At 40.3% G+C, this 115343-nt stretch carries 120 protein-coding genes and 2 tRNA genes (2 of these 122 cut by a window edge); 56 read left to right on the forward strand and 66 right to left on the reverse strand.

Translation table 11 applies throughout. From position 1 onward, the window contains the following. Positions 1 to 82, forward strand: the 3' end of a protein-coding gene (locus BLP52_RS02770) for a DUF5803 family protein (protein ID WP_091708525.1). It extends 833 nt beyond the left edge of the window; 82 of the gene's 915 nt are visible here — the last part of the coding sequence; the start codon falls outside the window, past its left edge; it ends in the stop codon at positions 80 to 82. Between the two features lie 46 nt (positions 83 to 128). Here BLP52_RS02770 and BLP52_RS02775 read toward each other — a convergent pair whose 3' ends face one another. The 3 genes from BLP52_RS02775 to BLP52_RS02785 form a co-directional block, all read right to left on the reverse strand. Then, entirely contained in the window at positions 129 to 878 is a 750-nt protein-coding gene (locus BLP52_RS02775; protein ID WP_091708527.1) for an MBL fold metallo-hydrolase, read from the reverse strand. Positions 879 to 887: 9 nt separating this feature from the next. Continuing rightward, positions 888 to 2159 (reverse strand): AAA family ATPase, encoded by a 1272-nt coding sequence (locus tag BLP52_RS02780; RefSeq protein WP_091708529.1) that lies wholly within the window; start codon positions 2157 to 2159, stop codon positions 888 to 890. Positions 2160 to 2338: 179 nt separating this feature from the next. Beyond that, positions 2339 to 2848, reverse strand: a complete 510-nt coding sequence (locus BLP52_RS02785) for a DUF5817 domain-containing protein (RefSeq protein ID WP_154717775.1) — start codon at positions 2846 to 2848, stop codon at positions 2339 to 2341. An 82-nt stretch (positions 2849 to 2930) separates the two neighbouring features. On the opposite strand from BLP52_RS02785, the gene rimI reads away from it, so the two are divergent. Next, on the forward strand, positions 2931 to 3365 hold the full coding sequence (gene rimI / locus BLP52_RS02790) for a ribosomal protein S18-alanine N-acetyltransferase (RefSeq protein WP_091708532.1): 435 nt from the start codon (positions 2931 to 2933) through the stop codon (positions 3363 to 3365). A 30-nt stretch (positions 3366 to 3395) separates the two neighbouring features. On the opposite strand, the gene BLP52_RS02795 is transcribed toward rimI, so the two are convergent. Next, a complete protein-coding gene (locus tag BLP52_RS02795) occupies positions 3396 to 4055 on the reverse strand; it encodes an undecaprenyl diphosphate synthase family protein (protein ID WP_091708534.1) in 660 nt (219 codons plus the stop codon). A gap of 57 nt (positions 4056 to 4112) precedes the next feature. Continuing rightward, positions 4113 to 5297, reverse strand: coding sequence for a redox-regulated ATPase YchF (locus BLP52_RS02800; protein WP_091708536.1), 1185 nt, complete (start codon positions 5295 to 5297; stop codon positions 4113 to 4115). Positions 5298 to 5425: 128 nt separating this feature from the next. Here BLP52_RS02800 and BLP52_RS02805 point away from each other — a divergent pair. Beyond that, a tRNA-Arg gene (locus BLP52_RS02805) sits at positions 5426 to 5497 on the forward strand. Positions 5498 to 5732: 235 nt separating this feature from the next. On the opposite strand, the gene BLP52_RS02810 is transcribed toward BLP52_RS02805, so the two are convergent. Next, entirely contained in the window at positions 5733 to 6830 is a 1098-nt protein-coding gene (locus tag BLP52_RS02810; RefSeq protein WP_091708538.1) for a PIN domain-containing protein, read from the reverse strand. A gap of 373 nt (positions 6831 to 7203) precedes the next feature. Here BLP52_RS02810 and BLP52_RS02815 point away from each other — a divergent pair, with 373 nt between their 5' ends. Beyond that, positions 7204 to 8529 (forward strand): Fic family protein, encoded by a 1326-nt coding sequence (locus BLP52_RS02815; protein WP_091708539.1) that lies wholly within the window; start codon positions 7204 to 7206, stop codon positions 8527 to 8529. 6 nt (positions 8530 to 8535) lie between these two features. Then, positions 8536 to 9399, forward strand: a complete 864-nt coding sequence (locus BLP52_RS02820; protein ID WP_091708541.1) for a hypothetical protein — start codon at positions 8536 to 8538, stop codon at positions 9397 to 9399. A gap of 103 nt (positions 9400 to 9502) precedes the next feature. On the opposite strand, the gene BLP52_RS02825 is transcribed toward BLP52_RS02820, so the two are convergent. Then, the gene (locus BLP52_RS02825; protein ID WP_091708543.1) at positions 9503 to 9763 is read right to left on the reverse strand and encodes a hypothetical protein; all 261 of its coding nucleotides are present in this window, start codon (positions 9761 to 9763) and stop codon (positions 9503 to 9505) included. A gap of 122 nt (positions 9764 to 9885) precedes the next feature. Between BLP52_RS02825 and BLP52_RS02830 the strand changes: the two genes are divergently transcribed. The 3 genes from BLP52_RS02830 to BLP52_RS02840 all read left to right on the forward strand — a co-directional run bounded on the left by BLP52_RS02830 (position 9886) and on the right by BLP52_RS02840 (position 14674). Then, on the forward strand, positions 9886 to 10689 hold the full coding sequence (locus BLP52_RS02830; RefSeq protein WP_091708544.1) for a hypothetical protein: 804 nt from the start codon (positions 9886 to 9888) through the stop codon (positions 10687 to 10689). Positions 10690 to 10983: 294 nt separating this feature from the next. Then, positions 10984 to 13599: a hypothetical protein gene (locus tag BLP52_RS02835; protein WP_162272929.1), complete on the forward strand. Its 2616-nt coding sequence runs from the start codon at positions 10984 to 10986 to the stop codon at positions 13597 to 13599. A 187-nt stretch (positions 13600 to 13786) separates the two neighbouring features. Further along, positions 13787 to 14674 carry a ribonuclease HI family protein gene (locus BLP52_RS02840; protein ID WP_091708547.1) on the forward strand — a complete coding sequence of 296 codons (888 nt, stop codon included), beginning with the start codon at positions 13787 to 13789 and terminating at the stop codon, positions 14672 to 14674. A gap of 39 nt (positions 14675 to 14713) precedes the next feature. On the opposite strand, the gene BLP52_RS02845 is transcribed toward BLP52_RS02840, so the two are convergent. After that, complete coding sequence (locus BLP52_RS02845) at positions 14714 to 15001, reverse strand: hypothetical protein (RefSeq protein WP_091708549.1); 288 nt, start codon at positions 14999 to 15001, stop codon at positions 14714 to 14716. 87 nt (positions 15002 to 15088) lie between these two features. Next, positions 15089 to 16018 carry an SdrD B-like domain-containing protein gene (locus BLP52_RS02850; RefSeq protein ID WP_091708550.1) on the reverse strand — a complete coding sequence of 310 codons (930 nt, stop codon included), beginning with the start codon at positions 16016 to 16018 and terminating at the stop codon, positions 15089 to 15091. Between the two features lie 327 nt (positions 16019 to 16345). Here BLP52_RS02850 and BLP52_RS14265 point away from each other — a divergent pair, with 327 nt between their 5' ends. The 10 genes from BLP52_RS14265 to BLP52_RS02895 all read left to right on the forward strand — a co-directional run bounded on the left by BLP52_RS14265 (position 16346) and on the right by BLP52_RS02895 (position 24835). Continuing rightward, the gene (locus BLP52_RS14265; protein ID WP_023844979.1) at positions 16346 to 16501 is read left to right on the forward strand and encodes a hypothetical protein; all 156 of its coding nucleotides are present in this window, start codon (positions 16346 to 16348) and stop codon (positions 16499 to 16501) included. Positions 16502 to 16802: 301 nt separating this feature from the next. Then, positions 16803 to 17795, forward strand: coding sequence for an aspartate-semialdehyde dehydrogenase (locus tag BLP52_RS02855; RefSeq protein ID WP_091708552.1), 993 nt, complete (start codon positions 16803 to 16805; stop codon positions 17793 to 17795). A gap of 154 nt (positions 17796 to 17949) precedes the next feature. Beyond that, a complete protein-coding gene (locus BLP52_RS02860) occupies positions 17950 to 18366 on the forward strand; it encodes a hypothetical protein (protein ID WP_091708553.1) in 417 nt (138 codons plus the stop codon). Between the two features lie 206 nt (positions 18367 to 18572). Next, positions 18573 to 20186 carry a thermosome subunit alpha gene (thsA, locus tag BLP52_RS02865; RefSeq protein ID WP_091708555.1) on the forward strand — a complete coding sequence of 538 codons (1614 nt, stop codon included), beginning with the start codon at positions 18573 to 18575 and terminating at the stop codon, positions 20184 to 20186. A 155-nt stretch (positions 20187 to 20341) separates the two neighbouring features. Further along, positions 20342 to 20899: a biotin transporter BioY gene (locus BLP52_RS02870; protein ID WP_091708557.1), complete on the forward strand. Its 558-nt coding sequence runs from the start codon at positions 20342 to 20344 to the stop codon at positions 20897 to 20899. Position 20900: 1 nt separating this feature from the next. Further along, positions 20901 to 21716 carry an energy-coupling factor transporter ATPase gene (locus tag BLP52_RS02875; protein WP_091708559.1) on the forward strand — a complete coding sequence of 272 codons (816 nt, stop codon included), beginning with the start codon at positions 20901 to 20903 and terminating at the stop codon, positions 21714 to 21716. Next, positions 21701 to 22534 carry an ATP-binding cassette domain-containing protein gene (locus BLP52_RS02880; RefSeq protein ID WP_091708560.1) on the forward strand — a complete coding sequence of 278 codons (834 nt, stop codon included), beginning with the start codon at positions 21701 to 21703 and terminating at the stop codon, positions 22532 to 22534. Before BLP52_RS02875 ends, BLP52_RS02880 begins: the two co-directional genes overlap by 16 nt. Continuing rightward, positions 22527 to 23297 (forward strand): energy-coupling factor transporter transmembrane component T family protein, encoded by a 771-nt coding sequence (locus BLP52_RS02885; protein WP_162272931.1) that lies wholly within the window; start codon positions 22527 to 22529, stop codon positions 23295 to 23297. The genes BLP52_RS02880 and BLP52_RS02885 overlap by 8 nt, the downstream gene beginning before the upstream one ends. A gap of 48 nt (positions 23298 to 23345) precedes the next feature. Further along, a complete protein-coding gene (locus BLP52_RS02890; RefSeq protein WP_091709150.1) occupies positions 23346 to 23699 on the forward strand; it encodes an ArsR/SmtB family transcription factor in 354 nt (117 codons plus the stop codon). Further along, positions 23696 to 24835, forward strand: coding sequence for an SO_0444 family Cu/Zn efflux transporter (locus BLP52_RS02895; protein ID WP_091708563.1), 1140 nt, complete (start codon positions 23696 to 23698; stop codon positions 24833 to 24835). Before BLP52_RS02890 ends, BLP52_RS02895 begins: the two co-directional genes overlap by 4 nt. Here BLP52_RS02895 and BLP52_RS02900 read toward each other — a convergent pair. The 4 genes from BLP52_RS02900 to BLP52_RS02915 all read right to left on the reverse strand — a co-directional run bounded on the left by BLP52_RS02900 (position 24818) and on the right by BLP52_RS02915 (position 26371). Next, positions 24818 to 25048 carry a hypothetical protein gene (locus tag BLP52_RS02900; RefSeq protein ID WP_091708565.1) on the reverse strand — a complete coding sequence of 77 codons (231 nt, stop codon included), beginning with the start codon at positions 25046 to 25048 and terminating at the stop codon, positions 24818 to 24820. The genes BLP52_RS02895 and BLP52_RS02900 overlap by 18 nt on opposite strands. Positions 25049 to 25183: 135 nt before the next feature. Beyond that, positions 25184 to 25729 (reverse strand): molybdenum-dependent transcriptional regulator, encoded by a 546-nt coding sequence (locus BLP52_RS02905; RefSeq protein WP_091708567.1) that lies wholly within the window; start codon positions 25727 to 25729, stop codon positions 25184 to 25186. A 16-nt stretch (positions 25730 to 25745) separates the two neighbouring features. Beyond that, on the reverse strand, positions 25746 to 25952 hold the full coding sequence (locus BLP52_RS02910; RefSeq protein ID WP_091708569.1) for a helix-turn-helix transcriptional regulator: 207 nt from the start codon (positions 25950 to 25952) through the stop codon (positions 25746 to 25748). Positions 25953 to 25975: 23 nt separating this feature from the next. Beyond that, on the reverse strand, positions 25976 to 26371 hold the full coding sequence (locus BLP52_RS02915; RefSeq protein ID WP_091708571.1) for a hypothetical protein: 396 nt from the start codon (positions 26369 to 26371) through the stop codon (positions 25976 to 25978). A gap of 198 nt (positions 26372 to 26569) precedes the next feature. Between BLP52_RS02915 and wrbA the strand changes: the two genes are divergently transcribed. The 7 genes from wrbA (at position 26570) to mutS (ending at position 37139) form a co-directional block, all read left to right on the forward strand. Further along, complete coding sequence (gene wrbA, locus BLP52_RS02920) at positions 26570 to 27190, forward strand: NAD(P)H:quinone oxidoreductase type IV (RefSeq protein WP_162272932.1); 621 nt, start codon at positions 26570 to 26572, stop codon at positions 27188 to 27190. Positions 27191 to 27361: 171 nt separating this feature from the next. Next, the gene (locus BLP52_RS02925; RefSeq protein WP_091708574.1) at positions 27362 to 31603 is read left to right on the forward strand and encodes an alpha-2-macroglobulin family protein; all 4242 of its coding nucleotides are present in this window, start codon (positions 27362 to 27364) and stop codon (positions 31601 to 31603) included. A 100-nt stretch (positions 31604 to 31703) separates the two neighbouring features. After that, positions 31704 to 32291, forward strand: coding sequence for a hypothetical protein (locus BLP52_RS02930; protein ID WP_154717777.1), 588 nt, complete (start codon positions 31704 to 31706; stop codon positions 32289 to 32291). Between the two features lie 89 nt (positions 32292 to 32380). After that, positions 32381 to 33223 carry a MerR family transcriptional regulator gene (locus BLP52_RS02935; RefSeq protein ID WP_091708578.1) on the forward strand — a complete coding sequence of 281 codons (843 nt, stop codon included), beginning with the start codon at positions 32381 to 32383 and terminating at the stop codon, positions 33221 to 33223. A gap of 93 nt (positions 33224 to 33316) precedes the next feature. Further along, positions 33317 to 33703: a hypothetical protein gene (locus BLP52_RS02940; protein WP_091708579.1), complete on the forward strand. Its 387-nt coding sequence runs from the start codon at positions 33317 to 33319 to the stop codon at positions 33701 to 33703. Between the two features lie 22 nt (positions 33704 to 33725). After that, entirely contained in the window at positions 33726 to 34409 is a 684-nt protein-coding gene (locus BLP52_RS02945; protein WP_091708581.1) for a class I SAM-dependent methyltransferase, read from the forward strand. A gap of 75 nt (positions 34410 to 34484) precedes the next feature. Further along, positions 34485 to 37139, forward strand: coding sequence for a DNA mismatch repair protein MutS (mutS, locus tag BLP52_RS02950; protein WP_091708582.1), 2655 nt, complete (start codon positions 34485 to 34487; stop codon positions 37137 to 37139). Between the two features lie 52 nt (positions 37140 to 37191). On the opposite strand, the gene BLP52_RS02955 is transcribed toward mutS, so the two are convergent. Then, entirely contained in the window at positions 37192 to 38373 is a 1182-nt protein-coding gene (locus tag BLP52_RS02955) for a multidrug effflux MFS transporter (protein WP_091708584.1), read from the reverse strand. A gap of 252 nt (positions 38374 to 38625) precedes the next feature. On the opposite strand from BLP52_RS02955, the gene mutL reads away from it, so the two are divergent. The 7 genes from mutL to BLP52_RS02990 all read left to right on the forward strand — a co-directional run bounded on the left by mutL (position 38626) and on the right by BLP52_RS02990 (position 45929). After that, positions 38626 to 40695 carry a DNA mismatch repair endonuclease MutL gene (mutL, locus tag BLP52_RS02960; RefSeq protein WP_091708586.1) on the forward strand — a complete coding sequence of 690 codons (2070 nt, stop codon included), beginning with the start codon at positions 38626 to 38628 and terminating at the stop codon, positions 40693 to 40695. Positions 40696 to 40736: 41 nt separating this feature from the next. Beyond that, positions 40737 to 41747 (forward strand): cobalt-precorrin-5B (C(1))-methyltransferase, encoded by a 1011-nt coding sequence (locus BLP52_RS02965; RefSeq protein WP_091708588.1) that lies wholly within the window; start codon positions 40737 to 40739, stop codon positions 41745 to 41747. Positions 41748 to 41749: 2 nt separating this feature from the next. Then, positions 41750 to 42331, forward strand: a complete 582-nt coding sequence (locus BLP52_RS02970; protein WP_091708590.1) for a cobalt-precorrin-7 (C(5))-methyltransferase — start codon at positions 41750 to 41752, stop codon at positions 42329 to 42331. A 313-nt stretch (positions 42332 to 42644) separates the two neighbouring features. Beyond that, positions 42645 to 43352, forward strand: coding sequence for an energy-coupling factor ABC transporter permease (locus BLP52_RS02975; RefSeq protein WP_091708592.1), 708 nt, complete (start codon positions 42645 to 42647; stop codon positions 43350 to 43352). Further along, positions 43349 to 43642, forward strand: coding sequence for an energy-coupling factor ABC transporter substrate-binding protein (locus tag BLP52_RS02980; protein ID WP_091708594.1), 294 nt, complete (start codon positions 43349 to 43351; stop codon positions 43640 to 43642). Before BLP52_RS02975 ends, BLP52_RS02980 begins: the two co-directional genes overlap by 4 nt. 178 nt (positions 43643 to 43820) lie before the next feature. After that, a complete protein-coding gene (cbiQ, locus tag BLP52_RS02985; RefSeq protein WP_091708596.1) occupies positions 43821 to 44603 on the forward strand; it encodes a cobalt ECF transporter T component CbiQ in 783 nt (260 codons plus the stop codon). A 9-nt stretch (positions 44604 to 44612) separates the two neighbouring features. After that, a complete protein-coding gene (locus tag BLP52_RS02990) occupies positions 44613 to 45929 on the forward strand; it encodes an energy-coupling factor ABC transporter ATP-binding protein (RefSeq protein ID WP_091708597.1) in 1317 nt (438 codons plus the stop codon). 34 nt (positions 45930 to 45963) lie between these two features. On the opposite strand, the gene BLP52_RS02995 is transcribed toward BLP52_RS02990, so the two are convergent. The 3 genes from BLP52_RS02995 to BLP52_RS03005 are packed head-to-tail and all read right to left on the reverse strand — an operon-like array spanning position 45964 to position 47644. Next, entirely contained in the window at positions 45964 to 46800 is an 837-nt protein-coding gene (locus BLP52_RS02995) for a TIM barrel protein (RefSeq protein WP_091709152.1), read from the reverse strand. Further along, positions 46800 to 47132 (reverse strand): hypothetical protein, encoded by a 333-nt coding sequence (locus BLP52_RS03000; RefSeq protein WP_091708599.1) that lies wholly within the window; start codon positions 47130 to 47132, stop codon positions 46800 to 46802. Before BLP52_RS03000 ends, BLP52_RS02995 begins: the two co-directional genes overlap by 1 nt. Positions 47133 to 47185: 53 nt before the next feature. Next, positions 47186 to 47644 carry a phosphopantetheine adenylyltransferase gene (locus BLP52_RS03005; RefSeq protein ID WP_091708600.1) on the reverse strand — a complete coding sequence of 153 codons (459 nt, stop codon included), beginning with the start codon at positions 47642 to 47644 and terminating at the stop codon, positions 47186 to 47188. Between the two features lie 166 nt (positions 47645 to 47810). Between BLP52_RS03005 and radA the strand changes: the two genes are divergently transcribed. Continuing rightward, a complete protein-coding gene (radA, locus tag BLP52_RS03010; RefSeq protein WP_091708602.1) occupies positions 47811 to 48788 on the forward strand; it encodes a DNA repair and recombination protein RadA in 978 nt (325 codons plus the stop codon). Positions 48789 to 48948: 160 nt separating this feature from the next. Further along, a complete protein-coding gene (locus tag BLP52_RS03015) occupies positions 48949 to 49629 on the forward strand; it encodes a phosphoglycolate phosphatase (RefSeq protein ID WP_091709153.1) in 681 nt (226 codons plus the stop codon). Positions 49630 to 49688: 59 nt separating this feature from the next. On the opposite strand, the gene BLP52_RS03020 is transcribed toward BLP52_RS03015, so the two are convergent. From BLP52_RS03020 to BLP52_RS03060, 9 genes are all read right to left on the reverse strand, one after another. Next, the gene (locus BLP52_RS03020; RefSeq protein ID WP_091709155.1) at positions 49689 to 49964 is read right to left on the reverse strand and encodes a PRC-barrel domain-containing protein; all 276 of its coding nucleotides are present in this window, start codon (positions 49962 to 49964) and stop codon (positions 49689 to 49691) included. Positions 49965 to 50012: 48 nt separating this feature from the next. After that, positions 50013 to 52250, reverse strand: a complete 2238-nt coding sequence (locus BLP52_RS03025; protein ID WP_091708603.1) for a CDC48 family AAA ATPase — start codon at positions 52248 to 52250, stop codon at positions 50013 to 50015. 364 nt (positions 52251 to 52614) lie between these two features. Beyond that, entirely contained in the window at positions 52615 to 52983 is a 369-nt protein-coding gene (locus BLP52_RS03030) for a hypothetical protein (RefSeq protein ID WP_154717778.1), read from the reverse strand. A 57-nt stretch (positions 52984 to 53040) separates the two neighbouring features. Beyond that, positions 53041 to 53973, reverse strand: a complete 933-nt coding sequence (locus tag BLP52_RS03035) for a ParA family protein (RefSeq protein WP_091708607.1) — start codon at positions 53971 to 53973, stop codon at positions 53041 to 53043. 189 nt (positions 53974 to 54162) lie between these two features. Then, on the reverse strand, positions 54163 to 54522 hold the full coding sequence (locus BLP52_RS03040; protein WP_091708609.1) for a hypothetical protein: 360 nt from the start codon (positions 54520 to 54522) through the stop codon (positions 54163 to 54165). A gap of 1 nt (position 54523) precedes the next feature. Next, the gene (locus tag BLP52_RS03045) at positions 54524 to 54733 is read right to left on the reverse strand and encodes a hypothetical protein (protein ID WP_091708610.1); all 210 of its coding nucleotides are present in this window, start codon (positions 54731 to 54733) and stop codon (positions 54524 to 54526) included. A gap of 298 nt (positions 54734 to 55031) precedes the next feature. Further along, positions 55032 to 55430 (reverse strand): hypothetical protein, encoded by a 399-nt coding sequence (locus BLP52_RS03050; protein WP_154717779.1) that lies wholly within the window; start codon positions 55428 to 55430, stop codon positions 55032 to 55034. Between the two features lie 583 nt (positions 55431 to 56013). Beyond that, entirely contained in the window at positions 56014 to 56244 is a 231-nt protein-coding gene (locus BLP52_RS03055; protein WP_091708614.1) for a hypothetical protein, read from the reverse strand. Between the two features lie 85 nt (positions 56245 to 56329). Next, positions 56330 to 56608: a hypothetical protein gene (locus BLP52_RS03060; protein ID WP_091708616.1), complete on the reverse strand. Its 279-nt coding sequence runs from the start codon at positions 56606 to 56608 to the stop codon at positions 56330 to 56332. 282 nt (positions 56609 to 56890) lie between these two features. On the opposite strand from BLP52_RS03060, the gene BLP52_RS03065 reads away from it, so the two are divergent. Then, positions 56891 to 57580, forward strand: a complete 690-nt coding sequence (locus tag BLP52_RS03065; protein ID WP_091708617.1) for a hypothetical protein — start codon at positions 56891 to 56893, stop codon at positions 57578 to 57580. Further along, positions 57577 to 57855, forward strand: a complete 279-nt coding sequence (locus BLP52_RS03070; protein WP_091708619.1) for a hypothetical protein — start codon at positions 57577 to 57579, stop codon at positions 57853 to 57855. Before BLP52_RS03065 ends, BLP52_RS03070 begins: the two co-directional genes overlap by 4 nt. A gap of 169 nt (positions 57856 to 58024) precedes the next feature. Here the strand turns inward: BLP52_RS03070 and BLP52_RS03075 are convergent, their stop codons facing one another. The 7 genes from BLP52_RS03075 to BLP52_RS03095 all read right to left on the reverse strand — a co-directional run bounded on the left by BLP52_RS03075 (position 58025) and on the right by BLP52_RS03095 (position 65083). Then, the gene (locus BLP52_RS03075; protein WP_091708621.1) at positions 58025 to 58483 is read right to left on the reverse strand and encodes a hypothetical protein; all 459 of its coding nucleotides are present in this window, start codon (positions 58481 to 58483) and stop codon (positions 58025 to 58027) included. Between the two features lie 673 nt (positions 58484 to 59156). Then, positions 59157 to 60134, reverse strand: coding sequence for an AN1-type zinc finger domain-containing protein (locus tag BLP52_RS03080; RefSeq protein ID WP_091708623.1), 978 nt, complete (start codon positions 60132 to 60134; stop codon positions 59157 to 59159). A 92-nt stretch (positions 60135 to 60226) separates the two neighbouring features. Next, positions 60227 to 60781 carry a hypothetical protein gene (locus BLP52_RS03085; protein ID WP_091708625.1) on the reverse strand — a complete coding sequence of 185 codons (555 nt, stop codon included), beginning with the start codon at positions 60779 to 60781 and terminating at the stop codon, positions 60227 to 60229. Between the two features lie 653 nt (positions 60782 to 61434). Next, on the reverse strand, positions 61435 to 63051 hold the full coding sequence (locus BLP52_RS03090; protein ID WP_091708626.1) for a hypothetical protein: 1617 nt from the start codon (positions 63049 to 63051) through the stop codon (positions 61435 to 61437). A 122-nt stretch (positions 63052 to 63173) separates the two neighbouring features. Further along, complete coding sequence (locus BLP52_RS14270) at positions 63174 to 63341, reverse strand: hypothetical protein (protein WP_154717780.1); 168 nt, start codon at positions 63339 to 63341, stop codon at positions 63174 to 63176. Then, on the reverse strand, positions 63342 to 63503 hold the full coding sequence (locus BLP52_RS14275) for a hypothetical protein (RefSeq protein WP_154717781.1): 162 nt from the start codon (positions 63501 to 63503) through the stop codon (positions 63342 to 63344). It abuts the gene before it with no gap. A 359-nt stretch (positions 63504 to 63862) separates the two neighbouring features. Then, on the reverse strand, positions 63863 to 65083 hold the full coding sequence (locus BLP52_RS03095) for a site-specific integrase (protein ID WP_091708628.1): 1221 nt from the start codon (positions 65081 to 65083) through the stop codon (positions 63863 to 63865). Between the two features lie 242 nt (positions 65084 to 65325). Here BLP52_RS03095 and BLP52_RS03100 point away from each other — a divergent pair, with 242 nt between their 5' ends. Together BLP52_RS03100 and BLP52_RS03110 are read left to right on the forward strand one after the other, a co-directional pair. Continuing rightward, entirely contained in the window at positions 65326 to 65538 is a 213-nt protein-coding gene (locus BLP52_RS03100; protein WP_091708630.1) for a TRAM domain-containing RNA chaperone, read from the forward strand. Positions 65539 to 66440: 902 nt separating this feature from the next. Next, entirely contained in the window at positions 66441 to 66635 is a 195-nt protein-coding gene (locus tag BLP52_RS03110; RefSeq protein ID WP_091709157.1) for a DUF378 domain-containing protein, read from the forward strand. Positions 66636 to 66693: 58 nt separating this feature from the next. Here the strand turns inward: BLP52_RS03110 and purL are convergent, their stop codons facing one another. Together purL and BLP52_RS03120 are read right to left on the reverse strand one after the other, a co-directional pair. Then, positions 66694 to 68841 (reverse strand): phosphoribosylformylglycinamidine synthase subunit PurL, encoded by a 2148-nt coding sequence (gene purL, locus BLP52_RS03115; RefSeq protein WP_091708632.1) that lies wholly within the window; start codon positions 68839 to 68841, stop codon positions 66694 to 66696. 138 nt (positions 68842 to 68979) lie between these two features. After that, on the reverse strand, positions 68980 to 69339 hold the full coding sequence (locus BLP52_RS03120) for a DUF192 domain-containing protein (protein ID WP_091708634.1): 360 nt from the start codon (positions 69337 to 69339) through the stop codon (positions 68980 to 68982). An 84-nt stretch (positions 69340 to 69423) separates the two neighbouring features. Here BLP52_RS03120 and yciH point away from each other — a divergent pair, with 84 nt between their 5' ends. The 7 genes from yciH to BLP52_RS03155 all read left to right on the forward strand — a co-directional run bounded on the left by yciH (position 69424) and on the right by BLP52_RS03155 (position 74851). Then, entirely contained in the window at positions 69424 to 69732 is a 309-nt protein-coding gene (yciH, locus tag BLP52_RS03125; RefSeq protein ID WP_023844901.1) for a stress response translation initiation inhibitor YciH, read from the forward strand. A gap of 138 nt (positions 69733 to 69870) precedes the next feature. Next, complete coding sequence (gene nifS, locus BLP52_RS03130) at positions 69871 to 71013, forward strand: cysteine desulfurase NifS (RefSeq protein WP_238380700.1); 1143 nt, start codon at positions 69871 to 69873, stop codon at positions 71011 to 71013. Positions 71014 to 71036: 23 nt separating this feature from the next. Next, on the forward strand, positions 71037 to 71405 hold the full coding sequence (locus BLP52_RS03135) for an iron-sulfur cluster assembly scaffold protein (RefSeq protein WP_091709160.1): 369 nt from the start codon (positions 71037 to 71039) through the stop codon (positions 71403 to 71405). Between the two features lie 32 nt (positions 71406 to 71437). Beyond that, positions 71438 to 71806: a transcriptional regulator gene (locus BLP52_RS03140; protein WP_091708636.1), complete on the forward strand. Its 369-nt coding sequence runs from the start codon at positions 71438 to 71440 to the stop codon at positions 71804 to 71806. Next, positions 71757 to 73019, forward strand: coding sequence for an Nre family DNA repair protein (locus BLP52_RS03145; protein ID WP_394328626.1), 1263 nt, complete (start codon positions 71757 to 71759; stop codon positions 73017 to 73019). Before BLP52_RS03140 ends, BLP52_RS03145 begins: the two co-directional genes overlap by 50 nt. 105 nt (positions 73020 to 73124) lie before the next feature. Continuing rightward, positions 73125 to 74162, forward strand: coding sequence for an inorganic phosphate transporter (locus BLP52_RS03150; RefSeq protein WP_091708639.1), 1038 nt, complete (start codon positions 73125 to 73127; stop codon positions 74160 to 74162). Further along, complete coding sequence (locus BLP52_RS03155; RefSeq protein WP_091708640.1) at positions 74159 to 74851, forward strand: TIGR00153 family protein; 693 nt, start codon at positions 74159 to 74161, stop codon at positions 74849 to 74851. Before BLP52_RS03150 ends, BLP52_RS03155 begins: the two co-directional genes overlap by 4 nt. 26 nt (positions 74852 to 74877) lie before the next feature. Here the strand turns inward: BLP52_RS03155 and BLP52_RS03160 are convergent, their stop codons facing one another. Both BLP52_RS03160 and purC read right to left on the reverse strand, forming a co-directional pair. Next, positions 74878 to 76326 carry a phytoene desaturase family protein gene (locus BLP52_RS03160; protein ID WP_091708642.1) on the reverse strand — a complete coding sequence of 483 codons (1449 nt, stop codon included), beginning with the start codon at positions 76324 to 76326 and terminating at the stop codon, positions 74878 to 74880. A gap of 26 nt (positions 76327 to 76352) precedes the next feature. Continuing rightward, entirely contained in the window at positions 76353 to 77066 is a 714-nt protein-coding gene (gene purC, locus BLP52_RS03165) for a phosphoribosylaminoimidazolesuccinocarboxamide synthase (protein WP_091709162.1), read from the reverse strand. Between the two features lie 177 nt (positions 77067 to 77243). On the opposite strand from purC, the gene nikR reads away from it, so the two are divergent. Next, on the forward strand, positions 77244 to 77666 hold the full coding sequence (nikR, locus tag BLP52_RS03170) for a nickel-responsive transcriptional regulator NikR (protein WP_023844892.1): 423 nt from the start codon (positions 77244 to 77246) through the stop codon (positions 77664 to 77666). Positions 77667 to 77675: 9 nt separating this feature from the next. Here the strand turns inward: nikR and BLP52_RS03175 are convergent, their stop codons facing one another. From BLP52_RS03175 to BLP52_RS03210, 8 genes are all read right to left on the reverse strand, one after another. Beyond that, the gene (locus BLP52_RS03175) at positions 77676 to 78035 is read right to left on the reverse strand and encodes an ArsR/SmtB family transcription factor (RefSeq protein WP_091708644.1); all 360 of its coding nucleotides are present in this window, start codon (positions 78033 to 78035) and stop codon (positions 77676 to 77678) included. Between the two features lie 72 nt (positions 78036 to 78107). Further along, positions 78108 to 78515 carry a bacteriohemerythrin gene (locus BLP52_RS03180; RefSeq protein WP_091708646.1) on the reverse strand — a complete coding sequence of 136 codons (408 nt, stop codon included), beginning with the start codon at positions 78513 to 78515 and terminating at the stop codon, positions 78108 to 78110. A 122-nt stretch (positions 78516 to 78637) separates the two neighbouring features. Further along, positions 78638 to 81319: a cation-translocating P-type ATPase gene (locus BLP52_RS03185; RefSeq protein WP_091708648.1), complete on the reverse strand. Its 2682-nt coding sequence runs from the start codon at positions 81317 to 81319 to the stop codon at positions 78638 to 78640. Between the two features lie 51 nt (positions 81320 to 81370). Beyond that, positions 81371 to 82306, reverse strand: a complete 936-nt coding sequence (locus BLP52_RS03190) for a PfkB family carbohydrate kinase (protein WP_338011367.1) — start codon at positions 82304 to 82306, stop codon at positions 81371 to 81373. Positions 82307 to 82316: 10 nt separating this feature from the next. Further along, positions 82317 to 82682: a PAS domain-containing protein gene (locus BLP52_RS03195; protein ID WP_091708652.1), complete on the reverse strand. Its 366-nt coding sequence runs from the start codon at positions 82680 to 82682 to the stop codon at positions 82317 to 82319. A gap of 322 nt (positions 82683 to 83004) precedes the next feature. After that, entirely contained in the window at positions 83005 to 83280 is a 276-nt protein-coding gene (locus tag BLP52_RS03200) for a ferredoxin-thioredoxin reductase catalytic domain-containing protein (protein ID WP_091709164.1), read from the reverse strand. A gap of 44 nt (positions 83281 to 83324) precedes the next feature. Beyond that, positions 83325 to 84536: an FprA family A-type flavoprotein gene (locus tag BLP52_RS03205; RefSeq protein ID WP_091708653.1), complete on the reverse strand. Its 1212-nt coding sequence runs from the start codon at positions 84534 to 84536 to the stop codon at positions 83325 to 83327. A gap of 17 nt (positions 84537 to 84553) precedes the next feature. Then, positions 84554 to 85042, reverse strand: a complete 489-nt coding sequence (locus tag BLP52_RS03210; protein ID WP_091708655.1) for a ferritin family protein — start codon at positions 85040 to 85042, stop codon at positions 84554 to 84556. 277 nt (positions 85043 to 85319) lie between these two features. On the opposite strand from BLP52_RS03210, the gene BLP52_RS03215 reads away from it, so the two are divergent. Next, the gene (locus BLP52_RS03215; RefSeq protein ID WP_091708657.1) at positions 85320 to 86423 is read left to right on the forward strand and encodes an inositol-3-phosphate synthase; all 1104 of its coding nucleotides are present in this window, start codon (positions 85320 to 85322) and stop codon (positions 86421 to 86423) included. A 14-nt stretch (positions 86424 to 86437) separates the two neighbouring features. Then, positions 86438 to 87265 (forward strand): hypothetical protein, encoded by an 828-nt coding sequence (locus BLP52_RS03220; RefSeq protein ID WP_091708658.1) that lies wholly within the window; start codon positions 86438 to 86440, stop codon positions 87263 to 87265. On the opposite strand, the gene afpA is transcribed toward BLP52_RS03220, so the two are convergent. The 8 genes from afpA to BLP52_RS03260 form a co-directional block, all read right to left on the reverse strand. After that, a complete protein-coding gene (afpA, locus tag BLP52_RS03225; RefSeq protein WP_091708660.1) occupies positions 87262 to 87807 on the reverse strand; it encodes an archaeoflavoprotein AfpA in 546 nt (181 codons plus the stop codon). The two genes, BLP52_RS03220 and afpA, sit on opposite strands and share 4 nt — an antisense overlap. Before the next feature lie 23 nt (positions 87808 to 87830). Then, entirely contained in the window at positions 87831 to 88535 is a 705-nt protein-coding gene (locus tag BLP52_RS03230) for a ferredoxin--NADP reductase (RefSeq protein ID WP_338011368.1), read from the reverse strand. Then, complete coding sequence (locus tag BLP52_RS03235; protein ID WP_091708663.1) at positions 88532 to 89161, reverse strand: flavodoxin family protein; 630 nt, start codon at positions 89159 to 89161, stop codon at positions 88532 to 88534. The genes BLP52_RS03230 and BLP52_RS03235 overlap by 4 nt, the downstream gene beginning before the upstream one ends. 19 nt (positions 89162 to 89180) lie before the next feature. Beyond that, positions 89181 to 89372: a 4Fe-4S dicluster domain-containing protein gene (locus BLP52_RS03240; protein ID WP_091708665.1), complete on the reverse strand. Its 192-nt coding sequence runs from the start codon at positions 89370 to 89372 to the stop codon at positions 89181 to 89183. Between the two features lie 14 nt (positions 89373 to 89386). Further along, positions 89387 to 90808: a cytochrome c family protein gene (locus BLP52_RS03245; protein WP_238380701.1), complete on the reverse strand. Its 1422-nt coding sequence runs from the start codon at positions 90806 to 90808 to the stop codon at positions 89387 to 89389. 114 nt (positions 90809 to 90922) lie between these two features. Beyond that, the gene (locus tag BLP52_RS03250; RefSeq protein WP_091709169.1) at positions 90923 to 91291 is read right to left on the reverse strand and encodes a carboxymuconolactone decarboxylase family protein; all 369 of its coding nucleotides are present in this window, start codon (positions 91289 to 91291) and stop codon (positions 90923 to 90925) included. 56 nt (positions 91292 to 91347) lie between these two features. Next, positions 91348 to 91566: a DUF2180 family protein gene (locus BLP52_RS03255; RefSeq protein ID WP_091708668.1), complete on the reverse strand. Its 219-nt coding sequence runs from the start codon at positions 91564 to 91566 to the stop codon at positions 91348 to 91350. 8 nt (positions 91567 to 91574) lie between these two features. Then, positions 91575 to 91814, reverse strand: a complete 240-nt coding sequence (locus BLP52_RS03260; RefSeq protein WP_091708670.1) for a DUF2180 family protein — start codon at positions 91812 to 91814, stop codon at positions 91575 to 91577. Between the two features lie 375 nt (positions 91815 to 92189). Here BLP52_RS03260 and mer point away from each other — a divergent pair, with 375 nt between their 5' ends. The 3 genes from mer to BLP52_RS03275 are packed head-to-tail and all read left to right on the forward strand — an operon-like array spanning position 92190 to position 94767. After that, entirely contained in the window at positions 92190 to 93170 is a 981-nt protein-coding gene (gene mer, locus BLP52_RS03265) for a 5,10-methylenetetrahydromethanopterin reductase (RefSeq protein WP_091708672.1), read from the forward strand. Positions 93171 to 93197: 27 nt separating this feature from the next. Continuing rightward, positions 93198 to 94226 (forward strand): F420H2 dehydrogenase subunit FpoF, encoded by a 1029-nt coding sequence (fpoF, locus tag BLP52_RS03270; protein ID WP_091708674.1) that lies wholly within the window; start codon positions 93198 to 93200, stop codon positions 94224 to 94226. A 13-nt stretch (positions 94227 to 94239) separates the two neighbouring features. Continuing rightward, positions 94240 to 94767 carry a nicotinamide-nucleotide adenylyltransferase gene (locus BLP52_RS03275; RefSeq protein ID WP_091709170.1) on the forward strand — a complete coding sequence of 176 codons (528 nt, stop codon included), beginning with the start codon at positions 94240 to 94242 and terminating at the stop codon, positions 94765 to 94767. A 26-nt stretch (positions 94768 to 94793) separates the two neighbouring features. Here the strand turns inward: BLP52_RS03275 and cysS are convergent, their stop codons facing one another. Next, the gene (gene cysS / locus BLP52_RS03280) at positions 94794 to 96233 is read right to left on the reverse strand and encodes a cysteine--tRNA ligase (RefSeq protein WP_202905717.1); all 1440 of its coding nucleotides are present in this window, start codon (positions 96231 to 96233) and stop codon (positions 94794 to 94796) included. A gap of 22 nt (positions 96234 to 96255) precedes the next feature. After that, positions 96256 to 96328: transfer RNA gene (locus BLP52_RS03285), tRNA-Cys, on the reverse strand. A gap of 301 nt (positions 96329 to 96629) precedes the next feature. Between BLP52_RS03285 and BLP52_RS03290 the strand changes: the two genes are divergently transcribed. The 3 genes from BLP52_RS03290 to BLP52_RS03300 are packed head-to-tail and all read left to right on the forward strand — an operon-like array spanning position 96630 to position 104425. Beyond that, positions 96630 to 102440, forward strand: coding sequence for a PAS domain S-box protein (locus BLP52_RS03290; protein ID WP_091708678.1), 5811 nt, complete (start codon positions 96630 to 96632; stop codon positions 102438 to 102440). Then, positions 102430 to 102879 carry a response regulator gene (locus tag BLP52_RS03295; RefSeq protein WP_238380702.1) on the forward strand — a complete coding sequence of 150 codons (450 nt, stop codon included), beginning with the start codon at positions 102430 to 102432 and terminating at the stop codon, positions 102877 to 102879. The genes BLP52_RS03290 and BLP52_RS03295 overlap by 11 nt, the downstream gene beginning before the upstream one ends. A gap of 1 nt (position 102880) precedes the next feature. Beyond that, positions 102881 to 104425, forward strand: a complete 1545-nt coding sequence (locus tag BLP52_RS03300) for a sensor histidine kinase (RefSeq protein WP_162272933.1) — start codon at positions 102881 to 102883, stop codon at positions 104423 to 104425. Between the two features lie 27 nt (positions 104426 to 104452). Here the strand turns inward: BLP52_RS03300 and BLP52_RS03305 are convergent, their stop codons facing one another. Beyond that, positions 104453 to 105004, reverse strand: coding sequence for an adenylate kinase family protein (locus BLP52_RS03305; protein ID WP_091708682.1), 552 nt, complete (start codon positions 105002 to 105004; stop codon positions 104453 to 104455). Positions 105005 to 105297: 293 nt separating this feature from the next. On the opposite strand from BLP52_RS03305, the gene BLP52_RS03310 reads away from it, so the two are divergent. After that, complete coding sequence (locus tag BLP52_RS03310; protein ID WP_091708683.1) at positions 105298 to 105453, forward strand: DUF1328 domain-containing protein; 156 nt, start codon at positions 105298 to 105300, stop codon at positions 105451 to 105453. Between the two features lie 92 nt (positions 105454 to 105545). Here the strand turns inward: BLP52_RS03310 and BLP52_RS03315 are convergent, their stop codons facing one another. The 5 genes from BLP52_RS03315 to trpD form a co-directional block, all read right to left on the reverse strand. After that, positions 105546 to 105728 (reverse strand): hypothetical protein, encoded by a 183-nt coding sequence (locus BLP52_RS03315; RefSeq protein WP_091708685.1) that lies wholly within the window; start codon positions 105726 to 105728, stop codon positions 105546 to 105548. Positions 105729 to 105820: 92 nt separating this feature from the next. Beyond that, positions 105821 to 106411: an anthranilate synthase component II gene (locus BLP52_RS03320; protein WP_091708687.1), complete on the reverse strand. Its 591-nt coding sequence runs from the start codon at positions 106409 to 106411 to the stop codon at positions 105821 to 105823. After that, positions 106408 to 107979 carry an anthranilate synthase component I gene (gene trpE, locus BLP52_RS03325; RefSeq protein ID WP_091708689.1) on the reverse strand — a complete coding sequence of 524 codons (1572 nt, stop codon included), beginning with the start codon at positions 107977 to 107979 and terminating at the stop codon, positions 106408 to 106410. The genes BLP52_RS03320 and trpE overlap by 4 nt, the downstream gene beginning before the upstream one ends. Beyond that, entirely contained in the window at positions 107972 to 108649 is a 678-nt protein-coding gene (locus tag BLP52_RS03330) for a phosphoribosylanthranilate isomerase (protein WP_091708691.1), read from the reverse strand. The genes trpE and BLP52_RS03330 overlap by 8 nt, the downstream gene beginning before the upstream one ends. Next, positions 108627 to 109664 carry an anthranilate phosphoribosyltransferase gene (trpD, locus tag BLP52_RS03335; RefSeq protein WP_091708693.1) on the reverse strand — a complete coding sequence of 346 codons (1038 nt, stop codon included), beginning with the start codon at positions 109662 to 109664 and terminating at the stop codon, positions 108627 to 108629. Before trpD ends, BLP52_RS03330 begins: the two co-directional genes overlap by 23 nt. Positions 109665 to 110050: 386 nt before the next feature. Between trpD and BLP52_RS03340 the strand changes: the two genes are divergently transcribed. Then, on the forward strand, positions 110051 to 110452 hold the full coding sequence (locus tag BLP52_RS03340; RefSeq protein ID WP_091708695.1) for a DUF1699 family protein: 402 nt from the start codon (positions 110051 to 110053) through the stop codon (positions 110450 to 110452). 301 nt (positions 110453 to 110753) lie between these two features. Here the strand turns inward: BLP52_RS03340 and BLP52_RS03345 are convergent, their stop codons facing one another. The 5 genes from BLP52_RS03345 to BLP52_RS03365 all read right to left on the reverse strand — a co-directional run. After that, complete coding sequence (locus BLP52_RS03345; protein WP_091708696.1) at positions 110754 to 111071, reverse strand: FeoC-like transcriptional regulator; 318 nt, start codon at positions 111069 to 111071, stop codon at positions 110754 to 110756. Further along, entirely contained in the window at positions 111071 to 111532 is a 462-nt protein-coding gene (locus tag BLP52_RS03350) for a hypothetical protein (protein ID WP_091708698.1), read from the reverse strand. The genes BLP52_RS03345 and BLP52_RS03350 overlap by 1 nt, the downstream gene beginning before the upstream one ends. A gap of 34 nt (positions 111533 to 111566) precedes the next feature. Beyond that, positions 111567 to 113588, reverse strand: coding sequence for a ferrous iron transport protein B (feoB, locus tag BLP52_RS03355; RefSeq protein WP_091708699.1), 2022 nt, complete (start codon positions 113586 to 113588; stop codon positions 111567 to 111569). 29 nt (positions 113589 to 113617) lie between these two features. After that, complete coding sequence (locus BLP52_RS03360) at positions 113618 to 113854, reverse strand: FeoA family protein (RefSeq protein WP_091708701.1); 237 nt, start codon at positions 113852 to 113854, stop codon at positions 113618 to 113620. Between the two features lie 243 nt (positions 113855 to 114097). After that, positions 114098 to 115343, reverse strand: the 3' portion of a protein-coding gene (locus BLP52_RS03365) for a cobyric acid synthase (protein ID WP_091708703.1). It continues 239 nt past the right edge of the window; 1246 of the gene's 1485 nt are visible here — the last part of the coding sequence; the start codon falls outside the window, past its right edge; the stop codon is at positions 114098 to 114100.

Below are 115343 nucleotides of genomic sequence, written 5' to 3' on the forward strand. Positions count from 1 at the left end.
TGAAAGGAAAAAACTGGAAAAAATACGCAATGAATTTGAAAGTCAATTATATTCAAAAAAGAAAGGCAATGGCAAGAATTGAGGATACATGAATTGTAATCTTCAATTCAGCTTATTTTCAACAATAGTTATTTTTCAGGATATTCAAAAACCATCCCATCATATCCGAGTGGATATTCCTTGATGGCTTCTTCATGTGGGGCAAAAAAATGGCTCAGGTGAGTGAATATTACTTTCTTTGCTTTGATCTCGTTTGCAAGGTCCAGAGCTTCTTCTGTATTCATGTGCTTTTTGACCTCGACCGTGGGAGGCACAATGGCATCTGCAATAAGAAGATCTGGTTCCATAATAAGATCGATACTCTTTTGCGGAATCTCTCTCTGGGTGTCGCCTGTAATGACAACTTTCGTGTCGCCTTCCCGGATCATCACTCCAATGGATTTCTTCACGGGAGGATGTATTACCTCAAAAAGTGTGAATTCAAGTCCGATGAGATTGAAAGGTTCGTACATTTCCCTCTCATGCTTTTTAGGATGAAGGAATTGAAGATAACCTAAAATGTATTCCAGTGTTTCAGAAAGTCCATAGACATCAACATTGTACTGTACTCTGTGAAACTCGGCAAAACCTGCAAAATGGTCATAGTGGCCGTGTGTCCATATAACTCCGTTTATGTGTCTTGTTCCTGCTTTGAGTAACTGGTACCTGAGGTCTGGTCCACTGTCGATAAGGACAGTTCCCTCAGAAGATTCCACAAGGACTGCAAATCTGGTTCTCTGGCTTTTAGTACCTTTCAACGCATCCTGACATGTGGGACAATTACAACCTATAACAGGGGTTCCGGTAGCGTCACCGGTTCCCAGAAGTGTGATCTTCATGAATTGTCCTTATTCTTCGTATTCGTTTGTCTTGATGACAGCTCTCTCATCAAATGCTGCCACTGCGTTGAGCATATCCTTTTGTGTGAGTTCCATTCTTTCCGTAACAAGCGCGCTGAGCACGCCTTCGCGGATAACCATTCTCAGGTCGGAACCGCTGTATCCGTGTGTGAGTGCTGCAATCTCGGCGGTATCAAAGTCACCTTTTATTTCCTTTGTGACAATGTCAAGGATCTTCTTGCGCATATCAACATCAGGTAGCGGGAACTTCATAATTTCATCGAAACGTCTCCATGCTGCAGAGTCAAGCATCTTCGGGTGATTTGTTGCTGCAAGGAGAAGTACTCCGTCAGTTGTAAGACTAATGTTGTCGATTGCTTTGAGAAGTGTGTTAACAGCTCTTTTAAGTGCTGCATGTTCATCGGAAGAACGTGTCTTTGCAACGAAATCGAATTCATCAATAAAAAGGATGCATGGACTTAGTTTCTTTGCCAGGTTGAATACCCTGTCTATGTTCTTTGCGGTTTCTCCGAGGTACTGATCGGTTATCATAGAAAGTCTTACCTCAACAAAAGGAATAGCAAGGTGTTCAGACATTGCCTTGGCAAGTGATGTCTTTCCGGTTCCTGGTGGACCAACCATGAGGATTTTACCAACATCATAAAGTCCGATATGTTTCAGGTAATCACGATACTGGATGGCCTTAACGATCTTTTTAGTTTCCTCTTCCTGCTCATGTGTCAGGACGAAATCCTTCATTGTCTGACGGATATCTTCAGGTGCACTGATCTGCGCCAGTTTGAGCATGTCAGAGCCGCCTTCTTCTTTCTCAATGTCAGCTATAAGGGATTCGATCCATTCCCTGTCAACTTCCTTTGGTCTGACCTTTGATTTTGCGCTCTTGTAATCTGCACCTTCAGTCTGCCTTTTCTCAAAATAGAATGCAAGTACAGGGTTCTGTGATATCCTGTCCCTTTGCTCATCTTTTTTCTGGAACCACTCAGCACCGATCTCAAGTGCAGTAATTTTTGCGGAGAATTCCTTGTCATCGATGTTGATGAAAGGAAGTGATTTTAATTTATTGTCAATACTCTCTTCTCCAAAGATCTTTTCTATATCTTTGACTGTGACCCTGATGGGCTTTGGAACGGTTTTATGATCCCTGCTCCAGTAATATTTGCGTGTCTCCTTTGGTAGATCACTGGCATCCATCTCTGGATATTTGCTGTAAATTTGCGCTGTAAGGAGCAGTTCCACAATATCAAGGGTTGTATCGGACATAATAATACCTGATGAAGTCATTTTTAAAGGAAATTTCAGTATTTTGTAATCGTTCAGACATTCTATATTATACATCTTTTTAGATATATTTTTTGTATAGTCTCCCGGAATATATTTGAATAAAATATAATCATGGTCATCCTTGCTTTTTGCAGCGGGTCACGCTTGAATTTAAAAAATCATCCTACAATTCTGATGACATCCTTTGATGGTGAGTAAAGCTCTCCTGCCATCAACAATTTTTTGATAATATCATCGAACTGCTCCCCTCCAACATCCATTTTCAGAGCTTTATCTTTCAGGTCTTTAAGATTCATCTGGCCATTGTTTTCAATGAGTATGCCGATAATCAGTTCATCTGCCTTCTTCTTTTTCTGTGGTTTTCTGTTATCTATCAGACAGGCAGCTTTCTCATCAATTTCATTTCCGAATGTCTGGTGTTTGTGAGAATATTCTTCTGCGAATACATCCAGTGATCTTCCTTTAGATCCTGTTCCTGAGAGCTGTGCCTGTATCTGTGTTCTGACTGAGATAGTCTCGTCAAGATCATCTGATGAAAAAAAGACACGTAGCTTTCTGGTGTTCAGGTTAGCATTGCATCTCTGGCAGCGTGTGGTCTTGCTGCTTCCAATTTCAATGATCTGTGCATGCTCCCTGCATTTGGTACAGATGATTACTCCGTAGGTCATCGGCAACTTTTTAGTATGTATTCTATAAATAATAGTGCTCATAGAAAGTGAAGCATAATCCGTGCGTTCAGGTGTGCATAAAGTGAAAGATGTTGTCATTAGAAGGGCAGAGATATCGGATATACCAGCTATTGTAGAGATTGAGGAATGTTCTTTTAAGGTTCCCTGGCCTGATTTTCTTTTCAAGGCCAATCTTAGCAATCCCGGGTTTCTTGTCTATGAGAACGGCAGCATACTAGGTTATGCAATAATCGGAACCTCAGAGGACAGAACCAGGTCGCATTTGCAGAGTATTGCTGTCCATAAGGATTGCCGCCGGCAGGGAGTTGCTACAAAGTTGCTTAATTGGTGTATTGACCTTGCAAAGCTCTATGGCTTTGACAGAATGACGCTTGAGGTCAGAGAAAAAAATGTTGATGCACAGTTATTTTACTCTGAGAATGGTTTTAAGGTAGAGGGCAGGATAGACGGCTACTATGTCGATGATAATGCCATTTTGATGGGCAGGGATATTTGATATGATTTGTTTTTTCTTTAGTTTTTTGATCTATTTTCCAAAACGCCTTTGACGCTTCTGGAAATCTCTGATTATTCTGATGATGTCGAGTTTTCTGATACTGCGCCAGTCCACATCGGTAAAATAATATTCTGAATAAATGGACTGCCAGATAAGAAAATCAGAGAGGTGTTTTCCACCTGAACGGATAAAAAGGTCAGGTTCATGTTTGACTGTAAGACGGGATTCGATATCTTTTTCACTGATCTCGGATGGTTTTATTTTCCCTTCTTTTACTTTTTGAAGTATGTCCTTTACAGCTTTTGTGACTTCTTTTCTTCCACCGAATCCAATTGAGATGTAGATCTGAAAATCCTTTCCGTTTCTTTCGGAAAGAAGCTCTCCGTTCTCTCCGAATATCTGGTATCCGATGTTCCCTGATGTTTTTGTAAGATAGTCAGTGAGCTTTGTTGTAAGTTTCTCTATCATCTGGGACTTGAGTGTTTCCTCTGTGTCAAGAACCTCAATGTAGATACTTGTCATTTTGATGCCTGTCTGTTTGCACCATGTGACGTAATCTTTGAGTTTTCTGAAACCATCTGCGTAGAGCAGATCAGTCTCGGAGATTACCAGGGAAACGTGTTCTGGTATGGGATACTTACTGATCTGTTGCATCAGATGCTTTTCATAAAGAGATGTTACAAAGCTCATTGTGGGTCAGAACGCTTGTATAGTTCTTTATATTATTTTTAATATTGCTTAAAAATCTTATTTTGCAGTTGAGACTATCTTGACGACATCACCATCGTTGAGTTCATGCTTCTCACCAAGACGCATCTTTGTTTTTGCATCCACTGCATAGAGGAACCTGTCTCCGATATCAGAGTGTACCTTGTATGCAAGGTCATGAGCATTTGACCCTTTTTTCATGAGAAATGCATCAGGAAGCATGCGTCCGTTCTTATCGGTCCATTTTCCTTCATCCTCCACAGGATAGACAATTATAAGGTCAAGAAGGTCGAATACGGCGCTGTTGATGCACTTCTGTACGCCTGTGCCTTCGGTTTTTTGTATGAGCATGCGCACGTTCTCAAGTCCCTTTTTCTGTGCGGGGCTTAACTCTTCTGAGAGGATGGTAAAGTCTTTGTCCCCTGGCTCGTATTTGATGGCCTGTCCTTTGGATGCGGAACGCAGTGCCAGTTCAGCGGCTGCGCTTGTAGGAACGACTATTTGCTCAAGCGTCTGGAGATTTGTGATGTTCTGCGGTGGTGCTACGTCCATTTTGTTTGCAGCGATTATCATTGGTTTACTAAGGGCACGAATTACGTCGCAGAAATGAATTATGTCTTCTTCGGTCCATTTTGTGAGGTGGTTCCTGTCAAGTTTGCATTCGTTTAGTGCTTCACTGATGTGCTGCTCGTTAACTCCTGCTCCCATGAGCTGGTCTGCGAGTATGTGCTCGATATTAAGTCCTTCTGCCTGGATCTTGCGTGAGAGTTTGGTCCAGTTTCTCATGATGATGCTGTGGATCCACATTGTGAGTTCGCGGTTGAGAAAATCGATGTCTCCAAGCGGGTCATGGTCTCCGATGTCCACGGGATTGCCTTCGATGTCGGTTGCACCTGAAGCGTCTATCACGTGAATGATGGCCTGTGCCTGACGCAGGTCGTCGAGGAAGTTGTTACCAAGTCCACGTCCCTGATGTGCGTCAGGAACCAGTCCGGCAACGTCTATGAGTTCGATCGGAACATAACGTATGCCATCGGCACAGTTGCCACAGCGTTTGTCACGGCTTACACACGGACATTCTGCTTTTACGTAGGTGACTCCTTTGTTAGCATGGATGGTTGTGAATGGATAATTTGCAATTTCAACGTCTGCAAGTGTTGCAGCCTTGAAGAATGTGGATTTGCCTGCATTTGGCTTTCCTGCAAGTCCTATTGTCATCGACATGCTTAGTAATCATTCTTGCAGCATTTAACTCTTATTGATTGCACACGTACATTTTTAAGGAGACACGCCAATCCTATTATCAACAATCTTTATATCCCAGAAAGACATTAGTGCATGAACCCCCCAATGTCCCGGTAGGGTAGTGGATATCCTTGAGGCCTGCGGAGCCTTAGACTCGAGTTCGATCCTCGATCGGGACGCTTTTTTCTTATTGTTTTGTGAAGGTTGAGTTTTAACTTGGTTTTGAATTGGATGACGTACATTTTTTAGTAATTATTTTTCTTCTCCGAGTATGCACTTGCTGTGCAGGTTGCTATTATGTTGAGAAGAAATACTCAGATGTTGCTATAGTTTTGATGGAACTTCGTGGGAATGATTTAGAAGTTTAAAGGTGAGTGATGAAATAAATAAAAAGGAATAATAGTTGAGGTTATCTCATATATCTTCATCTTCTTTATATTCCGAATCTGCTTCCATTTCAGCGCGTCTTTCAGCTTCCGCCTCAGCCATTACTTCCCAGTATTCTGGATCTGCTTCCATTTCAGCACGTCTTTCAGCTTCTGCCTCAGCCATTGCTTCCCAATATTCCGCTTCTGCTTCAGCCGCCTCAGCCATTACTTCCCAGTATTCTGGATCTGCTTCCATTTCAGCACGTCTTTCATCAAGTAAAATATCGTGCTGGACATTTTTGATTTCTTGAATCGACTTCTCATTAATGTCCATATGCAGATATTTATTGACATTTTTCATAAACATGTCACTGGTATACATATAGAAACTGATATTTGCTTTCACCTGTATTTCTTTTATTAGGGAAGGGTGCGGACTTATTTTCCCTCCATTTTTTCGTTTTAACCACCAATCATTTTTAGAGTCATCTGTTATGAAAATAATAGGTTTCTGTTTTAATTTTGCATGCTTCATTATTTGATGCCATAGGACAAGATCACCATACTTTTGGTTACCTGGTTTATTTTTGTCTTCAAAACCTGGTGGAATTTCGTTTGCGAATCTTTGTTTTCCTTCATTATAGATTTTATTTAAATCTTCTTTGGAACATTCCTCCCCCACCCTGCCATCAAATATCCTTGTGATAGTGTCTCTATAGTCATCTTTTGAAATTGAATTAGGATAATCAGTTCTAAGAGCTTCCAATTCACTTTTGAGTTTTGCATAAAATTGTTCTATCTTTAAAATAAGAGCTTCAGAATCTATAAATGGATGTCTGGGATTCTCTTTCAAGAACTTAATAATTGCTTTGTTCTCTAATTTTTTAATAACTTCGTTGTAGACATTCTCAGCATTTTCAATTGCATTATGTCGGTTTTTTTGATACTCTAAAGCAGCTTGATGTGGTATCCATATACGATTTTGTATTTCCTCTAATATGTCGAATAGTTTTCTCGAGGTTTCAGATGAATAACGATAAAAGTTCAGTAACACATTAGCATCAAAAACAAATTCACAGTTATTCCATAGATTATCAAACTCGTCATCAGTGGGTCTATAATATTCATTAAAAGTTGATTTCATTAATTCACGTCGCGTACAAAATATCTTATATCTACAATTAATGATAACAATCTATTTATGTATTTTGTGAATGTGCCGTTGCCTTCTTTATATCGGATCATAATAAGCTCTATATTGAAAATTTGCTTATGTGGCTCCATATTTGGTGCTTTAATTGTTTTCCTTTATTTGGACACAATTTTTATTATTTTGAAATTACAATTGAAAAACAGCCCAGCACCAGCAAGAATTGTTGTACGTGCACATCATTGTACACTGCCTTATTGTTTTTGAAAACTATTAATTACTAATTTTGTTAAAATTAGTAATTAGATTTAATTACTATGAATTACTAATTTGTACTAAATTAGTAATTACTACTGTGAGGGTTACAATGAGAATTCCTGAAGCTCCTCCTGAATTAAATGATTCGTCTTTGCAGGGCATTCTGCCTTATCTTAATAATGCTGACGTAAGTGCGGCTACAAAAAAATACAACAATAGATATCTATATTGGTCTGAATTTAAACACAAACCGATTCCTGATTTTATCACACATGAACAACTATGGTTATTGCTTAAATTGAGCAGGGATCTGGGTTCGGAGCAATTAAAAATCAGTGATGTTCCCGGATTTCGACTTAGTTATTATTTAACTCCTGATATTCAGGAAAAACTGCATAATTTTGATTTGAATTTAGGTGGTACTCTTGAAAGCCAGAATATTATTGGAAAAGACCATCAACAGCAGTATTTGATGAATTCGATAATGGAGGAAGCAATAGCATCAAGTCAACTGGAAGGTGCAAGTACTACACGGCAGGAAGCAAAAAAAATGCTGATGCAGGAAAGAAATCCAAAAGACAAATCAGAGCAGATGATTTTCAACAACTACAAAACAATCAAGAAATTATCATCGATGAAACACGAAAAACTGACCATTGAATCGATACTGGATATTCATAGCTGTATGACTGAAAACACTCTGGATGATCCGGGTAATATAGGTGTATTCCGCAAATCAGATGACATTTATGTAATTGACAACATGACCGGTGAAATTGTACACACTCCATTGGAGCATATCCATATTTCACAGGTTATGCAGGATATATGTGATTTTGTCAATAAAGAATCTGATGATGATTTCATTCATCCTATAATTAAAGCAAGCATATTGCATTTCTTAATAGGATATATCCATCCTTTTGTTGATGGTAACGGAAGAACAGCAAGGGCATTATTCTATTGGTACTTACTTTCAAAGAATTATTGGTTAATAGAATATATGTCAATATCACGGATGATCAAAGATTCTCCCGGGCAATATTCTCAAGCTTATTTATATACAGAACTTGATGAGAATGACGTAACTTACTTCATAAATTATCAATTGAAAACGATGGACCAGGCATTTAAAAGTTTAAAAGGGTATATCTCAAAGAAAATAGAAGAAAAGAAACAACTGTACGATTTTAAGAAGATACCTGGAATCAATGAAAGACAATCTTACATTTTAAAGTGGTTACTTGATGACCCTAAAATGACCTTTACTATAAAGGAAATGGAAAATAGGTTATCTGTTGTTTATCAAACAGCCAGGAATGATATAATGGGTTTAGAGCAGCTTGGTTTACTGGGGAAAAATAAAGTTGATAAGAAAAAAATACTATACTACCGTTCAAACGAGTTCACTAATATACTAAAAAAACTAATGTAAATTATAATGTTTGAGTCAATAAAGTGTCGTGTTGAGCCTTTGTTTTCAACACATCTTTTTGCTGCAAAGTGGGAAACAAGGGACTGGGTTTTTTATTTTCTATTAGTTCCGGCGCTGCTCATAATCATATTTGAACTTCCAGCCGGGATAAAAGAAGCGTATTTCGTATTGGTTCCATCTGATGTAACGGTTTACTCGCTGTTCTTATCCAATTATACACATAGCAATCTGCCACATTTTGTGGGAAATCTTGTCTCGTATCTGGCAACATGTTTTCTGATATTTAACTTTGAGACCAACAAGCGCAGTTTCCGTGTGTATTCAATATTCATGTTCCTGCTCCTGCCGTGGATAATCTCAGTAATATCGCTGGATGTGCTAGGCTTTCAAACAACATATCAGGGATTTTCAGGAATTGTCAGCTCTATGTTTGGCTATCTGACATACGCAATCTACAAATTCCTGCATAAATTCTGTTGCAAGCACATGAATCTCACATTCCTGGCTCTGATCATCGTAATGAATCTTTTATTAGTTTTTGCAAATATCTCCGCTCAGATACTTCAGTACTCACTCATAATAACATTCGCTCTGATACTGGTATACATGCAAAAAGAAGTCATAATAGAAGTGATCCAGAAACATTTTGAGTTCATAGAATGGCTGGAAAAGTTCCCTCATCTGCAGAAAATATATCTGGCAATAATAATTTTAGCCACCATCAACTTCCTGTTCATTCTCCCTCATCTTGTGCCACAGGAAATAATGCAGAATGGCGCCTACGTAAATTCAGTCGGTCATTATACAGGCTACTTTTTCGGGATATTTGTTCCAGTAACTCTTGGAATTATCTCTAAAAAGCTATCGTAAATATATCCCTAAACCTGGCTACAGGTCTAAAAGCCCAACTACCTGTAGCATCCACCATAATCTTCTCGGATTCAATTCTAAATCATCCAGATTTATCCATATCCTAGTTCACAAAAAGAAGCTCTTTGAGTTTCTGAACAAAACTCTCGTTAGAATGGTTCTCACTCTTCTCTTTAAACTGCAAAAGAAGGGTCTGTATCCGTGAAGGGGGGTGGTTGTCGTAAAGCTGCTGCATAGCCTCAGAAATGCAAGCATAGCGACATGGAGTACAGCAGTGTTCCATATCATCCTGGATCAAAGCTATGTGCCTCCGGGTTTTTTCATCTCTATATTTTTTCATATCTACCGATACGAAATCTGGCATGTTAAAAACCTCTAATAATAAGATTTGTTTGTGTCTATTTATGTTTTGTGCATTTGATGCACGCTGACAGATGCCATCCACGGCAGCGTTCTTTTATATACGATTTTTTCCATTCTCATATTATGGACAGTCCGGATATTGACACATACATTCAGGAAGCCGAGAACCTTGAAAAAATGTATCTGGATCTTCTGGAAGGCACCACTCAAAGAAGGATGAAACGTATCGATGACGGTTCAACAGGCCTGCAAAATGTCGAATACAGAATTTGTGTAATAAATTCCAAAAATGAGCTACTTCAAAGCATTCTCCTGGAAAGATACAATTCATGGTATGATGACTGCCATCAACTTATTCAGAAATATGCAGGTCAGGTCCGGAGCAACAAATATGAATCCTTCACAGAACGATATGACAGGATAATAAGCCTGATAGATCTTGAAGATTCCATCAGGAAATCCAATGAAAGAAATCATCTGAGAAAGGAATTCATTTCCTGTCTTGATTCCCAGGTAAGTATTCTTCATTTGATAAAGCCTCATGTGGCTTTAAATATGAACTATCAACAGAAAATAAACAAAGCAGATAAGTTAGTATCTGATCTTGAAGAAGCCGAAAGTCTATGTGAAAAAGGACTTATAACTTCGGCATGTGATATGGCAGGTTGTGTCCTTGAACGATATATTGCGATATTGTGTGAAGTGAACGGACTTGAAACCAGCCCGGAAGATTCTATTGTTGAAATGGCTCAGAAACTCTATGAGTCTAATAATGTATATGAGTTTGATAGTCAGATGCTTCAGACAATCGAGTATCTTTCAGGTATAAATCTTAAATGTGCAAATTTTGATAGTGAAATAGATGCTGACACTGTGCAAGATTTCATCGATAAAATTCGGGAAATAACTTTTTTAGTATTTTGGTAGCTTTGTAGTTTTTGTAACTCTAAATAAGTATTATGTAACCTTTTCAGATTTTCTGTTCAAATAGGCCTTGCCTACGTTTTGTGTTCATTTCTGAAGCTATTGGTTAGTAACACCAGTTATATTTAACTTTAAATATTAGCAGATATATATTAGTGATTATATCGATTATTCTATAATGTGTCTTCCTAAAGCTACATATTTTAGAATTAAGGGGCTGGATTATATTTACCATAAGGACGGATTGATGTGATCAAATCATTATCTGACATAAATACAAAAAAAACCTTTTTGAAATTGCCAATACCAGGGAATTATAGGTCTATAAGGTCATTGGCATTGTGTATCGTTTTTGTAGGAATTATCTTAAGTTCTTTTTTTGTTGTTACTGCCACTCCATGGGTAGATTCAACACTGAGTAACACATCATATGTTGAACAGCAAGGCTGGAAAAAGCTTGATACTAATGTAACTGTGTCATCAACGACAGATGATTTCTCTAATGGATACCTGATAGTGAATATAACTGATAACTTGACCAGTTACGACGCTTTAAGAGTAGTTAGTAATGGTTCACTCAACGTTACCGGAGATGCTGTTTACTGGGAAAGTGATCGCATTGGAACAATAGATAGCACTTATGACGGATCAAACGGAATACTGAGGATTGATTTCACCTCGGCTGTTTCACTCCCGAATTCAGGGTTTGAGACAGGAGATACTACTGGCTGGATAATCAATAATTCGTACCCAGGAGTTAATGGCCAGGCATGGGTGGAAAGTCCTTTTGATGATCCTGATGTCGTCACAGGTCCTGGAACAAATGATGATCCTCTTGTAGATGATCATTCTTCAGTTTCACAAACGACAGCAGTTCAATCTTCTTTGGTGTATGCCGGTTCATATGCACTCAAGCTTACAATAGGAGGAACCGTTTCAAAAACATTTGGAACTGCACATGGGCCAATGGTCACAAGTTCAACATTCAGTGCTGATGAAGGAGATAACCTTTCAGTCAGGTGGTATGCACTTGATGGTGGTGACTGGTATGACGTTTATGGTTTTGTATACAAGGATGCTGACAATGACGGAATATGGGACAGTTCGGAGGAGTATCAGAAACTATTCCACGATGTAGGTTCAGATACAGGTGGCTGGATCACAACCAATGCAACAATAGCTTCCAACGTTGCCGGATCTAACATTAGATTCTTGTTCCTGAACGGTAACTATGATAATACAGGGGGACAGGGTATCGGTTCATCCCTTTATATTGACGGAATCGTTCTGAACATAAATACAACTTCCTACGTGAATAATACAATTGCAGAGAACATCATTGAAAATATAGAATTTAGTAATAGTTGTGATGCTCCTAATATACTGAAGACATATAATGTCACATTAAAAGAAAGCAACAATGATGTAGACTCGAGTTCTGCAACAATACTCATTACCCCTGTAAATGATGTGCCTGGTGCACCAGGCAATTTTACAAATCCTTCCACAGGACATTCACTTGAGAGAGGAGGCGTAGTAAACATAACATGGGAAGAAGCGACTGACCCTGATGGTGATTATCTTAATTATGATCTCTGGTTCTACAATGGCACATGGACACAAATAGGAAACATGCTCAGCTCTGCAAGTATGTTGTTCACAATGCCTTCGGATAATGTCACAGAAGGAAAGTTCAAGGTTTACGCCAACGACACATTGCTCAATTCCTCTGAGATAAACGTGACTTTTGGTATACTGGATGCTCCTGAATTCACATATAGTCCGGAAGATCAGGAACAATTATCAAAGTGTGGTGAAGAACTCAACTTTACCATTGAAAGTACATTGATGTCAGGTTTTCAGTGGTTTGTAGATGGCAGTCCTATAAGCGGTTCTGGGTATACAGTTGTCCAGAACAGCAATGATTCTGCAACAAGTTCCTATTGCCTGATAAATTCCAGTGAGTACATAAATGATGCTGATTTCTTCATGGGGACTTACAACATATCAGTTGTTGCAAGTAATTCAAGTCTCCTAAGAAATGATACCTATTCATGGGACTGGACTATAACAAATTCCTCAACTGCCAGTAGTGGAGATGACATATCTTTCATTATAAATGGGTCTGTAAATGTCACAAGTTCAGGAAACGAATCTTATGTAAAGATTAACACAACTGACAGTAACAACACTGATGATAATGGATTACTTTGTGGTATCGTTTCTGTTGAGTTCAATACCACGAATAATCCTTCCGGTGTAATTCTCAAGGTCGAAGTTATAAACAAGACTTCTATCAATGAATCTGAAGCAGGTTTTTCACAAGATTCGGTCTATCAGTATGTTGATATAAGTTTCAATAACATAACACTGGTGAACAATCAGAGTTACAGCAGAAACATTCAATTCAAGGTACTCAATGAACTGAACGGTGGAAATTTGATAATCAATACTGTTGCTCTAAAGCATCTTAAAACTGGTACGTGGGAAACTTATACTCCTACGTTGTTGTATGATGATGGAAATTATTCTCATTTCATGGTCTATAATGTGACTGGTTTTTCACCTTTTGCTGTTATGGCGAGTTATGGTTCTACAACGACATCCACTACCAGTAGTTCCGATGGTCTTCCGTATTACCTGAAAAAGCAGATATTGGATAAGGCTGCACAGGAAACAACTGAAGAAGTGTCTCAGGAATCAGCCATCGCTGAAGATGCAGCAGATTCAGAGGTCCCCACAGTTGTTGAAAATGAACAAGTTAATGCTGGTTCACATGAAGTTGCTTCCACAACTTCCGAAATAATAGATAATGAGGATTCATCAGGGTCTAATGGTACCATACTGGTAGCAGGCACATTCATTTTGTTCTTGCTGCTTTTGTTCATTCTAAAGAGAAGATCAAATGAATAATAAAATGTCTCTTCAATAAGATCCTGCTTTTTGGCAGGGTCTTTTAATCTTTTTTTATTTTTCGCATTCCTCTATATATCCCTCAATAATTCATTGTGAGCAGGCTTATATATTTTCGAGTATATATTAATGTACAAGGGATAGTTCCTGTGTACGGCTGAAGATAGATTCTAACAGTACAAGAAACATGGATGCAATAACCTTCGACGGCTCATGCACACCTAATCCGGGAGGATGCATGGGGTTAGGTTGGGTTGTTACCTTGCAAAACAACTCATTTTCAATACTCGGAAACGACCGCCTTGAGAAAGGGGCCAGCAACAACGCTCTTTTTGCAGAATATCTTGCCCTTAAAAAAGGCATGCTTGAATATGTCAAAGCTAATGGTCAGGGTCCTCTGACAGTAATGGGAGACAGTCAGACCGTGATCTACCAGATGCGTGGTATCTATCCAATAATGGATGATGATATCTGGAACATTCGTCGGGATATTACCAACATCATCAGGGAATATGAGCTGGACATTCATTTCCGATGGGTTCCACGAATGCAGAACAAGCAGGCAGACAGGCTCTCAAAGACAAAACAGAAGGTCAGGATCGAGTATCCGAATGACCGGGAGTTCCTTATCGATGTAAGAAATTCTCCTGCAATCGGCAAACTGAGAAAGAAGGTAGCTGCAATGAATGCTACTCCTTTCCCTACAAATGCCATGTATAAACGCCTTCATGTATCCTCTAAGGATATACTTTCAGATAAAGACATTTTTGAGCTTCGGGAAATGGCAGGGAAAAGAGCCACAAGAATGGTAATTGAAACCTTCCCGGGGAAGTGTGGTAAAAATAAATACTATCAGGCACAGGCGCTTCGCTGGATGCTCAGGGGACTTGCTGTTGATCTGGCTATTAAAAAAGTGAAGTTTGATATTAACAATAAGAAAAATGGGAATAATAATTCCTCTAAGAAAAAAGGCCCGGTGAAAGCTAAATTTAAGAGAGCTTCTTCCAAAAGAAGGGCAAGGTCATCAAATAAAGGTGCTAAATATTACCTAAACAGGAGTCAATTTGCTTTCTGACTTCTTTTTCTTTTAAAAATTGAATTACACACATCAATTTCAGCTGGTCATCAAAAGTACTGCAAACATAAGAATCCCGATAAGGAGTAATGATCCAAGAAGAAGTATCATTTTCCTTCTTTGTTTTTCTTCTTCAGGAGTTGTTGGCAATGGGTCAGGATTATACTTGTTTTCCAGATAAGAACCAATTCCTATTCCAAAAATAAGCCCAATGGCCGGTCCAATAGCTATCATTCCCAATACTATGCCTATAGGAATTCCAAGAGGAAGACCCATGACCATTCCTATCGCCAGAAAATGACCTTTTGGATATCTTTCGTTCTGCATAGCTTAAAGTCCAGATCAAAACTATAAATATTCTGCTATAATGTGATAGATCAAGCAGTAAAAAAGAGAGAAAGGAATGAGTAATAATTACTCCTTCCTGCGTCCGAAGACAAATGCAAGTCCTATAATTGCAACCATTGGAATTGCTATTGTTGGGAATTCAGGGATTTCCTGTTCACTATTATGCAGACCTGCATCAACTACACTGTTATAGTCTCCTGCATTGAGTGTGAAGCAATTTGTAATTCCACCAGCTTCCGCATCGCTGTCTACATCTTCGCCACCCTGATTTGCTGTAGTGAACACATATCCTGAAGGGCTTACAAATTCAATGTAATAGCTTCCTGCATCAAGATCGGTAAACTCATAATAACCACTTGAATTTGTAACTGTTGTTGCTACCAGTTGACCTGAGCATGTATACAGCTTTACAGTAATTCCCACCATACCAGTTTCGCCATTGTCCTGTATTCCATTAACATTCAGGTCGTTCCATACGTAGTTACCTACGCCGGCTGGTTCTGGAGTTGGTTGGCAGTACATTCCTGCGTCCACCGTACACATACTACTTGTTACATAGATACAGTCTGTCTTTCCTGTAGTCGTGTCAGCATCACTGTCATACTTATACTGCTGATAATAATGTCCCTGATCTTTCGGACTGAATACATATCCATCGATAAGTTCGAATTCAACATAATAATAATACCATTTGTCTACGGAAAAACTGTATATTCCATTTTCATTGGTAGTTGTTTCTTCGATCTTGAGCCATTCTTCTTTGCAGTAATCATATTTATACAAATACACATTTACTCCTGGTATTCCTGGTTCATTACTGTCCTGTATTCCATCCATGTTAAGGTCGTTCCATACTTTATCGCCAATGGATACATGGCATGCAGAAGCTTGTGTGGATAATGCAATAATTGCCACAAGCATTAGTATTGCAACCTTAGCAATTCTAAAAACAAAGTTCTTTCTATTTGATTCTTTTAACGTATTTACCACCACCATGATAGTCTATACTACCTTGACTCCCTTGCAATGCAACATATTTATAAATTTTTAATAAAGTACGTCGGATATTTATCTTCAATATGATTATTGGAATAGAATATTCTGATATCGAACAGAATTTGAATTCACAAATTATTCTATTTAGGAAAATAATTATAGCTATATGAAATAGACCAAAGTCTGCTAAAGTTTTACATATCCCATCTTATTCTCCGGGAAATATAGGGCTATATAGAAATCAGCATCAGAATATTTTTATATAATAAAAAATAATATATCTTATTTATAGAGAATACTCTATGCACGTAAATTCGAGGGGAATTTATGAAGAAACAAGATGAAGAAAAGTTCGATGAGTTCAGGGAAATGTTCTGCAGATATATGGAAACAGATGATCTTTCCGAACAGGAATTTGAACTCAGATGCCACATGATAAATTTCGTAAAAACAGCATGTATACAGACCCTGGTCTCATATTGATACAGTAATATATCAATTACAGGCGGCATTAGTCTTCAAACAAAGCAATAGCCATATACTGATCTTAGGAAAATGCTGGCTTTGTGTTCCTTTAGTTTTTTTGCTCTACTTTTTTAATATTTATACCTGAAGCCATCTGGTATATTTTCCAAACATAAGCAAGGATAATCTTCATATCATTTCTTATATATGATAGTGTCAGAAAAAGGCCGATATGCGGTAACGATATAAGTAAAATCAGAAACTTATTAAGCTAATTGGTTTTACAGTAAATCCCTGCAATCTGACGGATGATATAATTATGAGTTACAAAGTAGGAATTATGGGTGCTACCGGTGCAGTAGGTAGAGAAATTATTGAAGTATTGCACGACAGGAATTTCCCTGTGGAAAAGTTAAGGCTATTTGCATCAGTAAGAAGTGCTGGCAAAGTCATGGAAACTCCATTTGGAGAGATCACCATTGAAAATGCAGATGAGGCAGATTACTCCGAAATGGATATTGCATTTTTCGCAATAAGTGGTGGATGGAGCCAGGAAAATGCTGAAAAAGCAACCAGTGCCGGATGCTATGTTATTGACAACAGCAGTGCTTTCAGGTACGACGACAATGTACCTCTGGTAGTTCCTGAGATAAATGCAGATGCAATCGGAGATTCAAAACTCATTGCAAATCCTAACTGTACAACTGCTATTGCAGCAATTCCACTATACGTACTTCACAAAGAATACGGTGTAAAAAAGGTAATCATCAGTACTTATCAGGCTACAAGCGGAGCCGGTGCTGCAGGTATGAGCGAACTTACAGAAGAGACTCGCAATTACCTTGATGGTAAAGAGGTCGGAAACAAGGTCTTTACTTATCCAATTGCTTTCAACGCAATTCCACATATTGACAGTTTCCAGGATAATGACTACACCCGTGAGGAAATGAAGGTTGTCTGGGAAACCAGGAAGATCTTCTCTGAGCCAGGCATACCGATAAGCTGCACATGTGTAAGGATCCCAACCATGAGGGTACATGCTGAAAGTATTGTAATTGAAACCGAAAAGCCTGTAAACCCGGATGATGCAAAGAAACTGTTAAGCTCAGTTGAAGGTGTTGATCTTAAGGATGATATTGCTAACAATGTTTATCCAATGCCAATAACTGCTACAAAGAAATACAATGTAGAAGTCGGCAGGATCAGGCAGAACCTTGTGTTTGGTGACCACGGTCTTGAATTCTTCGTATGTGGTGATCAGATCCTTAAAGGTGCAGCACTCAATGCAGTGCAGATTGCTGAAAAACTTTGATCTGAATCAGATTCCATAGTAATTAGCGATGCATTTGCATCGTTCTTTATTTTTTTATCTGTTTTTTCTTACGATTCTTGTTTTCCAATAGAGAAATTCTTATTTGTTTTCAGCTCCTCCTTTTATCAGGGTTTATAGTCCCGGGTGTAAAAGTATGAGTATGCAGGAAATAAACATATATTTTGAAAAGATAGAAAAGAACATTTTTAGATCCTCTGATATTCCATTGATCCTTAAAGTATTGCGACAGGACGCAAAAAATGGGCTAATAGAGCTTTCTAATGATGATATTCATCTCTTCCAGGTTTACATGTTTGCTTTACAACAACTGGAACTGGCAAACAGGTCCGCATCTTCAGATGTTCATGCAGGTGACTGGCGTCCAATAGTTGATGACCTCTCAATGCTAAAGCAGGTGATGGATGAAATGGAAAAAAGAAAAGTCATAACAAATGTCTCATGGAATGCGGGTGGTATGGCAATCTTCGATATACTTGATGGGATTGTTTACAAGAATCATCTCTATTATATGATGCTTGCACATTTGAAGAAGCTTTATGAGAGAAAATAATCTCTCTATCTTTTTACATTATATCGCTGATTGATAATCCTGTCTTTATTTTTGTTCTTTTTTTTGTGTTGGCATTCAAGATCTAATCAGTTATCTTTATATAGAACTGCCTGCATTTAGATTGAGCAGTACCATAGATAGTACTCAGATCAAACTAATGTTTACTTCTAACTTACAGAACGTTATGATTATTAGGAGGTTAAAAATTGGCAGGACAGTCTTACGCTTCAGGGAACAGAAACAGGTCCCGTGCAAGGGATGCACAGAGCATTAACATCCTTGCAGGAAAAGCAGTTGCAAAAGCAGTCAGAACAACACTTGGTCCAAAAGGTATGGACAAGATGCTTGTCGACGGACTTGGAGATATCGTCATCACAAACGATGGTGCTACAATCCTCAAGGAAATGGACATTGAACACCCAGCTGCAAAGATGGTAGTTGAGGTTTCAAAAACACAGGATGCAGAAGTCGGTGACGGTACAACAACCGCAGCGGTACTCACAGGAGAACTTCTCACAAAGGCCGAAGAGCTTATTGAGAAAGGTGTTCACCCAACAATCATCTCCGGCGGATATAGGCATGCAGCAGAGAAGGCTGTTGAGATTCTAAAGACGATTACAATCGATGTTTCCACAGATGACAGGGAAACCCTGATGAAACTGGCAAAAACTGCTCTCACAGGAAAGGCAGCAGGCGAATACAAGGATTTCCTTGCAGAGAAAGCTCTTGATGCAGTACTCTCAGTTGTTGAAGAGACAAATGGAAACATCAGTGTAGATGTCGACGACATTACAATTGAAAAGCGTGAAGGTGGCAGCATCCTTGACACAGAACTTGTCAAAGGTCTTGTGATTGACAAGGAAAGGGTCAGACCAAACATGCCAAGAAAAGTAGAGAATGCAAAGATCCTCCTTGCAAGCTTCGCAATCGAGTTCCAGAAGATCGAGAAGAGCGCAGAGATCAAGATAACTTCTCCTGACCAGATGAATCTGTTTGTCGAACAGGAAGAGAAAATGGTCAAGGAAATGGTTGACAAGATCGTTGCAAGTGGTGCAAATGTAGTATTCTGCCAGAAAGGTATTGATGACCTTGCACAGTATTACCTTGAGAAAGCCGGTGTTTACGCATGCAGAAGGATCACAAAGAGCGACCTCAAAAAGCTGTCAAGGGCAACCGGTGCAACTCTGTTCCAGGATGTAACTGACATCAAAACAGAAGATCTTGGTGCAGCAGATGTTGTAGAAGAGCGCGATCTCCACGGTTCAAAGATGACATTCCTGCTTGGATGCAAGGAAGCTAAGACCGCTTCACTCATTCTTCACGGTGGTACAACACACATCGTAGACAGTCTCAAACGTGCACTTAACGATGCACTCTGTGTTATCGGTGTAGCACTTGAAGACAAGAAGATCGTAGCTGGTGGCGGATCACCTGAGATCGAGCTTGCACTCAGACTCAGAGACTATGCAGCAACACTTAAGGGCAGAGAGCAGCTTGCAGTTGGCAAGTTTGCAGAGGCACTTGAGATCATCCCACAGACACTTGCAGAAAATGCAGGTCTTGACCCAATAGACAAGCTTATTGACCTCCGTGCACAGCACGAGCAGGGTAACAAGAACATGGGTCTTGATGTTTACACCGGTAAGGTTGTAGACATGTACGATAACAATGTCCTTGAGCCACTCAGAATTAAGACCCAGGCAATCAATGCAGCAACAGAAGCAACAGTAATGATCCTCAGGATCGATGATGTTGTAGCTGCAACCGGCAGAGGCGGCGCAATGCCACCAGGAATGCCACAGCCTGATATGGATATGTAATTCTTTTTTGTGCAGGTTTTTCCTGCACAGCAATTCTCTTTTTGTTATAGTTTCGGTTGATTTTGCTTTTCATCTGACATAAGGATTATATATTTTGTAAACCATGCACCATCAGAAAGGTTAACATTAAATGTTTAAATACAAATGGTGATATAATGGTAAAAGAAAATCATTTTCAAACCACTAACAGTGACAACATTAAAAAAATGGTCTTTGCATCTCTTTTTGCTGCTTTGATGGCTGTGGGTGCATACATTGAGATCCCTGTACCTGCAAGTCCGGTTCCTATTACACTGCAGACCTTTTTTGTATTACTCACAGGTGCAATATTAGGGGCCAGATGGGGAGCTATCAGTGTGGTTGTGTATCTGCTTCTTGGAATTGCAGGTCTTCCTGTGTTCTCAGGTGGCAGTTCTGGTCTGGGTATGATATTCGGACCAACCGGTGGTTTTCTCATTGGGTTCATGTTCGGTGCTTTTATCATAGGTTATCTGTCCGATCGTTTTGGAACAAAAAATATAGGTCTGAATATTACTATTATGTTTGCAGGTCTTTTTGTGATCTATGTTTTCGGAATTTTCCAGCTTATGAACGTCGCAGACCTGAGTCTTACGCAGGCAATAGTGCTTGGAATGCTTCCCTATCTTCCAGGTGCAATTTTAAAACTCATTGCTGCTGCTGTGATCTCTTCCAGATATTCCCTGAACAACTAATATGATTAAAATTGAAAACCTGAGTTATCATTATCCCGATGGCAGTTCTGCCCTGGATTCTATAACTCTGAATATCCGCAAAGGCGAATTTGTAGCCATTGCCGGAAAGAATGGTTGTGGTAAATCAACCCTGTTGCGACATATTAACGGACTTCTGCAACCCTCAGAGGGCTCCGTAATAATAAAAGGGATGGATACTTCAGATAATTCAAAACTTCAGGAGATCCGTAGAACAGCCGCAATGGTGTTCCAGGATCCTCAATCCCAATTCATCGGTATGACAGTTGAAGATGATATTGCATTCGGTCCTGAGAATCTGGGTTTTTCCACCTCTGAGATCAAAAAACGAGTATCCAATGCACTTGGATCTGTGGGAATGTCTGCTTACAGGTATAACACACCCAGAACTCTCAGTGGAGGTCAGAAGCAGAAAGTGGCCCTGGCTTCAGTTCTTGCAATGGAACCTGAGATCATACTTTTTGATGAAGTGACATCTATGCTTGATTCCGGGTCAAGAATGGACATACTTTCTCTGGTCAGACAGTTGCATGAGGCAGGTACAACTATAATCTATGTGACTCATCTGTTGGAAGAACTTGTACACGCAGACAGGCTTATGCTAATGGAAAATGGTCGCATGATCTGCAATGGTGATCCCAGGGAGATTATCAGCAAGATAAGTTCCGGTCGTTTTGGTTTTGACGCTCCTCCAATTATAGAATTATCAAAAAGGCTTGTAGATGCAGGAATACTTGAACCTTCATTTTTGCCTTTATCGAAAGATGAACTTCGGGAGGCTATATGTCAGTTGAAGTAGCGGATGTCAGCTTTTTCTACAACAAAGGTACTTCCCTTGAAAAGAAAGCTCTTGATAAGGTAAGTTTCTCTATCGCTAAAGGTGAATTCATTCTCATTACCGGGGAGGTAGGTTCAGGCAAATCGACTCTTGTCAGACATTTGAACGGCTTGTTAAAACCCCATTCAGGTTCAGTGAGAATAAACGGTATTGATTCTACAAGTAAGAAACTGCGGTCAAAAATAGGCCTGTTGATGCAGTATCCGCAAAGGCAGCTTTTTGGAAAGACTGTCTTTGAAGATGTTTCTTTTGGACCTTCAAATTTCGGCTTGAAAGATGAAGAACTCAATGAACGTGTAAGTGCTTCCCTTACCCTTGCAGGTCTCAGTCATGATATTGCAGACCTTTCGCCATTTTCTCTAAGCGGAGGACAAATGCGGCTTGTAGCCCTTGCAGGTGTTCTTTCCATGAGACCTGAATACCTGATTCTGGACGAACCGACATCAGGTCTTGATCCTGAGAACAGAGCTTCTCTTTTTTCAACTCTGTCACATCTTAAGGGAAGACGGATATCAGTTATTGTAGTATCGCACCAGATCTATGATTTTCTTCCGTTTGCTGATAAGATCCTTCTTTTAAAGAATGGCTGTGTCGATTTTATCGGAAGTCGGGACGAATACTTGCAATCAATAGCTTCACCCATCCCTGAGATCACCTCCTTTATGAAAGAGTTACAGAAATGTGGTTTTGAAGTAACCAGTAATATCTACTCTGTGGATGATGCTTTCAATGAGATTATCAGGGCCCTTGGATCAAATGGGGTGAATGAAAATGAATGATCTTTTACTATCTTACATGCCCGGTAAGTCTTTCCTTCACAGGCTTGACCCGCGGACAAAGATAATAGGACTTATGGCAGTCAGTTTTTGTATTCTTAAAGTTTCATCCTTTGAAATTATGTTGTTGATATCTATCATTTTTTCAATACTTGTCATTGCATGTCACCTCCCAACAATTCACTTTGCAAGATCTGTGCGCCCAATGCTTCCTTTTTTCATATTCATATTCCTCATGCAATTACTGTTCACAGAAGGAAGTCCACTATTTGAATTTGGCTTGCTGACAGGTACTTACGAAGGATTTCTCCTTGGCAGCATACTTGCATTGAGATTTATTTTCCTAATCCTCTTTGCAGCCCTGATAACAGCTACCACGTCACCTGCCGGAATTACTGCAGGTGTTGAAAGACTTCTCAGGCCTCTTCCAATCAGGTATGTCGGAATATCCTCACACGATCTTGCAATGATGATGTCATTGTCACTTTATTTCGTGCCAATGCTTTTTGATAGTTTCAGGGATCTCAGGGATGCGCAAATCTCACGTGGACTGGACATAAAAAAAGAACCTGTAAAAGCGATAATGTCACTAACTGTTCCGCTTGTAAGAATGTCTTTGAGATCAGTGAACGAAGTGGCTCTTGCGATGGAGAGCCGTTGTTATACTGGTGAAGGACGCAGTTCCATGTACTTATTGGAATTCAGGTTGTCGGATTATGCTTTACTTGTTCTCTATTGTATGCTGCTATTTTTGCTTTGTATTTGAAGATTGAAGAAGGGATATATTGATATATGAACATGTGTTCATATGTTCATGGATAATTCAGAGCATGTTTGTGCAGATTCAACTTGTCTTGATGATAGAGTCCGGCATCTTCCTTCAGAAGATTCCATTTATTCAATGTGCAAAATATTCAATGCACTCCAGTGCACAACCCGCCTGAAGATACTTTTTCTGCTGCTGCAGGGCGACCTTTGTGTAAAGGCTATTGAAGATGCTCTGGGACTCACCCAGTCTACAATATCCCATAGTCTGAAAAACCTGAGGCAGCTTGATCTTGTAAGGGTCAGGAAAGAAGGAAGATTTGCTGTTTATTATCTTGCCGACGAACATGTTGAATTACTAATGTCTATGTGTAGAGAACACGTGGAGGAGGTCAAACAATGACACTTATAGATGCAGTTCCAGCCATAATACTTGGAATTCTGACAGAATCATGGAACCTGTTTGGAGAGGCTGCACCATATCTCTTCCTTGGATTTGTAGTTGCAGGGCTATTGCATGCGCTTGTGCCCGATGAGAAAATCCTTAAATATCTGGGAAAATCCGCAGGAAAGTTCAGATCAGCATTGAACGCTTCACTGATTGGTATTCCACTGCCGCTTTGTTCCTGTGGTGTGGTCCCAACTGCACTTTCACTAAAGAACAGAGGTGCAACAAAAGGTGCAACTCTCTCCTTCCTAATATCAACCCCTGAAACTGGTGTGGATTCGATTGCTATTACATACGCTCTGCTGGATCCAATTATGACCGTCTTCCGTCCCATTGCCAGTATGACAACGGCTTTATTCACGGGAATTGCAGAAAATATCATAGGTGAAAAGAGGGATTCAAAGAAGTCTTTCTTTTCATCTGAAAACGGTTCTATCGCTCTTATGCAGGCTCCGGCATGCAGCGATTCATCATGCTCATGCCATTCAGGTTCAGTACCAGACGGGAATGCTTCAGTATTGACAAAAATCAAAGAAGCCTTGAGATATTCATTTGTTGAACTCCTTGGTGATATATCAGGTTGGCTGATGATAGGAATCCTGATTGCCGGAATTATCTCCTATGCAATACCTGATGAAATGGTAAGCAATTATCTGGGAGGAGGAGTTTTCTCCATGGTCCTTATGCTTGTAATAGGAATTCCTCTTTACATTTGTGCAACAGCTTCAACTCCACTTGCTGCAGCCCTGGTGTCAAAAGGAATGAGTCCGGGCACAGCATTTGTATTTCTGCTGGCAGGTCCCGCAACAAATGCAGCCACCATTACAATGGTAACAAAATTCCTGGGAAAAAGAAGTGCAGCATTGTATCTTACAATGATTGCGGTGTGTTCACTGGCTTTTGGATTGTTGCTTGACGCTATCTATTTCAGATTAGGCATTGAAGCTTCATCTATTGCAGGAAATGCAAGTGAAGTGCTAAGCCCCGGGATTAAAACAGTGTTTGCGCTATTATTGATCCCTTTCATAATACACGGTATTTATAATCAACGAAAATTGAAGAAAAATAAGACGTCATCTTCTCCGATGTAGTTCCCTTGAGAGAATTTCTGTCATTTTCTCTTTGAACTCATCCACTACGATGTCAGAGTCTTCATCAAAATTCTGTTTGATTTGTTTTAATTTTCTATCGTCGAATGTTTCCGGCTCTAAATCCTCCTGAGTGGGAATTGATACAATCCTGCCCAGAGTATCACCGTTTTTGATCTTGCCGTCTTCCCACGAAAAATCTTGCTTACTTTTCATGATTCTCTTCCCGGCGTGAAACAAAAATATCAACAACTTGATCGTTAATATAATTTCTAACCAGGATAATATGTGTCCTAAAAGTATATACGACTTTTGAAAGGCGGATTAATTAATCCAACCTCTAATGTCCTCTTATTTCTGTTTTTGCTCTTTTCCGATAAGCACTTCCGTTGATTTGATTATTGCAAAGACATTGTCTCCTTCTTTGATCTCAAGTCGTTCCACTGCTTCGGAAGTTATGATGGATGTGAGCGCAGATGGGTCGATCTCCAGTTTTACTTTTGCAACAAGACCTTCTTTTTCAATGCCCACAACCTTTGCAGGAATCTTATTACGTGCTGAGATGGCAAGACCCAGTTTTTCCCAGGATCCTTCATCTTCCATCGTATTGTTGATGAATTTCCTGTTCATCTCATATTCCTTGATAAGTCTGCGACCTTCATCTGTAAGAAAAGTTCCTTGGTTCTTTCCGCCCCTTATAGTCGTAACTACATCTTTACCAAGTCTCTCACTCATCTTATTGAGGACATTCCATGCATGTTTGTAGGATATATCCATTTTCATACAGGCTTTGCGAAGTGATCTCTCTTCGTCGATGGCTTTGAGAAGTTCGACTTTTCCACCGCCTATTATTGGTTTTCCGTCTTCTGCAAGCCAGACTTTTGTTTTTGCTTCCATTATTTATCTCCTGGTGTCATTTGAGGTCAGATTCATCAAAGATGAACAGCTCATCTATTGTTGTCTCAAGAGTTATTGCTACTTTATATGCAAGTTTTAGTGAGGGATTGTATTTCCCTTTTTCCAGAAAACCGATGGTTTCTCTTCTCACACCAACTTTGTTTGCAAGGTCTTCCTGAGTCATGTCATATCTGGCCCGGAGTTCCTTGATCCTTGTTCTCATCCTATCATCCCTGCATTTTGTTCTTATTCAACATCTCCTTTTCTGAAAAGGTACCATTGAATTCCTTTTGCAGTTACAAGCATTGTTACCATGAGGATTGCCAGTACTTGCCTGATTGTCAGTTGTATGATCTGGAATTCATCTACCCAGAACAAAAGGGAGATTAGAATGAATGTTATGAGCCATGAATATGAAAGCCCGTAAGCACCGATCTTGATAGTTCTCTCATCTTTTACAGGTCCGTTGCGATATCTTCTTGCTTTTACGAATGTTACAAAGATAATAATCGATCCGGCATTTATGAATCCAGTCCCAAGAGCCTGATATTGTTCCTGGAACGCAACCATGAAAATGCCTATTAGTATAAGGATCAAAGCAAAAGTGTAACTTATCTTTGTGTATTTTTCAATTTGTCCCATGATTTATCCTCTATTCTTCATTTCGATGGAATTAATTCTAACATTATATTAGGTTAAACTATCATTATGTTATCTATATCTAACATCTACTATTTATAGTAAATCATTATTCTAAGTACTCGAAAATTATTTATGTTGTCTTCAACTGATATTATGCCTGTATAATTGACTTTTAAAGAACTATTTTGACAGGTGGGAATGATGAAAATAAATGTGATCTTTTATAGTTTGTATGGACATAATTACAAGATGGCTCAGGCTGTTGTAGAAGGTGCCAGGGAAGTTGAAGGAGCAGAAGTCGGACTTTTTCAGGTTCATGAAACATTTACTCCTGAGATCCTCGAAAAAATGAGAGCCGCAGAATCGAAAAAGAGCTTTGAGCACATTCCTGTTGCAACAGTGGATAATCTCACAGAAGCAGATGCCATCATCTTTGGAACACCCACACGTTTTGGCATGATGGCTGCACAGATGCGTGCTTTCCTTGACAGGACTGGTGGCATCTGGTCAAAGGGTGAACTTATCGGTAAAGTAGCTAGTGTTTTTACATCCAGCAGCACACAGCACGGTGGTCAGGAATCCACAATACTGAGTTTCCATACAACGCTGTTGCATCATGGAATGATTATAGTGGGCGTTCCGTATTCTGAAAAGAGACAGTCAACACTTGATGAGATCACAGGCGGTAGTCCTTATGGAGCTTCCACGATAACAGGCAGCGGATCAGGAAAGAGGCAGCCAAGTGAGAATGAGCTTGGGATTGCAAGGTTCCAGGGCAGGCATGTTGCTGAGATCACAAAGAAAATGGTTGGTGAGTGAATTAATCATCACAAATCTTTTTTGTTTTTATTGTCATTTCTTATTTTTATTACCGAAATGCACCACTGCATATAACTTCGAACATCTTTGAAGTTTAAGCAAAGTATATACAGTCATATTCCCAAACTCTGTACTAAGGAGCATAATACTCTTAGTCTGGAGTGGTTAAAATTGAACTTAACAGGGAAAAAAACAGTCTCTTTAGTACTTATAGTATCGGTGGCTGCAATTTTTGCAGTTCTGATATCGGGTTGCATAGGAAACAATACAGACACAGTTCTTTCATCAAATATAGCTGATCCATGTAGCGGTCAGGTATCATCTTCAGGTGATGAATTCTTCATACTTGCACCACAAACCCTTTTCTCAGGTGGCGAGAGTTCCGTAACAATGGCAGCTTTTTCCGACAACAAATCCGTGGAGCGCTGTGTGGAATATACGCTAACTGATGAAAATGACAATGAGATAACTCTTGTCCAGGCATCGACATCCGAATCCGGAAATGTTGTAGCTACATTTGAAGTGCCTGACGTTGAAGAGGGAACTTATGTACTTACTGCGAAGCCTTCAGGTGTAGACACTGAATTCACGGCAACAGTAGATGTGGTAAAGAACAATCCACTGTTCATCGAAACAGACAAACCCATCTACAAACCCGGCCAGACGATACATGGCAGGATAGTTTCTCTGAACAACAACCTCGTACCTGTTCAGGAAGACATCACCGTTGAGATCACAGATGCAAAAGGTATCAAGGTCTTCAAGGAAGAACTTCCCTCAAACGAATACGGAGTAATTTCCTTTGATCTGCCACTGGCATCTGAACTCAATCTTGGAACATGGAAAATAATAGCAACATCAGGAAGCTCCAGTTCTAACGTTGATATCCAGATAGATAAATATGTGCTTCCAAAATTTGATGTTTCACTTGAAACCCCACAGGAATGGTTCCTTGTTTCAGATAAAATTACAGGCACAGTTTCAGCCAATTATTTCTTTGGAAAAGAGGTTGATGGTGATGTGCTTGTGGAAGCATCACGCTATGTTGGTGAATGGGAACAATATGCAACTTTCTCCGGCACACTTGAGAACGGTTCAATTCAATTTGAGCTTCCGGCTGTAGAATACGCAACCGGAACATACGGAGCAGGTGGGCAGGCAAGTCTCATGCTCAACGTGACTGTCACAGATACGGGCAATCATCGTGAATCCACAAACAAGCTTCTGACCATTGCAGAATCTCCTGTAGTTCTCCAGATAATCCCTGAGTCAAATTCAATAAAACCAGGCATGCCATTGCAGGTTCTGCTGGTCACAAAAGATCCGGGAGGCAATCCTGTTGATACAAAGGTAAGTGTTGAGACCCTTATCAGGGATATTTCCTATAATGAAGTTACAAATAGCGAATCAGTAACTACTGTAGGAGGCATTGAAATGTTGGAATACGATATTCCTCTTAATACAACTACAATGTCTATAGATGCCAATACAGAGGATGCTCATGCAAGTGAAGTTCTATATGCTACGTATTCCCCAAGTGCAAGCTTCATTCATATTACTCAGACAAGTGATGGTGTGCCAGCAGTTGGTGACACTATTTCATTCCATGTCTACTCGACAAATCCGGGAACTGTTTTCTATGATGTGTTTGCCAATGGAAGAACTGTCTATTCAGCAACAAGCGATGAAGCTGATATCAGCATCCCAGTAACGCCACAGATGAGTCCTCAGGCAAAAGTTGTTGCTTACATGATAAACCCTAACAGTGAAGTATCAGTTGATGTGCTTCCTTTTGATGTGGAATTCTCCACTCAGGTAGATCTTTCAAGTTCATTCAGCAGTGAATCGGCTGAACCAGGAGATGACGTTACAGTTGATTTCAATGCAGGAAGCAGGTCAATGATCGGTTTCTCCATAGTTGATGAGTCGGTCTATGCTCTAAGTGAAGGCAGGCTCAATCTCAAGCAGGTTTTTGATGAACTGGAAAAACGTTTCATGGAACCACAGGCGGAATCTCATCCTTCATGGTACTTAGAAGGTGCCTATGACACTCTTTACAATGAAGGTATGGTAGTTATGGCATCGCCTGGAATTGATGTTCCTCAATCCAGATACTATGGTTATCAGACTACTGGACGTGAAGTTAAAGTTGATGTTGCAAACTTTGCAGGTTTCATGATGGACGTTGAAGATGGTATGGTAGTGGCTGAAGAAGCTATGGTGGCTATACCTACTGAAGAAGCAGTTGCTGAACCCATGGCAAGTGGAGGTGAACTTGCAGAAGTGCAGCGTGTGCGTCAGTTCTTCCCTGAGACATGGGTATGGATGCCTGAACTTCTAACCGACGAGAATGGTCTTGCAAGCGTTGACCTGAATGCACCGGACAGCATTACCACATGGAGGTTGCATGCAGTTTCAACCGGCCCCGAAGGAATTGGTATTTCAGAATCCGGTCTCAAGGTGTTTCAGGATTTCTTCGTTGACCCGGACTTACCATATTCTGTTACAAGAGGTGAGGAATTCCCTGTACAGGTGCAGGTCTACAATTATCTTGACACGGAGCAGGATGTCAAACTAACTCTGGACGGTGCTGACTGGTTTGAGATTATCGGAGATGATGTCCAGACAATTAACGTGGAGGGAAATGGTGTTGGATATGCCAGCTTTACGATAAGTCCTACAAAGGTTGGAAAACAGATAATTGAGATCACAGGCCAAACAACACAAAGAGCCGACGCGGTGAGAAAGGACATAATTGTTGAGGCTGAGGGTGCAACCCGCGAGATAGTTGATAATGGAGTGCTCAGTAACGGCTCTGTGGAGCTTGATGCAACACTTCCGGCAGACATTGTTTCAGATTCCGAGAAGATCCTTGTGAGCTTCACTCCAAGTATTGTTGCTCAGAGCATAAGCGGAGTGGACGACCTGCTTGGTATGCCATACGGATGCGGTGAACAGAATATGATGCTATTCTCCACTGACGTTGAGGTTTTGAGATACCTGAAAGCAACCGGGCAGGATAATCCTGAAGTTCGTGCCAAAGCTGAGATGTACATTATCACAGGCTATCAGCGTGAACTTACATACCGCCATAGCGATGGTTCTTTTTCAGCATTCGGCGAGAGTGACGATAGCGGCAGTCTCTGGCTGACTTCATTCGTGCTTTCCCAGTTCAGTGGTGCAAGAGATGTCACCACTATTGATGAGAGTATTCTTTCCGAGGCTTCAGACTGGATAGAATCCTACCAGCAGGAAGATGGTTCATGGGAGCAGGTCGGTTTTGTTATCCACCAGGACATGATGGGTGGTGTGAGTGGAACCTACGCCCTGACAGCATACACAACCCTTGCACTGGATGAATATGGTTCTGCAAATCCTGTTGTTATGGCAAAAGCCCAGAAGTATCTTGAGGATAATCTTGCAGGCCAGGATGACCCTTATGCTCTTGCCATCGGAACTCTTGCATTACAGAAACTTAACAGTCCCCTGGCAGAAGAGGCTTTTACCGGGCTGCTGGCGATTTCAAAACAGGACGATGATGGCATGTACTGGGGATATGGTTCAGGCGATGTAAAGCTTCCATACGAATATGGTGGCTATGGGTTCATAGCTCCTTCAAGCAAGAATGTGGAAACGACTGCATATGCCACCCTTGCACTCATCGAAGCAAATAATCCTTCAGCAACATCATCACTGAAATGGATTGCTGCACAGCGCAATTCAAATGGAGGATTCTCAAGTACTCAGGATACTGTCATGGCTTTCAGGGCACTGATGAGTGCAGCAGCATCTGCCGGAAGGGATATCGATGCTACGGTTCATGTGATTACTGATGGAACTGAGGTCAAGTCCGTTGAAGTGAATCAGCAGAACTTCGATGTCGTTCAGATAATTGAGATACCAGACGGTACTTCAAAGGTGGAACTTGAAATGCAAGGTACAGGTGACCTGAACTACCAGCTTGTAAGACGTTTCAATGTCATCCTGCCTGATGTCGTTGAGCAGAATGAGATCGAGCTTGACGTAGAGTATGATTCAACTGATGTTTCAGTTAATGATATTGTAACAGTGAATGCTCACATAAAGTACAATGGGATCACTGGTATCGATGGTGTTACAAGTTCAAGCGGTATGATGATAGTTGACCTTGCCGTTCCTACTGGTTTCAGTCCTGTTACTTCAAGCCTTGAATCAACAAAGGTATCTGAAGAAAAGATAACCCGATACGAGATTGCCGGAAGGAAGGTTATCTTCTACATCGATGATATGCAGGCCGGAGAAGAACTGAACTTCAGTATGCAGGTACAGGCTCTCTTCCCAGTGAAGGCTGTTGTGTCAGAGAGCAAGGCTTACTCGTATTATAATCCAGAGGTTGTGGCTGAGGTGAAGGGAATGAATGTGACTGTTGAATGATAGGGGAAAGGAAGGGATTTTTCTCTTCCTCCCATTTCTTTTTATAATTTACAATTGCATATTTATCCAGAATAATTTCCTTCTAAAAGAGCTGGGTAAAATGGACTTCAGACTAATTTTCATTATTGGATTTGCAGGCTTTGTTGTTACAGTTATCCTGTTGGCAATTGTAATTACAATTCTTAATGAGAAACTCAGAACGAAAACTCTGGTAAAACAGGCAAATGAAATGGGATTTAAACCAGCTTCAAAAGAAATTGTTACGTCTCTTGGTTTTGAACAAACCCAGCTTGGAAACAAACAAAAGGTGTACAATGTTTTCACAGGTACATATGATGGCTTGCAGGTGATATTTTTTGATATCACAATAGTTATTGGTTATTTTATAACCGGTTCTGCAAGTTCTCATGGAGGTACTTTCAAATCATCTGGTATCATCTTTGAGAAAACTGCTCCTGTTTTTGAGTTGCAGCCTCGTTCACCGCTCTCTAATAATGCTTATAACAAATACTTCTCCTTGGACGGAGATTCTTCTTTTATGGATGAATCTCTGGCAGAGAAAATCGGGCGAAATTATACAATTGAATCCAACGGGACACATGTAATGTTCGTTCCTTCAGGAAAGCGTGTTGAAAATATCAGTGAGGAAGTAAAAGCTACTTACAGAATATTGCAGAATATAGTTTAGAAACATCAATTATTTATTTCTGTCAAACTCTGACCCGTGTCAGAAAAAATCACATTAAATATTTACAACTCAATTCTGTGTTGACCAAGATGAAATTCGATCGGATACCAATTGGAAAGTTTTCCCTGATGACGCACCTGACGCAGAAAGCCCTCCGTCTCTATGACAAGAAAGGTCTTCTTGTACCTGAGGCAAAGGATGCATTCACCAATTACCGTTGCTACACCTATGATCAGATAGAAAGAGGAGTAAAGATACGAATTCTTTCCTGGATGGGATTCTCTCTTGATGAGATAGCTACCTTGCTGGATGCAGAGGAAAAAAGTGACAGTGCCACTATCAGTGTACTTATGCAGAAAAGATGCGCACACACAGAGAAGGAAATTCTCAGACTGCAGAAAGTACAACAGGTCTTGCTCAGACAAAAAGACACATTGGAGTTGTATAGTATGTCAGTATCAGAACCAGCAATTAAAGAAGTCCCGCAGATGCGTGTGTTAAGCAAAAAAGAGATTGGAAACTATGAAGTGACAATCGGAAAACTCATAGGAGAACTATTCGGGTTTATAGAATCACAAAATAATCTCCGAAACAATCTCAAAATGACAGGACCCTGTATGTTCATCTGCCATGATGAGGAATACAAAGAAACAGAAGCAAATATTGAAGTTGCTCTTCCGGTATCAGGTAGCATTACTACCGATAATTTTGACGTTGAAATGGTAACATTGCCGGCTGCTAATGTTGTATCGGCTATCCATAAGGGACCCTATGAGGAAGTGGGAGTAGCATATACCCGTCTTTTTGAATACATCAAAAATAACGATCTTAAGGCTGCAGGTCCTTCCAGGTCATTATACCTGAACGATCCGAATGAAGTTTCCGAAGAGGAATTACTGACTGAGGTCCAGATTCCTGTAAAACCATTGTAATGTAACATTTTGCAGGAAATAGTTCAGAAACAGCAAGTATTTATTTCAGTCAAATCCAGATATTATAAACTATAAGCTGAAAGAGGATTCCAAATGAACAAATATCTCAAAATGGTCCTTTACGGACTGATAGTATGGCTGGTTCCTTTTATCATCTCTTTTGCATTCGTGGACAGTCAGGGTAATTTCGTCATAGATGAGACATTCTTCAAATCTATCATGGTGGTAACCGGTGCTTTTATTGGTGTGATTCTTGCAGTGAGATATTTCAGGGATGTTGAAACAAATTATCTGAATGAAGGAATCTTTCTTGGTCTGATATGGCTGCTTGTCAATCTTGCACTGGACCTATCAATGGTGTATGGTGGATTTTTCCAGATGTCAGTGACCCAATACTTTACTGATATAGGCATGAGATATCTTTCCATGCCGATATATACGATAGGAATGGGTTATGCGTTAATGCAGAATGCTAAATAATTTCAAAGATTAATGAACAGTTATGTCTGTAAAGTACCATAATGTAGTTCCATGGGGGCGCTCTTTTAAGGAATATGTTGATATGTTCAGTCTTACGGACGAAGACCTGAACAGATCCATTCTGGGTTGTAGTGACGGTCCTGCAAGTTTTAACTATGAAATGAACCGGAAGGGCAAATCGGTTGTTTCAGTTGATCCAATCTATGAAATGGACAAGGAAACAATTCGAAAAAGGATTGGTGAGACCTATTTAGAAGTACTGGAGCAGACAAAGGCAAACAAAGAAAAATTCATCTGGAAGAACATATCCTCGGTTGAAGAACTGGGAAAAATTCGTATGAGTTCTATGAATCTTTTCCTCGATGATCTTGAGGAAGGCAAAAAGCATGGAAGATATGTTGCAGGTTTCCTTCCTGAGCTGCCTTTTTCAGACAATTCTTTTGACCTGGTGCTTGTATCTCATTTTCTGTTCTTATATTCGGAGCAGCTATCATTTGATTTTCATGTGCAGGCAATTAATGAGCTTTTAAGGGTTGCCGGAGAAGTCAGGATATTTCCGGTGGTAGATCTGAATTCACGGAAATCCATTCATCTGGATGAAATTATAGGGCTCTTGGTTTCACAAGAACATGTTGTTAGTGAGGAAAAAGTAGAATATGAGTTTCAGAAGGGTGGGAATACGATGTTAAAAGTCATCCGGGAATAGTTCAACTACTCTTCACAATGAAAACACAAAAATACTAACAACCAGATAATTTGGGGCACCAATTTTGTGTGAATCATCATGAGTAAAGTAACCCCTGCCATGCAACAGTATTATGCAGCCAAGGAAGAGCATAAGGACGCCCTCATATTCTTCAGGATGGGGGATTTTTACGAATCATTCGGAGAAGATGCAAAGACAATTGCAAAAGAACTTGAGATCACCCTCACTACCCGTGGAAAGACGAAAGATGGGGAGAAAATGCCGCTGGCCGGTATTCCCTACCATGCAATTGACAATTATCTTCCCCGACTTATCAAGAAAGGATATAAGGTTGCCATATGTGAGCAGCTTGAAGATCCGAAAAAGGCAAAAGGTGTTGTAAAAAGAGGAGTTGTAAGAGTTGTAACTCCGGGAACTGCAATGGATTCTTCCATGTTCTCTGATTCTTCTAATAATTATCTTGTGGCTTTGTATGGGGATAAGGATGAATTTGGTCTGTCGTTTCTGGATATTTCCACTGGAGAATTCCTTGCGACCCAGCTTACCGACGAGGAACCATATGACCGGATTGTAAGTGAACTCGCACGCATGGGTCCTTCTGAGTGCATTATGCCTCCGTCCATGCTAAAGGACAGTCATCTTAAAGAGAGGATAAAAGACCTGAAGATAATTATTCATGAGTTTGATGAAGATTTATTCGATCACAAAATTGCCGAAAAAGTTCTCCTTGACCATTTTAAAGTTTCCACTTTAGAGGGCATGGGTTGTAGCGAACTCCTGGCGGCAGTATCATCCGCAGGTGCGGCATTGCGTTATGCTACTGACACTCAGATGAGGGAACTCTCACAGGTTCAAACACTAAAGACCTATTTTGACTCCGAGTTCATGGTTCTGGATGCCATAACCTTAAGGAATCTGGAAATTGTAAGAAACGTCAGGGGTGAAGGAAATGATGCATCTCTTATCGGTGTTCTTGACGAAACAAAAACTCCTATGGGCAGAAGACAATTGCAGAAATGGCTGCTGAAACCACTGATATCTGTGGATTCTATAAATGACCGGCTGGATGCCGTTTCATGGCTCCATGATAATACACTTGTGAGATTCGATATTCGTGCTCATCTTTCCTATGTAAAGGACATGGAACGTCTTGTTGGAAGGGTAATGTATGGAAACTCCAATGCAAGAGACCTTGTATCTCTAAAAAAATCACTTGAATCAGTTCCTCTTTTGCTTGATTCACTTCAGGGGTGCAAAGACATAGGATTGCTTGAGAGTACTTCATCAAAGCTTTCATCATTTGCAGAACTGGATGAGCTTGCAAAACTCATAGACAGTGCAATAGTTGAGGAACCTCCTCTTAGTGTAAGGGATGGAGGAATGATAAAACCCGGTTATAATGAGCAATTGGATGAGTTGTTCGATCTTTCAAAGAACGGAAAACAATGGATTGCTAAATTCCAGCAGAAAGAGCGTGAAAGGACCGGAATTAAATCCCTGAAGGTAGGTTACAACAAGGTTTTCGGCTACTATCTTGAGGTTACCAAGGCCAACATCTCACAGGTTCCTGATGATTATATCAGGAAGCAGACCATGACCAATGCAGAGAGGTTCTATACTCCTGAACTGAAAGAACGTGAGAGTGCCATACTTTCGGCTGATGAGAAAATGACGGCACTTGAATACGAACTTCTCAGTGAGTTAAATACTATAATCGCATCCCATTCCAGAAAGTTGCAGGAAACTGCTGCTCTTATCGGAACACTGGATGTGCTTGCAAACCTCGCGGAAGTTGCAGCAAATAACAATTATGTAAGACCTGCGATAACTCCTGACTGCAGGTTGCTTATCAGGGATGGAAGACATCCCGTGGTTGAGAATACTGTTCCGGGTGGATTTGTTCCCAACGATACTGAGATGGATTGCAGTGAGAACCAGTTCCAGTTAATAACCGGACCTAACATGGCAGGTAAATCCACATACATGAGGCAGATAGCTATGATAGTTATCATGGCGCAGTCCGGTTCCTTTGTACCTGCATCACATGCTTCCATCGGAATTGTTGACCGTGTTTTCACAAGGGTGGGTGCTTTCGATGACCTTGCAAGTGGCCAGAGTACTTTCATGGTGGAGATGGTTGAGCTTGCCAACATCCTGAACAATGCAACACCTAAAAGCCTTGTACTGCTTGATGAGATCGGTAGAGGTACAAGCACTTATGATGGTTATAGCATTGCAAAGGCAGTTGTTGAATACATTCATAATAAAGGACGTGTTGGTGTCAGGTCACTTTTCGCCACTCATTACCACCAGCTTACAGAAGTTGCAGCCAGTCTAAAGAGGGTTAAGAATTATCATATTGCTGTAAAGGAAGATGGCGATGACCTCGTCTTCCTGCGTAAGATCGTTCCGGGTGCAACTGACAGAAGTTATGGTATTCATGTTGCAAGAATAGCCGGTGTGCCTCATGCTGTCACTTCCAGGGCAAAGGAAATTCTCGAAGATATTGAGGATGAATGCATGCTTAGTGAAGAGGACCGCAAGGGCAGCAAAAAGAAACAGCGCAGCAGTGCCAAATATACTCAGGTCATACTTTTTGACCAGGACGCATCATATGGTGAACCAGCTTCGGACCCTGTTGTTGAAGAGCTGAAAAAACTGGACCTAAACTCTATGACTCCTATCGAGGCGCTGAACAAACTGAATGAGTTAAAAGGTAAATTGTTATAGGTGCAATCTGCACCTAATCTCTATCTTATATTTTCTGATATTTTCGTTGGTCCTAGTGTTCAGAACCAAGTCCTCTTTTTTGCAACATGATCCAGGCTGAAAAAACAACAATTCCACAGACCAGGGTGATAATTCCAAGCATCTGCATACGTTCCATCCATTCCTGTGATACCAACCACATGCCGACTGCTCCAAGTGTGAAATATGTGAATATCAACAGGGAGGATGCAGCACCGGCATCCTTTTGTACCTGTTCAAGTACCAGATGGTTGCTCGGTGGCCTGCTGATTCCTATGGAATATGTGATGAGTGCCATTGGGAGTGCAAATGCCCAGGGTCCGTAATGTCCTATTGTGAGTATAAGGGCGGCCCCGATTGTAATTCCTGCAAAGCCGGCAGTCATGAGGTGTTTGGGATTTATCCTGTCTGTGAGTTTCAGGCATGACATTGATCCTGTCATGAGTGCGAGGGCATTGAAAGCAAAGAAGTAACTGAAAGTCTGTTCGCTCATTCCAAATTTGTTGATGTACAGGGCTGAAGAACCTGCAATGAAACTATAAAGCGGCAACAGGCTGATAGACATCACGAGCACCATGACCACGTAATTTGTGTTGAGCAGCAGGCTTCCATAAGAGTTCATGACCTTTGAGATAGGAACTATTGTTGGCTCTTTCAATGTCTCCGGTGTTCTGATGACGCCAAGAAGACCGATAAGTCCCATTGCACCTTGAGCAATGAATATCCAGTGCCATGACATGTATGCAAGTATCCATCCACCGACAATAGGTGCGAACATTGGTGCAAGCGCCATTATGACTGCAATGTATGCAAGTATTCTCTGCCTTTCGTTTCCTGCAAAGATATCCTTTGTCATTGCCATGGAAAGGGATGCACTTGCAGCAGCTCCGGCAGCCTGCAATATTCTGAATATGATAAGTGCTGTTGCGCCGCTGGCTGTAGCACAAAGGACACTAGCAATTATGTATAATGTGATGCCTGCTATCAGAGGTTTCTTGCGTCCGTATCTGTCAGATATCGGGCCATAGAAAAGTAGTGAGAATCCGTAGGTTACAAAGAAACCGATGAGTATCAGGTTAACAACTGAGAGTGGTTTGTTCCACAAAAGTGCCAGTGACGGTATCGCTGGCAGTATCATGTCTGTAGAAAAAGCCGGGAATGCTGTCAAAAGAGCTAATAAAGGAACTATGTTTTTTAGTTTACCGGAATTGTCCATGTAAAGCCTTCTTATTTGATGTTGCTTTTTGATAACATGAAATGATATAATTCTGTTGTTCGTCAGTCATAATTTTTCATAGGTATCAAATTAAGGTAGAAAGTTATCTGTAGGGGGTTAGTGGAACTTTCCCAATGAAAAAACAAAAATACTAACAACAAGATATTTTTGCCGTGATGGGTTGGAGAACTGAATTTATTGTCTTCATTTATTGTTTAATTGTCTGTACTTGCCGTGGACAGGAAGTGGAAAATGACTGAGAGATCATGTGATATCAAAGGTTCCAGAATAAAATTACTGGATGAGTCCACCATCAATAAAATAGCAGCAGGAGAAGTTATTGAGCGTCCTGCGTCAGTGGTAAAAGAGCTAATTGAGAACTCTATTGATGCCCATGCAACCGATGTTCGAGTGGAAATAGGGGGGTATGGCACGAAAAGTATCCATGTCATAGACAATGGCGTTGGAATGAGTCATACTGATGCTTCAATGGCCTTTAAAAAGCATGCCACCAGTAAGATAAACAGCATCGAAGACCTGGATTCCATTCTTACAATGGGATTTAGGGGTGAAGCTCTTGCTTCCATTGCTTCGGTTGCTCGTGTGGAACTGGTCACCCGACAGGAAAGTGAAATAGAAGGCACAAAGGTCGTGGTTGACACCAGTGGGATCAAGAACATAACTACCACGGGTGCTGCAGTAGGAACCAATATTCTTGTCAATGACCTTTTTTATAGTACTCCTGCACGCAGGAAATATCTTAAGACTGCCAGAACTGAACTGGCTCATATCGTTGATGTCGTCTCAAGAAACGCTTTGTCACATCCCGATGTTTCATTTACTCTGGTCATAGATGGTAAAGTGAACCTTCGCTCACCATCTTCTGTAAAGATGCTTGACAGCATTGTGCATTTGTATGGTGCTGACGTTGCACGTTCCCTTGTTCCACTGGAATATGAATCAGATCTCCTGACGATCTCAGGATATGTATCAAAACCGGAATTCACAAGAAGTGGAAAGGACTTTCAGGTATTTTTCATCAATGGCAGACCCATATATTCAAATCAGCTTAGCAATGCCGTAAGACTTGGTTATTACACTTTACTGCCAAAAGGTCGCTATCCGGCAGCTTTCCTTAACTTCATTATCAACCCTGTGAACGTTGATGTAAATGTACATCCGGCAAAGAGGGAAGTCAGGCTTAGTCATGAAAAAGAAATTGGTGTCATAATCATAGCTGCTGTAGAGGAAGCACTTGCAAAGGATTCTCTGGTACCTGAAGTTCAATTGAATAAAAAGGATGTTCCAGTTCAGTCCCGTTTAAATATTTCAGAAACTAAACAAATTTCATCTTCTTCAAGTGCTTCGGCAGACAAACCAGTAACATATGATTCAGCAGAATCTGAAAAACCTTCTGAGTTTTCTGTTTCTTCTGCACAGGCAACATCTTTACCAGATTTATCAAATTTATCAAAATCATCCTGTGATTTGCAGGAGGATAAAACTTCTAAGGCAGAGAAGCCAGCTCCTCGAGAACTAACTTCAGACTACGAAGCTTCTTCTCCAATCATAATTTCAGATGAGGAACCTGTTGAAAAGGCAAAAGCAAATCTTGCCAAAGAAGAAAAAGAGCCTTATCATTATCCTGCTAAAGATACGCAACGCCGCCTGAAAAGAAGTGAAAGGCTTCAGATGAATGTAAGTTCTGAAGTCTCGGAGGATCTGGAAGAACTGAACGCAACATTTTATCCATCGGGAGTGAAGGTATTCGGCCAGTATGCCGATCTTTATATTCTTACAGAAATGGACAGCAAGCTTGTGCTTATCGACCAACATGCAGCGCATGAGCGTATTATGTATGAGCAGGTGCTGAGGATGCAGGATATGGGCTGGCAGGAACTTATTACTCCGGTAACACTTGACCTGAGCCAGAAAGAGATAGCAATCATTGAAGATTTTATTCCGCAGCTTGAGGAAATGGGTTTCTCTATATCGGAATTCGGCCTGAAGAGCTATGTTGTGACCACTGTTCCCAGCATCTTCGGTAAACTTGAGGATACTGATGTGATCCATGATATAATATCAGATCTTCTATCAGTTGGCAGAGTAAAGGAAGATACAGAACGCTATGACCTTCTTTGCAGTACCATGGCATGTCGCGCAGCTATCAAGGCCGGTGCGATCTGTAATACTAAACAAATGGAAGAACTCATACGTCAGTTGATGAACTGCAGTAATCCTTACACATGTCCGCATGGTCGTCCAACTATGATTTCCTTCTCAAAGGATGAACTGGCAAAGCTGTTCAAAAGGACCGGATAGAGTCGGTAGATTTTAAAAGTATTAATTACAATTGACCTGAGATGATCGACCCGGTAAACAAATCCAGGATCCCAGACGAATGGCTGGATCGTTCTAAAATGCCACGTGAAGAGCTTGAAGAAGGTATAAAGAACGGAACTCTTGTAGTTCTGAGCGATGGTTCTGTACTAAAGAGAGGATATACTACCGGAACCACTGCGGCAATGGCTGCAAAGGCGGCTGTTCTTTCCCTGGGCGGTGATGTGAACCATATTTCAGTTCCAACGTCTGTCGGACTCAGGGCAGAGATGGATGTCACAGGAAGCAAGGGACACGCTGTTGCAGTGAAGATGAATAACGATCATGAATCTGATATCACAAGGGGTCTTGAATTCGTTGCCGATGCCAGGGAAGCTGAAGGCATTAATGTCTATGCAGGTGAAGGTATAGGAATTGTCACCCGTAGTGGTCTTGAATCCAAGAAAGGCCATCCGGCAATAAATCCCGGTCCTATGAAACAGATAAGGGAATCCATCAAGGAAGCTGTGGACGAGCTTGGACTTAAGGGTGCTGAAGTAACTATCTATCTTCCAAGGGGTAAGGAAATTGCCAAGCAGACCCTGAACAGTCGTATTGGTATCATTGACGGTATCTCTATTCTTGGAAGTACGGGATTTGTGGAACCCTGGAATGATCACCTCGGTGAAATGAAAGGTGATCTTATAAGACACTCTGACAAAGTGGTTCTCACCACAGGCAGGGTCGGTATTCGTTATTCTACCATGCTTTTCCCTGACCACACCGTTGTTCTTGCAGGAAGCCGCATATCCGAGGCTCTTGATTCTGCACATGGTGATGTGGTTATCTGTGGACTGCCGGGACTTGTACTGAAATGGGGCAATCCTGATATGTTAAAGGACAGCGGCTTTGCTACGGTTGTTGAGATGATAGAACTTGACCCGGAGAATGAGCGCCTTAAGCAGGCATTTAATATGGCTGTGGAGAAAGGCAATGGTGCACGTATCGTTGTTGTTGACAGGGACGGTACAGTGTTGATGGACAGTGGTGAGTGAATATGATCGTAGTGGGCGTTGGCGTTGGTCCGAACATGTTGACCCAGGAAGCCATAGATGTAATCAGTAATGCTCCTGTTGTGTATGGTTCAAAACGTTCCATAGAACTTGTTGAAGAGTTCATCAAATGTGAAGCTCATATAATTAAGGATTATAAGAATCTCCATCTTCTTCCAGAGGATGCGGTCGTACTCTCAACCGGCGATCCGATGTTCTCAGGACTTGGGAAATTCGCAACCGAAAAGGACAGAGTTGTTACTGGTGTTTCATCTGTTCAGGCTGCATGTGCCCGTTTCCATGTGGACATGTCAACTCTTGCAATAATCACAGCACATGGCAGGGATCCTGCTCCTGCAAAAGAAGCTCTGATAAGGGAGGTCGGGCTCAATAAGAATATTTTCCTGTTGCCCGCTGAGAATTTTGGTGTAAAAGAGGTTGGAGCACTTCTTCGAGGTATGGGTGTGACCGGTAAACTTCATATATACGAAAACATCGGTTATCCCGACGAGCGTGCTGCAAGCGGTACTATGGAAGAGCCACCGGTTAATACTTCTGATGTATATTGCATTATGGTTGTGCAATAATTCAATTTACTTATTGTCTTCTCTATTTTTTTATAATAAATCAACTTATTATGTTTTTATTTTTACCATAGTATTATCACTATGCCTGCATTCTTTAACTGGCGTTTTGGGTGATACTAGTTAGACATTAGGTAAATTACTGTTTCCTCGTGCTTTATTGTTGTTAGCTAAATAATAAACATTATTAATCTCATGGGTGAATCGTTATGTTTAAGTACCATAACATATTACATCCAGTAGCTAAAACAAATTTAGTTGATTATCTATGCTACTCTAATTGATTATGGTGATCAAAAATGGAAGGTGAAAAATAATGCATATATTCGAAGGCTTCTTGCCATCCCCATGGTGGCAGTTATGGTTCGTATTTTCTATCCCTGTCATATTGTATGGTATGTACAAACTGAATAAACTTGTAAGTGAAAAAAGGGAAGTTGTACCTCTTATAGCAGTTGCTGGTGCATTTATCTTTGTGTTATCTTCGCTAAAACTTCCTTCTGTGACCGGAAGCTGTTCACACCCCACTGGTACCGGAATGGCAGCTGTTCTTTTCGGACCTTCAATAACTGCAGTACTAGGTGTAATAGTTCTCATATACCAGGCTCTTTTCTTGGCTCATGGAGGTATTAGTACTCTTGGGGCAAATGTAGCATCCATGGGTATAATAGGTCCGTTTGTGGCATATGCATTCTACAAAGCAGCTGCAAAAACCAATATGAATTTTTACCTTAACATATTCCTGGCCACGGCAATAGCTGACTGGATTACGTATGTGACAACATCTGTCCAGCTGTCTCTTGCCTTCCCTACAGGTGGTTCCCTGACTGTGACAGGTTTCCTTTCATCGTTCATAGCATTTGCAACAGTATTTGCAACCACACAGGTTCCTCTTGCAATCATGGAAGGCGCCCTTACAGCCCTTATTATGAAGTATGTTGTGCAGGTCAAGAGTGATGTACTTGTTAATCTGGATGTTCTTACATCCGATGCAGTCGAAAAACTAAAGGGGGCTATGTCATGAAACTGGAATACATTGTAGGGATCATAGCAATTCTCTTTGTTGCTCAGTTCTTCTATGGGGTTTTAGCACATCCGAACGCTGAATTCGGAGGTGCGGACGGCGAGGCTGAAAATGTAATTACTGCTATTAGTCCTGATTATCAACCATGGAACCCCGGAATTCCAACATTCGAACCTCCAAGTGGTGAGATAGAAAGTCTGCTCTTTGCCCTTCAGGCAGCCATAGGTTCACTTATCATTGGCTACTTCTTTGGTTATTACAGGGGAAAGAATCAGTCAGTTCAGCAATAGGTTTCATAAGAAACCTTCTTTCATTTTTTTAGTTAAGTAAATCCAGTGTGATTTCTTAATATTGCAATTTATCCGGCAAAACGGAACTCTTATCTAATATGACTCTCAATCAACCTAATTGCAAAGCTCTTTTATAAAAACAAATTTGCTTGATTAAATATTAGACTCAGGGAAAACCATGACCCATGTACTGGACGACTATGCCTTGAACAGCCCCCTGCGCGAAAAGAATAACTGGCTTAAACTGGCCATTACGATCTTTGGTATACTTGTAGGAGTATCTTCCAATTCTCCGGTCCCTCCCTTTGTGATAGCTCTTTGTATGGGTATTGCAACCGTTCACTTCAGCAAGGTGCCTGTAATATTCTACTTAAAAATACTTGCAGCTCCAGCCGGTTTCGTATTGGTGAGTTCGGTAATAATTGCTTTCTTATCAGGTTCTGGTACTGAACTTTTTGGATTTGATATTCTGGGACACAGGTTGGGCGTGGATACAGCCGGTCTGAATCTGGCAATTCTCGTGCTGGCTCGTACTATCAGTGGTATGTCATGTATGTTTTTCCTGTCCCTGACAACTCCCATGATAGAGTTATTCTCTGTTTTAAAGGCTGCAAAATTGCCGGATTCCTTTGTTGAGATAGCGATGATGATGTATCGTTATATTTTTGTTTTTCTTGACGTTGCAATGGATATAAAGTATGCTCAGACAGTCCGTCTCGGATATAGAGATTTTAAAACATCGTTCAGGTCGATGGTTATGCTTGGTGCCAATCTGTTTATAAGGTCATGGGAGCAGGGTGAAAAGCTATATCTTTCTATGAATTCCAGGTGTTATGACGGCAAATTGATAATGTATGATGAAAAAAGACCGGTAAAGATGCCGGATATTTTGCTGACAGGAATTTATTTTGTAATAGTACTGTCCGTCTTCTCTCTTACAAGAGACATGTCTTTTATTTGAGGTGAAATGTTGGTTATTTTAGAAACTAAAGATCTAAGTTACTCTTATCCCGATGGTACTCTGGCACTAGAGGGCATCAATATCAAAATAGAGAAAGGAAAGAAGGTAGCCTTTGTTGGTCGCAATGGTTCGGGAAAATCAACTCTTTTCATGACACTTAACGGAACTCACAAGCCTCAGAAAGGAGAAGTGCTCTTTCACGGCAAGCCCATGAAATATGACTCAAAGTCCTTGAGGGAGGTCCGGAAAAATGTAGGTATCGTTTTCCAGAATTCAGATGATCAGATATTTGCCCCTACTATTTATCAGGATGTGGCTTTTGGGCCCACAAATCTCGACTATCCGAAAGATAGGGTCACAAAAATAGTTCATGATACTCTTGAATACGTGGGACTTACACATCTAAAAGACAAGCCTCCTCATCATTTAAGTGGAGGGCAGAAAAAGAGGGTTGCCATAGCTGGTGTTGTTGCCATGGATCCGGAGGTCATAGTTCTTGATGAACCTCTTGCAAATCTGGATCCTGTAGGTGCAGACGAAGTTATGGATTTGCTCAATGAGCTGAACTACTTTGGAAAAACAATAATAATATCCACGCATGATGTGAATCTGGCATATGGCTGGGCAGATTATGTTTTCCTGATGAATGAGCATAAAGTGATCAGTGAAGGTACTCCTGAAGCCATTTTTATGCATGACGAAAATCTGAAAGCTGCATATCTTAGAAGACCTGTTACACTTGAGATATACGAAGAGATCAAACGCAGAGGTCTTGTAAAGCCTCAATGCTGTCCCCGTGATATTCCTGACCTTGTTCATTCACTACGTTCACAGCAATTATTATGGGCTAAAGTACCATCTGAGGTGAAAGAAGGAGACAACATCAACCTTGGTATATTATATGGTGATTATGCGCCGGATTCCGGCTATGAGGCCGCAAACTGCAAGGTTCTCCATATTCATGAAGATGGCCTTGCAATTGTAGAGATGGACCGTCGTCCCTATAGGGCAGGATCAATTGGAATATATGATACGGAACATTATACCAAAGATGAGCTTATAGATATAATATCCAGGGATGAGATCGAGTGTATTGGTGCCATGGGTAAACAAAGCAAGGTATTGGCTGAAAGGGATGATATCTATCTTCATATAACAGCCGGGGTTGTAGATCGTTCCATACTTAATTCCCTTGCAGGTCAGCGTTGTCTTATTCTCACTAATGGGGGGATGGTTGGGCATGCGCTGGAAAGAATAAAAGATTATATGCAAAAAAGTGGAATTAACATACCTGTAACTGTTGTAAATCCAAAACAGGAAGCCTGATTTAATATTTTTATTCACATGTTATAATGAAGTTTTACAATCTATCATAAGTTGTTTTTAACAAAAGGGCATCCACTTCATTATCAGGACTTTCACATATCAACAGACCTTTTACTTTAAAGTCTTTAAGAGCATGCATAAGTTCTGAGTATTGCATGTCCGAATCGTCAAGATTCAGGTGATTCCTCTCACCTTTTTCGCTGTATTCTATACCTGAAACATGCATGTGCATATCGTCAAGTCCTTCCCTGCCAAGTTCATTCTCAACAAGTTCCAGAGTTGCAGAGAACTCATCATAGCTGTTCTCAGCACCATTACTTCTTGCATGCAGGTGTGCAAAATCAATGCATGGGAGTACGTTCTCAAGCTCTGCTCCAAGCCTTACGTTTTCTTCAAGACTGCCAAATTGTGTTCCCTTTCCCGTAGTTTCAGGACGGAGTATCACTTCTATGCCTTCATCGTTAAGCCTGGATTCCAGTTGTTCCAGCAATGAGAATACCTTCTCATAGACCTTCTCCGGCTGATCCTTATGGTAATATGCCGGGTGGAACACGATATTCCTTGCACCGCAAAGACTGCCAATTCTTGATGATCTGTATATCCTTTCGATACTGGCATCTATCTTTTCAGGCTCCTGTGAGTTCAGATTTATGTAGTATGGACCATGAACGCTCAGCGAGATATCTTCATCCTGTGATCTCTTCCGCACATCAGCCGCAGTAGCCTCGCCCATCTTGACCCCACGGACAAATTCAAGTTCCATGCAGCCAAGTCCAAGTTCTTTAACTCTTTCGATACCTGAAATACTGTTTCTCTTTCTGGAACTTTTAGGCGTACCTGCAGTTCCAAAAAGCAGTTGTGAAGGTTTCATCATGCCATTCCAAGCTTAGCTTTGAGCTCCTTCATCTTTTCTGTTGAGAGCTTTTCCTCTACCAGTTCAATAAAGGTGTCAACATCTTCTTCTTCAAGGGATCTGATGTCCTCTTTGCCTTCCATGGCAAGCTGGAAAAGATATTCCATTTCTTCTATGTCCAGTTTATCCATTCTTGCCCTGAAGTCATCGGCATCCACTGCGATTTTGTGGGACACCGGTCTGAGAATAAAAGGATAGTTATGACCTGCATTTGACATTGTGTTCCCACTGAGCTCAGGTGCAAGCTTGTTAAAGATCTGATTGTCCATTTCGTTGAATACTCTTCCCATGGACAGTAGTTGTAGAAAATAGTTTATAAAATTATGTTCCGAAAAATAAAATCTTATTTCAGATGCCCGTGAATATCAATCTCACCGTGGGCTATTCTTGTTGAGGATATGGGAATCTTGTCATCTGCAAGAACAAACTCCACCTTGATGATCTTAATTTTTTTCATGTTCTTCTCACTTCTTAGCTGGTTTATCTTCAGTGCAACAGAATTTGTTTCCGGTGAAACCACGATGTAGTCATAGTCCGTTTCAAGTGTTTTTCCGAAGGGCTCATTGAGTTCCAGTATTGTATATTCCTGGCCTTCTGATATCATGTTGATGTAATCAAGGAGCTTTTTCTTCCTTACATCATAATCCGGAACATGACGTGGACGTTTGTTTGCCATTTCATTGGATGTAAGCCCGATGTCCACAATTCCATTGTTTCCGGCAAGTTCGAATGCTTTGTGGATAAGTTCCCTGTGTCCGTCATGCAGACATTCGAAAGTTCCGCCTAGTACTACTCTGGCCATTGCTTCCTTAATGATTGGTTTTAATGATAAGTTTTGTTGTAGGCATACAATATATGTTATAAATAATACTTTCACCCTGCTCTCTTCAGGTATATATACTCAAAAATCAATTAGGTAATCGAATTGTGCACCAGAAGAAAACATGTGCACCCAGGAGTTAAGATAAATGTCAGAAGTGTTATTGGAAGAACTGGACCATGTCGGCCCGGCGACCGCACAGAAGTTAAAAGATGCCGGTTTTACAACCGTTGAGGCTATTGCTGTATCCTCTCCAGCCGAGCTTGCAACGGCAGCTGAAATTGGTGAATCAACTGCATCGAAGATAATTCTTGCAGCCCGTCAGTCTGCTGATATAGGCGGCTTTGAGACGGGAGACATTGTGATGGAACGCAGGAAGCTTGTGGGTAAGCTTTCCACAGGATGTACTGAGTTTGATGAAATGATGGGCGGTGGCATCGACACACAGGCAATTACTGAACTCTATGGTGAATTCGGTTCAGGTAAAACACAGGTTGCACATCAGCTTGCTGTAAATGTACAATTACCAAAGGAACAGGGCGGACTCAGTGGCTCTGTGGTTATTATCGATACTGAGAATACTTTCAGACCTGAAAGGATCAAACAGATGGTTGAAGGTCTGTCCGAGAAATATGGCCAGGAATACGATCCAGAAGAGTTCCTGAAACACATCCATGTTGCACGTGCATACAATTCCAATCACCAGATCCTTCTTGTAGATTCTGCAATGGAACTTGCAAATGAGTTAAAGGATAGTGACATGCCAGTCAGACTTTTCATTGTGGATTCCCTGACAGCTCATTTCAGGGCAGAATATATCGGAAGAGGAACACTGGCAGATAGGCAGCAGAAACTCAACAAACATCTGCACGGTCTGCAAAAATGTGGTGACCTCTATAATGCCTCAGTCATAGTTACAAATCAGGTTATGTCAAAACCGGATGCATTCTTCGGTGATCCAACCAAGCCAATAGGTGGTCACATAGTAGGACACACTGCAACTTTCAGGCTTTACCTGCGTAAATCCAAGGGGGATAAGAGAATTGTCAAACTCGTGGATTCTCCAAACCTTCCTGATGGTGAAGCAATTATTTCCGTAACCACACCTGGTCTGCGCGATCCATGATATTGAAAAACAGTAAACGATTCTCCTTTTTGGAGAATTCTTTCTCTTTCTTCTGTTTTGAAGTCATATTTTTGTATTATGTATTTTTATTCGAGCTTTTTTCTTATCTGTGAATCACGTCATTGAAAACACTTTTATCTCTCATTGTCTTCTAATGCTTATGAAATTCAAGGCCATTGTAATTGACATCGATGGAACCATTACTCACAGGGATCGCAAGCTTAGCCTGAATGCTGCTGCCAAATTGCGTACACTTGACGTTCCCGTTGTGATCGCCACGGGGAATGTTCTCTGTTATGCCAAAGCCGCAGCCAAACTTGTAGGAGTATGCTGCAATATAATAGCAGAGAATGGTGGTGTCATAGTTGATGGGTTTGATAATGAGCCAATAGTTTCTGATGTGATCCACGAATGTGAGGAAGCCTACGAGTTCCTTTCTTCTGGGTTTGATATGGAAAAACTTGATTCGGTTCACAGAAGAACTGAAATAGTCCTCAGGAGTAATTTTGATGTGGAAAAAGCACGTGAGGTGCTTGGAACACATTTCCCAAACATAGAGATTATAGACACACATTTTGCCATACATATAAAGAGTAAAAAGATCAACAAGGGAACCGGACTTTTTAAAATGGCAGAGCTTATGGCTCTTGAAACCACTGATTTTGTAGCCATAGGTGATTCGATAAATGATCTGGAAATGCTTCAGGAGGCAGGGTTTGCAGTTGCCGTAGGCAATGCTGATGATTTCTTAAAAGATATTGCGGATTATGTCAGTGAAGCAAGTTATGGCGATGGCACTGTGGAAGCGATAGATTATCTGCAATCAAGCGGCTTGATCTGATCAATTCTAGTTAATAAAGAAAATATAAGGCTGCAAGACAATCTCTGCAGCCGGTGTGATCATATTTCTACAGGTTCCGGATTTAAGCCGCGGGCTATATTCTTGTCAACAACGATGTAGTCCTTTATGGCTCTGACAGATTCAAAGGGCAGAAGTATGTACTGCTCATCGGTCTTGTATTTGGAAGTATCAAGGCTCATGTCCGGTTTTACTATAAGGTCAATGAGCTCGCCTGTCCTGATATCCATTACTATATTATATAATATACCAATCTCCGTTCCATCTGTTGCCATTACCTGTTTGCTCGAAAGGTTTTTTGCAAAGACATTTGCCATTTTCATTCGCCCCTTGATATAATAATCACATCTAAATTTTTCATATATTTATCTGTATCCTATATAAGAACTTGCTTCTTCTTTCTTGATGCCACCCTTGAACTGTGCCTGTATTTTCTCGTAGTAGTCCACAAGATTCTCTGACAGTGTGGGTCTTACCTTGTTAAGAGCTTCCTTGAAGTATTTCATTCCGACCTTCTCTGCATCAAAGTTATCCCTGAGCGAAAGCATTACAGCTTCTCTGCATACTGCTTCGATGTCAGCTCCTACAAATCCCTCTGTCATGGCTGCAAGGTCATCGATTGTAACATCATCTCCAAGTGGGATGTTCTTAGAGTGGATCTTGAATATCTGTTTTCTTCCGGAATAAGTGGACTGTCCCACAAGTACCATTCTGTCAAACCTTCCTGATCTTAAAAGAGCAGGGTCAATAATGTCCGGCCTGTTGGTTGCGGCAACAACTATTATTTCCTTCAATGGCTCAAGACCGTCCAGTTCTGTAAGAAGTTGATTCACAATTCTCTCTGAAACCTTTGAATCCTCTGATATGGCACTTCTCATGGGTGCAATGGAATCTATCTCATCAAAGAATACAATACATGGTGCAACCTGCCTTGCTTTCTTGAAAGTTTCCCTTATGGCCTTTTCAGATTCTCCAACCCATTTGGACAACATCTGTGGTCCTTTAACACTAATGAAATTGGCATTTGATTCATTCGCAACTGCCTGCGCCATCAGTGTTTTTCCGGTTCCGGGCGGTCCAAAGAGCAGAACTCCTTTTGGTGGTTTGATTCCCATGCTCACAAATCTGTCTGGTCTTGTGAGTGGCCATTCCACAGCTTCCTTGATCTCCTGCTTGGCTTTGTCCAGTCCTCCAACATCATCCCATCTGACATCAGGGACCTCTACAAGTACTTCTCTCATTGCAGAAGGCTCGATCTCTCTTAGAGCATTCTCAAAGTCGTCCTTGCAGACAACAATGGTCTCAAGAATTTCCTGTGGTATGTCTTCATCTTCGAGGTTGATATCAGGTAGTGCTCTCCTCAATGAGCGCATTGCAGCTTCCTGAACAAGTGCCAGGAGGTCTGCACCCACAAATGCCTGTGTGTGTTTTGCAATATGATCAAGGAACTCCTCATCGACATCTTCTGCAAGAGGCACACCACGCGTATGAATCTGCATTATTTCAAGACGGTCATCGGTATCCGGAACTCCTATCTCGATCTCCCTGTCAAACCTTCCTGGTCTTCTAAGTGCAGGGTCGATCGCATCAACGCGGTTTGTAGCACCTATTACAACGACCTGTCCTCTTTCCTCAAGGCCATCCATCATTGTAAGCAGCTGAGCTACAACTCTGCGCTCAACTTCTCCAGTGACATTCTGCCTTTTTGGTGCGATGGAATCTATCTCATCAATGAATATGATAGAAGGTGCCTCATCCTCGGCTTCCTCGAATATCTTACGGATACGCTCCTCACTTTCTCCGTAATATTTACCCATGATCTCAGGACCTGCGATGTAGAGGAAATTAGCCCTGGATTCGTTTGCAACTGCCTTTGCGATAAGTGTTTTACCTGTACCAGGTGGTCCGTAGAGTATAATTCCCTTTGGTGGCTCAATATTGAGTCTCTGGAACAGTTCCGGGTGCTTGAGTGGAAGTTCTATCATTTCCCTTACACGCTGTATCTCTGAACCAAGTCCTCCAATATCTTCGTAGGTAACTCCGCGGGTAGCACCGTCATAACCACGAACAGGTTTCTGGCGAAGTTCGATTTCAGTGAACTCTCCGATTATAAGGATCTCTTCTTTTGGATCAGTTTCAACAGCTATAAGCGGAATTGCCTGTCCGCCACCCATCTGGCTGGTCATAGGCTGTGTCATTGAGCTTATAATAGGGATGATGTCGCCTTCAACCAGAGGACGCTTCATTATATTTCGTTTGATTATCTCGCTGATGTGGTCACCATATTCCATGGAAACTCCTTCAGGAGGTGCCAGAACTACTTTTGTAGCAGTAATAACCTCCGCTTTCCTTACGGTAATCCTCTCACCGATTCCGACTCCGGCGTTCTGCCTGATAAAACCGTCAATCCTGACGATTCCCTGACCCCAGTCCTGCCTTTCAGCTCTCCATACCTTGGCTGCTGTCTTCCTCTTTCCTTCTATCTCAACTATGTCTCCGGGAGAGAGTTGCAGGCTTAAGAGTGTAGTAGGATCCAGACGTATAATTCCCCTTCCAAAATCGTTAGGATGGGCTTTCTCAACTTTTATCTGAACTTCATCCATTGTTTTCATCCCTAAAATTACTTTGAACAAACGGTGAGCTTGTGATTTATATCTATCTATTTTATTCTAAAGAATAAATAAGATATGGTAATTTAATTACAAAACATATATCGAAGTCAGCAAAAATGAAAAATAATGTTGATTAATTTCAATCTTGAATGAATAGCATATTCATATATCATTATAATATATTACAATTGATATCATACAAGAACTGTTGATTAAAAGTTCGAAATATGTGGACCGGATTATCTAGCCTTGTATCTTGAGCAGAGTTGCACGGTAAAAATTCTAATATCTCTGAACCAATAGTTTTGAATTACTGTGATTCAGTTGATACTTAAAAACTTGAACGAACCAATTTTCATTTCAAGTCTATATTTTTTATTGAATCTGAGCGAATTTTAAATCCAACTAACGACTCAACGATTTTCTCTTTAATCTGCTCACGACTGTCATTTTTATTCGTATGTATTTCAGATGCTTGTGTTAATGCTAGCAAATCTTTCTTAGTTTTCAACATAGCTTCATTTTCAATAATTTGATATGCCTCATCCCTTGTTTCACAAGAACCAATCCTATCAGCTATATTGCGATAAATAGAAACATCTATCTCTTTATTATCATTAATCTCTTTTTTGTGATTCGATTTTGTTTCGTATACTAAATGTCCGTCTCCTGCTAGAAGTTCATTATATTCCTTATCAGAAATAGTGGAAAGTGTTTCTGACATTATTTCAAGCATCTTCAACAAATCTTGTCTTTTAATGGGCATAGTAATCATTTCATATTACATTTTGGATAAAAATTCATTCGTCAAATTTTTAAGCTCAGACTTAACATCAATATAAGTTTTACCAGAAACACTTTGTGTAACTACGGGAACCCCATATTGTGGTGCATCAGCATAAATTGTTTTATTTTCTCTAATCATAGTATCAAATGTTGGTATTGATAGTCTTTTGACTTGATTGATAAATGCTTGCTGAGCAGATATAGGTGCGTTTGATCTTATGAAAAGCATCGTAAAAACAACACCAATCATTTCAGGACCAAGTAAATCCCATTCATCTTCATCACTTCCTTCTACTGTATCTGATACATACATGTTGTAGTCTTTTATCAATTCATCTACATGTTTTTGCAGTTGGTCAATACCTAATGTGGATAAATAATCAGGTTTTGCAGGAATCATGTAAGCATCACTGGCTACAAGAGCGTTTCTTGTGACAATATTAAAATTAGGAGGGCAATCAATAAGAACAAAATCATATGGACTTTCTTCCATATTATTTAATCCATTTTTTAATCGGCTATATACACGCAAATAATTTTTTCTAGATTGTCTAGGAGATGCTCCGCCAAGTTTTGTGGCTAATTCCAAGTCTATGTTAATTAAACCGAGGTGGGAGCAAATGAGATCTACTTTTCCAGTTCCTGTTATATCTTTATTGACTCTTTCAGGAGTAATTATCAAATCACTTATATTAAAATCAGACTCGTCATCTAAAAAAGCATCGTACCATTTTTTAATAGTTTTTGATTTCTGATACTTTTTTTGCCAATTGTCAACAGTAATAAATGAAAACGTTAAGTTTGTTTGTGGGTCCAAATCAATACATAGAACTTTATAACCTTCTGTTGCTAGATTGGCAGCAATATTAGCGACAAGTGTTGTTTTACCTACGCCACCTTTATAGTTAATCACTGAGACAGTCTTCATATTTTAAGCTCCACCGCGGAAGTTATTTACAAGATATACAAGCTTCTTCTATATAATAAATTCATTACCTTTTATCCTGTAGTTGTCTGATCTTGTTAGTATTGCCTTGGCTGAGTTTATAGGAAAATACGAAAGAGAAGGAAAAGAAAAGGAATCTGTCAGTTCAAATACTGATAGGTGAAGGATGTTTCAGTAATCTTCAGGTAGCATAATTGTAAACTTGCCAATCTCGTTCATTGAAATGTAAATCTTCTGTTGTCTGCCACTGGGTAGTTCTATATCCCCACTGTAAAATGTATCAGGCTTATCCTTGAAGCCATTCGATGCATCCCGAATGATAATAGTTGATTGAACAAGCAAATCCATCAGGTTTGGAATATTGATTTCTTTATCATTCAGGTAGCCATGCTCCATAAGGTTCATTGTGACATATCTGAATAAGCCCTTTGCCCATTCAGGATTAACTTGTATAATATCAAAAAGGATACCATCATCTGCTGCCTGTTCAGATGTGTAGGTGTAAATGGGTTCACCAAAAATATCATCCATGTTACCACGTATTCCTTTGAATGGTAATCGTGAATGTTGACCTGTCAGGAGCAATGACGACAAGACCCTTATCTGTAGTTAGCATACCTGCATCTTCAAACGTTAGAACTTGGAATGATTGTATCTCTGCATCCTCGTCCTCTTCATCTTCCCAAGTCTTTTCCCATATTGCTTTTTCAAGAAACTTCTGAAACTCTACTTCGGTTGTCATTGATTATCACCGAAAAGGGTTATTCAGTACATTCCTCATGTAAACTATGTATGAAAAGTTACGCTGTTGTGATAGAGGAAATAGAATAATATATCAGGCAAAATCAGAACGATAAGCACATGAGAAGAATGAGAGGAAGAAAGATAAGATAGTCATAGAAAATTATCAAATCTCTCACACAAGAAGAGGCAAGGGTAAATACTCCCAAATATAGACTAACTTTTCAATACTAGGATAAACTATAATTGCTAACCAAAGTTAGCATATTTCAACACAATCAACAGAAATGATATCAATATCATTGCCTTTCCGATATCATTTTCTCATATCCTGCTCTTGTCAAACCCATATAAGAGTCTATTTTTTGTGGAACTCCTCCTCTTTCCCTCTTTCTAAGGTTAAGTTCACGACCTTGAACATATAATCCATGTAGATTCATGTATGTTTGAATACCAAGCATCGTAACTCTATATTTCCACATTATTCGATTCTTAATAGGGCATTTCCCTCTTCTTCTGCCTACATATCCATAATGAAGATAACGTTTAAGACCATCTCTTACTTTTTCAGGTTCTTCATTTATCATTTCTGCTATTTCATTTGGAGATGCATACTTTGGAAAATGATTATTTATCATCCCATCAAAAATTTTATACTTCAAATAATTATGTTTATGATAAACTCCTGACGCTGCCATATTAAAAAAATTGTGAAGGATAGGACATTAAAATTTTGATGGTCAGATTAAGCTCTTATTCTTGGTAGTTCAAAGTAACACCAAATGTAACAGATGTTTTACTAAATTTAAGACCTATAATTCATGGTCAAAACAGTTAAAAGTACCTCTTAGATTTAGTAAATCTAAATGTTTCACCAAACTTACGAATTTATTTTACAATGGCATGGCATTTTTAGTGCCGCATCAAATCTGAATCATTGTAATCTCATGTAATGGATTGTAAAAAGTAGCCTGATATATTGATATTCGATATCATAGAAATCCTGTTACAGAGGATGTACTTGATAGGAAAATAGGAAAATGATATTGAAGCAAGGGTAAGGGTGGAAGTGATTTAAGCCCTTACCCTTTATTTTTTAAGAGGTAGATGAAGGGAATGGTAACCTTCACCTTTTCATTTTCCAATGGATACGCATCGCATCTTATTGGATTGTGGTAACCATTTTTGGAGGTAGCATATGAAACGAGGATAATTTGCCACAATCCAATCCTTCTCTATCTCACAATTAAAAAATCCATTTCTTAGGACATGTAATTTTAGTCATACAAGTTTGAATGCCCTTAATGTGACGAATGCACCAATACCAAGTATAGAATATCCAAATACCCTAAATAGAGGTGATACTACCTCTTTTGAGCCTTCCATGGATTGGTATGCATCATCTGATTCATTGATACCTGTATCTTCGTATGCTCCACCAACTGCATTTAATCCTACCAATACGAGCAATGCAAGTGCTATCATCAAAACTAAGCCGCCTGAAACATTCATTTCAATATTCTCCTTCGATGGTTATTACTTGCAAGAATCGATCTGACATCATGAAAAAGAAATTATGACAAAAAGAGGAATGGGATTAAAGGAATCCCATATACCGCATTATTGCTGAAGCTCCGAGTGCCAAAATCATAAGTGCGGCCAGCGTATACCCAGACTCGATGTTACCAATAACGCTCTGTGAGAGGTTATAAAAAGCATCTGTTTCATCAAGACTTGCTGAACTGACTACTCCATTGAGAATAACAACACCAATAATAAGAATACAAGCCACTCTTATAATTATAGTTGTTACTTCTGCTGCATCTCCGTGTTCGACTTTCTTTGCATATCTCTGTGCTGCTGCGACATCCATCATTTATGAATCATTCCTGTTTGTTTGATTGTAACATAATATGTTACTTTCTAAAAAATTCATATCTGAATCGGGATATAAAGAGCTATGGTGAGTTTTGAAAAAAGAAGAGTTAACAAAAGTGTAGAACTTTAATGTAGTTATATATGATTTTAAAATGGTATATAATCTCATTAAAACTTATCATTTTTGATTTACCGAGTTTACATGTCCTGTAACTTTGATAAATGTCTTTATGGAATTGACTAAGGACTTGATTGACATTGATTTTGAAGGTGTTTGCATATGAAATATATGAAATTAGTAAATGATATGCAAGGCATGTGGGATGAAGATGAATTAGAAATAAAAATCGATACACTTAGTAATGACGTAATTAAGTTTATTGAAAACGAAATAACTATTCTTCCTCAAAGCCCTCTCAAGTACAATACAGAATTTAAAGTCTTGGCGACAATTAACAATTATAAAAAAGAAATTAGAAATTTAGAACGTATCATTTTTAATGAATTTGACAACCCGGATTTACATCTAAAAATTCAAGGATTAAAATATTATCGACAAAAGCAAATCCACAAATTATGGTTGGAATACAAAGAACTGCTGTTCGATAACTATGAAGAATTGAAAGAACGAGCACTACAGATAAAATCAACAGAAATTCAAAATTTGTATCAGCAAATCATATCTGACGAACAAAAACTAACTGAAATGAAATCGGAAGAGAAGGAACTAAAGAAGCTGAAGCTGCAATCCCCAGCTAGAAACGTCATTAATAAACAAATCCGAGAAAACCACTTTAAGCAAATACCAATTAAACAAAATATTCGATTGAATATGAATTTAATGTCAGATATTATTAGGGAACATGAGCTTCATTCTAATTTTTGCGAAGAATGTTATAACATTCATTGTATAGAACGCGAATATGAAATTTATGATGATGTATTTGATGCGGGTGAGGTGACAGCATGATTCCCTGGGAGATTTGGGCAACTTTAATAGCAATCGCAATCATCGGAACAGCATATAGCTGGCGCATCAGGGACGACAACAACTATACAGACATTATTACAGGTTTTGTGGCAGTAGTGTTTTGGCTCATAGCAGGAATTTCATTATTTGGAACAGGAGTTGTCACCCAGACAATGGCATATGCAAACTCATCTATGGCGTGGATGTTCATTGCTGTCGGAATTATTCAGGCACTTATAGTGTTCATCGGTGCAACTGACCTATGGCATAAGTAAAGCTGACGAATACCCATCATCAACTCTCGTTTTACTATCAACTTGTAAAGTACATTGCAGTAAGGCTAATTATCATTAAGAAGTCATGTAGTGCTTGGTTTGAAAATCAGTATAACCTCGTATGAGGCGAGAAAAAAGAAAAAAGGTATTGATAGAGGGTTAATTTGCTCTAATGGTAGGTTATTTTGACATTATAAACATATTTACTACCCTCTTCGTATTCTCTGCCCGCCAATATCATTTCCTCTTTTAAAATCTCACAAACAGCTGACACATCTTCTAATGAAAAGTAATTGATGACAAAATGTTTGTTAAGATATCTTCTATTAGCTTCAGGAAGTATCTGATAAGGATACAACCATCTATACTTTTTACCTTCAGGAGCATCATAGTTGTTTTCCCGATAGATGTCAGTAATTATCGGTTTAAGCTCCTTTTGTTTTTTCTTAGCCTTGTACTCTTCATCAAGGATATCTAATGCTTCACCCTCACCTTTTGCTCTACCTGTTCTAATCAGTTCTACTACAGCTTCTCCCAAGTCGGAATATTTTTGATCTTCTTCTGATTGTTCCTCGTAAGGTATGGGCTTAACAACTATACTTTCAGTTACTTCTTTTGTTTGTAACATTTTTATTCACTGTCCTTTATACAACGTGAAGAAGGACAAAAAAAGTATAAGCATCGAATCTCCAAAAGTACAGTATAAATACTTTCTTCTCAGACACGCCGGGGTACTTCTTAGACTGTCTATTACTATTCAGCCTAAGCCCAATTGTTCTCTTCTACTCTTAAATGGACGTTCTGATTATTAAGTGTTGTCGTATTCTATAAAATCAGATAGTGTCGACTGATAATTAAACAAGAGCTTTTAAATAGGGTTAATTATTACCTTCAAATGCAAGTTATCTATAATTCATACGGATTCCTGTAAACTTTTGGATTCTCTTTGAAACTATACAAAAATATATTAATAATCAATTGTTTAATATGCTTATCATATAAATTATGAGGCAATGCCTATTAATTGTAGAGGTAATAGTATGGGATTAGCTGATAGAGATTATACAAAAAGAGATTCAAATGGCAATCTTTATGCCACGAATAACCATAGCAGTTCAGTAAATTATTCCAATCAATATAGCAGTGCTCAAACAAGCTATAAAAAATACAAACCAAGCTTGTACTTAAGGATTAAATGGAAACTCATGAGGTTATTGAGGTTGCGATAGTACTATCTTGACCACATTTTTATATCTGACACTTTGCCTATTTTATGAGGGGGAAGTAAGGAATTATAAGAATTACAATTCCCAATATATTTCCACATTTTTAACAATGCCTAAACTTTCAAAGAATCCTCTTAAACGGACATTATCTTTTCTTAAATTATAGAATTCATAATCAGGCGTGTTAGTATAGTAAGCGGAGACAACACCATATTCTTTTCCTTCTTCGATATATGCTATTTTGTCAAAGCTATCTAATTCATCCAATGCTGTTGTTGATCCTGTGCAATCAACATAGACTAAACATTTATCTGTTGTTGTAACAGCGTTCAGGGCATGTCCTTCAGGTCTATCTGTAAAATCTACTACAACATAAGCTGTTTTAATACCTGCATTTTCGGCATTGTTATGCAATTTTTCAGCAAAATCGGCACATACAAAAGTACCTTTTTGGTATAGGATTCTGTCAGTATCGTCCTCTTTCAAAAAAGCAATTAATTCATCCCATGTAGGATCACTTGCTGATTGATTTTCAATTAAAGTAATTGGTTCCCCAGATGCTTTTACAAATACTGTACTTGGTACAGAATCTAATGTATTTCCATTTGAGATATTTCCATCTGATGAGGAAAATGATATTATTGCAAGAATTGTTAAAACAAATATGAAAGTAAAAAATATAGCTACGAATGGGAATTTTGTTTTTTTCTTTACGATATATTTGTTATCATTCATATAGAAAGTTGCTTCAGATGGATTGTGTGGTTGCCAATGAGATGAGCTATTACATGCAATTGTTGGTTCATAGACAGGATTCTTTTTTGATTCTTTTGAACTTTTAATTGTATTTTTTGTTTCTTTGCGGGGCTTTGGTTTATTTAGATAAGCGCAATGATGACTTTCGGGTAAACGATGCGAAGCACAAAATGTACCATGACATCTGCTACATTTAAATGGGAGGGCAAATGTTTTTGATTTTATTACTTTGTGACCTCCAGTTTCATAGGAATAGTCACTTCCTGTTATTTCGTTACCGCAATAATCGCATTTCATTTTAAATTAGCCTTCAGTATTTTTGTTAGTTTGTCATCTTGGATTCTTATGTAGGTATATAGTGAAAAATAAAAAAATAAGGTACATATATTCTATTTGAAAAGACCTTTAATAGAATCTATGATTTTTGATAATCCTTTTTTCTGTGGTTTGGATTTTACTTGTGGTTTATGTCTTGCTTGTGGTTTGGATTTTGTTTGTGGATTTGGCCTTGTCTGAGGATCAGGTCTTGCTTGTGTAGTCTTATTTTGATTAGGCGTAGGCTTAGTTTTAATTTTTACAATTGGTTCAGCAATACCTTTTTTGTGACCACAGACAGTACATTCCATTTCATAATAGTCAAAATTATTATCATAACGAATAAATTTTTTAGAATAATTGTGTGAGCAGTTCTCTTGTTTGCATTTTATGCAGATATTCGATTTAACGAATGTATCTTTATTTTTGTAATATGATTCTATGCAGTCCGAACAAAACAGATTTCCGCAGCTTGAACAAAGAATTGCTTTTTGTTTCTTTGTTGATTCTATTTCAATTTCCTCGACTACAACACCATTATTTGTTATAATTGAGCTGGTTTTCTCTTCTTGTCTATACTCTATTTCCAACTCATTTCCACAATATCCACAAAAACTATTATTTTCCATTAAAACCCACAACATTTGTTTTTTTAAGATGTTCTATAGATTAGGTGAATTTGATATAAATATTTTGATTTATACATGAGAAAATGAAGTTACTATCAAAAAACTAATATTCAGACCAACAGAAACCCAATATGAGATTATCTAATAACACCTCTCCTATATCCTCTACATTAAAAGAAATCCTATTGACCAATACATGAGGGTAGGTTATGAATTGGATGATATGGTATGGGTTTTTATTGTAGGTATGGAGGATGGAAATATCTATGTTTTAAAAACGGAGTACCACACCACTAATGGGAGCTGTATTTTTGAGCCTATTTGAGCTATTTTTGAAGGATTTTTGAATATAAAAATGATAATGGGTGCCGGATTTTAGGTTTAATTTTGAAAATTTGGTTGTGTGCAAGAAAAAAAACTTCGTATCATAATATTTTGAAATGGCATATTTAACAAAATAATTTATTAAATGCAACATATCATTAAATTATTCTTCTATACAATTTCCATTTTTCAAAAATAGAATATATTATATACATAAATTAGAGTTACTAATAATGGTTTTTATTTTTATATTAGTTCAAAAATAGCCCAAATATTCCTCAAAAACCATCAAAAATATAAAAAAAGGTATTGGGAGCAATACCTGATGTTTACCAACTAGGGTGATTTGACATTGAATAACCGTCTTTCCTTTCACCCTTTAAGTAAATGAATTCATTACTGAATTTCATTACATTTTCACATCTAAATAATTCAGTCTTGCTTCCTTCTTTAGTCACTACTTTAATGTCTGAAATTCTATCCAATAATCCTTTTATTTCACCATGACCTTTAAGTCTATCACGGACAGTTCCATAAGGAATGTCTGCTTTTTGAGCTATGCCTGATATTGATAATCCACTATTATCATGAACACATACAAGAGCGTTCATTATTGCTCGTTCTTTGTCATCAAGACTTGACATGATATTTGTCATCTGGGTTTCGAACAACTCCTTTGCATTATAAAAGTCATCCTTTGTTGCAATAAGGTATCCTCGATCATCCTTTTCCCTTTGAGCAAAATTCAAAATCGTAAATCCTTTTACCATATCCCAGAACTTGTTAATTGCCCTGTATTTACTTTTGTCAGTACAGACTGCATTGTCCGCAATTTCTTCAGGTATGATAACATTGAATGTCTGTTGCTTGATGATTCTGAACATTTCTCGACAGACGAGTATTTTTTCATCTACAACAACAAGACGACTTTCACCTGTTTTGAGACTCTCATTTGTATAATCCCAGACATTATCATGCTGCTGAGTTGAATTTTCAGGTGTCAACATAAACATTCTATCTCTTAATTCATCAGAATTCCTATTTTCAACTGATGTTAAAAGCATCATCATTCGCTTAGGACCATTGAATACTTTGGCTTCATCATTAAGAACTACTGTATAACTAATTTGCTTTTGGAATTTAGACATTGCTTCTTTCATAATCTCTTCAAGTGCTTCTGACAAATGTGTATCATCGCTAAAAATAATAGAACCATCAAGAAGATACAGCATTCTGTATATTGCTTTATCAGATAATTTTCCAACATATACATACTCTTGTGGCATTACATGAACTGTAGATGAAACAAGATGTGTCTTACCTGACCCTTTATCACCATTGAATGTAGCTTGCAGACCATTACTGTTTAAACAGGATTGATTGGCAATTGCAATAAGCAATATTTTGATGTTATTCTTATCTCCTGTATGGATTGTTTGAATAACATCTAATGCGAACATTAAGGGGTCTTTTGTTAGTAAAATATTTTGTGCTGTTGCTATTGCTCGTTGCCTATCAACATCAGTAAAATGAGACTCATCTTCGCAGACATGACAGTCCGCATCGTTTTCATTCTCACTGTCCTCAGACATTAGGTAGAATAACTCAGCTTTCCTGTGGATTGCCTCCGTCACTATTTCATCCAGCAGATTTTCGCCCTCATCTTTACCAACACCAAGGCGCGAGAGTTGCTTGATTATTTTATTGTCGCGCGAATCTTTAGCTTCAGTTATTGGTTCTTTACTTGGAATAGTTTGGAAACGTGGTTCACCATTATAGATCAACTGAAAATTCCATTTCCCTTTATCATAGGATATTATAGCTGAAATATCCTCATTGGTGGTGTCAATAGTTATGCTCTTCCCAACAGGTGGTTCGATGAGTCCATCTCGACACACGACAGTTCCCATTTCAGTTATCGGGGATGCTTCTAATAATTCTGACATGATAATCCCTCTTGACACGGGAATTAATCAGGAACCATTACTTACATAAGGTGAAAAATGAATTATTACTTGGGTAATTCATTTATCGAGGGATTCCTGACAGATTCCTCGTATTCCTCTTTTTAGTATCCCACCTGCTTGTCTACAAGATGCTGTTCAAGTACATCAGAAATATAGGCACTTCTCGGCATGTCTCCACGAATTTCATCAATTCTATCATACAACTTAGGATGAATGGATACACACATTCCTATTTTCTTTTCAGATGCAGGAACTTTAGCTCTGACCATTTACTGACCAACCCCTATTTCCAAAAAGGTTTCTGCAAGAGCTCGCTCCGTTGCGTTTCCTGTTGTTGCAAGGGATTCTAATATGTCTTTACGGTCTGTAACCAATGTGGTTACTGTCTGATTTAATTCTTTGCTGTTCATGATGTCACTACCATGAACCATAAAAAATAGCACTGATGTTATGGTGTACAAGAACTTCTATTCGTACCTCCAAATTATCTAAAATGATAATTTGCAAGCACCCAGTTGCCGTAACCATTTTCTCTGATTCAATTCTTAACAAGTAATTATTACTTTTTCCTAGTATATAAAACCACTGAAAATTGCAGGAATTATGGGCTTTCTTTTTTGATTACAGGTCAATAATCGACTTTTATGATGATAATAAGTAAGCAGAAGTGATAAATAAGAATATGACCTTATCGGATTTTAGGGAGTTGAATTGAATTAATATCATTATACCACTGCGGTATAGAAAATTGAACACACGCGATGTACGATGGGAAGAACGGTAAAAAAAATTACTGTTGCATCTGTGCCATTTTGCTATTAAACAGTTCTTGTATTTCGGGTGACTGCATCATAATTTTCATCATCTCTGCCATTGTAGCATTCTTATCCTTATTCGCATTATCATTCAATCCATATCCACACTTGTAACAAAATGCTGCATTCTGCGGATTATATTCTTTGCATCTATGACACTGCACAGGCATTGTTGCATCGGGTTTTTCTTCCTGCTTCTTGATTCCGTACATTTCTAATACTGCACCATCAGTATCTTTTCCTGCCAAATGGACATAAGTTGCAGTCATGTTAGAACCAGGAACCCAACCAAGATACACTTTCATCTGCTGTTCCGTCATATGATGTGCTAAATGGGTTGCTCTTGCATGTCTAAATGAATGCGGATTTGTCTTTTTCTTGATACCTGCTTTTTCAGCAAGACCTGTCAATATTGAATAGAAACCCATGTATTTCAAAGGCTTCAAGTTCTTATCAAGTGTCACCCATAATGGTGCTTCTGGGTCGTCTTTCAATGGGTGTACATCAATCCACTGGCGTAGATAACTTGCTGCATAAACAAGTAATATTTTTCTTGCACCTGTTTTGCCTTTTGGAAACAGGATATGCACAAAACCCTCGTCATCAAATTCAACGTGTTTCAGCTTGCATGATAATATTTCCTTTGCCCTTGAACCTGCTTCATAAACTGAAGCAACCATAGCTTTATTTCGAGGATGATTTGAAGCTTTAATCAAGATTTCAATTTCATCGTGTGTTAACAAATCTTCAGGTAGTTTGTTGTTTGTTTTTGATGCCTTTATCTTTATCATGTTGTTAAGCTCGTCCTCTTTCAGATATTTCAACAAATCCTTAAAGTGCATCTTGCGTGTGGTTTTTGTTGATTCTGCCAAAGGCTTTTCTTTCCCTCCACGACAATAGGTGTAGGTTGTAAGGGTCATCAGATATGTCTTAATATCTCGTTCAGTCAAATTGGACAATTCAATATCTGTATTTTTGAAAACAAATATCAGGTCGTCTATTCTTGTGCAGATTGAACTTTTTGCAACCAAGCCATTTATCAACAAGTCATCAATATACTCATTGGCAATTTCTAAGTTTGTGCTTGAAGTTACAGGAGGAAGAACTTCCGTATGTTCTTTATTTTTAACAATATGTTCTTCGCCAAGTGCGTTCATCCGTTCACGAATTTTCTTAACTGTCTCTAAATTTGCCATTTAAATCACAATTATCTTTATTACCCTGAAAGGATATATATGTTATGTAATTGACTAAACATGAATAAGATATGGTTTCTGCACTGACTCTGATTTGTATTGAGAAGATTTAAATATCTGTTGTGTATACTTAGCGCTGTAAGATTTGATACTATTCTGGATTCATTGATATTACATTTTTATCGTGGTTTTTTTCAGTATGGTTTCGATTCTTAATTTTGAATTAAAGGACGTGTATTATTTTGTTTAATAACAATGACAGAGAATCAACAGCTCCAGTAGATGTTGGCGAGACCTATGAAGTAACAATTGAAGACCTTGCAAGAGAAGGAGACGGCATCGCCAGGATTGAAGGCTTTGTAATCTTTGTACCTGACACTCAGGTCGGCGACACTGTAAACATCAAGATCACAAGAGTACTGCGCAAATTCGGATTTGCAGAAAAGGAAGAATAAATCGACTAAAGAATGGTTTTTACCATTCTTCTTTACTTTTATCTAGATTTCAATTGGTTTTTAATTATTTCCGTTTTCTATTTCTCATTGGATTCCGTTCCAAGAAATAATATTTATCTGCCGTTATCTTGTCTTTTTGTTGGGGTTTAAAGCACTGTTTTTGAATTGCACTTTTAAAAGCTGTCCTGCAATCTCAAACACAAAAGCTTTGATTGATAAGGCTGTGATTTTTTTGAAAATATTGATGTTGAGTGAGGTGGTCCGAGTTACTAATATCATGTTCGTTGTATCTTCCTATGAATATGTGGGGGTGATGAATGACCTTTGATACTGGAGAAATCAAAAGCTTGCGACATTATCATCATTGTTTATCCTACTTGTATTGGTGTACGTTCATCTGTGGCACAGTTAGTATTAGGGGGGAGTTGATGGTACTTATGGGGATAGTGATCCTGAAACCGGGAAATTCCCTCTTTATGGAAAGGTCGCAGGAGTGATAATTACAGATAATAGGGATGGTATACGTACTGTTACATCCATGACTTAATTCAACCTAAGTCATCCTGATTGCACAATTTCTCCAAATGTTGATTATTAATGGATAGGGGATGTAGGTCTAGGTCCAAGCTACATAAAAGCTGGTGGTGGAAGGCATCCTTACACTAACAAAACGGTTCGCTACATGGGTAACAACCTTGTTTTCTTTGCAAAAATACTAAAAGAAAAATCTATTCCTACGAGTATAAATCAGCTCTATAAGGATGCTCTGAAAGAAAGTGAATTAGTTCTTTTAATTTCCACTATCTGTGTGGTTTTTAACATTTCAACAGTTATATATAATGTAATCTAAATATTACTTTAATTGGTAAAGGGGTTAAAAGGGAGGTGAAGCTTTGCCAAGAATGAATAGTATTGACTGGATAGCCATGGTATTGGTGATAATAGGAGGTCTGAACTGGGGTTTGTTTGGTATCTCTGCTAATCTGAATCTGGTAGATATGATCTTCGGATACAGTATCATAGCAAGAATAGTCTATATTCTGGTTGGTTTGTCTGCATTATATATGATCTATTTTGCAGTACAAAACAAAGAATAAGTTGCAACTGTGATGCAGATTAAAGAGTAGTATTTATAAAAATGAGATGTGATGATGGTTATTCCATCATCAAATTCATGAGGCTTTCTCTTGCCTCTTTTATTTCTTCAACTGTTAATTCTTTCTTTGAATCACCGATCTGAATGCTCAGACTATTTCCGCCAACATTACCAATGATTGTGTATGGAATTTCTCCAAGCATCTCTTTTACAACATCCGGTTCAGAAGTTGCTATAATCGCTCTTGCATATGATTCTGAGAACAGGATGTCATCGGTTCTTAGGCCCTCTGCAATACTGCTAAGGTCAACTTCAGCACCTGTCTTCTCACACATTTCTGCAAGTGCAACCGCAATTCCACCAAGTGAAACATCGTGTGATGCGGTTACCTTTCCGCTTTCTGCAAGGTTGATAAGTGCGTCTATGACAGCAGTCACGTTCTCAGGAACCTGTGGGGCTTTTCCATCCTTTTTCATTCCTATGATGTTGTAGTACTCAGAGCCTCCGAGCTCATCGGATGTGCTTCCTACCAGAATTATTGTGTCGCCTTCATTTGAGAAAACTCCTGCTGGTGCTTTTGTCACATCTTTGATATAACCTGCAAGTCCGATAGATGGTGTCGGGACAATTGCTGTCTTAAATTCACCACTCTCATTGTACAGGGATACATTTCCACCGACAACAGGTATTGACAGGTCTCTTGCAGCATCCCCAAGTCCGAGAATTGCGTGCTTGAACTGCCAGTATATGTCAGGTCTTTCCGGGTTTCCGAAGTTCAGACAATCTACAATTGCTATTCCGCGTGCACCTTTCACTGCAAGGTTCATTGCGTTCTCAACAACAGTTCCTTTACCGCCTGAATATGGATCAAGGAGTGTGTGTCTTGGGTTACAGCCACATGAAAGCGCTATTCCCTCGTTTCCGTCAATCCTTAATATGCCTGCATCATCACCTGGTTTTGTAACAGTTCTGACCTGAACTTCATGGTCGTACTGCCTGTAGATCCATCTCTTTGATGCTATATTGTGTGATGACAATACATCGAGAATTGCTTTTTTGATGTCTGCCGGAAGTTCCGGTTTATCCCCTATGTCACGTTCTTCAGGGGCAGTTGATGGACGCTCAAAAGTTGGTGCACCTTCTGTCAGGAGTTTGACCGGAATTTCTGCTGCAATTTCTCCCTGGAACTCTACTGTATAGTTAAGTTCCTCTGTAAGTTCACCGATCATACTTCCGTTAAGGTCGTATTTCTTTGCGATCTCAAGTACTGCATCAACGTTCTCAGGTTCAACTTCAAGGAGCATACGTTCCTGTGATTCTGCGATGAGTATCTCGTATGGTGTCATGCCACTTTCACGAAGAATAACATTGTCTGCAATAATCCTCATTCCAAGGTTTCCCTTTGCTGCCATCTCTGAACTTGCACCGGCAAGTCCTGCTGCTCCAAGGTCTCTGCATGATTTCACGTATCCTTTTCCTATGGCTTCAAGTGTTGCCTCGATAACAAGTTTCTCTGTGAATGGATCACCGATCTGGATACTTGGCCTGTCCTCTGCTTCAGAATCTTCGGAAAGGTCTCTTGATGCGAAAGATGCACCGCCAAGTCCGTCTCTTCCTGTGGTGGAACCCATAAGAACAAGTTTGTTACCTGCTTTCTGTGAGCATGCGGTCACAACATCCTTTTCACGTGCAAGACCCACTGCAACCACGTTTACAAGAGGGTTTCCGCTGTATGATTCGTCAAAGAATGCTTCTCCACGCACTACCGGGACACCGATACAGTTTCCGTATCCTGCAATTCCTTCGATGATGTGCTCAAAGAGATAGAGGTTCTTCGGGTTGTTAAGCGGACCGAAATAAAGTGGGTCCATAAGTGCAATTGGTCTTGCTCCCATTGAAATGATATCACGCACAATTCCGCCAACACCAGTTGCAGCACCGTTATATGGGTCAACGTATGATGGGTGGTTGTGACTTTCCATCCCTATTGCAAGTACCCATCCGTTTCCAAAACTGATAATTGCTGCATCGTCACCAGGACCGATTATAACCTTGTCTCCGGTGGTTGTAAATGTTTTAAGCAGGGGTGCGCTTGAGCGGTATGAACAGTGCTCGCTCCACAGATTAAGGAAGCATCCCTGTTCAACAAGATTAGGTTCTCTTCCCATTTTCTCTGTTATGATCTTTAAGTCATCTTCAGGTAACATTCATGTTCCTCGGTAATTGAGTAATTATAATATGGTGATTCTATCAGGGCTTTAAAGAACCCGGAATGTAATAAACATTTCTTTGAACAGGTTTTAACATCTGTGTGTATTTATGTGTTCCATGCAGCTTTTTACAGTCTACAGGCATTGATTCTCAAATTCGAAAGTATCCCCCGGTTTAATCTTTAATTTTTCAGATTTACCATGAGACGTTTCGATGATGTATTTTACCTTTCCTTCGCAGGAGCAAGTACCTATCCAGGCCTTAAGACCGGATGTTTTTATGACCTTTTTTTTATCGTCAAGGAAAATAGCATCAATTGGATAATTGACAAATAGCATATGCAACGAAACTCTCTGGGGTTTCTTCATTACAAATACCAGAGCATAGTCCTCAGGTATCCTCTTACTGAACATAAGTCCCTTGATATGCTTTAGGGTGTTACAGGCAAAATCAACGTCCGTTGCTACCTCTTTACCATTAGATTTTAATATCATCGAAGTTTTACTCTATTCATCTATTTAATTAAATGCATATGGAGTGTTTAAAATAGATAATAATGTCGGAGGAAATACCACAAGATGAGTTCAGAAATGTGTTCAGTCTGCGGACTGCCCAAAGAACTTTGCATTTGCGAAGAAGTGGCAAAAGAGCAGCAAAGAATAATTGTCAAAGTAAATAGAAGAAGGTATGGTAAAGAAGTAACAGTTGTAGAGGGTTTTGATGCCCATGAAATTGATCTTCATGAACTATCTACTTACCTGAAATCTAAATTTGCATGCGGTGGAACTGTAAAAGGAAATTCTGTTGAGCTTCAGGGAAATCACCTGACCCGCATGAAAGATGTTCTTATTGCAAAAGGATTTTCTCCAGATCAGATCAAGGACTAATATTATTCTTGCGTGTGTGTGCAGACACACACATTTTTACAGCAGTTAAGCTGACCATATTCTTTAGCATATTTGCTGAAGGATATTTATTTATTGAAGTCTTCTCTTATTATTATAGATACTATGAAAAGGATCTATATGGACCACAGTGCAACAACTCCAGTCGACCCGCTGGTTGTAGACGCAATGTTACCTTTTTTTACTGAGGCCTTTGGCAATGCTTCAAGTCTTCACTCATTTGGAACCGAAGCTGCAGATGCTTTATCCCTGGCACGCAAACAGGTTGCGGATGCCATCGGAGCCCATCCGGAAGAGATAATATTCACATCCGGTGGGACAGAATCTGATAATCTTGCAATAAGGGGTGTGGTTCCATACAATAACGGAAAAAAACACGTTATTACTTCTGTCATCGAGCATCCGGCAGTTCTCAACACATGTGCTTTTCTTGAAGAACTGGGGCATGAGGTCACATATGTTCCGGTAGATGCTGACGGTGTAGTTGATATGAATATACTTGAGAAGTCTATCAAAGAAAACACCGCTCTTATATCGGTTATGCATGCTAACAACGAAGTTGGTACTATCCAGCCCATTGAAAAAATATCTAAAATTGCAAAAGAGAACAATATCTATTTCCATACGGATGCTGTGCAGAGTGTGGGGAAGATCCCTGTTAATGTGGATGATCTGGGCGTGGATATGCTCTCTATTTCATCCCACAAGATACACGGTCCCAAAGGAGTCGGAGCTCTTTATGTCCGCAAGGGAACAAATATCAGTCCGATTGTTTTTGGTGGGAATCATGAAAAAGGAATGCGTTCAGGGACTGAGAATGTTTCCGGTATTGTGGGATTTGCAAAAGCAATGGAACTTGCAGTTAAACTCCTGGATGCTGATTCTATACACATGACCCGGATGCGTGATTCACTCATTAGCAGGGTATTTGATACTATTTCCGATGTTCGCCTGAACGGGCATCCTTCCAGACGCCTTCCAAACAATGTTAATATGAGTTTCAAATACGTTGAAGGCGAATCCATGCTAATGCTGCTGGATATGCAGGGAGTTGCAGTATCCACGGGTTCGGCATGTTCTTCAAAATCACTGAAGGCTTCGCATGTGCTCAGTGCTCTGGAAATAGAAGATGAGTTCATACACGGTTCCCTGAGGATGAGCCTAGGAAGGGAGAATACCATGGATGATATTGATTATGTGGTCGACGCTTTGCAGGAAACAATTGCTAAATTAAGAGCAATGTCTCCGCTTGCTGGCAAATAACTATGGATAAAAGGAGGAGTGGTTTGTATTCTAAAAAGGTAATAGAGGAGTTCAGCAACCCGGCAAATGTCGGGGTTATTGAGGATGCTGATGGTGTGGGAGAGATAGGAAGCACAATAGATGGCGATATAATAAATATATCCATAAAGGTTAAAGACAATATACTGGAAGATGTTAAGTTCAAAACTTTCGGTTGTGTTGTTGCAATCTCCACATCAAGTGCTGTTGCAAAGCTGGCAAAAGGGAAAACAGTTGATGAAGCCATGGCACTGACAAATGAGGATGTGATAAACTACCTTGATGGTCTTCCTGAAGGAAAGGACAGGTGCTCAGGTTTTGCTCTTGACGCTTTGAAAATGGCAATTGAAAATTATACTCATAAAAGTAAATGACAGTACATTATAACAAAAAAAGGTGACTTTCTGTGAAAACAACATGTGAGATCATGGTTCAACGTGTATTGCCTGCTATTCGTGCAGAACTTGCGAGATGTATGATATGGGAACACGGGAAGAACCAGCAGGAAGTTGCAGAGATACTTGAACTCTCAAGAGCTGCAGTGTCCCAATATTTGAATGATAAAAGGGGCGCTGAGGTAGATTTCTCTGAAGATGCCCAGCAGGAGATCCAGAGGTTTGCAGCGAAACTAATTGAAGGAATGAGTTCCCGGGAACAGGTTGCAGGTATGTGCAACGTGTGTAAATTCGTTCAGCGCTCCGGCTGGCTGAATAAAAATGAACCGGATGCAGGATATTGTATCCTTTGCGGAGACAGCGAAGTCATTGACTCCTAATCTTTGCATAAAATGCAAGGGCAAAGGTCTTTGTGGAAGGCCATACTGCCCTATCCTTGAAAAATTCAAATCCATTGAATCAGTGGTTCCAAGATCATCAGGAGAGACATCCATATTCGGAGCATCTCCTCCTTCTGTTTTTGTTGGCAGGTACAACTATCCGAATGTGATGGCAGGGCCAATGATTCCTCCGCAGCTTTGCGGGGATGATGCAATGCAGCTTGAAGACCCCAAAGCATTGCTGAAAATGGGTATACAGGATGTCATAGCTTCCCGCTCCCAGCTTGTAAGGGCAAATACCGGGATCAATGTGAAAAGAGCCCGTCTTCCTGATAATCCTCTTATCGAAAAATCCCAGGAACTTGCGCTTTCAAAAAATCCGGTGGATACTGAGGCATGGTTCAATAAACCCATCAGTAACAAGCTGAAATTCGATAATGTGTTGACTCCTATGGGTCCGTCAGGTGACCTTAAGAAGTTCGATATAACTGAGAATCCGAAGGTTCCCAAAAAAGTGGATTCTCTTGTCTATGACGATGATGCTCTGGCAAAAGATGCCATATCAGAACTCTGGGATGGCAATATCCCTGCCGAACATATCTCACGTCTGCTTTCAATCGGTCTTTTAGGTCAGGAAAGAAAACTAGTCCCGACACGCTGGTCAATAACAGCGGTTGATGATATGGTTGGAAAAGACCTTCTTTCTGAGATAAGGGATTATCAGCAGTTAAGTGAGGTAACTGTTTTCAGCGGCGGTGTTTTTGGGAATCACTTTGAGATAATCCTGATCCCACGTATGTTCTCTTTTGAACTTATCGAGGTATGGATGCCCCGTACTGTCTGGTCAGGCGGCAGTACATGGATAGAAGCGGATCACGAGGGTTTTGGGGGAAAAAGGAAGTATTCTAATCTGGCAGGTGGTTACTATGCAGCCCGCCTTGGTGCCCTTGAATATCTTAGCTCCATAAAAAGACAGGCTACAGTTTTCATGGTAAGGGAGATCCGTCCTGAATACTGGGCTCCACTTGGAGTATGGGTTGTAAGGGAAGGTGTGAGGGAAGCTTTCAGCAGGGAGCCGGAAAAATTCGGATCTGTTGAACATGCAATTACGAATATTTCCAGCCGTTTGAAGACCGATAGATCAAAATGGATGGCTCAGGCAGCTATGTTGCCGGACGTCCGTTTCCAGCGAACATTGGATTCTTTCTTCTAAATAGCTCTATATATCTTATTTATCACTATATAGTATATAGTACTCACATTTATGTTCCTGTTTTTACTTTGCCATACTAAATCTATATAGTGGAGAATATTATCGATGAGTCTTTTTGATCCTCTCGTATTGTTACTGGTTGCAGCAGGTCTGTATATGGCATGGAACATTGGTGCCAACGACCTTGCAAATGCCATGGGAACGTCAGTAGGCAGCGGTGCGTTGTCTATAAAACAGGTAATTATCATCGCAGGTATTTTTGAGTTCGGGGGTGCTGTGCTTTTTGGAAAGAGAGTAACTTCAACCATCGCCAAGGGAATCGTTCCAATTGATTCCATTAGTGCAATAGATCCTCATCTTGTGGCCATAGGTATGCTTGCAGCAATACTTGCAGCAGGTTTCTGGATCACTCTTGCCACGTTCTATAATCTGCCGGTGTCCACAACTCACTCAATAGTAGGAGCAGTTCTTGGGTTTGGTCTGACGGCAGGCTATTATGGAATGATAGGTTACAGTGAGATCAAATGGGATGTTCTCACCAAGATCGTAGGTAGCTGGCTTGTATCACCTCTTCTTGGAGCTGTAATTGCTTATATTATATTCACTTTAATCAGATATTTCATTCTTCAGAAAACCGATGATCCTTATATCATTGAAAAAAAATTCGTAGTTCTCCAGACAATGACTGCATGTTATATTGCTTTTGCACATGGTTCCAATGATGTTGCAAACGCAGTAGGTCCGATCTATGCAGGCCTTAATTCTCTTGATATGGCAGGGGTGAGCGTTCCTCTCTGGGTGATGGTACTTGGAGGTATTGGAATGGTTGTTGGACTTGCTACATGGGGTTATCGTGTCATTGAGACAATAGGAACACGTATCACAGAACTTACCCCTACCCGAGGTTTTTCAGCAGAATTTGCAACAGCTTCAGTAGTTGTACTTCATAGTTACAGTTCTTTACCAATATCAACCACACACACCCTTGTAGGTTCAGTAATTGGTGTAGGTCTTGCAGGCGGTCTTGCAGCGGTTGATTTAAGTGTTATCGGAAAGATAGTTGTTTCCTGGATAGTTACCGTACCCGTAGCAGCTCTTACATGTGCACTGATATTTGCGGGACTGTTGGGAGTTGGAATATGATCAAAAAAGAGTATATTCGTTCCGTATTGAATGTATTTGCGAGTTCACCGTTCAAGCCTCTTGTAATGCATGCCAACAAAGGCGGGGATTGTGTGAGAAAGCTCAACGAGTCTTTGCAGGCTTACTGCAATGGTGATATGGAAAAGGTCGAAGCCCTGAACAAGGAGATCGATGTTATAGAGCATGAAGCAGATGTCATAAAGCAGACCATCCGTTCTGAACTATCATCTTCTATTATGCTTCCTGTACATGCAAATGACCTGCTTAATTTCCTGAAACCACAGGACTCGATATCCGATGATGCCCAAGAAGTTGCATTCTGGCTTACTGTAAGGAGACTTGAAGCACCAGATGAGATTCGCGTAGGTTTTAACGACCTTATGAACAAGACTCTTGAAACAGTAGAGCTTTACGAGGATCTTGTGTCTACATTGGGTGAGCTTCTTGAAACATCCTTTAGTAAAAGAGATGTTGAAGATACTCTTGTACTCGTAACAAAAGTAGAAGAAATGGAGCACCAGGTCGACATCATAGAAAAGGAACTTGTTAAACAGATATTCCGTAATGAAGATGCTATTGGTGCACTCGGTGTCTACCATCTGGCTCGTCTTGTAAGGGGTATAGGCGATATCGCTGACAAGGCAGAGCATGCAGCCGACAGATTAAGAACAATGGTTCTGAGAAGGTGATCTTCCTTCTCCTATATTATTTTTAGTTATTTGTGAAGACAACTGTCTTCATTCATCTTTTTCAGCAATTCCACAACAGAATAAGCTGCACGTGTTACACCCATACTTCTTTTATCAGTATCAGTTCCTGCTGCATATAATCCCTTAATGGGCGTTCTGACATCGGCAAAATACCCATCAATGGTAACTGCAGCCTTTTCAGGGATTGTGATCTGGTTGTGTGTCATTTCAATGTGATTCTCAATTTTCGGAATTGCCTTATATATTGTGTCATATGCCTTTTTGATCTGCACATCTTCATTACTATCAGCTTTGAGGATAAATGAAAAACCTACAAGCTGTTTGCCTTTAGGTGCCAGTGAAGTGTCGTAGTTGCTTATTGGCATTGCCCAGTATGGTGAATCCTTGAACCATATCTCAGAACCGATATAATTGAAATCATCTATCACAGAATCAAGTCCTGTCCATATGGTCAGGCTCTTTGTGTGTGCAACTCTTTTGAGATCCTGAATATAGACATTCGGAAGACTTTCTATCATATTCGGCAGGTCTGTGACAAATCCTGTGTAGATCACTTTGTCAGCCCTGTATACCTCATCAGCTTCAACACCGACTACTTTTCCTCTTTCAGTGATTATCTTCTTTACTTCACAACCGGTCTTTATCTCCACTGTGTTTGGCAGAGAGAACAAAACAGCGTTAAGTATTCCTTTCAATCCCTTTCTTGGATAACCCTGTGAATAGTTCACTTTATTGGTGGCCAGTCTTCCAAGTGATGTGAATGGATTGGATACTTTGGTAAGTTTCGCCTGCAGGGATGTATGAACATTTGGTGGCAGGAATGATTTAGGGACTGGCTCAGGGCTTATTTTTTCGTTGTGCTTAAGTATACTTTCAAGCTGTTCCTCTGGAACACTGTCCCTTACAAAACTGCTTCCTGTAAGAATCCTCTGGGCAGAAGTCTGTTTCATATCCTTGCCTGAAAGGAAATGGCAGATGGTATCAATAAAATCATATGTATCTGCTGTCAGGTTAGTTGGCATAAATTCATATACGGACTCTTTGGACAGGTCAGTTCCAAATGTGGAAAGAGTTAGTGCCTTGGTAATGGCCTGTGTGAGCATTATCCTGTCTTTACGTGGTAGAACATCGAATGTAACAAATTCCTTCACATTGGAAGGTACTTTCATGAAATTATCTTCTGTTCTCACAAAATAATTGCCATATTCTTCAAAGACCGGCTGGTAATCAAAATAGTTATCCATAAGCCTTCTAAGAGGGCCGACTTCAAGGTGTGTGATGGCGTGAGCACCTGTATCTACCTGGAAACCATCAACTATGTAGCTGTTACAGTTACCGCCAACAAATTTACTTTTTTCAAGAACAAGTACTCTATTTCCGTGTTTAGATAGGGTGAGTGCGGATAAGAGTCCACTTATACCGGCACCTACAACTATCACATCGTAATCTTCCATCATTTCCCCTCATTACGATAGCGTTCTTATTCGAATATTTCTGGCACGATACGCTTTGCAACTTCCTCGTATGCTTTTGAAAGATCTCCTTTATCAAAGCGGAAAATATCCTTATCCATTGACTTACCTGTGCTCTTGTCCCAGAGGCGGCATGTGTCACATGATATCTCATCGGCAACAACGATCTTGCCATCCACTCTTCCAAACTCAAGTTTGAAGTCAGGGAGCAGGAATCCTTTCTCATCAAGGTAGCTCTTCAGTATCTCATTGATCTTAAGAGCCATCTCACGTATCTGTGCGACCTCTTCATAAGTAGCAATGCCCATTGCAACAGCTATGTCCTCATTCATCATAGGGTCGCCGTGTTCATCGCTCTTGTAATCCATGACAAGTACAGGTGTCTTGAAAACAGTTCCTTCCTCAATTGGATATTTGCGGGTAATAGAGCCTGCTGCAATATTTCTTGGGATCACTTCAATTGGAATAATCTCTACAGCACGGACAAGCATCTCATTGCCGGATTCCATACCAAGGTAGTGTGTTGGAATTCCTTCTTCTTCGAGCATTTCAAAGAGTTTTCTGGAGATCTGGGCGTTGTAATAACCTTTTTTCTCAGCTTCACTCTTCTTTTTACCGTCAAATGCAGTAAGACTGTCTCTGAACACTGATATTAACTTTTCAGGGTCTTCTGTTTTGTATATGGTCTTTGCTTTTCCTGAGTATAATTCTTCTGTTTTCATCTGCATCATCCTTTTAGCAGTATTGTTATTGATTATTTATTATATAGATGTCCTATAATTATTTATGTCTTAATTAATGTATCATTTATGTACTAGAAATGCATACTAAATGTTATTATAGTACTGTATTAATAACTACATTGTTTATTGCGTTTGATTATTTTATAGGTGAACCATATGGAACAGGAACTTATGCGTATTGGGGTATCGCTTCCCGAAAATCTTCTTACTAAATTTGATTCTATCATTGAACAAAGGGGATATTCATCCCGTTCAGAAGGTATCAGAGATTCTATCAGGAACTATATTACCCATTACGAATGGATGAGTGACGTTAAAGGAAGGCGTGTCGGTACTATCACATTGATTTATGATCATACCAAGCGTGGCCTTTCAAGCGCTCTCACCGAGATACAGCATGATTACTCTCATATTATAAAGTCTTCCGTCCACATTCATCTTGACCATGACAACTGTCTTGAAGTTATCATACTTGATGGTGAAGGTGAGGAAGTAAAAGCAGTTGCAGAAAGGACTATGGCACTGAAAGGTGTCAATTATGTCAAGCTTAACACAGCGCTTCCTGCTGAGAAAATATAAATTTCACAATTAAATTCCTTTTTTGAATGAGGAGTCAATGCTCCTCAATAATTTATCTCCGGTCTCCGTAAGATAGTATATCTGGAAGTTCTTATCTCGTCTTGAATCCACAAGGTCTGCGTCCTTAAGAAGTTTCAGATGGTATGACAGTGCTGAATGTTTATAGTCTGTTATCTCAACAAGCACACATACACAAAGCTCGGTTACCTGAAGCGCTTTGAGAATTCGAATTCTGACAGGATCGGACAGTACTTTGAAAACAGATACAAGATTGTCTACATTCTCTTTCATAACAGCATGGACTTCAAGTGATGTAGAGTCCGGAAGAATGTATGGTTCCTGAATTATGTTTATGTCCTGCTCAGTCATATCTTGACTAATTAGGTTTAAGTAATTAATATGTTTTGACTAAAGTCCATCAAAAACAAATTTTAAAAAGGTCTATTTCAGACCTTTTTCTATGAAAAGAGATGCATACTTCTTATCAGTAAGCTGTATGTGACCTACAAGCCAGTCTTTGAGGAAGTTGAGGATCTCATAACTGATACCGGCTTTTTCGTTCTCATAGTCTTTCTTGAATGAGAGCACTTTCTCTACAAACTTTTCATGTTCCAGCTTGTGTTCTTCGTAGTCAGGGTAAGCAAAGCGCTTCATATACTTTTCTTCAGTTGTGAAATGGAATTTTGTATACTCTGCCATCTTATTTATGATCTCAAGAGTGACTTCTTTGCTTTTTGCGTTCTTCATTGCATCATGAAGGTCATTTATCATACCCACGAGGACTTTATGCTGGTCATCGATCTCTTTTATTTGAATACTGTATTTGTCTGACCATGTAATGAGTGCCATTAACTATCACCAGCTAGTAATTGGCATAGAAATATATATACATTATTATAATTCAAAACAATGGTAAATTCAAAAATGTCTTCTGATTTACATTGTTTCAAATATCCATAGTCCTCGCACTCTTATTTTTTACTGACTGCTGCTATAACCAATTTCAGCCCTTCTGCAAAGAGGAATGTCACAAAGGCCACAGCAATAGGCATAATCCACTCCGCAGGTGACAACGGGATCAATCCGAACGCAACATTCAGTTTTGGGATGTACATAACTGACATAGTTGCAAAGAACGTAGCTGTAACTCCGGTTATCATAAAGTGGTTACTGAAGATCCCAATACTGAATACCGATTTTTCAAGAGATCTGAAAGCCAGCGGTATGAACAGGATCATGCTCACAACCGTGGCAAATGTCAGTGTTCTTGCCATGGTTGTGTCAGCTACCGGATCGCTCATTTCAAACACAAGGAATGAGGCAATTCCCATTGCAAATGCCAGTGTTATTACCAGGAAAAGATTTCGCTTTTTAAGGAAATTATCATCAGGATCCCTCGGCGGAATTGTCATTATGCCGGGAGTTGCCGGATCAAGCCCAAGAGATACGGCAGGCATTATCTCATTGAACATGTTGATGAAAAGTATCTGCAATGCAAGGAGCGGTATAAGATCAAATCCAAGGAGACTGATTCCTGCCATGATCAGTATTATCAGCATGAAATTCCTTGAGATCAGATAGGTTATGAATTTCTCAATATTATTGTAAATGGTCCTGCCGCCACGGACAGCTTCCACGATGGTTGCAAAATTGTCATCCTGGAGTATCATGACACTGGATTCTTTTGCAACGTCAGTTCCTTTGATTCCCATTGCAATGCCAATATCAGCTTTTTTAAGAGCTGGTGCATCGTTCACACCATCTCCGGTCATGGCAACTATATGTCCTTTTTTCTGAAGGGCATTCACGATCCTGAGCTTTTGTTCTGGCATTGTCCTGGCATAAACATTTATGTTCTCAACAATGATGTCAAATTCCTCATCGTTGAGTTCTTCAAGTTCATCGCCTGTGACCGCGCAGTCCTCTGCTATGCGAAGAAGTTTCTCATCCTCATAGACTCCACAACCATTTTTGTCATCAAAAAGGCCGATATTTCTTCCGATAGCTTTTGCTGTTTCCTGATTGTCTCCGGTTATCATTATCACTTTGATACCGGCTTTTCTGCACATAGCAACAGCTTCTTTTGCTTCTTCTCTAGGAGGGTCTATCATTGCCACAAGTCCAAGGAATATCATGTCCTTTTCAAACTCATCAGTGTCAGCTCCGGCAGACTCTTCCTTGCATGCTGCGGCCAGTACGCGATATGCAGAACTTGCAAATTCCAGGTTTTTATCCAGTATGATCTTTCTGTCCTTTTGCGTGAGAGGTACACGTTCTCCATTCTTTTCTATAAAACTGCACTGCGGCAGGACAAATTCAGGAGCGCCCTTTGTAAATGAGAAAAATCCACTATCTGTCTTGTGGATAGTTGTCATTATCTTTCTTTCCGAGGTGAACACGATCTCCTCGGTCGTTTCGTAATCTGTTTCAAGTTCATCCTTCCACAGGTCAACCTTTGCAGCAGCAACAGTAAGAGCTATTTCAGTGGGATCACCGATAACTTCCCATTTTTCCCCTTTCTTTTCAATGGCAGAATTGTTACAAAGAGTAATTCCCCTGAGTAAATTAAGGGTAGTATTGTCTTTCTTTACATCAATATTGTTTCCACGTTTCAGGAACTCTCCTTTGGGAATATATCCTGAACCAGTAACATCGATTTCAGTTTCGCTGACAAAGAGTTTTTCAACTGTCATCTCATTGCGGGTGAGTGTACCTGTCTTGTCCGTACAGATGATCGTTGTTGATCCAAGTGTCTCCACAGCAAGCATTTTTCTAATAATGGCATTGTGTCCTGCCATTTTTTTCATGCCGTATGCAAGGGTTATTGTAAGTGTGAGCGGCAGCCCTTCAGGCACAGCAGCCACAGCAAGAGCCAGTGATATCAGGAGCATATCACCGAATGGTGCTCCTATGTAGATCCCAATGGCAAATGTAATTGCAGAAGCGAGAACAGCAAGGAATGCAAGTGTAAGGGAGAGTTTTGTGATCTTTACCTGAAGCGGGGTATGTTCATCCCTGGTCTGGATGAGGCTTGCTATCTGTCCTATCTTTGTTTCCATTCCGATGGCTGTGACAAGAGCTTTACATTTACCATGAACAAGCTGAGTACCGGCAAAAATTGTATTATTTTCAGTTTTACCTACCGGCACGCTTTCTCCTGTAAGGGCTGATTCATCGATCTTAAGGGCAACTGCCTCTAATACAAAAGCATCTGCAGGAACTTTATCCCCCGTCTCAAGAATAAGAATATCCCCTGGAACAACATTGACTGTAAGTATCTTTAGAAGACGTTTATCTCTCAGCACAGTGGTTTCGGGCTGCACTATACTTTTCAGTGCTTCCATCGCCTTTTCAGCCCTGTACTCCTGAATGAATCCCAGTATGATGACAACGGCAATTGTGAACATGATTACCCAGAAATCAATGGTCTCACCAATTGCAAGAGAAATCACAGCAGCGGCTGCGAGCACCCATACTATAAGGTTTACGAACTGTCCTGCAAGGACTTTCAATGCCGTTGTTTTCTTCTTTTCGGTAAGTTCGTTCTTTCCGTAAATTGCCAGTCTTTCCTGTGCTTCCTGTTCGGAAAGTCCGTCTCTGGAACTTTTCATTTCGGCGAATAATTCTTCAGAGATATCATTTTCCTGTCCCACTTAGCTTCTCCCTTTATTCCAATTTGATATAAGATAATATATTCGTATCTGTCACTGTATCTTTTTTAACCTGTCTGCAAAATCGGATGATATATAATTATCAGTGCTCATACACACATGTGTTGCAAATTCAATTGCATTGTTGATGATCTCATCCCATTCAGATTCAGAAACAGTGTAAAGGTCTGTAATTTTCCTGTGATGCAGCATGTATGCGATACCTGCGTTGAAAGTGTCGCCTGCGCCAACAGTACTTACAGTCTCGATTTCAGGAACTGTGTACTGCTTAGAATAAGAAGGTGTTCTCAGGTAAACTCCACGGGAATTTGCGGTGTAAATAAGTATGTCACATCCTTTTTCGCAGATAAAATCATAAGCTTCATCAGGAGTATTGCATCCTGCTATCATTTTCATATCCTCATTTGAGGCTCTGACGATATCTGCAAATTTTATGTTCTCAGATATCATTGATTTGATTTCTTCAAGTGAAGACGAAAGAGAATCTCTGAAATTCGGGTCATAATACAGTGTGGTACCAGTGTCCTTTGCAGAAATGAGGATATTTTTCAGTCCTGCTCTGATTTCCGGCTTTAATGTCATAATTGAGCCAAACATGAGTATATCACCTGGTTCAAATTGCGGTATCTCGATATCAAGTCGCTTTTCAGGAAAATCTTCATAGAACTCATATGATGCATCGTTACGTTCATTCAGAAATGCAAGTGAAAGAGGTGACTTGCCATTATAAAGAAAAAGATAATCCGTTGAGACTCCGTTTTTCTGGAGAAATTCAGTAATTAAGCTGCTTATATTGTCCTGTCCTAACTCACTGATAAATGAAACCGGGACTCCTGTTCTTCCAAGAGAGACAGAACTATTCAGCATGGCTCCACCCGGGCAGGATGCTATTGTTTTTCCTTCCTTGAAAAGTATGTCATAAAAAGTTTCACTGATGGTGTAAACATGGGATATGTTATCATCCGCCAGATTTCAGGTTTTAATTCTCAGTAATTTTCAGTATTCCTACAATGTAGGCTACATTTCCACTCTCATCACGTATGAATGTGGTTTTTTCCTCAACGGTTCTGACATGTTCTTTTTTAGTCCTGATCCTGTATTTCTGTGAAAGGCTGCCAGCACCTTCAAGTGCATTTTCCTTCAGTTCCAGAACTACTCTGTCAAGGTCATCAGGATGAATAAGTTCTTTGAAGTTCACTTTTCCTGAAGTAAGATCTTCAGTTTTGTAGCCAAATTCCTCAATTGATGAGGATACAAATTCCACTTTCCCATTTTCTTTGCGTATGAATGCTATTATTCCTGAGTTATCAAGGAGCATTTCAAGGGCTTTAACACGAAGCTCCATTATTTCAAGAATGTCCTTTTGCTTTAGGGCACACTCCAGTTCAGCGTTCTCCGTTTCTTTTAGTTCTCCCAGTTTGTCTTCCTTTCTGTCATAATTGCTGTAAGTAGCAGCTTTTCCAAAATTTGTATCATGACCGATAACAACCCCTCCTGTACATCTTGGTCTAATCCTTTAGAGAATTGCCTGAATAATTATCTCCATCAATAATTTAAGTATTTGTTGTCTACTAGATAGTTCACACTAATCATTAATCACTTCCAGAAAGAAATGGTGAAAAATAATTTTCTGGAGCAAAGCCGCCCCAGTCAAGCAAAAAAGATATTTATTTTATGTAAAGTCCGCACTTGCATGAACCACGGGTTTCAACATCTCTTGTTCTTGCAGCGCATGGGCATATAATCTTCTTGTCCTGTTCTTTGTCTCCTGTTCTCTTCTGGCAGAAACAGTACCATTCACCGTATTCTCTCTTGTTGTTGGAGATACCTTTTACTGCTGTTGTGATAACATCCCAATCACTATTGAGCTTGTATCCGGTTGTTTCTGCATTTTTCTTGGACCTTTCATAAAATTCTGCTTCTAGATCATTTTCGAATTTCATAGTAACACTCTCATATGTTGGAATAAACATTCATCTCTATAAATTTAAGAGTTTGCATTCTCCATTGCAATTTCGGCAAGTCTGTAACCGATTTCCCGGCAGGCTTTTTTGTCTTCTTCATAAGGTCGGAACTTTATTTGCATACTTTCCATGGCAAGCTCGAACTTTGCACTTTCGATCATCTTTTCCATTCCTTTGACTGCACCGCCTCCCCATCCGTAGGAACCGAATAGGAAGTATTTCTTACCTTTTGGGTGAAGTCCTGTAAGGTATGTCAGGAATCCGGCAATAGTAAAGAACATTCCATTATTCATTGTGGGTGAACCTATGGCAACCACCGGTGCATCCATGAGTTCTTTCATTGTCATGCTCCAGTCGTTCTTTCTCAGGTGCCTCAGGCGTACTTCAACTCCTGCTGACCTCGCACCTTCGACAATTTCCATTGCCATTTTTTCAGTGCTGCCCCACATGGTATCATAGATCACGATTACTTTTGGAACAGTTTCACCGTTTGCCCATTTCAGGTATTGTGTCATAATCTTTGAAACATCCTTCCTCCAGATGATTCCGTGTGCAGGAGCTATCATTTCAGGATGTACTTCCAGTCCTTTGAGCTTCTCAATATATTTGAGGACCTGAGAACCAAAAGGCAACAGTATATTGGCATAGTATATGCCCGCATCTTCCATTACATCATCTACTTCATCATCAAAGCGTTTGGATGTCGCAACATGTTGTCCGAATGCGTCATTTGAGAAAAGGAGTTTGTCTTCTTTCACATAGGTCTGCATGCTGTCAGGCCAGTGAAGCATTGTTGCCTCAATGAACATCAATGTCCTTTTACCAAGGCTTAACTCATCACCTGTTTTTACAACAGTCAGATCCCAGTTATCAAAACCTTCTTCCTTGTAATACTCTGAAAGACCGGTCTGCCCTTTTGATGATGCAAAGACCTTTGCATTTGGTGCGACTTCCAGAACTGCGGAGATTGAACTGGAATGGTCCATTTCAACGTGGTTGGATATGATGTAATCTATCTTTGAAGGATCGATTATCTGACTGATACGCTTGATCATCTCCCCGGCAAACGGAGCTTTTACTGTGTCAATGAGGGCTATTTTCTCATCGATCACAAGGTATGAATTGTAGCTTCCTCCCTTTGGTGTCTCATATCCGTGGAAGTCACGCAGATTCCAGTCAACCACGCCTACCCAGTAGATCCCTTTTGCTATTTCAAGTGGCTTGTAATCGTCCATTGTACTGCATCTCCTTTTTACGTCTGCATTCTGAACTGGGTCGCATCATCAAGCAGTTCATCAATTATCATGTAGTGTCCTCTCTCGGCAGCTGCAACCTGTTCAAAGAATACTCTTTGTTCTTCGCTCTCTGCCCTTTTGGCAAGCTCCATGTAGAAATATTCACTCTTGTGCTCAAATCTGAGGGCTGCAAGCAGTATTCCTATTTCTTCCAGTTTTTCATCTGAGAATTCTTCACTGAAAGATGCTTCAAATTTAGGATACGTGAACTCAACCTTTGGTACGTTCTTACTTTCCCTATACTGCTGGAGATATCCTGCGTGCTTTTTTTCTTCATCCGCAAGGAAAATGTACAATTTGCTTGCAGTTGCGTTCTTCATAACAGATGCTTTTTCACTGTAATATGCCATACCCTCTTCCTCAAGTTCGATAGCAAGAGCAATAGCTTCGTCAAGTGACTCAAGATGGTCTAGCTCCTCTGCAATCTCATGTAGTATATCTTTCATTTTAGAATCTCCTTTAGGAACTTATGTTGCTAAAATACAAATTTGTCGTTCTCTGTCTGAACAAAAATAAAACCCACTGTATCAAATATTATTTAATTCTGGCTTAATATATCTTTCGAGCTTAGTTGCCTGCAATTGCCGGGTTTAGCTATATATTTATATGATATAGGCGACCATTCCATGTTTAGAAAACTTTTTATTTGTATCAATACATTAATGTGGTTATATTCCATCTGTTATTTATTTTGAATAAGATTATTTTCATAGAGGTAGATGAATGGACAAAATAAAAATCGCAATTGCAGGTATAGGCAATTGTGCAAGTTCCCTTATTCAGGGCATTGAATATTACAAAAAAAAGAATGAGGAAGATGCGATAGGGTTAATGCACTGGGACCTCGGTGGCTACAAGCCTTTCGATATTGATGTAGTAGCTGCTTTTGATGTAGATAAGAGAAAAGTTGGCAAAGATATCTCAGAAGCGATTTTTGCCCCACCTAATTGTACAGCGGTTTTCTGTCCGGAAATTCCTCCTACGGGTACCATTGTAAAAATGGGCTGTATTCTTGACGGTGTATCAGAACATATGGTTGACTACAGTGATAACAGGCGCTTTATTCCTTCATCTGATAAAGAGAGCGATAAAGAACAGGTAGTAAAGGAGCTACAGGATTCCGGTGCAGAGATATTATTGAACTACATGCCCGTAGGTTCTGAGGAAGCGACCCGCTTCTATGCGGAATGCGCCCTTGAGGCAGGAGTTGCATTTATCAATAATATGCCTGTTTTTATAGTAAGCAATCCCGAGTGGGCTGCTAAGTTTGAGGAAAAGGGTATTCCTATCATTGGTGATGACATAAAGGCACAGCTCGGTGCAACAATTACTCACAGGACCCTTGCGGATCTTTTCCGCAAACGTGGTGTGAAACTGGAAAGAACATACCAGCTTAACACAGGTGGAAATACCGACTTCCTGAATATGCTCAACAGGAACAGACTTGCTTCCAAGAAGGAGTCCAAAACCGAAGCTGTCCAGTCTGTGGTCGGTCAGAGAATGGACGATGACAATATCCATGTCGGTCCAAGTGACTATGTTCCATGGCAGAACGATAACAAGTTATGTTTCCTGAGGATGGAAGGTAAACTCTTTGGTGATGTTCCGATGAATATCGAGCTTCGTCTTTCAGTAGAGGATTCTCCTAACTCTGCCGGAGTTGTCATTGATGCGGTCAGGTGCTGTAAACTTGCACTTGACAGGGGTATTGGTGGAATTCTTTACTCACCATCTTCATACTTCATGAAGCACCCACCAAAGCAGTTCACTGATGATGAGGCACATGCGATGACAGATGCTTTCATCAAAGGTGAGCGCGACAACTAGATAAGGTAAAATCTATGGACTTTGCTGCCACTGGAAAAGAACGCCGGATATTTGGTGTTGATTTCAGTGGTGCAAAAGATGCAGGTCGCAAGATATGGATAAGTGAAGGCGTTGTCAGTGACAATATACTTCACATCCATCAATGCTATCCTATTTTTGAAGTTGTTCCTGATAATAGCAAACAGCGCGATGTCTGTCTTTCTGCTTTACGTGATCTGATATTATCCAACAATAATTCTGTTTTTGGAATGGATTTTCCATTCAGTCTTCCGCATAAATTAATGTCCGGGAAAGACTGGTGTTCTTTTGTATCTGGGTTTCCTGATGAATATGAGTCAGCAGATGATTTTCGTAAAAAGATGCAGCAAATGGGTGGTAAGACAGAACTGAAACGTCTTACGGACGTTGAAGTAAAAGCACCATTTAGCATTTACAATCTCTGGGTTTACAAGCAGACTTATTTTGGGATCCATGATGTTCTGCGTCCCCTTGTAACAGAGGATAAAGCATGTGCCGTTCCCATGCAAGAACCAGAGTGTGAAAAACCCTGGCTCATGGAGATATGTCCGGCTTCAACTCTGAAAAGTGAAGATCTCTACATTGGATACAAAGGAAGGACAGAAAAAGAAGAGATAAAAAGAAAACACATCCTGGATAAACTGATTGAGAAAGGGATGATCGTTTCTGATGATATAAAAGAGAAGATCATCAGAAACAAAGACGGTGATGCTCTTGATAGTTTTGTAGCAGCCTATGCCACTTATCGCTCAGTCTTAAAAATGAATGATATTATCGGCAAACTTCCCGACATATATCTTCGTGAAGGTTATACTTTCTTTTAATCCTTGCTGACACCTAACAGGTCGTAAATATCATCAGGACTATTGATTACTGTAATATTTTCCATCTGGGCGAGTTTCTTTGTATTGGTGACATCCACTTCACGCATTTTAAGCTCCATTACACGTCCTTCAGGAGATACTGTTTCCACGGTGCCAATTTCCCTGTCAACCGGCAGTATGTAGATAGGTGTGCTACCCTTTGCGGTCTGTGCAACAACGTTTGTGACCAGGGTGTCTGCGATACCATATACTATCTTTGCAACACTGTTGGATGTTGTTGGGGCAATGATAAGTGCGTCATAGTATCCAACCTGAAGAGGTCCTGCAATAAACGGTGAATTTGGTCCGCCCTCTGTCTTGAAATTAGGAAAATCCTTCTGGATATCATTCCACATATGGTACCATTTCATAACGGTTTCTCCTTCTTTTGAAAGGAAAACCATTATGTCTATATCGGTCTTGTTCTTGATATCAACCATTGTCTCATATGTTTCCTTTATAAGGTCCCCTGACCCTGTAATTCCCCATGCTATCCTTTTCATGATCTGTACCTTCTTTTAACTTCTTAGTATCCTATCAGTGATTCTTTGTTGATCTCACTATCGGGTATTCTCATAGATTGAAGCAGTTCCACCATTGCATCGACCATAGGTGGTGGTCCGCATACGTAAAATGTTCTTTCCGAATAATCCGGTAATTCTCTGAGTATAAGGTTCTCACAGATGCGCTCCCTGCATCCTGTCCAGTTTTCAGAGGCTCTGGTGAGTGTATGGAATACCTTAAGGTTTGGATTCTGCTTCTCCATTTCCTCAAGTTCTTCTTTGAATATCATGTCCTCTTCGGTCTTATCACTGCAAATAAGCATGATATCCGTATCGAGTTTCATATCCGTGCAGTATTTGCAAATACTGATCATTGGCGTGATACCAATGCCACCACTAAGAAGTGCTATCTTAGCGTGTTCACCTTCAAATGTAAGCTTACCAAATGGACCTTTTACAGTTGCTTTGTCTCCTGGTACCATGGAATCAAGAATGTTTGAGAACTCGTGTCCTGTGAGTTTTTTTGTAAATTCGATGTGATCTTTTTCAGTGGGACTGCTGGAGAGTGTAAAAGGCTTACCCTTTTTTTTCTCTCCATCCGTTAGCTTGATGATCACATACTGTCCAGCCTTATAATCAAAATCTTCCGGTCTTTTGAACCTGAAACTCTTTACATTATACGCCCTTCTTATGATCTCTGTAACAGGTTCTTCAAATTCCAGATCTATTCCTCCTTACGCAGTTCTTTTGTTGCTATGGCCGTTTTCATGAGTTTGTTCATGGTCCTGTGCAGACTCCTTAGTCCTTCGGAGTCTTCTGCAACACCTTCTGCGCCTCTGTCCTGTGACCAGAAAGTACCTCCAAGGTTAGATCCGAATGACCCTCCTCCAACAGGTATCATCTCACTGATGACGTAAAAATTGAGAATATTCTGTATGGCCGGTTCCTGTCCCCCCATCCTGTCTCCACCAACAGCGGTGGCGGCACCAACCTTGTTCATAAAGGATTTAGGATTGCGCGCAACAACTGCACGACACCTGTCCATGATAGTTTTAGTCTGGGCACTTAATGTACCCTGGTATACAGGAGTGCCAATTATCCATGCGTCTGCCCAGAGCATCTTATCATAAAGTTCCACAAGATCATCTTTGTGAATGCATCCCTCTTTCTTACGTACACAATAGTCACAATGGATGCAGAATTTCATCTCTTTACCTCTGGCAGAGAAATACTCTATCTCAGCATCGTATTTTTCCTGTGCGTATCTGAGAGCTTCGTTTACAATGTAGTCTGTGGACTTCTTCCTGGGACTACCTGAGATGCCCAGCAGGCGAATGCTTCTGTCGTCGGACATGGTGGCACTCCATTCTTGTTTATTCCAGTGTTATTGCTTCCTGTGGACAGGCATCAACACAGTTACCACATTCAACGCAGTCATCAGGACGTGCGATAACAGATTTGAGATCTCCGTTTGCGTCTTCCTGTACTTCAATAACGTCTGTTGGGCATGCCTGAGCACAGGCTCCTATTCCTTCACATTTAGCTAAATCGACTTCTGGTGGCATTTATTTTTCCTCCATTATTTTCTTTTTAAGATGTACATCGTGATTCCAAGAACCATTGCAGCAGCAAGTGCACTAAATCCAGGTGTGCTTGCACTACCTGGTTCTGGCTGGGTTCTTTCATCTGCAGGTGTTGATGGGTCGTAAATGATCACAGACATTTTGTTCATATCAACAACCGGAACCATTGTTTCTTCACCAAGTAGATGATCGATCATATCCTGTGGAGCTGACCTGTATTTCAGGGTACTCTGTATTGTAAGGGGATATGCTGCATTTTCAGGCATAACAAATGAGTGCTCTTCTGTTACAGTTTCTTTTGGACCTATCCTGTTGTCCTCAAGAATACTTTCTGCAAGCCAGAAACTCTTTGTTTCTTCACCATCTGCATCTGCAAGGACATTATTGTACAACATTTTCGCATCTATGATGTTACCATCAGTATCAACGCTTCCTGCATTGTAAATAGTGTTTCCGTTCACGTCGGTGACTACAACTTCCAGCCACATCTCCCTTATTTCAGAAACTCCCGTAGGGATATTGTGTCCGGCACCGGAGTTTGTAATGGATACATCAATTAGGACCTCATCCCCTGAAGATGCAACTTCCGGTGCTGATAATTCCATTGTGGTGGCCTTTTGAAGCCTTTCAACTGCCATATCAGCTACGCTCTCAGCACCAAACATTGGTGGTATCAAAGTATTTCCACCAACAATGTCATGTAATGGAATATGATCTCTTTTAGGAGCACCTGAACCGGCACGTCCGGGATTAGCCTTGAATTCGGTAATACCTTCTGTCATGTGACAGTCCTGACATACAACGTCCTCTTCGGCATACTGGCTTTCTTTCCAGGTCGAGTATGTATCATCAATAACAAGCCCGTTTACAGGGTTGATAACCTGATGGCACATTCCGCAGTATTCTGACTGAGTAAAAAGCTTGAGGTATTCGGATTCATGGTAATTACCTCTGGCGTCATCGAATGGTCCCCATTTGGTATTACCAGGAGTTACTGTAAATGGTGCATTACCTGTACCATTACTTCCAGATACTACGTGACAGAAATCACACTGTACTCCAAGTTTGGCAATATCAGACATTTCGGAACCATCTATTGGTGGGATCTCTCCGCTAACAACCCCTATTGGTGTGTGACAGCGTGAACAGAACTCATCCAGCGAGCCATTTGTGTCTTCACTTGCTATCTTTACCTCTTCAAGATAAAATGGGTCCAGGTATGCATTAAAGTGCATTGTTCCTTCCCATTCAGCATAAATTATAGCATGGCATTGCCTGCATTTACTTTCATAGGCAAAATCGTCCGAGCTGTATTCCCCAGCTTGTGTTGCCGGTGTTGCAGTTGCAATGCTTCCTGTGCTAAGTAGTAAAAGCATTGCTGCCAGGACCAGACCAAGCTTTACAACGGTTCCCCTCATGTCCTCTCCTCTACATCATACTTATGTTTCTTAGTGTACCTGGACACCGGTTTACCCAAACCGGTGTAAAGGCAAAATTGATGTAAAAGGGATAAATCCCTTATATTCTTTTGATTACTTAAGCTGCTTCAGTGCATCTCTGCATGCAGCAACAGCAGGAGCTCCGGATGTGATGAAAATGACATCCATTACTTCCATGATCTCTTCCTTTGTTGCACCGCTTTTAAGCGCACTCTTCATCTGTGATACTACACAGCGTTCACACTGTTTGGATGCGACTACTGCAAGTGCTATGAGTATCTTTGTCTTTGCAGGGAGTGCACCATCTTTAAGCAGTTTGTGGTTACACATGTTATATTTGTGTACAAATTCAGGTTCAAGTTCCCCTAACGTTTCTAATATCTGTGGTGTGAATCCCAGCTTGTCGGACATATCATCAATTATCTCTCTGTGTCCGCATTCTTTACCTCTTTCTCCGCACATTTTCTCTACTCCTTTCTTCTTTTTATGATATAAAATCAGGGATGTTCCCATCCCGATTAATCGAATCCGTCTTCAATTGTCTGATCAAAACAGTATTTGCAAAGAATTCTTGGCAGTCCCTTTGGCAGTCTCTGTACATTAGGTGGTTGTCCAACGGATACAGGAAGTTCAAGTTCCTTACAGTGATCGTTACATATACCTTTTCCACAGGCAATGCAGATTGATGTTGCTTCTGTATCTTTTCCATCTTCCATGCAGTCATAACATTTCATCATGATATCACCTAGTAGTTCTCCTTCAGGGCTTCATGACATGGCATACAAAGCACTTTCTTCCAGTGCTGTACATCCTTGTAGTCACAGGAAATTCCCATTCCACATTTCAGCTTAATGCTGTATTCACCCTCCCATACAGGTGTTTCTTCTCTTACAAGGTGGTCCTTGCAAACTCCTCTCCCGCAGATTATACAGACAGCAACTGTGTCACTATCTTTTCCATTTTTTGCACATTCAAAGCATTTCATGACGATCACTCTGTCAATATGTTGTTTGTTCGCAAATCTTTCTGTTCGTCATTTCTGCAGATGCGAATAATAACTTGCATGATATTGGTATATACAGGTGTATCTACCGATATTCCCCCGCAGATATGAATAATAAATCTTCTAACGTTTACTGAATATATCTGTAACGGTAAATACAGCTTCTTTTTTTATCAGGTGTTCCTGTCCTGCAGTACTCTATAAATCTAATATTTATGACAAATTATTTTTACCTGGAATTGAATATTGCTCCTACTCTTTTGGGTATTTGTCTATACTATTTGCCAAAATCAAACCAACAAAGTTTTAAATATGTATAGATACCTGAATAGGAACACACTTTACAGGAGGATTCAAATGACATTTGGAATTGAATTTGTACCAAGCGACCCGGTTTTAAAAATAGCTCACTATGCAAAACTTGCTGAACAGCAGGGCTTTGACAACGTATGGATCACAGACCACTACAACAACCGTGATGTCTATTCTACCTTAACCGTGCTTGCAATGAACACAAACAGTATCAAGCTCGGAACAGGTGTAACAAACCCATACACAAGAAATGCAGCTATTACCGCATCAAGCATCGCTTCACTCAATGAGATATCAGGCGGCCGTGCAATTCTCGGTCTCGGTCCAGGAGACAAGGCAACCTTTGATGCAATGGGTATTGCATGGGACAAGCCACTCACCACAACAAAGGAAAGCATCCAGGCAATCCGCAGCTTCATCGCTGGTGAGAAAGTAACTATGGACGGCGACATGGTTAAGTTCGGCGGCGCTAAGATGGCATTCAAGGCTGGAAACGTACCTATCTACATGGGTGCACAGGGTCCAAAGATGCTCGAGCTCGCAGGAGAGGTATCAGACGGTGTACTTATCAATGCATCACACCCAAAGGACTTTGAAGTAGCTGTACAGCAGATCGCAGCAGGCGCAAAGAAGGCAGGCCGCGACCCTAAGGAAGTTGACGTAGCAGCATACGCATGTTTCTCAATTGACAAGGACGCTGCAAAGGCAAAGAGCGCAGCACAGATCGTAGTTGCATTCATCGTTGCAGGTTCACCTGACATGGTACTTGAGCGTCACGGAATCGATGTCTCAGCAAAGTCTGACATCGGCGGAGCAATCGCAAAGGGTGACTTCGGTGCACTCATGGGCGGCATGGTCACAAATGACATGATGGACGCATTCTCTATCAGTGGTACACCAGAAGACTGTAAGGCAAGGATCAACGAGCTTCTTGATATCGGTGTAACCCAGATCGTTGCTGGTTCCCCAATCGGACCAAACAAAGAGAAGGCTATCAAGCTCATCGGTAAAGAAATCATTGGATAAACAAGAAAAGAACGTCGGAGGCATTTAATGGCCCATCCAAAAATATTAGAGGTCATTGAGCACGACACCTGTACTGCTTGTGGGGCATGCGTTTCAGCATGTCCTGCTGGTGCTATTGTTATGAACAAGCATGCAGAAGTCCGTGACCCTGATAATTTAGAATACTACGTCAAAGGCGCAGCACCTGATGTATGTGAGCACTGTCTCACATGTGGAAGGCTTTGTCCGGTGATTGACGGATATGTAGAAGACGAATTTGCAAATGTAAAAGAGTTCTTTGGAGCAAAGAGCACCATACACGGCCAGGACGGTGGTGTAACTTCTATTCTTGCAAAGGCTCTGCTGGAAACCGGCACGGTAGATTGCATCGTTGGTATCGCCAGAGATGGTTTATGGGATACTGAACTTATACTTATGACCAAGCCGGAAGATGTTGACAGGACAACAGGTACAAAGTATACCTATGATTCCGTACTTTCAGCACTCAGGGAACCTTTTGAGAAATACGATAAAATAGGTGTAATTGGCGTACCCTGCCAGGCGCACGGCGCACGTCTCCTATTTGAGAACAACAATGATAAGATCGTTGTAATCCTTGGTCTTCTGTGCATGGAAAGTTTCTATCACGATGTAATGACTGAGAAGATAGTTCCTGAAATTATGGGACTCAACCTTGATGATGTTGTTAAGATGGACTTCGGAAAAGGTAAGTTCTGGAACTACACAAAGGACGGCGAAGCTCACAGTGTAAAGATTCCTGAAGTTGCTCACCACGCAAGAAACCCATGCCACCACTGTTGTGACTATACATCAGTATCTGCTGATATATCACTTGGGTCAGTTGGTACACCTGATGGCTGGAACTGTGTGCTAATAAGAACTGATGTAGGCAAGAAGATGTTCGAGCTTATCAAGGATAAGGTCGAGATCATGGAAGATCCAAAACCAGGAATGGACCTGATCAAGAAACTTGCCCAGATGAAACACGATAACAACTCAGGCCACTACCTTGAAGTCTGTGAGAAATTCTCATTTGATGAATGTGGCATTCACTGATGGTTTATCAAATATGCATATGAGAAGAGCGTTCTACATTGGACGCTTTCAACCATTTCATCTCGGACACTACTCTTTAATTAAAGATATTGCCCAGGATGTGAACGAAGTAGTAATTGGTATAGGCAGTGCCCAGAAAAGCCACGAGCCTAAGAACCCATTTACCGCAGGTGAGCGCGTAATGATGATCAAGCATGCCCTTGAGGATGCTGGAATTAAACATTACGCGATTCCTCTGGAAGATCTGCAAAGAAACGCTGTGTGGGTCTCCCATATTATTTCTATGACACCACCTTTTGATGTGGTCTATTCTAACAATCCGCTTGTTGTACGTCTTTTTCAGGAATCCGGTATTCCGGTGGAGCAACCTCCAATGTATCAGAGAGAGGGTTATTCCGGTAGTGAGATTCGAAAAAGAATGCTAAAAGATGAGGATTGGAAATCCCTTGTCCCCAGGGCTGTTATTGATGTCATCGATGAGATAGATGGTGTGAACAGACTCAAGAGCGTGTCACAATCCGACAAGGATTATAATGATTAGGTGTTTGGCATTTTTCTGTTTTTTGTTCAGTTTTCTCTTCTCCACCTGACACCTTCCTTGCCATCCTCTATAATGATGCCTTTCTCTTTAAGTTCATCACGTATTGAATCAGCTTTTGCCCAGTCCTTTTCAGCACGTGCTTTATCCCTGAGTTCTATCAGTTCATTGATCTTCTCATCTGATATTCCGTTGCTTAGTTCTTCTGAATTTGCCTTATCATCATCTTCAAAGATTCCAAGAACTTCGTTTATCTCCGAATAGAGATCCAGTACCTTTTCAAGAGAGGGCCTTCCGGGTTTTTCATTTGCGATTATGGAATTGATCTTGCGGCTGAAAACAAAAAGCTCGCCTATTGCTTTCCTGGTATTGAAGTCATCATCCATCGCATCAATAAAAGCAGACCTGCTTTCATCTATCAGTTCTGAAAGTCCACAGTCATTGTTATTATCCGGTGCTTCCGAAACAGAATGTTTTACGTTAGAGATTGTGTTCAATAATCTCTTTCTTGCTCTTCCTGCTTCCACAAGCGCATCCTCGCTAAAGTCAATAGTACTCCTGTAGTGAGTGTAGACTATGAAGAACCTGATAGTTCCGGGAGGAAATTTAGCAAGTACTTCTTTTATGGTAAAGAAGTTACCAAGGGACTTTGACATTTTTTCCTTATCAATAGTAAGAAAACCATTGTGTATCCAGTACTTACTGAAAGGATGAATTCCTGTACAGCTTTCGGACTGGTGTATCTCGGCTTCATGGTGCGGAAATATCAGGTCCATTCCTCCGCCGTGAATATCCAGTTGCTGTGAGCAATATTTCATGGACATGACAGAACATTCGATATGCCACCCCGGTCTACCTCTTCCCCATGGACTGTCCCAGCCCGGTTCATTGTCAGGAGAGCTTTTCCAGAGTACAAAATCAAGCTGATACCTTTTGTCGTCCTCTACATCGATCCGGCACCCGGAACCTTCCATTAAACCTTCAACGGTCTGGTGACTAAGTATTCCTATTCTGTCCGCAGACCTTTCAAGGTCATAGTACACGTTTCCTTTTTGGGTTGCATAAGCAGCGCCATTTTTTATAAGTCGGGCAACGGTATCAATGATATCTTCTATATGTTCTGTAACTTTAGGACGTGTATCAGGTTCCATGACTCCAAGGGCCTTCATATCCTCTTCAAAAGATGCAGTGAACTTTCTCGAAAGTTCGAAGGCATCCTCTCCGCTTTCCTTTGCCCTGTCTATCACCTTATCATCAACATCAGTGATATTGGACACATAATTCACGTCATATCCCCGGTATATCAGGTAGCGTCTGATAACATCAAAAGAAACATAACTTCTGGCATGTCCCAGATGACAGTGGTCGTAAACAGTGGGTCCGCACACGTACATATTTACTATCTTGCCATTTAAAGGGACAAAATCCTCATTTTCCCTTGTTAATGTATTGTAAACTCTGAGCACCACAGTAAACACCTAATAAATAAAATGCCGAGAGAGAGATTCGAACTCCCGGAAAACCGCTCTGCAGGCGGTCACATTAGCCACTCTGTCATCTCGGCAGGATGATATAAGATTTTAAAAATCCTATACAGCATACTCTATTAATCTATTTATGTGTTGGCATTATTCCCTATTATCTCTACTTTAGCGGTTGCATTTTTTATATACTTTGACCATGAAAATATTTATTTATTAATACATTCAATCTTTCTTTAATCGGGTAAGTGTAAAATGTTTTCTTATTTTTGTCTTCTCTCAGGGGATTAGGAATGAAACAGGTTTCTATAGTAAGAAGCTATGGACTTCATTCCGGTATCTTCGGCAGGAATTGAAAACAGAACTAAGGAGTGTTGAAGATAGATGTCCGGAGAGTCCAAAAGGACTTCAGGTGCTCTGTCATTTATGGGACATGGGTACATAGCGTTAATGGGTGCTTTATTAGCTCTAGTTATGTTGATGGCTATTCTCTGGCAGGTTAGTCTCCTATATCAGGAGAATCTAATACTTAACAAGCAGGTAGAAGTCGACGCACAATTATTATCCAGTGGTAACACTCTGGAAAATAACATCAACAATATTCTATCTCATCTTGACGGACTAGATGCCTTTGCCAGGGCAAATCCTACACAAGAGTCGATGGATACTCATTTTCAAGCATTTGCTTTTGGTTTATATTCCGGGTCATCGGTCATTAGATCTATCGAGGTGTATACCAATTTTTCAAAAGCCTATGTTTATCCTCTTGAAGGTAATGAAGTTGTAGCTAACCGATCTTTGGAAAATCTGATTAACGATGAACGACCCCAGATTCGCGCTGATGTAATAAAAGCAATTGAGAATCATGACGCAGTAATAAGTGGTCCTTATGAAATGCAGCGTGGTGGTCTTGGTATTGTAGTCCGGCGGCCAGTCTATATCAACGGTTCCTTATGGGGTATTGTTTCAATGGTCATTGATGTACCACCGTTGCTTCAGGCATCAGGATTAATGACTGGGAATGAGAATATAGACATGGCCCTACGTGATGATTCGGGACATTTATTATTTGGATCAACTGAAATATTTCAGATGGATCCTGAAATTTATCCTGTAGTTCTTTCAGATAGCACCTGGCAACTTGCCGCAGTCCCCAAAGGCGGATGGGAAAACTCTGTGGCCGACACTTTTCTGATATTTCAAAAAGGCGGCATCATCATTGTCATTCTCCTGACATTGATTGTTTATCTTCTGTTAAGTTATAGTGTTTCCCTTAAGAATGAAGTTGAGGTTCGCACAGCTTCCCTGAAGGAATCAGAAAAACGCTATCGTCAATTATTTGATAAGAATTCTGACTCGCTTTTCCTGATCGATGAAAATTGTAAGATCCTGGATGCTAATAAGGTTGCAGAGGATCTTTATGGGTATGGCAGAAGTCAGTTGTTGAAAATGGATGCATTTGACCTGTCGCCGCTACATCTTCAAAATACTAAATCTCCATTGAAGGAAATAACGGACGATGGTGCACAGTTCCAGTGGACTCATGTGCGCAGGAATGGAACTGAATTTCCGGTTGACATCAATGCCAATCCTATTGTTCTGGATGGTCAGAGATACATTCTTGCCAGTGTGAGAGACATAACTAACACTAAAAAAATAGAAAATGCCCTGATAGAAAGTGAAAGCAGGTATAGATTACTTACTGATACTGCAAGGGATTTCATAATAGTCCATGACCTTCAGGGCAGGATCCTATATGCAAATAAGGTTGCTGTTGAATTAAGCGGTTATTCGGAAAAAGAACTTCTTTCAAGAAACGTAACTGAATTCGTATCTCCTGATGAACAGGAAAAAATGTACAAGCGCAAAGTTCACCGTGTTAAAAGTGACAGGGAAACCTACCTTTATGAAACGGTATTCATTGATAAAGATGGAAATGAGGTACCGGTCGAAGTAAGCTCTGTTCCTATGGAGGGTGAAAATGTCAAGCCCAGCATTCTCATTGTTGCCCGTGATATCACTGAACGCAAGATGACAGAGTCTGCACTCCTTAAATCCGAGGAAATGTTCGCCACGGTGTTCAATACCGTACCTGACAGCATTATGCTCACATCTTTTGATGGAAAAATCATCAGTGTGAATGACAGTTTCCTGAAAAACAAGGGATTCAGGATGGATGAACTCCTCGGCTTTTCAATATTCGACCTTTCATTATGGCCTGATCCTGCAATATGTAAACAATACGTTAATCAGCTTACTTTCCATGGAATTGTTCGAAATTTTGAGACTGAAATTCATACTAAACAGGGTGAGATACACTCTGTTATAATTTCAGGAGATATTATTTCTACTGATTCTGAAAAGTATATATTGACCGTATTCAGGAATATCACTGAACTCAAAGATACAGAAAATGAACTAAAGAAAAGCAAATTCCTTTTGGACGAGGTCAGTGAAATAGCAAGTATTGGTGGCTGGAGCCTTGATATCTCTTCCGGTGAAGTTACATGGACCACAGAGGTATTTAAGATCCATGATATGGAACCCGGAAGCAGGATACATATAAACGAGGGGTTGGATTATTATGCTCCCGGCTCCAGAGAGATTATCAACAAAGCTGTTCAGGACGCAGTAGAAAAAGCGCAGCCATATGATCTTGAACTTGAGCTGATAACTTCAAAAGGTCATCATAAATGGGTTCGTGCAAGCGGTCGCCCGTTTGTCGATGGCAATAAGGTCACAAAAATCATTGGCTCTTTCCAGGACATAACCGATCGTAAACTTGCGGAATTTGAGCTTATTATACAGGATCGTTTACTCAACGAAATGGGAGACATTGCAAAAATAGGAGGCTGGGAATTCGATCTTTTATCGGGTAAGTCGACATGGACCCGTGAAGTTGCAATAATTCATGATCTTGACCCCGATACAAGTGCAAATGTAGACCTTAGTTTGCAATATTATCCTCCTGGTTCACGTGAAACAATTTCTAAGGCTTTCCAGAATGCAGTTGAAAATGGAGAATCTTATGATCTTGAACTCGAATTTATTTCTGCAGATGGTATATACAAATGGGTGAGAACGGGTGGACAACCTGTTTTTGAAGATGGTAAGATCGTTAAAGTCGTTGGATTTTTACAGGACATCACTCATCTTAAAAAAGTGGAAGTTGAACTTCAGAAACAGAGGTCGCTCCTTGATGAAGTTGGCGATATTGCAAATATAGGTGGCTGGGAGTTTGATGTTGACACTGGAGAAGGTACGTGGACTTCCGAAGTTGCCAGAATTCATGGTTTAGAACCTGATGATCCTACAAACAAGGATATAGGGCTGAATTTCTTCGTATCGGAATCGAAAAAAAGAATTGAGGCTGCTATAAAGAATGCAATTGAAAAGGCACAGCCATATGACCTGGAACTTGAACTTATATCTGCAGACGGTGTGAATAAGTGGGTGCGTACTCTTGGTCGTCCGGTTTTGAAAGATGGTAAGGTTGTAAAGCTAACCGGATCTATGCAGGATATCACGGAAAGAAAACTGGCTGCTGACAGATTACGTGAGAGTGAGGTCCGGGTAAAAAAGAAGCTTGATGCCATTATGGAACCGGATGGGGATCTCGGAGAACTGGAACTTGCTGATATAGTTGACATCGAAGCCCTGCAAAAGTTAATGGATACATTTTACCAGCTCACCAATATGGGGGGAATGGCTATACTTGATCTCAAGGGTAATGTTCTGGTAGCTATCGGTTGGCAGGACATATGTACAAAATTCCATCGGGTTCACTCTGAGACCTGCAAGCATTGCCTTGAAAGTGACCTTGAACTGACCCTGGGCGTAGAGCCAGGAACGTACAAGTTCTACAAATGCAAGAACAACATGTGGGATATGGTAACTCCTATAATGCTGGGTGGTTTGCATCTGGGAAATCTGTATGTTGGCCAATTTTTCCTTGATGATGAAGAGATCCCCTATGACACATTCAGGCGTCAGGCAAAGGAATATGGTTTTGATGAAAAAGAATACTTAGAGGCACTTGATAGGGTTCCACGCTGGAGCAGGGAATCTGTGGATTCGCTGATGACCTATTATTCTCTTCTTACCAACCTGATATCTACATTAAGTTATAGTAATGTCAAGCTTGCAAGAACCCTGAACGAACGTGATGACCTGCTCACATCACTTCATGAAAGTGAAGAACGTTTCCGTGCTACATTTGAGCAGGCGGCAGTAGGTATGTGTCTGGCTAACATGAATGGTTTCTTGATCCAAACGAATCAGCGTTTTTGTGATATTATTGGATATGATAATGAGGAACTTATCCAAATGAATTTTGTCGATGTTACCTATCAGGAAGATTTGGGTAAAGAATTATCTATGGTAGAAGAGTTAGTTTCAGGAGAAAGGAACGATTATTCTATCGAAAAACGCTATGTTCGTAAAGATGGAAACGTAATATGGGTCAATGTCACCGTTGCAATTGTAAAGTCTTCTGATGGCAGACCACAGTATTTTATCGGTATGATCGAGGATATCGATTCCAAAAAACAGGCAGAAGCAGAGATCAAACTAAAAAGCAATGCTCTGGAAAATTCACTGAATGGTTTTGACATAGTTAGTTCAGAAGGTAAATTTGTTTACGCCAATAAAGCTTACCTTAAAATGTGGGGTTACGATGATATAAGTGAGATATTGGGAACGTCTCCTATTGGTCATTGTAATGACCCTGGAGTTCCGGCAGAGATTATTAGCAATCTAAAGGAAAAAGGTGAATATGCCATTGAATTTACCGCTCTGCGTAAAGATGGTTCCACTTTTGAAGTCTTGATGTATGCTCAGCTTTTCGAAGATATTCAAGGCAATGAAATCTATATGGGCTCTTCTATCGATATTACTGATCGCAAAAAAGCAGAGGAAGAAATTCTTCGTTACAATGAACGCTTGAATATGCTCCATAATATAGATACTAAAATTATTTCGTCAGTATCTTCCAGGCAGGTTGCTGATGAAGTGCTAAATCACTTACGTAAACTGGTTCCATGTTCCATTGCAAGTTTAAGACTTGTCGATTCTGACACAAATGAAAAGGTTGTCTTTGCAGTAGATTCTGAAAATGAATCCTGGTTAACTGTTGGAACACGTTCCTCTCTTGACAGTTTACCTGATCTTGATAAATTGAAAGCCGGACAATCAGTAATGATTACTGATTTGAATTCGTATAAGACTCCTGATTCTGAGCTGGCGAAGACATTTGCCGAAGAACAGATTCATTCGGGTTTTGTTGTTCCATTGATTATAGATGGGGAATTGATGGGCATTTTAAGTCTTGCATCAGATAAGCCTGATTTTTTTAATGAGGAATATCAGGAAATAGTAGAGGAGGTTGCCAACCAGCTTGCTATAGCTATACATCATTCACGTCTGAATGATCAGATACGTCAGCATGCTGATGAGCTAGAGCAACGCGTAGCTGAACGTACATCTCAACTTCAGGTTGCCAATAAAGAACTCGAAGCTTTCACTTATTCCGTATCTCACGACTTGCGTGCTCCTTTAAGAGCCATAGACGGTTTCTCAAGGATCATAACAGAGGACTATGAGGAGCTTTTTGACGATGAAGGAAAACGTCTTTTCAATGTGATAAGAACTAATACGCGGAAAATGGACAAGCTTATCACAGACCTTCTGGGACTTTCCAGGATTGGTAGAAATGAGATGAATTGCACTTTTGTAAACATGAAAACTATGGTAAATTCAGTTTACAGTGATTTGATGGTCAATGGAAACAATAATGATATCCAGTTCAATGTTTCTGATCTCCCGGATAGCTATGCAGATACATCTCTTACGAAGCAAATATGGGTCAACCTTCTTTCCAATGCCATCAAATATAGTTCAACCCGGGAAAAAGGTGTCGTTGAAGTAGGAGCTTATAATGAAAACGGAATGAATGTTTACTACGTAAAGGACAATGGTGTGGGCTTTGATCCTAAATATTCTCATAAGCTCTTTGGAATATTCCAGCGTCTGCATAGTGAGAAGGAATTTCCGGGAACAGGTGTTGGACTTGCCATTGTACAGCGTATAGCAAGAAGACATGGTGGCGATGCCTGGGCGAAGGGAGAACTTGACAAAGGAGCTACATTTTACTTTTCATTACCTGTAAAAGATGGAGATGATGTGTGTGGAGAATGAAGTGGAAATCATACTTGTAGAGGATAATCCTAATGATATGGAATTAGCTCTCAGGGCATTGAAGAAGAACAACATTAGTAATAATATCGTTGTTCTTGGTGATGGTGAACAGGCTCTTGATTATCTTTATGGCAGAGATGAATTTGCAGATACTGATCAATCTGTGAATCCCCGTCTGATCTTACTTGACCTGAAACTTCCAAAGATGGATGGTCTTGAAGTTCTGAAAGTAATAAAGAGCGATCCTGAGAAAAAAATGATTCCGGTTGTGATGCTCACCTCATCAAAAGAAGAATCTGATGTTGTTGAAAGCTATCGTCTGGGGGTTAACAGCTATATTGTAAAACCGGTGGATTTTGATAATTTCGTGGAAGCAATACGTAATATTGGTTTCTACTGGTTGTTGATGAATGAATGTGCAAACTGTAAGAAGGAGTAATATGGAAATAGATCCCGGTTTGCGAATATTGTTTGTAGAGGATGTTCCATCTGATACGGAACTGGCAGAAAGGATACTGCGAAAGGACGGTTTAGTCTTCAGCTCGATCAGGGTAGAGACTGCCGATGAGTTCCTGAAGCAGCTAGACGAATTCAGGCCGGATATAATTATTTCTGATTATAGTCTTCCTGTTTTTGATGGAATGCATGCGCTCAAGTTGCTTCTGGATTATGATAAAAACATTCCTTTCATAGTTTTTACAGGTTCTCTGAATGAGGAAACAGCAGTAAAATGTATGAAAGAAGGTGCAACGGATTATGTTCTCAAGGATCGCATTAAAAGATTGCCTTTCTCAGTAAGGGAGGCCCTTGATAAAAAAGAAGCCTTATTTGCAAAAGAGATAGCGGAAGATTCTCTCATGAAAAGTGAGGATCGATTAAAACTTGCTATGGAAGTGTCAGGCCAGGGTTTCTGGGACTGGGATATGGATACGGACAAAGTATATTTCAGTCCGGGGTGGTATTCCATGCTTGGATACAGTCCGGGAGATCTGCCAGAAACTTTCGATGCGTGGAAATCCATCTTACATCCGGATGATCGTGATCTTGTTATTTCCAGATTACTTGATAATCTGAGGAACAGGGAAATATTCCAGATGGATTTCAGGATGTGTTCAAGTGACGGGACATGGGTATGGATCACAGGTCATGGAAAGCCGTTCGATATAGATAAGAACAATGTTCCTCACAGGTCTATAGGTACCTGTATTGATATAACTGACAGAAAACTTGCCGAAGAACAGATGTTAAGGGCAAGAATTGCTGCTGAAGAGGCTAACCAGTATAAAAATGAATTGCTGGCAAATATCACCCATGAACTTAAAACTCCTCTAAGTTCAGTGATAGGTTTTTCTGACGTCTTGCTGGAAGGAATGCCAGGTCGCTTGAATGATGCACAGCAGGAATATATTTCTATAATCAATAAGAGTGGGAGCCGATTACTAGAGCTGGTCAACAGAATGCTGGATCTGTCTATGATAGAATCAGGACGGATGGATCTGAGCTATGAAAGTTTCAGTCCTGAATATGTTCTGTCTATCGTTCTTAAAAGGACAAGTTCAATGGCAGCCAAAAAGAACATTTGCGTAAATTCTATGGTTGAGCCGGGTCTTGAAGAGATCACAGCTGATGCTGATAAGGTAACAGAGATGCTTTACAATATCGTGGAAAATTCTTTGAAATTCACTCCCGAAGGTGGCAAGATCTCAATATCTGTAAAGGAAAACGATGGAAACGTCTACTTTGAAGTTTCAGATACGGGAATCGGAATTCATAAAAAGGATATGGAAAGGATATTCGAGCCTTTTGTACAGTTAGACGGTTCTGTAAGTCGTAAACATGGTGGTGTAGGTCTTGGTCTGATGCTTGTAAGGGAATACGCAAAAATGCATAATGGAGAGGTAATAGTGGAAAGCGAGTGTGGTAAAGGCAGTAAATTCACACTTAAACTACCAAGAGCTCCCGAAAACCTGAAACTCAATGTGTAAAAATTTCCTGATGAGAACTATTTCATTTCAGTCAAATAAGTAATCACACCAGTCCGCAGATCCCGGCCTGAATTCTTCTTCAAGTTCCTCTGTATCACCATTTCTGAGTCCCCCGATGATCTGCCTTATATTCTTCAAAGTTTTTTCCGCACTTTCCTCGGTAGTGTTAATTTCAAAAACTTTCTCACACCACTCCACAGCCTCTGCAAGGATTATATCAAGAGCCTCAGCTTCGAGGTTCTCTTTTACTTTCTCTTCGGAATAATTCCTTTTTTCAAGTCTTCCTTTTAGTACTGCAGGGTCTGTCCTCAGTACAATAACAATATCGGCTATATGGTGAGAAAGATGGCTGTCAACGATGGTTGCAGTATATGATCTGTCCTGGAGCTCCAGAACCCTGTCATAAACCTGGTCCATATCAGCCACAACACAGTCCCTTTCGGTATCTATTTCTGAGTAGAGCTTCTCTTCTTTGATCAACTCATTGAGGTGTATCACCTGATAGTAAGGATCCTCCTCAAGCAATCTTGTCACTGATGTCTTTCCAGTTCCTGGTGTTCCTGTGATACCGATAAGCATAGTTAAGAATAAGCCTTCAAATGCTTAATTCTTGTGATACTGCGTATTCGTATTGTCTAAATTATTGTCCCTTAATTACATATACTAAAATGACATAAATAATTTATAGTGGGGAGATTCTTTAGATGGCTAAACTAAGTTATCCTGTTTTCTTTCTGCATTGAACATCGGAGTGGGTAATATAGCATAGCCAGAATACATCTGTATGATGGTGCAAATTTGAATTGAGATGTTCACAGCGAATGCTATATTTCGTCGAATTATCTAATGAAAAATAAGTATGGGAGTATAAAATGGCATCTTTAATAGGACTATCGATAGCGTTTTTAGTATTGGCCCTTGTAGCCTATATTTTTGGAGCAAGAGGAATTGCCGGTTTATCAATGGAAATTGCAAAATGGCTGATAGTAATTTTTGTAATACTTGCAATTATATCTCTGTTCTTCTAACAAAAAGTCAGCTACAGTTTTAAATCAAATGTGCAAATAAATAGTTATAAGTCTACTGTTATCTTTACGATGGAAATTATGACTCTTTATTTTTATTTTAAAAACCTTTTCTCATCAAGAAATCCTATCCGGTTCCTTCCAGAACTCATGATTTCTTGCAGAGTCAACGGACTTTCTTGTTCCAGTCCAGCGTTTTCTCCAGGAAGATTCCCATGGTTTCCTTTTTGGGCTAATGCCATATTTTCCCAAATGAATACTTCCTCCTTTCTGTTCATTATTAATAAAATTGTATAGAATCCTCTAATCAATCTGAAATATGAGTTACAGGGAAAACCTTGCAACATCAATTAGCTAGTTGGTAATCAGCTTAGTTCTTATGCCTCGACTCAGCGATTTTCAGGAAATTCTTGATGATCCACAGTCCTTCTTCTGTAAGAATGGATTCAGGATGGAACTGCACACCGTACACAGGATATTTCTTGTGCTCGACTGCCATGATTATATCATCATCTGTCTTTGCAGTGACCTTGAGGTCATCTGCCAGTTTTTCAATGGCAAGTGAATGGTATCTTCCGCCCTTGAACTTATCTTCAAGTCCTTCAAAAAGCGGAGATTCCTCATGGCTGATGTCAGATGTTTTTCCATGAATGGGGCCATCCTTTGCATGCCCGATGGTTCCACCAAAAGCAGTGTTTATTGCCTGGTGGCCAAGACAAACACCAAGTACAGGTTTTTCCGGGCCAAATTCCCTGATAACATCAAGACATGATCCTATGTCCTCTTTTTTGTGAGGTGTGCCCGGACCAGGTGATATAACGATTGCATCAGGGTTGATTTCCTTCACTTCTTCAAGGGAAATGGTGTTAGGAACGACCATAGTATCAGGTTCGTATATGGAAACATAGTCCACGAGATTCCAGACAAAAGAATCCTTGTTATTTATGAACAATACCTTCATTGTTTTCCTCCTATGGCCTTTATCATTGCAGCCATTTTCCTTTCGGTTTCGTTGTATTCGTAAGTCGGATCAGAGTCAGCAACAATACCGGCTCCCGCCTGTACGTAAGCTGTGTTATTCTTGATAAGCACTGTCCTTATGACAATGGCAAAGTCAGCGTCACCATTCCATGAATAGTAACCTACACCGCCGCCATAGATTCCTCTGGACTCCGGTTCAAGGTCATCTATTATTTCCATTGCCCTTATCTTTGGTGCACCTGAAAGAGTTCCTGCAGGGAATATGGCACGTGTGGCATCGAACTGGTCGCACTCGTCCCTGAGCTCGCCGCTTACTGTGCTCTCTATGTGCTGAAGGTGGGAATATTTCACCACGCTCATAAGGTCATCAACCTTAACGGTTCCACCTTTTGAGACCATTCTTACATCATTGCGTCCAAGGTCAACAAGCATTACGTGTTCTGCACGTTCTTTCTTGTCTCTTAGCATCTCCTGTGCAAGTTCTTTGTCCTCTTCGTCATTATTGCCACGTGGGCATGTTCCTGCAATAGGATTTGTGATGACTTTCCTGTCAAAGACTGTCATAAGGGTTTCGGGGCTTGCACCTACGATGCCTATATCCTTGAAGTTGAAAATATACATGTAAGGGCTTGGATTGATGTTCCTGAGCCTGATGTAGAGTTGCAGAGGCGTCTGCTTCATTTTCACAGTGTACCTGCGTGAAGGAACTACCTGGAAAATATCTCCGTCAATTATATGCTGTTTTGCAATTTTTACAGCTTCTTCGTAGGCTTCCTGGTCCATGTTGGCGACCGGCACCTCGGTATCTGCTGCAGGAATATCCTCGCTGATACTTATGACCGAAGCCATCTGAAGTGATCTTTCCATTAGTTGAGCTTCAGATACAGCATGCTCGTAAACATCGTTGAGGTCGCTTGATCCAGTTATAAATGGTGTAATTACGATATATGTTTCGTTTGTAATGTGGTCAAAGACAAAGGTCTTTGACATGATAGCAAAGTGCATGTCAGGTACATCTGCATCAGGCTTCTTGTCCCGGTCTAACCATGAATCGTAAACAAGGTCGTAACTGTTGTAGCCGATAGCTCCTCCAAGGAATGTCTGCCTGTCAAAACGCTTCTGGTTCAAGATATGAGTTCCGGTGCTTGTAGGATATATCTTCCTGAAAGCTGCCAAGGCATCATCACCTTCGCTTACCTTGACCCTAAACTTGCCACCGATAAGAGAATCTACATCTCCCATTGATTTGAGCTTATTGTAGATGTGCTTTGTAAGCTCGGAGTTCATCTGGCACTCGATGGTGATGTGCCTGTCTTTAATAGATACGACCATCTCAGGCTCATAACCTACAAATGAATATCTTGCATGTCTTTTTTCCTTCTCTACCGACTCAAGCAGATAGGAATGTCCTGCATTCTGCAGGGTTGCATAGAGTTGCAACGGGCTGCAAATGCTATTCACTTTTGTCATGAGCTGCACTATGGCAGGCTTCTGTGAATTTTCAACGAGGGTTTTGAAATCCTCTTTGTTAAGATCAAAATCAACCATTGATACACCTTGCTTCTTCTATAAACCTGCATACCTTTGCAGGGTCTTTCTTTCCATCTGTTTCCACACCGGAGGCGGTATCCACAGCAAAGGGCATTACCTTGTTAACCGCATCTCTGACATTGTCTGGTTTAAGCCCTCCGGCAAGAATCACCGGAGCTTCCGCGTTCTCTACTACTTTTCTGCTAACTGACCAATCGTGCACAAGTCCTGTGCCGCCGCTTACTCCTGCCTTGCCTGAATCAAGAAGTATGCCGTCTATCAGGTCATTCTCATAGAGGTCATCTATCTCTGCCATCATTTCAGATGGCAGTTCCCTGCATTCTACCGGCACGACAAATGTCCTGATTATCTTCTGGTGTGTGTTGTTACGTATGATCGCTATTTCATCTGCTTTGAGGTTGTTGTGGAGCTGAACTACATCCGGGTTGACCTTTTCGATAAGTTCCAGTGCTTCCTGGCCGCTGGATGGCATTATCACAAGTACTGAGTCCACAAAGAAAGGTACTTTCCTGACAAGTTCTGCGGCGGTCTTGGCATCCAGTTTCCTGGGAGTGTTCACAGGAACTTCTGTGATGAAACCCACAGCATCAGCTCCGCAGCTAACTGCCAGTTCAATGTCCTCAGCAGTTTTCATTCCACATATTTTAACTCTGGGCAGATACTTCATCTATGACTCCCTGAATTTTGTCGTCATCGCTGAATTCTATCAGTTTCTCCAGTGCTTTGCCGCTGTCAATTACTTCCTCTGCAAGAGGAATTGCTTCCTTGATAGAGGCTGCCTTTCCGGCAACATAGAGGGCCGCGGCTGAGTTCATTACAATGATGTCTCTCTTAGGACCCTTCTCACCCTTCAATATCCTTATGATATCTATTGCATTCTCCTTAGGTGTGCCGCCTGCAATATCCTCAGGAGTTGCTTTGTTGATTCCAAGTTCTTCTGGAGTGATTGTGTAGGTAGTGATGTTTCCATCTTTAAGTTCAGCAACGTATGTCTCTGAGAAGTTGGATATCTCATCCATGCCGTCACCGTAGACTACCATTGCCCTGTCAACTCCCAGTTTTTTCATGACCTGGGCGAAAGGCTCGCAGAGGCTCCTGTCAAATACGCCAACAAGCTGCACTTTTGCATTTGCAGGGTTTGTGAGTGGTCCGAGAATGTTGAAAACAGTTCTTACTCCCATTTCCTGTCTGATTGGTCCAACCCTTTTCATTGCAGGATGGAAGATAGGGGCGAACATGAATCCGATTCCGTTCTTTTCTATGGATTCAGTTACTTCTTCAGGTGCTTTGTCCACTTTTATCCCGAGTTCTCTCAGGACATCGGCACTACCGGAAAGTGAAGTTATTGAACGGTTACCGTGCTTTGCAACAGCCACGCCGGTTGCTGCGGTAACTATTGCAGAGGCTGTTGAGATATTGATGGTGTTGCGCTTGTCTCCTCCGGTTCCCACAACATCCACAAGTGCACCGTCAACCTTCGGAGCAATTGTGTTTGCAGCTTTCTTCATACCGGTTGCAAAACCCGCGATCTCATCCGGGGTCTCTCCCTTCATTTTAAGAGAAATGAGGAGGCCGCCTATCTGTGCGTCTGTGGCCTCTGTGAATATTTTGGTGATTGCATCCTCAGCTTCTGTAATTGTGAGGTCCTGCTTTTCACTTACCTTCTTGATGTAGTCCTTCATTTTAGCACCTATCAACGCAATAATGTATATATTTGTACAATATTGATTAAAGATGACTAATTATATTTAAGGATTGTGGGTTTGAAGGCTTTGTGTAAAAACTAGAGGTTGTGTAGAAAGTAATGATTCGGTGCAAAAAAAGAAAAGAGTCTATGCATAACTAATTTCAAAGCAAATTATCATTAAAATTAATGTAACGAAAACATCTTTACATCCTTATGATTTGCTTTTTTGCAATTTACTAAGTAGTTTCATCTTCACTCATGAATCTCATGATTCAATAAATATAACAGTTCTCAACATATTTTGTATATACAGTTATTTTTAAGTAATTTGTATACTTTTGAACAGCAAATCCCATTTAATTCAAATATTGGAGATAAATGATGAAAATAAGAGTTGTAAGTTCAAAAGAAGAAATCAATAACCTCGGTTCTAATGAAGAAATGATTCATCTTGCATTCAGGCCATCAAACACAGACATATTCAACCTCATAACAAAATGTCCTGATGTGAAAGCACTTCATATACCAAGTTCCTACATAAGAACAATTTCCAAATCCACTCAGATGTTTTTGGAGATGAAAGGTATAGCACTCATTGAAGGTGATGTATGGGGTCACAGGAAAGACATCAATGAATACTCTGAAGTTTCTGAAAGTGTATATGAACGCTTTGACCAGTACAGAGCAAATGGTCTTTCTGATGAAGAAATTGCAGCAAAGATGGAAAGAGAATTGCATATGAGCACAGATTTGATTAAGTTCCTGCTTAAAAACAGAAAGTAAGGTGTATTCAGATACTTAATACCCTTATTTTTTTATACAAAAATCTAAAATGCAAAATTTACATCAATATCTAATTCATACATTTCTTGAATCAGAATGCACATCTGATGGCACTATTTTCCATAGGATTTCATTGACTTGCAGATTCTATGAGTTAGTTCCTACAAAATTATCTGATTTTGATCTGATTATGTAAAACCGCAAAAAATGGCTTCTCTCCGGAAAATGCTGAACGATTCCGGTTTACAAGTGAAAAATAACGTCAGAAAACAATAAACAAAACGAAGAGTAAACACAAACATCAGTTTAATGCCTGCTCTCCGCACAAAATTCTGCCCTTATCGGTCAATTTGTATGATTTCATATTCATGCTTCCGGAAGAAAGTTCAGGGTCTGCGCAGACCCTTGAACAGCCCTTACAGCCACCTGTACACTCACATCCCGCCGCATTCTCGATGCAGCATTCTATGTCACCTTTCTTTTCCATGATGTTCAGGAGATCCCTGAACTCATCCTGTCGCAGGTTGAGCCTGTCTGCAATGGTGCGGGTGGTGAGATTTTCTCCGGAATCCATCATCTCTGCCATTCTTCTCAGAAAATACCTGTAACCAACCACCATTATGCTCCTTCCCGGAACACCAGTACTTCGTTAAGTGAGAATCTGTTTTTCCAGTACAATATCCCTGCAATTGAAAGCAATCCCAGGTAGATGCCCGGCCTGAAAGTTTCCATTATGCTCCATCCTTTATAGTCATCAGGAACAATGAACGAATCAAGCAGGTTTCCGGCCATGATTAGCAGGTAAACTGCCGCAAATATCAGTGACATCAGAATTCCTACGTAAACAAAAGACACTCCTGCGTTAATGCCCTGATGCATCTCCCAGAGTCCGTTGAGAAATACTGCACCAATGACCATGAGACAGAATCCTCCAAGTATATCTCCTGGTACGAACAATAGTCCTGCTATTCCCGTATCGATTCCAAGACCCTCAGCAATGTTCAGAAGCCCGAAGAAAACGTACAGCACTCCTGCAAGCGCTGCAAATGCTATTTCTTTATTACCGTAACTGTGTGTCATATCTATTATCTCCCTAAAGTTTCAGTTTAGAATATCAGGCCATCAGTCCCATGCGTGTGCCGGCCTGATATATTACAAATGCAAATCCCCATGCCAGTGAGGTTCCGTAAGCAAGCTGGAATAGTGTCCATTTCCATGACCCCGTTTCTCTTTTTATAACTCCAATGCAGGCGAAACATGGTGCGTACAGAAGGGTAAAAACCATGAGTCCGAGTGCTGCAAGAGGTGTCATTGATCCGGCTGAAAGTATATTTGAGAGGCTTTCCTCGTTCTCTCCGACTCCATAGAGCACGCCCATGGAACCAACTACTATTTCCTTTGCCACAACACCAAACAGAAGTGCAACTGCTATTTTCCAGTCAAATCCAAGCGGTGCGACAAGAGGCTCAAGTATCTGTCCTATCATGCCTATCATGGACTCTGTAGTTCCATAGATTTCCTGGGAAGCGAATGTTCCACTGCTTCCGGGTGCAGGAATTGATGCCAGTAACCACACACCTACCACACCGATCAGGATGATGGTTCCGGCTTTCTTGAGGTATATCTTTCCTCGCTCCCACATGTGAATGAAGCTTCCTTTCAGGGTTGGAACCTTATATGACGGGAGTTCCATGATGAAAGGCGCGTCCTCTCCTTTGAGAATGGTACTGCGCATGAGTTTTGCACTTACAACAGCGACCAGGATGCCAAGAGCATACAGAATGAAGATCACAACTCCTGCATCCCTGCCAAAGAATGCCCCGGCCAGGAGAACATAAACCGGAAGCCTTGCTCCGCAGGACATGAATGGAGTTATCAGAATGGTGATGAGACGGTCCCTTGTATCTTCAATGGTACGGGTTGCCATAATTGCAGGCACATTACATCCGAATCCCATTACAAGGGGTATGAAAGATCTTCCATGCAGTCCTATCTTGCTCATCAGCTTGTCCATTATGAATGCGGCTCTTGCCATGTAGCCACTGTCTTCCATAAGGGAAAGCATAAAGAAGAGCAGGAGAATGTTCGGAAGGAATATTATAACTGAGCCTACACCTGCTATCATTCCTTCCCCTACAAGGGATGCCAGCCATGGAACAAGGATTGCAGTTGTAGCTGTTTCTGCCAGCCATCCGAAGAATATGTCTATCATATTCATGAAAGGGGTTGCAAAGGTGAAAGTGACCTCAAAAGCCGCCCACATGAGCGACAGGAATATTGGTATTCCTAATGCTTTGTTTGTCACTACTCTGTCAACCATGTCCGATCCGCTTAGGTGGGATGTATTGATATTACAAACCTGTCTCAGCATTGTCTGTATGGTCTTGTATCTCTGGTCAGCAACCTTTGCCTCCAGGATATCGGCATCGGTTTCGTTCAGTATTATCTGTATTTTCGGGAAACTATCACTCTCCTTACCTTTTTTGATTATGTTCTCGTCACCCTCAAGCAACTTCAAACCAAACCATCGTGATGGATAATGTGCAAAGTAGGGGTCACTGTCGAGAATGACTCTCAGTTTCTCTGCTTTGTCTTCGATCTCATCATCATACGTGAATACGTTCCCTGTAACCCTTGTCCTGTGCAGTTCATTGGTGACTGCATCAAGAAGCCCTTCTATGCCGTTGCCTTTGCTTCCTATTGTGGATACAACGGGAACTTCCAGGAATTCCTGCATCTTTGTTTCATCAATATTGTCACCTTTTGCAAGGGCAAGGTCTGTCATGTTCAGCGCAATAATGAGCCGGACGCCAAGTTCCATCAACTGGGTTGTAAGGTACAGGTTTCTTTCAAGGTTTGTTGCGTCGATTACCTGAACCACAACGTCCGGCTTTTCTTCAATAATAAAGTCTCGGGCAATAATCTCATCAAGAGAGTACGCTGTGAGACTGTATGTGCCCGGAAGGTCAACTATCTCCATCATCACATCATTATGCACTCTTTTACCGATCTTGCGTTCCACCGTAACGCCGGGCCAGTTGCCCACATGCTGTTTTGAACCGGTAATCGCGTTGAATATGGATGTCTTTCCAACATTCGGGTTCCCGGCAAGTGCAACAGTAATTTTTTCTGTCATTTTACCACCATTGTCGCAATTTACCTGCGTTACTTGAGAACCTCTACAAGAACAGTTTCAGCCTCTCTTTTTCTGAGGGAAAGATTGTATCCTTTCAGTTTGAATTCAACAGGGTCTCCTAATGGTGCTCTTCTGATAACGTCTACTCTTGTACCGGGAGTAAGTCCCATATCCAGAATTCTCTTTCTTGAAGACTTCTGGCCTGTCACTTTCACAACCTTCACCGATGTGTCAGGTTCTATGAAATCCAGTTTTTTTTCATTCATGTTATGGCCTTTTGTTTGTTTACTTTTAGTAGGTATACCTAACATAGTTAATTTAGTATATACTATTTTTGGTTTGCATTTTTTATTTCGTTTCACTACTTAGTATTGCAGGGACAACACAACTTAGAAAATACAATTTAGTCTATGGGATGTGTTTTAAAGCAGCGTAGCTGCTGGATTTACCAAAATAGATACAGAAAAAGTAAATCCAATTTTAAAAAAATAAGAAAAAGTGAAAGACCATTATTGACCTTCGATCAATTCATAAATTTTTTCCATGTCAAGGCAGCTTTCAACTACTCTGGCAAGTTCCTCATAAGCCTCATCTTCTGTGGTCACAGTTTCAGGGTGATATTCCACGCCCTTCTTTTCTGTAAGATATATCATGAGAGCATGGCGAATGTTCTCATTCTCGAAAAGTCCGTGCAGGTATGTACCCACTACAGTTCCGCTTTCATCAATGCTGCCATCATCCCCGAATACTGTTCTCGGTGTTTTTGTTGCACCCATGTGAATCTCATATCCCCATATTTCATCACCCTTTATGTGATTGAATATGGGTCCGTCTGCGACAATCTCCTTCTTGACCTGAACTGTTCTCTTTTTGTATTCTCCGAATGATGTTTCGGTTTCAAGAAGTCCCAGTCCTTCATAGTCTGCCTCAACTCCATTTTCAACACCGGAATCGTGGATGACCTTTCCAAGCATCTGGTAGCCGCCGCAAATTCCAAAAACAACTGCCTTGCCTTTGAGGTTCTTTATCTGAACATCCATGCCGCTTGACTGGAGGTCAAGGAGGTCACTAACAGTGTTCTTTGTTCCGGGGATGATAACACAATCCGGGTTGCCCAGATTCTCATCAAGGTCTACGTATCTGACTTTAGCTATTCTTTCAAGTGGTTCAAAATCTGTGAAATTGGATATTCTTGGAAGGCGGATCACTGCGATATCGATGTCATTGATATCTTCGTTCTCTTCACGTCCTTTTTTCTTCTTCCTGATCGCCATGGAGTCTTCGGATGGTATCTTGAGCTTGTAATAAGGCAGAACTCCAAGAACCGGAACTTCAGTGAGATTCTCAAGTTGCTTAAGGCCGGGTTCAAGTATTGCGGGGTCGCCTCTGAATTTATTGATCACAAAACCTTTGAGGTTCTTAGCCACATCTTCAGGCAACAGTGCCTTTGTACCATAGAGGCTTGCAAAGACTCCTCCTGACTCAATATCTCCTACGAGGATTATGGGTGCCTGTGTGATGCGTGCGGTTCCCACGTTGACGATATCACGGTCATAGAGGTTGATCTCTGCGGCACCTCCTGCTCCTTCCATCACTATAAGATCGTATTCTGATTCAAGTCTTTCAAGTGCGCCTCTGAGCACATCATGCATTTCGTCTATTGAATCATAGTAATTTCCGGCGGATTTGTCTGCATATGGTTCCCCGAGTACGATGACCTGTGATGTCCTGTCTCCTTTTGGTTTGAGGAGCACG

Source organism: Methanolobus vulcani (assembly GCF_900100715.1).
Taxonomy (GTDB): domain Archaea; phylum Halobacteriota; class Methanosarcinia; order Methanosarcinales; family Methanosarcinaceae; genus Methanolobus; species Methanolobus vulcani.

What these genes read in the sequence shown, in the direction of transcription:
- BLP52_RS02775 (WP_091708527.1), bottom strand. Translation starts at nt 878, where the DNA reads ATGAAGATCACACTTCTGGGAACCGGTGACGCTACCGGAACCCCTGTT.
- BLP52_RS02780 (WP_091708529.1), bottom strand. Translation starts at nt 2,159, where the DNA reads ATGTCCGATACAACCCTTGATATTGTGGAACTGCTCCTTACAGCGCAA.
- BLP52_RS02785 (WP_154717775.1), bottom strand. Translation starts at nt 2,848, where the DNA reads ATGACCTACGGAGTAATCATCTGTACCAAATGCAGGGAGCATGCACAG.
- BLP52_RS02795 (WP_091708534.1), bottom strand. Translation starts at nt 4,055, where the DNA reads ATGAGCTTTGTAACATCTCTTTATGAAAAGCATCTGATGCAACAGATC.
- BLP52_RS02800 (WP_091708536.1), bottom strand. Translation starts at nt 5,297, where the DNA reads ATGTCGATGACAATAGGACTTGCAGGAAAGCCAAATGCAGGCAAATCC.
- BLP52_RS02810 (WP_091708538.1), bottom strand. Translation starts at nt 6,830, where the DNA reads ATGAAATCAACTTTTAATGAATATTATAGACCCACTGATGACGAGTTT.
- BLP52_RS02815 (WP_091708539.1), top strand. Translation starts at nt 7,204, where the DNA reads ATGAGAATTCCTGAAGCTCCTCCTGAATTAAATGATTCGTCTTTGCAG.
- BLP52_RS02820 (WP_091708541.1), top strand. Translation starts at nt 8,536, where the DNA reads ATGTTTGAGTCAATAAAGTGTCGTGTTGAGCCTTTGTTTTCAACACAT.
- BLP52_RS02825 (WP_091708543.1), bottom strand. Translation starts at nt 9,763, where the DNA reads ATGCCAGATTTCGTATCGGTAGATATGAAAAAATATAGAGATGAAAAA.
- BLP52_RS02830 (WP_091708544.1), top strand. Translation starts at nt 9,886, where the DNA reads ATGGACAGTCCGGATATTGACACATACATTCAGGAAGCCGAGAACCTT.
- BLP52_RS02840 (WP_091708547.1), top strand. Translation starts at nt 13,787, where the DNA reads ATGGATGCAATAACCTTCGACGGCTCATGCACACCTAATCCGGGAGGA.
- BLP52_RS02845 (WP_091708549.1), bottom strand. Translation starts at nt 15,001, where the DNA reads ATGCAGAACGAAAGATATCCAAAAGGTCATTTTCTGGCGATAGGAATG.
- BLP52_RS02850 (WP_091708550.1), bottom strand. Translation starts at nt 16,018, where the DNA reads ATGGTGGTGGTAAATACGTTAAAAGAATCAAATAGAAAGAACTTTGTT.
- BLP52_RS14265 (WP_023844979.1), top strand. Translation starts at nt 16,346, where the DNA reads ATGAAGAAACAAGATGAAGAAAAGTTCGATGAGTTCAGGGAAATGTTC.
- BLP52_RS02855 (WP_091708552.1), top strand. Translation starts at nt 16,803, where the DNA reads ATGAGTTACAAAGTAGGAATTATGGGTGCTACCGGTGCAGTAGGTAGA.
- BLP52_RS02860 (WP_091708553.1), top strand. Translation starts at nt 17,950, where the DNA reads ATGAGTATGCAGGAAATAAACATATATTTTGAAAAGATAGAAAAGAAC.
- BLP52_RS02870 (WP_091708557.1), top strand. Translation starts at nt 20,342, where the DNA reads ATGGTAAAAGAAAATCATTTTCAAACCACTAACAGTGACAACATTAAA.
- BLP52_RS02875 (WP_091708559.1), top strand. Translation starts at nt 20,901, where the DNA reads ATGATTAAAATTGAAAACCTGAGTTATCATTATCCCGATGGCAGTTCT.
- BLP52_RS02880 (WP_091708560.1), top strand. Translation starts at nt 21,701, where the DNA reads ATGTCAGTTGAAGTAGCGGATGTCAGCTTTTTCTACAACAAAGGTACT.
- BLP52_RS02885 (WP_162272931.1), top strand. Translation starts at nt 22,527, where the DNA reads ATGAATGATCTTTTACTATCTTACATGCCCGGTAAGTCTTTCCTTCAC.
- BLP52_RS02890 (WP_091709150.1), top strand. Translation starts at nt 23,346, where the DNA reads ATGGATAATTCAGAGCATGTTTGTGCAGATTCAACTTGTCTTGATGAT.
- BLP52_RS02895 (WP_091708563.1), top strand. Translation starts at nt 23,696, where the DNA reads ATGACACTTATAGATGCAGTTCCAGCCATAATACTTGGAATTCTGACA.
- BLP52_RS02900 (WP_091708565.1), bottom strand. Translation starts at nt 25,048, where the DNA reads ATGAAAAGTAAGCAAGATTTTTCGTGGGAAGACGGCAAGATCAAAAAC.
- BLP52_RS02905 (WP_091708567.1), bottom strand. Translation starts at nt 25,729, where the DNA reads ATGGAAGCAAAAACAAAAGTCTGGCTTGCAGAAGACGGAAAACCAATA.
- BLP52_RS02910 (WP_091708569.1), bottom strand. Translation starts at nt 25,952, where the DNA reads ATGAGAACAAGGATCAAGGAACTCCGGGCCAGATATGACATGACTCAG.
- BLP52_RS02915 (WP_091708571.1), bottom strand. Translation starts at nt 26,371, where the DNA reads ATGGGACAAATTGAAAAATACACAAAGATAAGTTACACTTTTGCTTTG.
- wrbA (WP_162272932.1), top strand. Translation starts at nt 26,570, where the DNA reads ATGATGAAAATAAATGTGATCTTTTATAGTTTGTATGGACATAATTAC.
- BLP52_RS02930 (WP_154717777.1), top strand. Translation starts at nt 31,704, where the DNA reads ATGGACTTCAGACTAATTTTCATTATTGGATTTGCAGGCTTTGTTGTT.
- BLP52_RS02935 (WP_091708578.1), top strand. Translation starts at nt 32,381, where the DNA reads ATGAAATTCGATCGGATACCAATTGGAAAGTTTTCCCTGATGACGCAC.
- BLP52_RS02940 (WP_091708579.1), top strand. Translation starts at nt 33,317, where the DNA reads ATGAACAAATATCTCAAAATGGTCCTTTACGGACTGATAGTATGGCTG.
- BLP52_RS02945 (WP_091708581.1), top strand. Translation starts at nt 33,726, where the DNA reads ATGTCTGTAAAGTACCATAATGTAGTTCCATGGGGGCGCTCTTTTAAG.
- BLP52_RS02955 (WP_091708584.1), bottom strand. Translation starts at nt 38,373, where the DNA reads ATGGACAATTCCGGTAAACTAAAAAACATAGTTCCTTTATTAGCTCTT.
- mutL (WP_091708586.1), top strand. Translation starts at nt 38,626, where the DNA reads ATGACTGAGAGATCATGTGATATCAAAGGTTCCAGAATAAAATTACTG.
- BLP52_RS02965 (WP_091708588.1), top strand. Translation starts at nt 40,737, where the DNA reads ATGATCGACCCGGTAAACAAATCCAGGATCCCAGACGAATGGCTGGAT.
- BLP52_RS02970 (WP_091708590.1), top strand. Translation starts at nt 41,750, where the DNA reads ATGATCGTAGTGGGCGTTGGCGTTGGTCCGAACATGTTGACCCAGGAA.
- BLP52_RS02975 (WP_091708592.1), top strand. Translation starts at nt 42,645, where the DNA reads ATGCATATATTCGAAGGCTTCTTGCCATCCCCATGGTGGCAGTTATGG.
- BLP52_RS02980 (WP_091708594.1), top strand. Translation starts at nt 43,349, where the DNA reads ATGAAACTGGAATACATTGTAGGGATCATAGCAATTCTCTTTGTTGCT.
- cbiQ (WP_091708596.1), top strand. Translation starts at nt 43,821, where the DNA reads ATGACCCATGTACTGGACGACTATGCCTTGAACAGCCCCCTGCGCGAA.
- BLP52_RS02995 (WP_091709152.1), bottom strand. Translation starts at nt 46,800, where the DNA reads ATGAAACCTTCACAACTGCTTTTTGGAACTGCAGGTACGCCTAAAAGT.
- BLP52_RS03000 (WP_091708599.1), bottom strand. Translation starts at nt 47,132, where the DNA reads ATGGGAAGAGTATTCAACGAAATGGACAATCAGATCTTTAACAAGCTT.
- BLP52_RS03005 (WP_091708600.1), bottom strand. Translation starts at nt 47,644, where the DNA reads ATGGCCAGAGTAGTACTAGGCGGAACTTTCGAATGTCTGCATGACGGA.
- radA (WP_091708602.1), top strand. Translation starts at nt 47,811, where the DNA reads ATGTCAGAAGTGTTATTGGAAGAACTGGACCATGTCGGCCCGGCGACC.
- BLP52_RS03015 (WP_091709153.1), top strand. Translation starts at nt 48,949, where the DNA reads ATGAAATTCAAGGCCATTGTAATTGACATCGATGGAACCATTACTCAC.
- BLP52_RS03020 (WP_091709155.1), bottom strand. Translation starts at nt 49,964, where the DNA reads ATGGCAAATGTCTTTGCAAAAAACCTTTCGAGCAAACAGGTAATGGCA.
- BLP52_RS03025 (WP_091708603.1), bottom strand. Translation starts at nt 52,250, where the DNA reads ATGGATGAAGTTCAGATAAAAGTTGAGAAAGCCCATCCTAACGATTTT.
- BLP52_RS03030 (WP_154717778.1), bottom strand. Translation starts at nt 52,983, where the DNA reads ATGTCAGAAACACTTTCCACTATTTCTGATAAGGAATATAATGAACTT.
- BLP52_RS03035 (WP_091708607.1), bottom strand. Translation starts at nt 53,973, where the DNA reads ATGAAGACTGTCTCAGTGATTAACTATAAAGGTGGCGTAGGTAAAACA.
- BLP52_RS03040 (WP_091708609.1), bottom strand. Translation starts at nt 54,522, where the DNA reads ATGGATGATATTTTTGGTGAACCCATTTACACCTACACATCTGAACAG.
- BLP52_RS03045 (WP_091708610.1), bottom strand. Translation starts at nt 54,733, where the DNA reads ATGACAACCGAAGTAGAGTTTCAGAAGTTTCTTGAAAAAGCAATATGG.
- BLP52_RS03050 (WP_154717779.1), bottom strand. Translation starts at nt 55,430, where the DNA reads ATGGCAGCGTCAGGAGTTTATCATAAACATAATTATTTGAAGTATAAA.
- BLP52_RS03055 (WP_091708614.1), bottom strand. Translation starts at nt 56,244, where the DNA reads ATGAATGTTTCAGGCGGCTTAGTTTTGATGATAGCACTTGCATTGCTC.
- BLP52_RS03060 (WP_091708616.1), bottom strand. Translation starts at nt 56,608, where the DNA reads ATGATGGATGTCGCAGCAGCACAGAGATATGCAAAGAAAGTCGAACAC.
- BLP52_RS03065 (WP_091708617.1), top strand. Translation starts at nt 56,891, where the DNA reads ATGAAATATATGAAATTAGTAAATGATATGCAAGGCATGTGGGATGAA.
- BLP52_RS03070 (WP_091708619.1), top strand. Translation starts at nt 57,577, where the DNA reads ATGATTCCCTGGGAGATTTGGGCAACTTTAATAGCAATCGCAATCATC.
- BLP52_RS03075 (WP_091708621.1), bottom strand. Translation starts at nt 58,483, where the DNA reads ATGTTACAAACAAAAGAAGTAACTGAAAGTATAGTTGTTAAGCCCATA.
- BLP52_RS03080 (WP_091708623.1), bottom strand. Translation starts at nt 60,134, where the DNA reads ATGAAATGCGATTATTGCGGTAACGAAATAACAGGAAGTGACTATTCC.
- BLP52_RS03085 (WP_091708625.1), bottom strand. Translation starts at nt 60,781, where the DNA reads ATGGAAAATAATAGTTTTTGTGGATATTGTGGAAATGAGTTGGAAATA.
- BLP52_RS03090 (WP_091708626.1), bottom strand. Translation starts at nt 63,051, where the DNA reads ATGTCAGAATTATTAGAAGCATCCCCGATAACTGAAATGGGAACTGTC.
- BLP52_RS14270 (WP_154717780.1), bottom strand. Translation starts at nt 63,341, where the DNA reads ATGGTCAGAGCTAAAGTTCCTGCATCTGAAAAGAAAATAGGAATGTGT.
- BLP52_RS14275 (WP_154717781.1), bottom strand. Translation starts at nt 63,503, where the DNA reads ATGGTTCATGGTAGTGACATCATGAACAGCAAAGAATTAAATCAGACA.
- BLP52_RS03095 (WP_091708628.1), bottom strand. Translation starts at nt 65,083, where the DNA reads ATGGCAAATTTAGAGACAGTTAAGAAAATTCGTGAACGGATGAACGCA.
- BLP52_RS03110 (WP_091709157.1), top strand. Translation starts at nt 66,441, where the DNA reads ATGAATAGTATTGACTGGATAGCCATGGTATTGGTGATAATAGGAGGT.
- purL (WP_091708632.1), bottom strand. Translation starts at nt 68,841, where the DNA reads ATGTTACCTGAAGATGACTTAAAGATCATAACAGAGAAAATGGGAAGA.
- BLP52_RS03120 (WP_091708634.1), bottom strand. Translation starts at nt 69,339, where the DNA reads ATGATATTAAAATCTAATGGTAAAGAGGTAGCAACGGACGTTGATTTT.
- yciH (WP_023844901.1), top strand. Translation starts at nt 69,424, where the DNA reads ATGAGTTCAGAAATGTGTTCAGTCTGCGGACTGCCCAAAGAACTTTGC.
- nifS (WP_238380700.1), top strand. Translation starts at nt 69,871, where the DNA reads ATGGACCACAGTGCAACAACTCCAGTCGACCCGCTGGTTGTAGACGCA.
- BLP52_RS03145 (WP_394328626.1), top strand. Translation starts at nt 71,757, where the DNA reads ATGCAGGATATTGTATCCTTTGCGGAGACAGCGAAGTCATTGACTCCT.
- BLP52_RS03150 (WP_091708639.1), top strand. Translation starts at nt 73,125, where the DNA reads ATGAGTCTTTTTGATCCTCTCGTATTGTTACTGGTTGCAGCAGGTCTG.
- BLP52_RS03155 (WP_091708640.1), top strand. Translation starts at nt 74,159, where the DNA reads ATGATCAAAAAAGAGTATATTCGTTCCGTATTGAATGTATTTGCGAGT.
- BLP52_RS03160 (WP_091708642.1), bottom strand. Translation starts at nt 76,326, where the DNA reads ATGGAAGATTACGATGTGATAGTTGTAGGTGCCGGTATAAGTGGACTC.
- purC (WP_091709162.1), bottom strand. Translation starts at nt 77,066, where the DNA reads ATGAAAACAGAAGAATTATACTCAGGAAAAGCAAAGACCATATACAAA.
- nikR (WP_023844892.1), top strand. Translation starts at nt 77,244, where the DNA reads ATGGAACAGGAACTTATGCGTATTGGGGTATCGCTTCCCGAAAATCTT.
- BLP52_RS03175 (WP_091708644.1), bottom strand. Translation starts at nt 78,035, where the DNA reads ATGACTGAGCAGGACATAAACATAATTCAGGAACCATACATTCTTCCG.
- BLP52_RS03180 (WP_091708646.1), bottom strand. Translation starts at nt 78,515, where the DNA reads ATGGCACTCATTACATGGTCAGACAAATACAGTATTCAAATAAAAGAG.
- BLP52_RS03195 (WP_091708652.1), bottom strand. Translation starts at nt 82,682, where the DNA reads ATGGAGCTTCGTGTTAAAGCCCTTGAAATGCTCCTTGATAACTCAGGA.
- BLP52_RS03200 (WP_091709164.1), bottom strand. Translation starts at nt 83,280, where the DNA reads ATGAAATTCGAAAATGATCTAGAAGCAGAATTTTATGAAAGGTCCAAG.
- BLP52_RS03205 (WP_091708653.1), bottom strand. Translation starts at nt 84,536, where the DNA reads ATGGACGATTACAAGCCACTTGAAATAGCAAAAGGGATCTACTGGGTA.
- BLP52_RS03210 (WP_091708655.1), bottom strand. Translation starts at nt 85,042, where the DNA reads ATGAAAGATATACTACATGAGATTGCAGAGGAGCTAGACCATCTTGAG.
- BLP52_RS03215 (WP_091708657.1), top strand. Translation starts at nt 85,320, where the DNA reads ATGGACAAAATAAAAATCGCAATTGCAGGTATAGGCAATTGTGCAAGT.
- BLP52_RS03220 (WP_091708658.1), top strand. Translation starts at nt 86,438, where the DNA reads ATGGACTTTGCTGCCACTGGAAAAGAACGCCGGATATTTGGTGTTGAT.
- afpA (WP_091708660.1), bottom strand. Translation starts at nt 87,807, where the DNA reads ATGAAAAGGATAGCATGGGGAATTACAGGGTCAGGGGACCTTATAAAG.
- BLP52_RS03235 (WP_091708663.1), bottom strand. Translation starts at nt 89,161, where the DNA reads ATGTCCGACGACAGAAGCATTCGCCTGCTGGGCATCTCAGGTAGTCCC.
- BLP52_RS03240 (WP_091708665.1), bottom strand. Translation starts at nt 89,372, where the DNA reads ATGCCACCAGAAGTCGATTTAGCTAAATGTGAAGGAATAGGAGCCTGT.
- BLP52_RS03245 (WP_238380701.1), bottom strand. Translation starts at nt 90,808, where the DNA reads ATGAGGGGAACCGTTGTAAAGCTTGGTCTGGTCCTGGCAGCAATGCTT.
- BLP52_RS03250 (WP_091709169.1), bottom strand. Translation starts at nt 91,291, where the DNA reads ATGTGCGGAGAAAGAGGTAAAGAATGCGGACACAGAGAGATAATTGAT.
- BLP52_RS03255 (WP_091708668.1), bottom strand. Translation starts at nt 91,566, where the DNA reads ATGATGAAATGTTATGACTGCATGGAAGATGGAAAAGATACAGAAGCA.
- BLP52_RS03260 (WP_091708670.1), bottom strand. Translation starts at nt 91,814, where the DNA reads ATGAAATGCTTTGAATGTGCAAAAAATGGAAAAGATAGTGACACAGTT.
- mer (WP_091708672.1), top strand. Translation starts at nt 92,190, where the DNA reads ATGACATTTGGAATTGAATTTGTACCAAGCGACCCGGTTTTAAAAATA.
- fpoF (WP_091708674.1), top strand. Translation starts at nt 93,198, where the DNA reads ATGGCCCATCCAAAAATATTAGAGGTCATTGAGCACGACACCTGTACT.
- BLP52_RS03275 (WP_091709170.1), top strand. Translation starts at nt 94,240, where the DNA reads ATGCATATGAGAAGAGCGTTCTACATTGGACGCTTTCAACCATTTCAT.
- BLP52_RS03290 (WP_091708678.1), top strand. Translation starts at nt 96,630, where the DNA reads ATGTCCGGAGAGTCCAAAAGGACTTCAGGTGCTCTGTCATTTATGGGA.
- BLP52_RS03300 (WP_162272933.1), top strand. Translation starts at nt 102,881, where the DNA reads ATGGAAATAGATCCCGGTTTGCGAATATTGTTTGTAGAGGATGTTCCA.
- BLP52_RS03305 (WP_091708682.1), bottom strand. Translation starts at nt 105,004, where the DNA reads ATGCTTATCGGTATCACAGGAACACCAGGAACTGGAAAGACATCAGTG.
- BLP52_RS03310 (WP_091708683.1), top strand. Translation starts at nt 105,298, where the DNA reads ATGGCATCTTTAATAGGACTATCGATAGCGTTTTTAGTATTGGCCCTT.
- BLP52_RS03315 (WP_091708685.1), bottom strand. Translation starts at nt 105,728, where the DNA reads ATGAACAGAAAGGAGGAAGTATTCATTTGGGAAAATATGGCATTAGCC.
- BLP52_RS03320 (WP_091708687.1), bottom strand. Translation starts at nt 106,411, where the DNA reads ATGAAGGTATTGTTCATAAATAACAAGGATTCTTTTGTCTGGAATCTC.
- trpE (WP_091708689.1), bottom strand. Translation starts at nt 107,979, where the DNA reads ATGGTTGATTTTGATCTTAACAAAGAGGATTTCAAAACCCTCGTTGAA.
- BLP52_RS03330 (WP_091708691.1), bottom strand. Translation starts at nt 108,649, where the DNA reads ATGAAGTATCTGCCCAGAGTTAAAATATGTGGAATGAAAACTGCTGAG.
- trpD (WP_091708693.1), bottom strand. Translation starts at nt 109,664, where the DNA reads ATGAAGGACTACATCAAGAAGGTAAGTGAAAAGCAGGACCTCACAATT.
- BLP52_RS03340 (WP_091708695.1), top strand. Translation starts at nt 110,051, where the DNA reads ATGAAAATAAGAGTTGTAAGTTCAAAAGAAGAAATCAATAACCTCGGT.
- BLP52_RS03345 (WP_091708696.1), bottom strand. Translation starts at nt 111,071, where the DNA reads ATGGTGGTTGGTTACAGGTATTTTCTGAGAAGAATGGCAGAGATGATG.
- BLP52_RS03350 (WP_091708698.1), bottom strand. Translation starts at nt 111,532, where the DNA reads ATGACACACAGTTACGGTAATAAAGAAATAGCATTTGCAGCGCTTGCA.
- feoB (WP_091708699.1), bottom strand. Translation starts at nt 113,588, where the DNA reads ATGACAGAAAAAATTACTGTTGCACTTGCCGGGAACCCGAATGTTGGA.
- BLP52_RS03360 (WP_091708701.1), bottom strand. Translation starts at nt 113,854, where the DNA reads ATGAATGAAAAAAAACTGGATTTCATAGAACCTGACACATCGGTGAAG.